The organism is Bacteroidia bacterium, assembly GCA_041391665.1.
Classification (GTDB): Bacteria; Bacteroidota; Bacteroidia; order J057; family J057; genus JAGQVA01.
In genome coordinates, this window is the sequence record JAWKNO010000001.1 from 115,343 (window position 1) to 230,685 (window position 115,343).

Sequence of the window (115,343 nt, forward strand, 5' to 3'; positions counted from 1 at the left end):
TCCCGCTCCCCTTTACGCCCGGCAGTAAAAAAATCGCTACCTTGAAGCCGGGGATCGTTCTTTGAGATTTGCGCTGGGGTGGTATGATGGCGTTTACCCTGAGCGATCGTCGAAGGGGCGCGCGGATGTATGCGCCCGATGAAGGGCGGTGGAAGGGGGTGGATGCGTTGGGGGATAGTTTTCCGGGATGGAGTTCATTTAATTATACGAGGATCAGGAAGCACAGGAAATGCGGATCATAGTTTGAAGGGAGGAACTTGGGCGGCTAGTCAAAAATCCGAAATGGAATTAGTTACAGAAACCCTCACGGCTGTATCAAAATATCTGGAAAGCTTTAAAAAATAATCTTTGAAAATGAAAGGAATACATGCTCTGTGGGTGAGTATATTGTTGCTCACGAATATTCCCTCTTTTGGTCAAAGCGGGAATAAAATGCTTGCATTAGCATTATCTAACCCCGATACGGTTCTTCATCTGAATTTGGATAACATTCGCTCCATTCCACCTGAAATTGGGGAGTTTTCTAATTTATTGTCGTTGAGGATATTTTTTCAATACGATTCCATGCCAGTATTGGCTTTGCCTGATGAACTGGCAAAGTGCAAAAACCTTCAGTCTCTTGAGATCAATGGCTATCAGATAGAAAACCCTTCTGTATTAAGGAAGTTAGAAAATCTGGAGGATTTAGATATATCATTATCAAACCAGAATCAATTCCTGGAGGTAATTAAACTAATAAAACTTAAGAGCCTCATCCTCGGTGAAATTTCTGAAATCCCGGAAAACATATCCGAACTTTCAAATTTAGAATATCTTATTTTAGAGGGTTCCTTTCAAAGAATTCCCAAGAAACTTTGTGTTTTACAAAAACTCAAAAAGCTTTCCCTAATTGGAAATTTCAGCACCCTTCCTGTTGAAGTAGGCAAAATGAAATCATTAGAACATTTGCGTGTGATAAGTAAAGAGTTGAATCGGCTACCTGCCGCTCTTTTTAAATCCGATAGCTTAGAATGGTTGATCATCCAACAGGGAAGGTTAAAGACCATACCGAAAAAAATCAGCAAAAATAACCATTTGAAGTACCTGTCCGTAACCCAAACCTCACTAAAAAAAATCCCCCGGCAAATCAAACACTTGACCCAATTAGAGCGCTTAAATCTAAGCCGGAATATGCTTACCCGGATTCCTGAAGAGATAGAATATTGTAGTTCTTTAAAATTTTTGAATTTGTCATATAATCAGATTTCTGAAATTCCTCTAATGGATATGGGCGCTATGGAGGCATTAGTGTTTGGAAACAATCAGCTTACCGCACTTCCGATTCATCTCAGGGATATGACCAGTCTGAGATATCTGGATATTTCTGCAAATAATTTTAAGCTACTTCCCGAAATCCTATACGATCTTGCTCAAAACGCTAGAATTGGATTGAAAGAAAATGAAATCCCGGAAAATGCTATTTCTGAATTTTCCCAACAAAGGCCTGATATTAAGCTGCTTCCCCCGGGGTTTTTTCAGGATATTCACCAATTTTGGTAAAAAATAAGTGATAACAAACCGAACTTTCAACAAAAAAGTGGACAAACCGAGAATGCACCTCCCCGCCCAAAGCCTGATCGTGACATAGGGTGAACACGTAGAGCCAGATTATTATCTGGCTCTACCAGGTGGGTATATTTTGGCCAACCACTAGGCTGGAACACCCGGTGCCTGAGGTCACTCGAAGGCCCGGGCAAGTCAGCCCACCACCGGTGGCTTCGAGTGCCTCAGCCACCGGATTGTATGGCCTCAGCCACCGGATTGCTGAATCGCTCGACCTTGCCCTGGATGGTATTGGTGATTGCTCTGTTGGTACGGGGTTTTCTGATAACTTTATAATTTCTGCACCAAATTATACTTCATGGATAAGAACCCGACTCTGTCAAAATCTGTCGAAGCATGATTCTTTCCGGTGTATTCAAATTGAGGAGTTTTGCTGTGGCTTCACCTATTCTTGTGAGGGGAATGATTTCTCCTCTTTCTACCCGGAAATGATCAGTCCAAATATGAAGTCGGGGATGAAATATAGAAACCAGATCCTGATAGGTTTTCAGGAAAGTTACTAAATCTGTTCCTTTAAATTGGTTGCAATGAGGACACGCATACGCAAGGTTCTCAAATTCATCACCTCCCCCATGTTTTGTAGCAATGATATGGTCAACCTGAAAAGGCAAAAACGAATCATCTTCGTGAATCAGACAATATTCACAGCGAAAATCAGCTCTTTGTCCTACCTGAAGTCTTAAAAACTGAGGTAACTTCCGCGTCATGCAGCCAAAATTCTCTTTGCACGGGCTTTGGCAAGATTGATCAGAAGATCAAGCGCCAAATATCGCTCTAGTTCCACGATTTCCTCTCCGGAAATATCTCCCGTCTTCTTTTTACGCACCAAAACATCTACTCTCTCAGCCATTCCGGCAGAGGCTTTGAGTTTGACAATTTTTGATGGATTCATTCCGGCCAATAATTCCGCAAGATCTCCAAAAGCTTCCACAACAGTCATAATCGGAAGATTTAATGAAATATTCTCTACGTAAATATAATGATTTTTGTTAAAAAACACTACCCGCAAACGTCTGCCTTTATCCGTCAACCTCACCCATTCGTCATAAATACGCCGTTGACATATTTGGAGTGTTTTTCCTGCCGGAAAGGAATATTCTGTGTGATAAACTCCACTAAACCATCCTCCGCCTCGCTATACTTTAGTTCGACTACAATGACCGGGTCGCCTACGCGATATCCACTAAACCGCGGGCTCACCAGTAGCGAATGGTATTTCATCTCATAGTCAACCGTGAGCCGAAACTTCTGATCGGCAGAGATAAAATAATCCCTGCGATAAGAACTGAGCAGGACCGGTTGAAGCTGTGCCTGTGGGTAAAGCAGCTTATTGACCTGAGTAGTGATAGTCTTCAGATCGGTTAGTTCGGCATCGGGAAAATCTACTAGTTCTTTCCGACCAAGCTCATTGTGTTTGATTTTTACTTCCAGTTTTGCATCGCGGATTTTAGATGGATCTTCGCCGTACCAGCGCAGGCGAAATTTTTTCCGTTCGTCTATACCATGCACATTTTGGTTCAACGCAGAGAGCGAAGGCGTATCAAAGTAAATATTGTTGATCTGCCGCCCGGGAAACAATACCCGGAAACCTGCAGGATGCATCCGGACCAGTTGTAAAACGGTTTCGCGGGTTTTGCCTGTGATCCTGTATTTTCTTTCAAATCGCATGTCTGCTCTTACTATAATTGTTGCTGCAAAATCGTCATTCCATCTTCAATACCGATCCCGGCTCTATCTGATTGGGGTACGTTACGTTTTGCAGCGAATATTTTTTTACCCTGATTTTCCCTCCGCCAAATTCGGGTTTCTTTCGGTAAGCTGCAAAACCTGTTTTGCAATCGACCAGGTCGATGGATTCAATCGTCACCTCTGAAAGATCTTTGGAAGCCACGCCGGTAACTGCGCCCGATATTTTTATTCCTTGCAAAAATGCTGTCGATTTTTCGCCCACACTCACGCCCTTATCTCCAACATTTTCCATTATACAATCATTGATAAATACCTGACTACCAGAAAAATCCGTCGCATCATTTCCGGTATTGGTGAAAGTACAGTTTTTGACCGTACCTACTGAAAAATCTACGTCCAGCCCGTCCATAAAGGTGTGGCTGATATGGCTGTTGTTGAGTTCAAATTTGCTGCGAACCAGATTCAACGCGTCTTCGCAGTGGTTGCGGGTAAATGAACAGTTTGCGATTTTTACGGGGGATTCGTAGAAAGTTACCGCTCCGGTCAGATTCCAGCTTTTCTTCTGCAAAGTATTCATTCCTGAAAATTGCACGTAACTCATCCACGATTCTTCTTTCGCCTGCAAAACCGTAAATCCCTGCCCGGTCCCGTCTCCGGAGCGAATCACAATGGGCAAATCTTCCTCTCCATGCATAAATACCGGCGAAGCGGAAATCAGTGCAGCTTTTTTTACAAAATTCATTTCTGTGCCGGGAAGAAATTCGAGCCTGTAACCAGCGGGAATAATGATGTCTTCATCGATCGTATGCCTGCCGGGGAAAAATGTAATCTCTTTTCCGTTTACGGTGTACCAGTCGTTATCTTTTATCTCTACCTTTTCAAACAGGTTCTGACGGGGAATTTCAGGCATAGCCAATGCCCAGGGGGAAATTTGCGCAGTGTACATTTCCGGAAGGCCGGGAAGGCGGTAGAATACATATTTTGCCGAGGAAGGAACCCGTACATTTTCCCAGACGGGTAACTGGCTTTTTTCGTAAGGAGGCAAAAGAATAGGGTAGGGGAATTCGCCGGAAAGTTCGGTTTCCTTTCTTCCAAAACCCACAACAGCAAGCGGAAGAATGTGAAAATTGGTGATGTCCAGCGAAAGGGAATCCGGAGCTGATGTGCGGGTGCTCGCCATGATAGCTGATTCTGCCAGCGGAAAAATCAATGCCTGAATCTGCTTTCCCCGTTCGAGCAAAACCTCTTCCTCAAACTTATATTCCGGGCTTTCGGTAAGAAGGAGTTTTTGCCGGCTTTCCAGTTCGGGGCGAATGGAAAGCAAAAATGCGCGCAGATATGTTTCACTGGAAAACTGCCGGAGATAGAAAATATATTTTTCTACCATCAGTGGGTCTTTGAAAATGCGGGCATGTATTTTATTGCGGAAAATGTCCTCGTCGCCCACCACCAGCGCCCCCATGACAGGCCGGTGGATAAAGGAGAAATTCCCGCCTTCGCTGAAGCCATCAAAACCAATGGGTTCCAGTCGCGCCGTTACCGGATTATAGTAAAACCTCAGGTTGTGCCAGATCAGATTGTGATATCCGCGGGTTATGTCGGTAATAGCGTAAAACTTTGCCGTAAGCTCGACATCAAAAACCTCAGACGCAGGTTTTTCGCCAAACTGAAACTGATAGAATAAAGCTTTAGCTGCTTCAAACTGCACTTTAAGTGAAGAATCACGCTTTACCCCGGCCCCATCAAAAGGCTGGATATCAGCGGACTCAAACGTATTGAGTTCATCTTCCAGTTCTGAAGCATCACCTGAAGCTGCACGACGCACCCGGGCATTCCAGACTCCCGCCTCATTGAATTTCACAATCGGTCCTTCCCGCCTTGACTGGGATTCGGGAAGTTGTTTTTCGAAATGTTCTTCAAACGCATACACCCCTTTGGGTTCCTGATTAATGGAAACAGTTGCAAAATCGTAACGGGTAGCGAGTACCCCTTCGCGCATCAACATCTGGTGAAAAACCCATTCGTGAAGATAATGCCGGGTGCGGGGATGATGAATAGAAAAAGTCAGGAGGCGATTCCAGGCAAAAGGCGGTTTCATCTGGATACGGTACGACCATTTATCTGTACGGAGATGGTCCACCCAGTCGCCTTTGAGGCGAAGTTTGACGGGAAGCGTAGTATCACCCTGAATGATTTTCCCTTTGACCCACGAATCTTCTGAAGTGACCAGGATGGCATTTTCCAGTGCTTTTTCCCGGAGAATGGAAAGTTGTCGCAAACCTTCCCGATCGATAAAAAGATTCAGATGTGGGAAAATGGTATCTGGGGAGGTTGTAAAATTTAGCAGGGCCGAATGACTGATCCGATTCAATTGAAAATCATCAAAATATGCAGCGCCTGCGCCGGAGCCAAAAACGTAAACCGCAGCCGATGTGATATTTCCGGTGGGAATGGTAAACACCTGTTCGAGGAGTTCCCACCCTCTTTCATCACTACGGGAAGGTTGAAGTGTTTCCACATACAGTGGATTTTCCCCCTGAATGTTTACTACCAATGCGGCAGGAAAGTCGCTATTTTTTTTTCGCCAGACAGAAACATAATAATGGTCGCCAGGCTGAAAGTCTGTAATTTGAAAATAAAACCCGAAACGATTTTCGTTGGTAATCTTAGCGGAAAAATGGCCGTTGCGGGCGAAATCTGCACTTTGGGTATTGCCATTGCGAATGACCTGGTGGTGATCGTAAAATACCCATGATCCGGAGACCAGTTTTCGGGATTCCGCACCGGAGAAAACTTCCGTAGAGATCTGTGGATTTTTGGGAAAAACCACATAGAGTGAGATCACAATCAAAATGACAGACACAGTCAGGAGAGAAATCCCGAACAGCAGCCGGACCATACGCTGCCTGAACGTCCGGTGTGACCGGTCCCTGATTATCATACCACGAGATCAGGCTGATCAATCATGGAGAAAGTTGTGGCAGGCGAAAGGGCCATCAGATCTTTTCTGAGTTTGTCGATCGTCTCCACCGATTCTGCTTTTACGACAAAAGAAACATCCATTCCTCCGGGCGTCTGATCCACGCGTTTGAGTTCGACATAAGACAAATGTTTGGTCAGAATATCCGAAATCGCCGTAATGTCGCTGGTATCGGAGAAGATATTCAGATACATATTATCATCGCGGCGAATCGCTGTTCCCCCGGAAATACGTTTGCTCAAATAGAGAAGTCCGAGAATAAATACAAAAGCCAGAATAGCGATCAGCGGCTGGTTTGCCCCTGCTGCAAGGCCGATACCGATAGTCAGAAACAGATAGGTAAGTTCTTCCGGATCTTTGATCGCAGCGCGAAAACGCACGATAGAGAGCGCGCCTACAAGTCCCAGAGAAAGTGCGATGGAAGACTTTACAATGGTGATAATCAGCATGGTAGTAAGTCCGAGCAGAAGGAAATTGGCGGCAAAACGCGTGCGGTTTGAAACGGAATTCCCAAAGCGGATATAAAAAGCGCGGAGTAACAAACCTAAAATTGCCGTTACTGCGAGATTAATCAGAAAATCGGTAAGATTTACCGATTGGGAAAACTGATCAAGATAAGGTTCAAATATTCCCATGGGTCCCGGTTTTGGACGTTAACGTTGAGGTAATTTTCAGATAATTTGTCGGGCAAAGGTAGAGATAACCGGGAAACTGCGCAACCCAATATTTTTCACTAAAATTTTTGTAGCTTTGTAAACAATCATTTTGGATCCTTGTTGTAAACATCATGGAAGTACTGAAAAAAATATACGGCTACCTGACTTTTAAAAAGCCAGATCCGGATGCACCAAAATCCGGTTATCTTTCTGCAATGCACGGAATCAACAAGATTTCCATATTCATGTTCCTGATTGCGATTGTGATATGGATTTTTAAGGTAGCACTTTAAGCCTTGTATATGACTGATGCCGCATGGGCTTTATTTCCTCAGTAATAAATTTTACCCTTCCGGACACTTTTCGTGCCCTTCCATAAAAAAAACCTTTACATTTATCCTTTCAGACCGGGAATACCTCAGCTTTTGACCATTCCGGGCAATTTTTTAAAATAATTTTATTCCATTACGGTGGCTAAGGAACCCTCAATCATACAAAAAAGGGTTGACCGGGTCAGGCGCCTGCTCAAATCCCCCAATGCCCATATACGGGCATTGATGAGTGTATTGCACCCCACAGAAATTGCGCAGGTGCTGGAGGACACCACACCTGAAATTCAGGAGAGGATTTTAAAGGAACTTCCCCCGGAGCTTATTTCAGAGGCCATCTCGGAAATGGATGAAGATACCAATCCGGGGCAGCTCCTGACCTTACTTCACCCGGAGATTGCCTCTGCACTCATCAGCGAACTGGCACCCGACGATGCTGCCGACCTTTTGGCCCAGATTCCGGAGGAGTACAAGCAGAAAATCCTCTACTATATGCCGGCAGAGGATGGCTCGGTCATTACAAAACTCCTCACTTACGAAGAAGATACAGCGGGCGGCCTGATGAACCCTGAGCTCGTAGTTGTCAGAGTTTCGATGACAAAACTCGATGCATTAAGGGAAGTAGTGAGGCAGTCGGAAGATCAGGATGAATTTTACACAATCTATGTAGTGGATGAGGAAAACCGGCTGGTGGGTTTTCTCACTTTCCGGTCCCTGTTTCTCGCCCGGAATACCGAGCCTGTGCGAAATATCATGGAAACCGAAATCATCTCGGTAAGTGTCAATACTGACCAGGAAGAGGTTGCCAAAATGATGGGACAGTACAACCTGCCTACACTTCCGGTAGTAGATGAAAATAATATTCTTCTGGGTCGGATCACCTTCGATGACGTCATGGATGTCATGGAAGAGGAAAACACAGAAGACATTTTGAGTTTTGCAGGGGTATCAGACGGAGAAAACCTTCGCGGAGGCTGGTCCAACGCAGTAAAAAGCCGGATGCCGTGGTTGCTGATCAATCTGATTACGGCAGCTATAGCGGGGATTGTTATTTCTATGTTTGATGCGACAATTGAAAAACTGGTTTTGCTGACGACACTTATGCCGGTGATTGCAGGCGTTTCGGGAAATGGCGCTACACAAACACTCGCCGTTACGATACGTCGTATTTCTACCAATGGTATTCCCGCAAGAAAAGCACTGAGAGTGGTTTTGAAGGAAGTAAGTGTAGGGGCGATCAATGGCTTGATCCTCGGTGCAGTTGTATCTATTGTGGTGACGTTCATCAACCCCAATCCCAATCCTCAGTTTGTGGCAATCATGGGACTGGTGGTATTTATTTCCATGTTTGGAAATCTTATGCTTGCCGGTTTTGCGGGTTCTTTCATCCCTATTACCCTGGAGAGGCTGGGGGTTGACCCGGCCGTAGCCTCTTCCATATTGATTACGGCTTTTACCGATATTGTAGGATATCTTCTACTTTTTGGGTTGGCGGCAAAAGTATTAATCCCGCTTGTGAGTACGGTCGCTGAGGCCGGAATTAATTTTATCAATCCCATCCTGTAAATCTGCGCGGGTGCTGCGATCTGTATTGGTTTCAATCATTTCAATATCACCATCCCGAAGGCGAATGATCTGCTGAGCATATTTGGCAATATCTTCTTCGTGCGTTACAACGATAATCGTATTCCCGGCCTGATGCAGATCATCAAACAGACCCATAATTTCATAAGAGGTTTTGGTATCAAGGTTTCCTGTAGGCTCATCGGCAAGAATGATGGACGGGTTGTTGACCAAAGCCCGGGCAACGGCAACGCGCTGGCGTTGGCCACCTGAAAGTTCGTTGGGTTTATGGTTCATACGGTCTGCCAGTCCGACACTGTCGAGGACCTCCTTGGCCCGCTGGTTGCGCGCAGACTTATTCAAACCGGCATATACCAGTGGAAGCGCTACGTTTTCAAGGGCTGAAGCCCTTGGCAAAAGGTTAAAAGTCTGGAAGACAAATCCGATTTCTTTGTTTCGAACATGTGCGAGATCGGCATCAGCCATATTGCTGACATTGGTGCTATTGAGAAAATAGTTCCCCCCGGAAGGAGTGTCGAGACAGCCCAGTATATTCATCAGTGTGGACTTTCCGGAACCCGAAGGCCCCATAATCGCGACGTATTGGTTGGGGAAAATTTCCAGCGAAACAGCGTTGAGCGCGTTAATGCTTACCGTGCCCATCTGATAGGTCTTGCGAATGTTTTCCAGCTTAATGATTGGCTCCATACAACTATACTGTTGAATCTAATAACAGGGAATCTGGATGAAAGTTACAAATCTTTCCCCTGCTTCGGACAGTTTTTTTGTCAGAGAACCTCAGTTATCATAGATTTGTGTATATTTCATTTCAATCTAAAGCCATCGACCGCCATATAAATGCCTATATGACGCTTCGTAACATATGGATTCTTCCTGTTTTTCTGCTGAGCATCCCTGCTTTGTGGCTTAGCTCCGGCTGCGGGGAAGAATTTACAGAAGAGCCTCCGTTTTCCATGGTAACAGACACCGTTTTTCTCGATGTCGATGCATGGTATTATATTGGAAAAGAACCCAGTCAGATTGATGGCGTACTCGCCTATCCGTTTTCCTACCAGATCTTTGAAACCTTTTTTGATGGTTTTCTCCTCAATGCGCAGGATCGGGTTTATTCCATTGGAATTGATGAAAAACTCGAGGACCGTGCGGTATTTCTCGATACCAAAATGGTAGCAGGAGATACGCTTTATAAAAATTCTTCCTTCCGCTACAACCTGATCATTGATGTAAAACGCGATGAGAAGACGGGTGAAGAAGTGTATTATATTCTGCGAAGATCAAAAATAGGGGTGAGGAGAATCAGAGAACGGGCCATTTGGGTAATTTCTCCCAGCCATGGGATCCTGGCAGTTGCAGATTTCAGTATCGGCTATACAGATGGTCAGGTTACGCTGAATATGGTTGGCGATCCTGACTATTTCCGCGATCCGGCACTGATTCAGAAAATCAAATACTACGACAACGACATTACCTGGCTGGTAGATCAGGACAGGCATATCATTTATGAGTTTGATAAAAATAAAGCCGTTCTCAAAAGCCGCGATTTTCAGGCTGGAGAAGACTTATATGAATACAAGTTCAATAAAACCAATACCCGCGAGCTGATCGATTTTCAAATAAAACTGGAAAACAACTCCGTCAAACTCATCGCAGGCGATTCATGTTTCTTCTTTTCAGATCTGCTCGAACTTCAACGGTCGGCTTCCTGTGCCAACGAACGGTAACTCCGCATGACACTGTTTCGGGGGGAATTTTTATTCCTACCCATTCTACCCGCCTTTTTGGTATTTTTACCGCGGTAAACTGGTAACTATGAAAAGAATGAGATTTTTTTCTGTTGTTCTGATTATTATTCTTGGTATATCTTCCGGGTGGGGACAAAATAATTTGCCCGGTGCCTGGCGAGCTTATCTCAATCATACAGAGTGCATTCAGGCAGCAGAGATGAACGGTATTGTGTACACGCTCTCTAAAGGAGGAATGTTTGCCTATGAACCGGAATCACAGGAGACCCGCACTTTCTCCACAATTGATGGACTGAGCGGTATTAACCCCACCACCATTTACCATGCAGAAGCAAATGGCAGTATTTTCATTGGCTACGAAAGCGGAATGATCGACTACTTCTCGGACGAGGGAAATATCAACTACCTCTCCCAGATTCAGACAAATACTTTTTATACCCAAAAACGAATCAACGAGTTTTTTGCCAAAGACAACCGCCTCTATGTCGCAACAGATTTTGGCCTTGTCATCTATAACCTCAGTGACGGATTGCCTGTAACTGATGTTACGCAGTTTGGTTTAGGAAACCCGACCCGACTGAAAATCACATCCGTAACCGTATTTAAAAACCGGATTTTTGTGCTGGTACAAAACGTAGGCATATTCAGCGCAGATGAAAACTCAACCAACCTGAAAGATCCCTCTGTATGGACCCCCGAAGACGAATCGACGGGATTCCCGGCAACAGAACCTGTATATCAGTTGAAATCAACCCCTACGATTCTGCTTGCCCGCTCTGATACGAGTACCTACTTTTCTGATGGTTCCTCCGGATGGGCACCACACCCCAAACTTACCGGCAAACTCGATCGCCTCTATGCATGGGGAGAAATTGTTGGCGGATCGCGGATCAACCGCACCTCTGTGTTTTACAACGAAACTGATCAAATCACCTTTTTTATAGACGGTGGGGTAGAAGATGTGGTCTATCTCCGCAAAAATGTATTCCTCGTCGCTACAAGATTTAACGGGCTTCAGTACTTTGATACTTATGAAGTTTCCAATGCCACACCTGATGGTCCGCGTACCAACGACTGCATCCGTATTGCCGCAGGTAATGGAGAATTGTACGTAGCTCCCAAAGGTTATGATCAGGCATTTACCCCGGAAGTCTCCACACTGGGTATTTATTATTATACCGCCCAGCAGGGCTGGACTTTTCTGGATAAAGACCAGGGGCTTGACCCCAGTGTATCGACAGGATTTGCCCGCGTTACGTATGATGACAACACCGCTTCCACCTGGGTCGGCTCATGGGGTTCCGGGTTAGTAGAATTGAAAAATGGCCAGCAGGAAGCTTTTTACAACTGCCAGAATGCAGGGATTTCCACCATCAATGCAAACTGCAACCTCACCAATCGGGAGAATTCGCGGGTCAGCGGAATTGACCGCGACTTTTCCGGAAATCTTTGGATGTCACTCGATTTTGCCCGCGAACCGCTAATGGTACGCGGTACAGATGGCAACTGGTCTGCAGCACCTTCATTCCGTTTTCCCCAAAATCACCATATTATCGATATGATTGTCGATGATTATGGAAGCAAATGGATGCTCAATGCCGAGCAGGGCGTGCTGGTTTATCTGGACAACAATACCCCCACAGATTTTGACGATGACCGTGTAATATCGCTAAAAGCAGGACTCAATCAGGGAAACCTTCCGACGAATCAGGTCTATTCCATTGCCAAAGATCTTGACGGGTTTATCTGGGTGGGAACCGGCCAGGGAGTTACGGTATTCTATGACCCATACAGCATCTCACAAGGCAAAATTGTGGATGCCAGCCCCCCGGTCTTTGAGCGGCGGCCATTGCTGAAAGATGCAATTATCAATGCCATATATGTCGATGGCGGAAACAGAAAGTGGTTTGCCACCAATGATGGCGTATTTTTAATGTCAGAAGACGGCGACGAGGAAATCTATCATTTCAATGAAGCAAACAGCCCGATCCTTTCCGACGCAGTCAATGATATTGCCGTGGATAACAGCACGGGGGAAGTCTTTTTTGCCACAGCCAGAGGTATCATCAGCTTCCAGGGAGATGCTACAACCGGAGAAGACAATTGCAATGATATATTGGTTTTCCCTAATCCCGTTTTCTCAGACTATGAAGGCGTAGTAACCATTCGCGGTACAGGCCTGGAAAGCAGGGTAAAAATCACTTCGGTTTCGGGATTGCTCGTAAAGGAAATCCGCTCTCAGGGAGGGACTGCCATTTGGGACGGAAGAGATGTGTATGGAAACAAAGTGAGATCAGGCGTTTATCTGGCGCTGATTTCCGATAGAAATGGAGACAATGGATGTGTGGGAAAATTCACCGTAATTGCACGCTAAACTTTAGTTGCTGACTGGAAGTTAGTAGCTTTACACGAAACTCCGATCCGCGTGAAACTTATATACCTCACTCAAGAAAATCTCAAAGACCGCCTTTTTATAAGAGACCTGGTCTTCAGTTATAAAATCAAGGAAAAAGCAATCCTCATTCACGATACTTTTGGCGGTACAGTCCGGGATACCCGGTTTGTCACCAAACGGATATCCGCGCTCCTCAGCGAAACGATGGTATATAACAATGCCTTCAGCGCAGATCAGCGAAGCCTTTTTTCAATCAATGAAGCAGGAGATACCGAAATCAACACCGAAAAAATCATGAATCTCCTGGAGCAAATCCAACTTCTGATCATTGGTCCTGTAATCAAAAAAGGGGAAACTCCCACGCTCGCCGATCCCATACATCTGGTGGAAGTCGCCAAAAACTATCTGGACATTTCGGAGATGGTTGTTTTTACTTCAAATCCGCTTTCTCCCCTGGGTGCCAAAAACATCCGGATTGAGACGGATGAGGATCTTGAAAAAATGTTGGCCATATATGAAGAAGAAGCCTCCGCCATCCGGCTGGCACACAGGCTCCGCCCCGCCCGAATTGCCTCACCCGCCAACTTTTCCCAGTGATACTGAAAACCGAAGGCATCGTATTGCGCACCATGCGCTATCAGGAACACAACCTGATCACCACACTTTATACCCGTGAGCACGGGATACGGAGTTTCCTGATTTCAGGCTTTCGGTCTGCCCGCTCAAAAGGAAAACATAGCTATTTTCAGCCGCTTTCCATTATTGATATTATTTTCTTTTACAGGGAAAACCGCGACCTGCACAAAATCACGGAGAGTAAAGTCAGCCATCTGCTCCTCGAAGCTCAAACCGATCCGGTCAAACTTTCGCTCGGACTCGCCATTATCGAAATCTTTTTTGATACAGTCAAAGAGGAAGAGCAAAACGAGGAAATGTACGAATTCCTCCGGCAGGTCATCGTGATGCTGGATGTCTCGGAGAAAAGGTTGATTCAGCTATTTATTTATTTTCTGCTTCACCTCACGCGATTTTTGGGATTTTTTCCCAATGACGAAAGTGATGGGATGGACAGAGTAAAATTTCTTCCCCGCGAGGGAGTTTTTCTTCCCGATCAAGCAGCAAACGATGAAGTCGCACAAATGCTGCGAAAGTTTATCTATTCCACATTAGATCCTCTGCCTGCGGAGGAATCATGCCAGCACATCATTTTTTCCTCCCAAACAAAAAAAAATATCATCAAAACCTTGTTTGAATACTACCGCCTCCACATCGAAGGGTTTAAGTATCCTCAGACCATGAAGGTTTTTGCAGAGTTGTTTGGCGACTGATCAATTCTTTTTCGCCGCCCACATGGCACCGGCGCGAATAGATTCCTCAAAAAACGGGCAATCCTCGACATGCGCTCCCGGCAGATAACCCGTACTCATCAAAAATTCATTGGTAATCTCTCCGCCTGTAAAGGTGAATGTTTTCTTAAACAACTTTATCCAGGCCTGCTTTTCCAGTGGATGATGATGGTCGAGCCAGCCCTTAAATGAACCAAACGCCTGCTGCAAACGGAGAACGCTTTGTGCATTGGTAACTGCAGCCTGGATTTTGAGGCGGTTTCTGATGATTCCCGGATTATTAAGCAGGCGAAAAAAATCTTCCTCACCAAAATTAGCAATCGACTCAATGTCGTATCCGGCATAAGCTTCTCTGAAATTTTCCTGCTTGTTTAAAATAGTCGTCCACGACAGGCCCGCCTGATTGATTTCAAGTATCAGTCTGCCAAATAATTCATTGTCACTGGAAAGCGGAAACCCATACGCCGAGTCGTGATATACACGATGTACACTGTTTGCTTCCATACGACTGACTGCTTCGCAGTAGGATTTAGGTTTTTCCATTGTTCAAGTGGTGATTTTTTCAGAACTTACCAACTAACCGGTATGTGATTTTAAACTGAAAGCTATGAATACCCGAGATAAAATTCTTCACTGCATATATGAAGATATGAAAATATTTGGCTTTCAGGGTTTGCGACCCGATAAAGCAATTGAAAAGCTGGGGCTCAGCAAAGGCGCCATGTACCATTATTTCAACAATAAGCCGGAGATCGGCTATCTGATTGTCGAGGAAATCATTCAGCCCGAATACCTTGCGCCATTTATACCCCTGCTTTCCTATGAAGGGGATCCCATAGACTATATTCAGCAAAATATATTCCTTCCCATGCAAAATCAGGCAACTGATCATACGCTGAGTCTCGGGTCGCCGGTTCATAATCTCGTACAGGAAATGGCGCCTTTAGACGAAGGTTTTCGCACCCGACTGGCGATTATTCTCGATACCGCCCGGGATATTATCGCAGACAGCATCCGCCGTGGCCAGGAAAAGGGAACCATTGTACCCGATATCGACCCCAAACAAATCGCCGGGTTTATCCAGACAATGATCGCCGGAACACAGGGAATGGCTCAGGCTTTCCGCAACAAAAACCTGTTTTCTGCCAGTCTTGAGATGACTGCTCAGGTCTTGGATGGCTTTCGAAAAAAAACAGAGTGACAAAAATCATCTGCTTTTTATTTATAATGATTCTAAATAAGCTTGGATTTCCACCACGTCTGGTTATTTTTGCCCCGTTATTTAAAATCATTCTAAATAAGAACTTATGTATTCACTTCTTAAGGGACTCCGGTGGCTCAGTCTGGGGCTCGTATTTGCAAGGTTGTCAACCGCCTATGCTCAAAATCTTCCGGCGCAACCAGCTCCCGGGGATTCGGTAAAAACCTATGAAATGCCTCAGGTGTCTATTTTCCAGAAATCCTATGGGCTTTTCAATCATATACCCGGATCAGTGGGTTATCTGGATAAAAAAATAATAACCCGAATTCAGCCTCTTTCAGGAAATGAGGTATTCAGAAAAGTACCAGGTATTCATGTAGTTGATGAAGAAGGCCTGGGACTTCGCGCCAATATAGGTATCAGAGGCCTTGACCCTGACCGAAGCAGAAGCGTGCTGATTCTTGAAGATGGAGTACCTGTAGCGCTGAGTCCTTACGGTGAACCGGAAATGTATTATACTCCCGCCATTGACAGGATGCAGGGCATTGAAGTTCTGAAAGGCAGCGGGCAGATTCTGTTTGGCCCACAAACTATCGGTGGAGTCATCAACTATATCACCGCAGATCCGCCCGAATCGCATGCAGGAAGTGCATCCGTTACAGGAGGAGAAGGCGGATTGTTTCGCGGCCTGTTTAGCTACGGAAATACATCAGGTAACGCAGGCTTTAAGGTAAACTATCTTCGCAAACAGGCAGAAAACGTTGGCCCCACAGCTTTTCGGATTAACGACCTTTCAACCAAAATCAAACTCAAGTCGGGAAAATCTACACTTGGACTTAAACTGGGCTATTACGACGAAACCTCCAATTCTACCTATATCGGGCTGACTCAAACCATGTACGACAGAGGAGGAGAAGATTTTGTACAAATGGCACCTGATGACAAGCTGAATATCCGGCGGTATTCGGCCAGTCTGGCACATGATTACCGGATTAATACAAGGTTAAGTCTGAAAACCATCGCTTTCGGCTATACCACTACCCGCGACTGGCGAAGGCAGGATTTTTCGTCAAACCCACTGGCATCCAACCAAACAGGCGTCGTATGGGGTGATACGTCTGTGGCGGGAGGTGCGATCTATATGCGTGACCAAAACGGACACAGAAACCGGGCATTTGAAGTGGCAGGAACAGAATCACAACTTACGGCGACGTTCTCTACCGGCAGCATTCAACACAAACTGCAGACAGGAGCCAGATATATGTTTGAGAAAGCATTTGAACAAAGGGTCAATGGCCAGAAAAAAGATGCAGCTTCCGGCAAACTGGTCAGTGATGAAATACGAACCGGAAATGCCATCAGTGGCTATGCACAGGATAAAGTTTATCTGACAGATAATTTGTCGGCAACTGGCGGAGTAAGATTCGAATACTATGATTATACAAGGAATATTATTCGTTCAGCAGAAATCGATACCAGTATTATCGCAGAAAATACTATCAGCCAACTGATTCCCGGAATAGGCCTGAATTATCAGGCAGGGAATTTCATCACCATTTTTACAGGTATCCACAGAGGGTTTGCGCCACCAAGGGTAAAAGATGCTATTTCAGACAATGGCGTGGTTTACAATCTGGATCCAGAACAGAGCTGGAACAGTGAAGCGGGACTCCGGTTAAAAATTGACAATAGCTTTTTTGCAGAAGTCACCGGGTTTTATATGCAGTTTTCCAACCAGATTATCCCGGTTTCCGAATCTTCGGGAGGAACAGGAGCCGGACTGGTAAACGGAGGAGAAACCCGGCATATGGGAGTAGAAATGGCTTTTTCAGTAGATATTGCCCCATTACTGCATTTAAAAGACTATTACTTTGGATTAAATGCCAACATTACCCTGATGAATGCGACCTTCAGACAGGATCGTTTTATTCAGGCAGGAGCAGACAGAATAAATATTAATGGTAACCGCACGCCTTATTCTCCCAATATATTTATCACAACCGCGCTTTCCTTCGAATCACCGCATGGCTGGGGAATGAGTCTCAACGGCAACTATACCGGCGAACAATTTTCTGATGAGCTAAATACTATAATGGCTTCTCCAGACGGGAGAACAGGGGTTATCTCTGATTTTTACACGATTGACGGCACAATCTATTATTCACTTCCACGGATACCACTCGTGTTCAGAATCTCCGGAAAAAACCTTACAAACGAGCGATATATCGCATCACGTCGCCCGCAGGGGATACGGGTAGGATTGCCCCGGTACCTGTCAGGAGGTCTCGAAATTACCTTCTGATCCGGAACCAAGAAATTTAATAGGCAATTTTAAACCATTTTATTAAATTTCAGTCCCAACAAACCATCCGGCAATGTTTTATCGTTAAGTAAAATATTGCCGGATGACCTGCAACCCGGAAATCTTTATTTGATCCTTTGTTTTACTAATTTAAAAGTACACATGAAGTCCAGCACTTTTCGTTTGTATTTTCTTTCAGTAGTAGTTTTACTTGCTGCCTGTAAAAGAGAAGATGTTCCGGTAAAAGTATATGATGTCCCTTCTGAACTTCAGGGCTATATCGACTTGTTTGAGCAGGAAGCGGCAAAACGCGGGCAAACAATCAATATTGATAACCTTCGGGTACTATATGAAGGGGATCTCGTCAATGGCACTGCCGCAGGTACATGTACCTATCCTCACGCCGATGATCCCATACCTACTGTAAGGTTTGATACAACCTCTCTCAACTGGACCAATAATGCTTCTTCGAAAGAATTGCTGGTTTTCCATGAACTGGGGCACTGTGTGCTCAACAGGCGTGAACACCGAGACGACCTGCTTCCCAATGGAAACTACGCCAGCATTATGAGAAGTACCGGCGCGCAGGTGTATGGTGGTGCGCTCAACGATTATAAGCGCGATTATTACCTTGATGAATTATTTGACCCCACTACACCTGCACCAGATTGGGCTACCAATTTCCCTGAGTATGTATCACCCGGAACATCTGGGCTTACTTCTGTTTTTATTGACAACTTTGTAGATAACCGCAACTTCTGGAATCTGGGAAGTTCGGCGAATGTCGCAACAACCATCAACAACAGTATACTGGCTTTTACTTCAAAAAGTGAAACCACAGCCTATTTTACCACCAAAACTACGGATTTAAAACCCACCTCTGATTTTGTCATTGAGACAAGTATGAAAATCGCCGCCGGAGAAAATTCTGTTATGGTTCAATGGGGCGGGCCGGGATCAGATAAGCTCAACTTCTTTGGATTCACACCGGGTAAGTCAGCGTTTGTCGGCAACTGGACAGAGGGAATCGTCGCAGCCAGAGAGCTCACCAACATTACACCGACCGAATTTACCAAACTCACCATCCGGAAAGAAGGGAGTAAGTATTATCTGTATATCAATGAAACCATTTTTGACGTGCTTGCTTACGAAGACTTACAGGGAAGTGTCATTGGTTTTTATGTAGGGGCACTGACAACATTGCATGTCGACTTCATACATGTTTACGAAATGTAATTACCAGGTCAATAGTTTAACGGCTTCGGGTACAGCCTGAACCGGAAATTTGCACATCTTATCCTGACATACATAGATATAGGTAGCCCCCTCCACCTTTTTATTTTCCAGCAACTCGAGTTTGCCTTCGGATTTTCCTCCCAGGAGAAATACATTGGGAAGATATTGTGTTTCCCATTCCTTCCGGAAAGCCTCCGCATGATCACCAACAATCGCCACTTCGTAAGGCGGCCAGGTAAACCAGATCTCTACAATTCCCCAGTTAGAAAAATAGGGCGCCTGCTTGGCTACATTTTCAGATACACCTGTCAGCATCCGCCGGGCCCGGTCAATATATTCCTGTTTGTAGAGATACGTGCCAAGGAGGAATAAACCTTTTGCCAGAGAGGAATTGGATGCGGGAATAACATTATCCGTAATTTCTCTCGAACGGGTAATCAGTTTTTCATCATCTCCAGAGGTGTAGTAAAACATTCCGCCCTTTTCATCATAAAAATGCGCCAGCGCATATTTCATCAGCCGGTCAGCCTCAAACAGCCACTGTTCGTCAAAAGTAACCTGATACAAGGCGACAAATGCTTCAATGGTAAAACTGTAATCATCCGCAAATCCATTCACGGAAGAAGTTCCGTTCTTAAAACTTCTGTAAATGCGGCCATCCTTCTGGATTTGTTTTTTCCGGAGAAATGCGGCATTTGCAAGCGCACGTTGAAGATATTCGGGATTTCCGAATACGCGGTACGCGTCTGTATATCCCTTGAGCATCAGAGAATTCCAGGCAGTAAGACTCTTATCGTCGAGTCCGGGACGCACCCTTGTCTTACGCACTTGCAGCAACACATTTCGCGAATGATTGATGAGCGAATCAAACGCCTCTTCAGGAAATCCCAGTCTCTCCGCTGCTTCTGCCGACGACTCTCTCCGGTAAAGGATATTTTTTCCCTCCCAGTTTCCTGCCCTTGTGATATTGTAATATTCGAGAAATGAGCTGGCATCATCTACGAGCAGGGAATCAACTTCTCCCATTCTCCACACATAATATTTCCCTTCCTCTCCTTCGCTGTCGGCATCCAAAGAAGAATAAAATGCGCCGGAAACATCGGTCATCTCTCTTTCGACAAATGCCAGCGTCTCTTCCACAATTTGTTTATAGAGCGGATTTTTTGTCAGTTGATAGGCTTCCGAATACAGACTTACAAGCTGGCCGTTGTCATAGAGCATTTTTTCAAAATGCGGAACCTTCCACATCGCATCTGTCGAATAGCGGGCAAAACCTCCGCCCAGATGATCGTAAATGCCTCCCGCCGCCATCTTGTCAAGCGTCGTGGTAACGGCTTTTAACGCATCCGCTTCACCAGTCTGTGCATAATAACGCAGCAAAAACTGGTGAATGTTTGGCATAGGAAACTTGGGTGCTTTGTTTAAACCGCCCTGATTGAAGTCTATCTCGTTCACCAGATTTTTATAGACTTCAGCCATATTTTCTTTGGTAAATTCTGTCTCTTTTTCAATAAAATCGCCATAATCCAGCCGCTGAATTCCTTCTGTCAGTTGTTCTGATACCGATTTCAGTTTTTCAGCCTCATTTTTTTTCAGCCCGATAAAATGATTGAGCATACGCAACCATTCATCTTTAGGGAAATAGGTAGCAGCAAATACCGGTTTCCCGTCGGGCATAGCAATGGCATTGAGTGGCCAGCCGCCTTTGCCGGTGGTGAGGTAAGCCACGTTCATATATATCTGGTCGATATCGGGCCTTTCCTCGCGATCGACTTTGATCGCAACAAAGTTTTCATTCATGATCCGCGCCACTGCAGTATCTTCAAATGATTCATGTTCCATCACATGACACCAGTGGCAGGCAGCGTAACCAATGCTGATGATCAGTAGTTTGTCTTCATTTTTGGCTTTATTCAACGCCTCTTCTCCCCATGGATACCAGTTGACGGGGTTATGTGCATGCTGTTGAAGATACGGACTGGTACTGTTGATCAGTTGATTGGTGTAGGGGTGTTTTCCCTTATTGATATTTTTCTGTGTCTGGCTGTTGCAGGAAGCCGAGAGTAAAATCAATAAAAGAAATGAGATGCCGGATACTTTTCGGTTCATGACCTGTGGGTTTAAACCTAAAGATACAGAAAAGAAAACCTATTTACAGTCGCAACCTCAGTACGGCTTCCATTTCTTCTTTATTGAGCGACACAGGGTGGTTTTTCAAATCTGAAGCTTCGGCAATTTTTCGCATATCGGCTTCTTTCAACCCCAGAGCACTTAGCCGGGGTATACCCATTTCTTCCACCCGGTTACTGATCTCTTCCAAAAGCAAGGCGACATAATAGCTGTCCGCTTTGTTTCCCTCGTCATCTGAGAAAATTCGTCCGACAGTGGCGTATCTTTTCTTTGTCTCCGCGTACTGACTGTCTGTTAAAATTTTGGTGCCTGACACCTGATTTACTGCTCCCATCAGGGTTCCGCAAATCACCCCATGGGGAATAGGATACCATCCACCCATCACCCCTGCAAATCCATGAACCAAACCCAGCCCTGCATTCGCGAGGGTAATTCCCGACAACAGTGCTGCATACGACATACCAGAACGCGCATCCCGATCGGCCCCGTTTTTCCACGCAGGAATCAGAGAAAGCTGAATCTGCCGCAATCCATCCAGTGCAAGGGCATCTGTCATTGGAGTGGCTTTGGTAGAAACGTACGATTCCAGCAGTTGGGTAAATGCGTCGAGTCCGCTGTAAGCCGTCTGTTCGGGCGAACAGGAGATCGTCAACTCAGGATCAATCAGCGCTATATCTGGAACATAACGGTCGTGCCGAAGCGATTTTTTGAAACCATCTTTTCCGACTTTGGAGATCACCGCATTTTTTGTCGCTTCGCTTCCTGTCCCGGAAGTGGTAGGCACTGCGATAAATGGAACTTTTACACCCGAAGGATTTTTTGTTCCTACCCCTTCAAGATAATCAGTAACAGAACCAGATTCGGCTAGCATAGCAGAAACAGCTTTTCCGGCGTCCAGCACACTTCCGCCACCGATGGCAACTACCACATCCGGTTTTTCGCTGCGGAATTTCTCCACACAACTGTCAATCATTTCGGGAGACGGCTCACTCGCTATGATTTCATGCAACAAGCGAATTTTCCGCTTCGCCAGTTTCTCTTGGATATCCTGCCATTCAGCGGTATGAACAAAAGATTTCGCTCCGGTCAGAAATAGCGCATTTTGCCCATATGCCGCAACAAGATCAGGCAAACGGGCAATGGTTCGCAATCCGAAAACAATCCCCGGAGGCGGAGTAAACGCAAAAGAAGTTACCATAAATCCGGAGATTGGGGCGCAATCAGATTGTAGCGGATGCCCTTTCTGGGCTCTGCCATCCAGTTTTCGACGGTATCCCGCCAGGCAAAATAATGCGCCGTTTCTTTATGCGCAGCGACGGCGGCTTCATCCTCAAAGACCTCATAAAGGAGGAATTTGGTAGGGTCGCCGGCATCCTGATGAACATCAAAACGGACATTGCCCGGCTCATTGACCGAACCCTGGTGATTGAGAAGCGTGGCAGCTATAAATTCCTGAATATGTTCAGGTTTGACTTTTATGTGAACGCAGGTGACGATCATAGTGATAGGCTTTGGATTGAAATGAAAATTAATAATCAGGGCTTGCCAAACACATCGCCACCGGGGTAGGGGACAATGGATTCCAGCAACAGCGTGGCGCTCTCTTTAGCGAAAAGCGTGATGATAATAATTACCACAGAAGTAATAATGGCGACGGAGATATTTCCTTCTGCGATTTCTTTCAGTTCATTGGTTTTGGTGGTAAACCGCATAAATACGCTCGTGCTGACCAGGTTGACCAGCATCGCAATCAGCGAACTGATTGCGACAAAAAGGAAAAGATAACGGGAAAACTGAAAAAAGACCGACCAGAAGTCCGTAGCCCTGGCGTTGATTGTGCGAAAAGTGCTCAGAAGTGGCTGAATCACACTACTCACAAGATAACCTACCGAAAACATGATTGCACTCACAAAAATCCCGAATGCTGTATTTTTTTCTCCGATCGGATAATTCCTACCCACAACCCAGCCTACCAACCGGTAGGTGATATATAAAACAACAACTCCGACAACGATAGAGCCAATGAGTTGAATGATCGCGAGCATAGTCAAAGTAATATTCATAATCTTTCTTTAAAATCTTGTATCCATGGCCACCCAGTAGTCCATATTCTGATATTGCGGTTCGATCTGTCCGGGCAGCCACCCGGTATTCGTAGTCTCCCAAAGATAATATTTGATCCCGGCCAAAGTCACATAAACCCCTGAAGAAGGCAGGTTTATTCCCAAAACTGCATGACCGTATTGGTAGCTGTAGAGCATTTTGACATCGTATCCGTAATGATCCAGAATCAACATCAGCAGCAGCACCCTTGTATCACAATCACCTTTCAGATTATAGGCAAACTCGACCGGAGCAAAAATCCCATGGGCCACTTTCGGCACGCAGGGATTCCCGTCGCGGTGATATTGGCACCGGAAACCTTCGCAATTCGGGTCATCGGAAGTATATTCTTCGCACGTCAGGTCATGGATCAGCGTATAGGGGAGGAATTGAATATGAGAAACGATGATTTCCGCAAATTGCAAACGATCGGGTTTGGCTGCGGTTTCAATGCTGTCAAACAGCGAAATGATACCACCGATATACGGTTTATCGTGGTTGAGTACAGTTTCATATACCCAGGTCCAGTGGAAGATATTGGCATCCGTTTCCCGGAGTTCGCGGTTTCGCTGATAGTAAAGATCGTAGGGAGAATTGCGGGTATGCTCTTTCAGAATATTCATTCTGTGCACATAAGACCCTTTCAGGTCGCGGTCTGCAATATCATAGACTCCTTCATAAACGTTCTGGTCATAATCGCGCCAAACACGGTAATGCCGCATATAGCCATAAAGCGAAGAATCGGAAGAAAGGCTATCATCGACCGGTATATATTCAGAATACCCTTCTGTGGGTAGCGGCTCTTCCTCGTACCGATCTCCCAGAAGAACACTAATCAGGCCAATGGCCATAATAAGGCAAAATATCACGACAAACGTGAGGATGACAAATTTTACCAGCTTAAATATGAAAGATAACACGGATAACACTCGATTCGAAAATTAGAATGGAATATAGAAATTACATTTGACAAATTACAAATTGAAGATGGCAGGGCTCCTAACTCCACCTCCACGCATCAAATTTCTCTGAAACAAAATATACCTTATTCTCTTCTAATTCGTATGAATAATGACGATTTTTGCAGATGTATACTCAACAGAAAATGGTTTGCGGAAATATTCGTGTGCATTCGTGTTATTCGTGGCTTAAATACGAATCCGTTCAGAATTTTCCCAACCCAATTTCAATGGAGTTTAACTAAAAAACAGGAGAGCAAATAAGCTTAACGCATGGAAGGCAACCAGCAGGACTTGTATAGCAGATATTTTCCGAAAAAATTTTCATGGGGAAACAAACGAACACGTATCATCCTTCTGGCTTCGATCATACCGGCAACCCTGATTATTGGTTTCTGGATTCTCTATTTTTCGGTTTTGCTGGGCTTTTTTGGAAAATTGCCTGACTCTCAGGAACTCGCAGCTATCCAAAATCCTGTCGCCTCGGAGGTGTTTTCCGCAGATGGGCCGATGCTGGGAAAATATTTTATTGAAAACCGTACAAATGTCAAGTATAAAGATATTTCCCCACAACTGGTTGAGGCGCTGATTGCCACCGAAGATGCCCGTTTTTACGACCATGCCGGCGTTGACAACCGGAGTATGATGCGGGTTTTGGTTAAATCTGTTATTCTTCGCGACAAAAGTGCCGGAGGGGGAAGTACGATCACTCAACAGTTGGCCAAAAACCTCTACCCGAGGGAAAGTTTTTCTATCCTGACTATGCCTGTCAGCAAAATACGTGAGGCAGTCATCGCCCGCAGGCTGGAAAAAATCTATTCGAAAGAAGAAATCATTACCCTATACCTCAATACGGTCTCTTTTGGGGAAAGCGTGTATGGCATAGATGTCGCTACAGAGCGATTTTTTAACACCGACCCTAAAAATATCAAACTCGAAGACGCTGCCGTACTGATTGGTATGTTGAAGGCAAATACATATTACAACCCACGCCGCTACCCCGAAAAGTCTCAGGAAAGGCGAAATGTTGTATTGGATCAAATGGTGAAGTACGGTTATCTTTCTCAGGCGGAGGCAGATTCTCTCAAACAACTCCCGCTCAAACTTGACTACAACAATATCACCAGAGAGGACGGGCTCGCGCCTTATTTTATACAGGAAGCCGGACAAGATCTTAAAAAATGGTTTGAAGATAACCCCGGTCCTGACGGAAAAATTTATAACCTGTACACCGACGGTTTAAAAATCTATACAACCATTGATTCCAAGCTCCAGAGATATGCTGAAAAAGCGGTCAAACAGCATATGAAAAAGCTTCAGGAGACTTTCGACCAGCACTGGAAAAACCGCAAATTGTGGGATGAAAAAGACTCGGGCATTGTACGTGCGATGAAACAATCTGACCGCTACAAATCGCTCAAGGCTGCGGGAATGTCGGAGGAGCAAATTATGGCCAATTTTCACCAGCCGGTCAAAATGAAAATCTGGACCTGGGACAAAGAAGAAGAAAGGGAAATGACACCCATGGATTCGATCCTCTACTATCAGTCTTTTCTTCAGGCGGGATTTATGGCGATGGAACCCAAAACCGGTTATATCAAAGCATGGGTAGGGGGATACAATCACCAAAAATTTAAATACGACCACGTCACTTCCCAGCGGCAGGTAGGTTCAACCTTTAAACCGATTGTTTACGCAGCCGCAATTGAAAATGGTTTTGATCCCTGCGAATATATTCCCAACGAGAAGGTCTCTTATGGCACGTATAAAAACTGGTCGCCGGGAAACTCCGACGGCAAATATGGCGGGTTTTACTCCATGAAAGGCGGGCTGACCAATTCTGTGAATACTGTCTCTGCCGCTATCATCATGAAGCTGGGCGTAAACAAGGCCGTCGATTTTGCAGAGAATTTCCGTTTTTCCAGAGAATTGCCGGAAGATCCGACACTAGTGTTGGGAACGGCCGATCTCAGCCTGATGGACATGGTGGGGGCTTATTCTGCTTTTGCGAATCAGGGCAAAAAGGCTTTACCTGTTTATATCAGCCGGATAGAAGACAGCGAAGGAAATATCATTGCGGAGTTTCCGCTTCAGAAGCCTGACAACTTCCGTGTCATGAGTGAAATGACCGCAGGTATCATGACCCAAATGCTGATATCCGTTGTTGACAGTGGTACGGCCAGGCGCATTCATTCCAGTTATAATCTTACCAGCCAGATCGGCGGGAAAACAGGCACAACACAGGACCAGACAGACGGATGGTTTATTGGAATAACCCCCTCCATAGTTGCCGGCGCATGGGTTGGGGGAGAAGATCGCAAAGTGCGGTTTCGTTCGACAAGCCTTGGACAAGGTTCAGCAACTGCATTGCCGATATACGGCCTGTTTATGCAGCAGTACTATGCAGACAGCAGATACAAGAAAACCAAATCTGATGAGTTCCCGTCGCCAGGACTTTCCGCCATGCAATCCATGGATTGTAGATTGTACTCAGAGACCGATCCTGCAAATTCGCCACCAGACCTGCTTGAATTGATCAAGATGCTTCGCAAACGTCAGGAAGAGAAGAAAGAGTGGCAGGATTCATTACAGGAGGACCGGCTCCGCGAAAAGCTCGACAGGAGGCGCGAACGAAAAGACAAATGGGATCAAATATTCAATCGCAGAAATTAGCAAATTACCGGTAAGGAGAAAACCCGGTGACCTTTTGCAATTCCTGTATTTTTGCAACCACAGCAGGCGTAAGTGCGGAGTCGGGATAGTCCTGGCTCAGGCGTATCAACGCATTCTGCTGGTCTTTGGCCGAAGGCTGTTTCATCGCGTCCTGCATACGGAAGGCAACATGTACATCCAGTGGATCAATGCTCAATGTTTCAGTAGAACTCAACCAGCCTTCTTTGTCTCTGCTTTGGGAAAGCACTTTTACATTTGTTTTATTAATCCCCGTCAGAATGACAAGTTCACCTGCCTGAAAAAGAAGCGCATTTCGGTCTGAGGTACGTTCAGACTCACTGGTATTAGCGTTCACATTTACAAAACCGCGTGTAGCTTTGGTGAAAGTAGCCAGACGCCCGTCACGCACGACAGTACTTAGTTCAACCCAGCCTGTCTGATTTTTGCCTGTCTGCACCGGCAGATAGTTAAAACCATCGCGCTGAACCGGCTTATTGTTTTCACCCTTGATTTGAACGACCGTTTCCCCGAAAGAAAGATAACCAATCTGACGTCCAAACGCACCCGCTTCAGCATAAACCGGGCAGAGATCGCGGTTACTCACATACACATACATACCGATTCCTCTTTTTTCGAGCTTTTCAACCCATTCATCATTGAGGTAATAAGGGTCTGCGACAGATGCGGGAGCAGATGAAATTGCAGGTGCAGCTTCGCGGTAGGAACCTTCTGTTCTGTATGAAGCTGAAGGATCGTATAATTGCGTTTGATTATTGTTCAGAATATATGGATCATAAACAGGTGCGACCTGGCCGCGTGATGCAATTGCGCCGCCATCAACATCCCAGGTATTTACCATATCCTGGCGAGTCTGCTGCCATTTTACAAAATTGATCGGATCAATTTCATCCAGTGTACCTACCCATCCGTAAGGTTCTCCATTTTCTATACGGGGCCGGGCCAGTTCATAGGCAGGTTCATCCACATATTTCCCCTGATAAACATATTTTTTATCGAAGGTATTCTCTGCGGGGTCATCCATTCCGCGCGATACCACATCAGGCCGGGTCAGAGGCTCAATATCTTTTTTCGACCAGATATCCTTATCATCTATCTCGCCATATTTGCGGGTTTCGGGATAATAGCGAAGATCATAAGCCAGGGTTGCCAGCGCAGTTTCCAGGCCTTCTGCTTTTTCAAAAAACTTTTCCGTAAATGTCGCATCAGCAGAACCAGCTTTTACCAACCATGGAAAATTACGGGCACACAGATCATAATAATAAGTGGCCTGTTCATAGGCTTCCTTATCTGACAATCTTTCGGAACGAAAAGCCACAGCCGACTTAAAGAAGTAATAAACCAGCTCCATTTTCTGAGTTGGTGCATCACAGCGCCATTTTAGTCGCTCCAGATAATCCATATCAACCGGATCACCGGACTCATACGACAGGAAATATTGCTCCATTTCCCGCTCATAAGCTATACAGCTTTGGGCATAAAGACCTGCACCAAAACCACATAAAATAAGCAGTAAAATAACAGATACAAAACGATGGGGGTTTATGAAAACAGATGGTTTCATGATCATTTTGATGATGGATAGAATTACGGTCTTTGGACTTATTCGAAAAAGATATAATCAATCAGGTATAAATATACACCTTTATACGAATTCCGCCACATAATCAGATGATTTTGTGGGAATTAAGTTAGATAACGAAGCAAAAACGCAGCTTTTACTCTACAATCACAATAGCAGCGTTGCGCTGATTGTGGTATTCAGGAAGTGGATCACCATTGCGGTAATAGGAAATAGACTGCCAGTAATGTCTGCATTCGTCCACACCCAGCAAAAACTCTACACGCAGTGTATCCTGGCCGTAAGTATCTTTTTTGATATAATAGTCAAACCGGAATGTCTGCCCAAAAAGTAAAATATTGTTGATCTCTTCGGTTGCGGCACTGATATATCTTTCTGTAAAATAAAAAGGCCCAAACTTACCGTCTGCATACCCCGGATTGATCAGTTCATAACGAGGTACGGGATCTTCGCCGCCTGTTGTATCCAGGAATGTCACAACACCGGAAAGGTTATAAATAGACGTCAGATAATTCTCTCCGGCTGGAGTTTTATATTCCACCGTAAAAAACTCACCCCCTACATTTTCACTGGAGACGCCATCGCAGGCAGGGGTACAACCCTGAAACCAGTAGCTCGTAATGACCATCAGCCCAATCAGGCCAGCATGAATGATTTTCATATATTACAGGTTATTTTTATCGAAAAACAAAGATACACATATTACAAAAAAATCGTGCTTATTAATTTTGTAAACGCTTATTTTGCAGGTGAAACTGACAATGGATACACATATTTTTGAACTTCCTAACGGCCTCCGTATTGTATATAAGTTCGTCCCTTATACAAGGGCCGTACATTGCGGGTTTATCATCAATTCTGGCAGCCGTGATGACGGTGAAGGTGAAATAGGCATGGCCCATTTTATCGAACACATGATCTTCAAAGGCACAACCAAAAGGAAAACGTTCCATATTCTCAATTATTTGGAATCAGTTGGCGGTGATGTCAATGCTTATACAACTAAAGAAAAGACCTGCCTGTATGCCTCTATAGTTGCAGAGTACTTTGAGCGTGCTACTGAACTTCTCACCGATATCACTTTTCATTCTACATTTCCTGAAAAAGAAATAGTGAAGGAAAAACAGATCATTGCTGAGGAAATTGATATGTACCGAAATGCGCCTGATGAGGCGATATTTGAAGATTTTGACGAACAGATATTCCCCAAACATAGCCTTGGCCATCCGATTCTGGGTACCAAAGACAGCATTAATTCTTTTACCCAGCAAGGCGTCATTGACCATCTCGGAAGAACTTTCATATCCGGACAGATTGTTTTCAGCATAGTTGGGAGTGTATCCCTTCAGGAGGTTAAAAAAATAACAGACAAATACTTACGCCCACTCGTTCTCCCTACCGGTACCATTTCGCGGGTTCAGCCAACTATCCCTCAGGCAGGTAATCAGGAAGTGGCTATAATCACCGATCAGGCGCATGAAATTATCGGAGGCAGAGCCTATGCATTCAATAAAGGCCTCTATTACCCTTTCCTTCTTCTCAACAACCTGCTGGGAGGGCCGGCAATGAACTCCAGGCTCAATCTCAATATCAGAGAAAAACACGGACTGACTTACAGCATCAGTTCTTTTTATTCGCCCTACGTGGATAGCGGTATGTGGGGCATTTATTACGCTTGCGAAACAGGAAATCTCAATCGCATTCGCAAACTTGTATATCAGGAGCTCAAATCTCTATACGAATCGCCCCTGGGGGCTGTCAGGCTCAGCCAGGCAAAAAAACAACTGGTTGGCCAAATGACGCTGGGATATGAAAACCTGCTCAACCAAATGCTCGGTCAGGCAAAAGATTTATTGGACTTCGGTGAAATAACCTCCTTCAACCAGTATATCGCCGATATAGAATCGGTAACCGCCGCTCAGATTCAGCAGGCCTCGGAAGAAATGTTCAGGGAAAGTACACTGGCAACCATTACCTACAAAACCGCATAATTGCTTAACTTCGGGTATGAAAATACTTCATACCGCCGACTGGCATTTAGGCAAAAGACTCGACCATTTTTCCAGACTGGAAGAACAACGCGAAGTCATGGACGAAATCTGTGAAATCGCAGATCGCGAAAATGTGGATGCAATCATCATTGCGGGTGATTTATTTGACCAGATCAACCCTTCCGTTGAAGCTATTGAGCTTCTTTACAAATCGCTCAAAAAACTCGCCAAAGACGGTAATAGGCCTGTTATAGGCATTGCGGGAAATCACGACTCGCCAGACCGAATCGAAGCGCCTGTACCCCTCGCAAGAGAATGTGGCATTATCCTGACTGGTTACCCCAACAGCCTTATCGCTCCTTTTTCCCTTGATTCCGGCCTCGAAGTCACCCGGTCGGAGGAGGGATTTGTCGAGGTGAAAATTCCCGGCAACCCCTTTCCGCTTCGCCTGATCCTGACGCCCTACGCCAATGAGATGCGGCTGAAAAAGTTCCTCGGAACTGAAAATCAGGAAACGGAACTTCGGACAGTTTTACAGACAAACTGGCGACAACTTGCAGAAAAATATTTTGACGATCAGGGCGTAAATATGCTCATGGCCCATCTTTTTCTCATCAATAAATCAGGAGAACGGCCCGAAGAACCCGAAGACGAAAAACCCATCCTCACCATCGGTGGAGCACAGGAAATTTTTACTGACAATCTCCCGCCCCTGGTTCAGTACGTGGCGCTTGGACACCTCCACCGGCCTCAGATTATCGAACACAAAGGCTGCCCGGTAGTCTACGCCGGGAGTCCGCTGGCATACAGCATGAGTGAAGCAGGACAGCAAAAATATGTGTTCATCGCAGATGCCGAACCGGGAAAGAGAGTCATGTTGGAAAAAATTCCGCTTACGGCAGGTAAACCCCTTCATCGCAAAACCTTCCACTCCGCAGAGGAAGCCATCGAATGGCTGGCAATAAATCCCAAAGCGCTGGTTGAGCTTACGCTGGTCTCCGACCAGTTTCTTACTTCGGTGGAACGCAAATTAATCATGGAATCACATCAGGGAATCGTTTCCATTATTCCCAAAATCGACAATCCGGAAACTACCCAGTTTCAGGGAATTGACATCGATCTTTCCAGAGATATCAGCGAACTTTTTACCGATTATTTCCGCTACAAACAAGGGCAGGAGCCCAATGACAGGATACTTGATTTGCTGAAAGAAGTACTTGCAGAGGACGAAGAATGATTTTTAGCAATTTCTCCCAAAACTCAGATTTGATTTCCCGGTAAATTCAGGTATGATTCGAAACTACCTGATTATCGCTTTGAGAAATCTACGGCGCAACCAACTGTACGCCGGGATTAATGTACTGGGACTGGCCGTAGGCATCACCAGTTTTGTCCTTATCGTTCTGTTTGTTCAGGATGAATGGAGTTATGATCGTTACCATACAAAAGCTGATCGCATTTACCGATTGGCAGGCAAAATTGATCTGGAAGGCCAGGGAGAGGAGTCCAGCAGCAATCCATTTCCCGTTGCGCCCACCCTTGTCAATGATTATCCCGCTCTGATTGAACAAGCGGTCAGGTTCTTTGATTTTCAGGTAGAGAAAAGAACCCTGCGGGTTGATGATATAAAATTTTCCGAACCAGATATATTTTTTGCCGACTCGAATGTATTTCAGGTATTTGATTTTCCTCTCCTGAAAGGCAATAAAAATACTGCGCTTGCAGGCCCAAACCTCATTGTTATCAGTGAGGAAATGGCAAAACGATACTTTGGAAATGAAGATCCGATAGGAAAACAAATCATCTATGAAGGACAGGTAAACCTGGAGGTAACGGGCATTTTGGGTAAAATTCCACCTCAATCGCATTTTCAGTTTCAGGCATTGATTTCATTCCCCACCTTGCGGCCTTTTATTGGGCAGACGCTGGAGCAAAACTGGGTTTGGAACCCCAACTGGACTTACCTTTTGCTGAAAGAAGGCGTATCGCCAGGAGAGTTGGAGGCACAATTTCCGGTATTTATTCAAAAGTATTATCCCGACTTCATCAAACCCCAGATTACACATTATTTACAGGCACTCACAGATATTCACCTAAAGTCTCATCTCGACTACGAAATAGAGCCAAACAGCAGCGAAACGAATATTTACATTTTCCTCGCTATCGGTATTTTTATTCTCATCATAGCCTGTATCAATTTTATGAATCTTGCCACAGCCCGGTCGGCAGGAAGGGCCAGGGAAGTCGGTATGCGAAAAGTATTGGGCGCATATAGAGGGCAGGTGATCGGCCAGTTTTTGGGAGAGTCATTGGTCATGAGTTTTCTGGCTATCATCGTCGCACTTTTTCTGATCAGTATTTTTCTTCCGCTTTTCAATGACTTATCGGGAAAATCACTTACACAAAATCAGCTTTTGCAGCCCGGTTTTCTGGCAGGATTGCTGGGACTTGGGGCGGTTGTGGGTTTTATCTCCGGGCTGTATCCGGCATTCTATCTGTCCTCTTTTCTGCCGGTAAAAGTGTTGAAGGGAAAATTGAAATCCCAGCCCGGAGACCGGTTGATCAGGAAAGGATTGGTCGTAACGCAATTTGCGATTTCACTGGTATTGATCATCAGCACCATGATTATTTACCGGCAATTTCACTTTATGCAATCCGCTTCGACCGGCTTTGCCAAAGACCAGATTGTTGTGATTCCTACCAAACCTGTGATCGTTCCGAAAATCGATGTTTTCAGGGAAGCGCTTTTACGGAATGCCAAAATCAGAAACATGACCATCATGAACGAGATGTTGGGGGTCAACCACAATGTACACGAATACAACTATGAAGGAATGGAGCCGGGTAAATGGATTTATTTCCCCAGTCTGATTGTGGATGAGTATTTCGCCCAGACGTTTGATTTAGAATTTGTCGCCGGGCGCGATTTTTCAAAAAGCAATTCTACTGACGATACACTCGCTCTGATTGTGAATGAGACGATGGTAGAAAACCTGGGATGGGGGACACCCGAAGAAGCCCTTGGAAAACAATTTTACACACCCAGAGGCCATGAGCGCGTGACAGGTGTAGTGAAAGACTTTCATTTTGTTTCTATGAAAGACAAAATCCGCCCCTTTGTGCTTGACATTACCACTGGCGGCGCCCGGAGTTTTTTCACCAAAAATATTGCCGTTCGTATCAGCCCTGGCGACACAGAAAAAACACTGGACTATATCGCAGAACAATGGGCGATACTGGCGCCGGAACATCCGTTTGAATACAGCTTTCTCGATACCCAGATTAATAACCTGTATAAGGACGAAAGCAAACTGGCCGATCTGGTTCGGTATTTTTCGATACTGGCGATATTCATTGCCTGTCTGGGGTTATTTGCCCTGGCATCTTTTACGGCAGAGCAGCGCACCAAAGAAATCGGCATACGCAAAGTACTGGGATCATCGGTGTACGAAATTGTCGGATTACTCGCTAAAGATTTTATTTTGCTGGTAGTCATCGCCAACCTGATCGCATGGCCTGTTGCAGGTTGGTTTATGTACAATTGGCTGAGTAGTTTTGCCTATCATACAAGCATGAGCTTTTGGCTTTTTCTGGCCGCAGGAAGCGGCGTCATTGGCATAGCTTTCCTGACGATATTGTTTCAGTCTCTGAAAGCGGGTCAGGCCAATCCCATCCGGGCTTTGAGGGAAGATTGAGTTGGGGGATTGAAGGTACATCGGTTTCTCACACATCTTCCAGCCTACGTGGAATCTGGCGGGACAAGGGTTTTGAGCAAATAAATAATTTACAGGAAGAAATTGATCAACTACGCCGACAAATGGGAGAAAACCTGCTAAATAAATATTGACTATGCAGTATCTCCTTGATACAAATGCCGTAATCCGGCATTTTGCCCAACTACCGTCTTTGGGTAAGGAAGCCAGGAAAATCATTGAATCAGCAGAACAAGGCGAAAGGCCGAAAAGGTAGATTTCTACGAATTACATGACCGGATGATTCTTGCTACGGCAAAATATCTTAGCCTTCCTATTATATCTTCCGATAAAAAATTTTCGGAGGTCCCGGATTTAAAAGTAATTTGGTAAACAAAAAAGCCATCCCTTAAAGAGATGGCTTTCTTATCTTTACATACCAGACGGTATTTATGCCTCACTGGGGCGCAATACTTTCGGATCGTAATTCCAGTTGAGGATTTTGTAGAAGTCGAAAGCCTCAGGATTCGGTACGATTTTTTTCGCTTTTTCGTAATCTGCAGGAGTCAGACAATGAAGGTCGGCAAATACCATTTTCGCCAATTCGGACTCAATATCTACAAGTCTTGGTGGAATTTTCCCGCTTTCATCTTCAATATCTGCCAAAAATACTGGCTGAACATCGGCTTTGGCGCTTGTGGAAACAATACATCCACTCACACCATCATTGAATAATTTTTTCACGCCCATGCCGAGCAGGGTACAAAGTGTAAGGTCATAGGCAACCGGGCGGCTGCAGCGGAGCTCGTACCCCATTTCTACAGGCCGGCTCTTGATGTCGATGCCAAGTGTTTTGAGTTTACGCTGAACAAGGATGTTGAAAATATGCGCCTTGCTCACGTTGCCCAGTTCGGGGTGGCCATGTTCGTCATAGGTAAAGTTTATACCACAGTTTTTGATTTCATCATCAGACAAGAAGTGAAAAACACCTTCACTCACGATCGCAACGCCGTAGATCACGCCATCAATCGTACGTTTGATCATAGATGAGATGATGAGGTCCACAATCTTATCAAATGTGATTTCCGTTTTGTTAAACATTTCCGGGATCACAATCATCGGGAAATGGCAACTGGTGCCGATTTCAAAGGCGAGGTGCCCGGCAGAGCGACCCATTGAAGAGACAACGAACCAGTTGCCACTGGTACGGGCGTCCTCATAAACGATATTTCCAATTTCAACGCCGGCATCCTTCGCAGAGTTAAACCCAAATGTTGGGGTATTTCCGGGAAGTGGCAGGTCATTATCAATGGTTTTGGGTACATGGATATTTTGGATAGCCACATTCTGAGTGCGCAGCCACTTGGCGAGGCGGTTGGCAGTGGAAGCCGTATCATCACCACCGATAGTCACGAGGAGCTTTACATTATTCTGAACAAAGAAATCAGAAGAAAACTCGTGGTCTTTGGGTTTATACCGGCTCATACGAAGCGAGGAGCCACCTCGTGGGAAAATCCTGTCAGCATAGCTGAAATCGATATTAATCGTTTCCGCCTGACCGTTGAAAAGGTTTTTATATCCATCATGAATCCCGATAACACGGTAGCCGTCTTTCAGGAAAACTTTTGCGATTGTGCTGATTACTGTGTTGATACCGGGAGCAGGGCCTCCGGCGCATAAAATGGCAATTGAATTCTGCATAAACTTATTATCAAGTTGATATCTAAGGCGCAAATATCCTGATAAAGATCAATTAAAGCAATGGAGGTGCATTAAGGAATGATAAATTCCGGCAACGAAAACGATTAAGATTTCAAAAAGAAGGAGATTTTTTTAACAATCCGCCCAAAAACTTTATTTTTTAATAACCTCCAGCAATTCCAGATCAAAAATCAGGACAGAGTTGGGCGGAATTGGGTCTCGGAGTTCTCTTCCATAGCCCAATTCGGAAGGAATGACTAGTTCCCAATGATCGCCGGGTTTCATCATAAGCAAAGCTTCCTGCCAGCCGGGGATGACTTTACTCACTTCAAAGGAGCGGGGATCACTGGTACCATTTTTTTCGGTGGTATCAAAAATATTGCCGTCAATCGTTTTACCGGTAAAACGGGTTTTCACGATATCATTCAGGTCAGGAGATTCACCTTTGCCACTCCGGAGAACCTTATACTGAAGGCCACTGGCCAACTCTGTAAATCCAGGCTTTGTACGGTTTTCTTCCAGGTATTTCATACCCAGTATTTCATTGGTTGCCGCTTCCTGCTGAATTTTTTGTGCCTGCTGATTAGATAGTTCCCGCTGAAAATCTATCATCAGACGGTTGGCCGCCTCAGTAGATATCAACAATTCGGCTTTAGTACTGGCATCATGAAATCCCTGAGAAATCATTGCGGGATTTAAGTCAACACCTACTGATTGGTATGCAAGATTATTTCCGACTATATAGGAAATGCTATCCAACTTGCTTTGGGGTTTCAGGCTTTCATTGTTGATGCCTGTTTTTTGCTGTGAACAGGAATACCAGACCATCGGGAGTAACAGGCAACCCCAAATTTGCAATTTATGTACCTTCATGCTTCCAGGAAAATTTTCTTCAGGATGAATGAGGGGCTAAATTAGTGGAAAGAATTGAGTTTAACCCAATAACTGACTAAATTTTAACTTGTATGTGCGTTTGGGCGGTAAAAACTTATGAACTACATTTATATCCGTCTGAAATCGTATAAGAAAAATTCATTCTATCTTACCGGAGAATTATGGAAGCCACCAACACAAAATTACTCGCAGCAGCGGAAGCCTTCTCCCGGGACATTCTGACCCATCAATTGCATCCGGATTATGATTATCACAATCTGGATCATACCGCTAAAGTGGTCGAATCGGTTGAGGAAATCGGCCGCCACAGCATGTTTACGCCAAAGGAAATTGAAACACTTAAAATTGCTGCGTGGCTGCACGACCTGGGGTATATCAAAACCTATATCGGACATGAAGAATACAGTATTGAGATTGCCAGGGAATTTCTTGCCGGTCAGAAAATGAAAGAAACCCGGATAGAAAGAATTGTAGAACTAATCGAAGCCACTAAACTGGATTTTGAGCCACGCAATGCCATGGAAGGCGTGATAAAAGATGCTGATCTTTATAATCTTGCACAGGAAGATGCAATACCTAAAAGCCAGGGAATACGAAAAGAATGGAAAGTTTTCTGCAACCGAGACTTTACCGACGCAGAATGGGACAAGTTTAATTATGACTTTTTCAGAGAACACGAATATTACTCAGACTTTGGAAAGGAGTTCCTGGCGCCTAAAAAGAAAGAAAATATCCGCAAACTGAAAAAAGCGCTAAAGAATAATCTGCCTCAAAAAGAGGCAAATGAAGCAGAAATCGCGATTCAAAATTATCAGCTCGATAAAGCACAGACCAAAATAGACAAGCTGAAAAGGAAGATAAAAAAACTGGATCGCCAGCGCCCCGAACGTGGAATAGAAACCATGTTTCGCACTACCTATAGAACTCATATCAGCCTTAGCTCGATTGCAGATAATAAAGCCAACATTCTCCTTTCCATTAATGCCATTATTATCTCCATCATTATTACCAAAGCCATTGAGCCGAAATTGCTAAATGAGTCAAAATTTCTGGAATTTCCACTGTTTTCGATTTTGGTAGTTTGTATGTCCACGATTGTATTTGCTATCCTCGCCACAAGGCCCAAAATCAACTCAGGTATATTTTCCAGAGAAGACATCCTTGACAAAAAAACCAATCTCCTTTTTTTCGGAAACTTCCACAATATGGATCTTGACGATTACCAGTGGGGAATCGATCAAATGATGGACGATGCCAAATACCTCTACGGAAGTATGGCCAAAGATATTTATTTCCTCGGGAGGGTATTAGCTAAGAAGTTCCAGCTTTTGCGAATTGCCTACAATGTCTTTATGTATGGAATGGCCGCCTCGCTCCTTATTTTTGGCATCTGCTATTGGTTAGGGCAGGAAGGAATCCTCTGATTTTTTATTACTTCTGCCCCAACAGATCAAGAACCGCTGCTGTCATCGCATTTACCCCGGTTTTTATGCTCGGTTCGGGCACAGGTTTGTATTTGGAAGAATGCAAAGAAGGCAACTGCAATTCACCTCGCTCCGCTGCAGCTACTTTTTCCGGCTCCACTACGCCCAACCAGAAAATACAAATCGGAACTTTATCTTCTGTGCGACCATATCTGCTGAAATCTTCTCCTCCCATGACAGAGGTAGTTTCTACAACATCATCGTTGCCCAACGTATTTTTCCACACCTTCGCTAACCGTTCTGTCAGAGCCGGATCGTTATAGGTAGCTGGTGTAAACTCGTCGCGGATATAGACCGATGGGTACATACTTTCTGGTAGGCCGGCAGCCATTGCCTCTGCTTTGCAAATACGTTTGATACTCTCGATCAAATGGGTGCGGACATCATCTGAATAGGAGCGGAGCGTAAGTTCCAGCTTTACTTCATTCCCAATGATATTTCCTTTTGTACCACCATGGATAGAACCAACCGTAATAACAGCAGGTTCCAATGGAGAAATTTCACGACTCACGATCGTTTGAAATCCCAAAATCATCTTTGCCGCAATGACTACAGGGTCTATGGTTGTATGCGGATATGCACCGTGTCCTCCTTTTCCAAAGACAGTAATATCAACCATGTCCACATTAGCCAGTGCAAAACCAGGCCGAAATCCAATTGTACCTGCTGCAAGTTCGGCCTTGGTATGTAAAGCTAATGCATAATCAGGTTTGGGAAATTTTTCATACAGCCCATCGTCAAGCATCGCTTTGGCGCCACCTCCGCGTTCTTCGGCTGGTTGAGCAATAAACACCAGGGTTCCTTTCCATTGCTTTTTCAGACTTTGCAGCAATCGGGCAGTTCCCGTCCACACCGTCATATGAATATCATGGCCACAGGCGTGCATGGCACCTACTTCATTGCCTGCATCATCTTTGACTTTTACTGTACTCGCATAATCAACGCCGGTTTCTTCGACAACCGGAAGACCATCTGTATCTGTACGAATAAGTATTGTAGGGCCTTTTCCGTTTTTCAGCACGGCAACAACCCCATATCCTCCCAGATTTTCCGTCACTTCAAATCCAATGTCGCGCATCTCTTTAGCGAGACGTGCCCCGGTCTCCTTTTCATGAAAAGAAAGCTCCGGATGGCTGTGAAGGTGTTTGTATAAGTTATCCAGATAAGGATAATCTTTTTCGATGTACGCCATATAGTCATTTTGCGCCGACATTGTGACGTACAAAAAAGAAAACAGAATAAAAGCGAGCGTGTATTTTTTCATTCCTGGATTAATTCTCAATCAATACTTAAACAGAACCAATATCAAATGGTAACCTGCGAATTCTTTTACCTGTCGCTGCAAAAATTGCATTGACCAATGCCGGTGCGGTCGGAGGAAGTGCCGGCTCTCCCACACCTCCGGGATTTTCGCTGTTTTGCATCAGGTGAATTTCTATGGGGGGGCATTCATTGATGCGGAGCATCTGATACTGGTGGAAGTTGTTTTGCTCCGCTGCACCTGCCTTAAAAGTAATCGGCTGCTTCAGCGCTGCGGTCAGTGCCATAACCACAGAGCCTTCAATCTGTGCGCGGACAGTGTCAGGATTTACATACATCCCGCAGTCCATGACGGTTATCACTCGCTCGATTTTCAGTTTGTCTGACTTAGAGACCTTGATCACATGGGCACAGATTGTACCAAAGCTTTGAACAATAGCCACGCCACGTCCCCATCCCTGCGGCAAGGTTTTGCTCCATTCCGCTTTCTCCGAAAGGGTCTCCAGCACCGCCTTAAACCTCGGGGCTTTTTCACACATGCTTATCCGGAACTCCATAGGATCCCGGCCTGCCAGATGTGCCATCTCATCGATAAACCCTTCGTCAGTAAATCCATTGGTCGAAGCATACACCGACCGCCACCACATGACGGGAATCGGGGTTTCAGTGAGTACATATTGCGACCGGGCATTGGGTATATCGTAATGCTCATTGGCTCCTTCCATAATCCAGAGAGAAGGATTTGCCGTATCTGCACCTTCATCCTGAAGCCCCATATGCTGGCCGGTCATTTTATGCTCATAAGCTACGAGCTTGCCATTTTCATCTACCCCTCCCTTAAACGCGCTATATGTAGCAGGGCGAAATGGCCCCAGCGTAGTATCATCCTCACGGGTCCAGACGACTTTGACAGGCGCATTCATTTCGCGGGAAAGCAGCGCCGCCTCAGGTACCCAGTCTTCAAAAGCTCTGCGGCCAAAACCTCCGCCGACAAACGAGACATAAAACTCCACATTCTCTTCGGGAATCCCGAGAACTTCTGCCACTGTGGAACGATTGGAGTTGGGCGATTGAGTGGAAACGATCACCTTGCACTTATCACCCTGCACATGTGCCAGCGCGTTGAGCGGCTCCATGGAGGAATGCGCCAGATAGGGCGTCTCATATACAGCTTCCAGCGTTTTTGCTGCGGACTTAAATCCTTTGGGGAAATCTCCCTCATTGCGCTTGATATGGCCTTCTTTTTGGAGATTGGCCCGAAGTAGGTTTTCTATTTTGTCCTGATTCCAGGAAAGCATTTCCTCATTATCCCACTGCACATTCAGTTTTTTTCTTCCCTGAAGTGCCGCCCAGTAGTTTTCGGCGACAACGGCTACGCCTTCATAGGTCCATCGGAAAACCTTCCGGTTTACCTTAACGACTTTTTTCACTCCGGGGACAGACAGAGCCGCCGCTTCGTCGTAGCTCTTTACCTTACCCTGAAATGTCGGGCACCGCTCAACGGAAGCATATAACATGCCCTCCATTTTTTCGTCAAGACCAAACATAGCTGTGCCATTTACCTTAAGCTCTATATCGGGCCTTGGGAAAGATTTTCCGATTACCTTAAAGTCTTTATAATCTTTAAGCGGAGGATTTTCGATCACCTCCAACTGTTTGATTGAACTGACCAAATCTTCTGAAGCAAGTGCATCCCCTTTTTTCTTACCATTACTTTCAAGCTCCGGAATCAGATCTTCATAAGAAATACTTTCTTTGGTTTCCCGGTTGGTGACTTTTCCCTCACGGGTGAATAATTTGGATACATCGGTTTTCCAGTAGCCGGCAGCCGCTTCGAGAAGCATTTCGCGGGCGTTGAGCGCCTTTTGTTCAAAATCGGCAGCAGCGGAAATCAGCTCGCCATAAGTAAGGCTGGCTTTTGTATTTTTATTGAATACTTTCCCATCTTCTGCATAACAGTCCTCAGGAGAAACACTCCATTTCATTGCAGCGGCTGAAATCAGAAAAATTCGCGCAGAAGCTCCGATGCTGCGAAGTTTCACCCAATCACCACGAACCGTGCTGGAACCGCCAACCCCCTGCCATCCGTATTTTTTCCCATCGGAAGGAGCCTGGCGGATTTTGATTTTCGCCGGGTCAACTTCCAGTTCTTCCGCAATCATAGCCGGTACAGACTGGAAAGTACCCTGCCCGATTTCCGGACGCGTGTTCATAATAGTGATGCTGCCATCTGCATCAATCACCACAAAGTTTCTCAGCGATGTTCCTGAAACAGGATCATCGGTCATAGACAAAAGTTTTTGACCAGTCGTCGTTGAGGAGTCATCGCAACCGGAGAAAAAGCCGAAGGCGAGGGCTGTACCCGAAACGCCCGATATAAACAGAAATCTTCTGCGGGATAGTTTAGGCTGATTCATAGTTTTTTTCGGTTGTAGGGTTAGCACTTGCCATTATTTCTGCTGCACGGTGAATGGCTTTCCGGATTCGTACATAAGTACCACAACGGCATATATTTCCCTGCATCGCACGATCAATATCTTCGTCGGTGGGATTAGGATTTGTCTTCAGCAACGCCATAGCAGACATAATCTGCCCAGACTGACAATATCCGCACTGAGGCACCTGCTCCTCAATCCACGCCTGCTGCACAGCGTTATTTTTTTCGGAAGAAAGGCCTTCTATCGTCAATATCTTTTGACTTTCTTTTACTGCCGATATTGGCAGACTACACGAACGAACCGGCGCGCCATCGAGATGGACTGTGCAGGCGCCACATTGGGCAATACCACAACCGTACTTAGTTCCGGTCATGCCTATCATATCTCGGATAACCCACAACAACGGCATCTGCGGATCTGCATCAACCGTGTGTTTGGTTCCATTAATATTGAGGGTAAAAGATTCCATAATTTCAGGCTATATATTCTCGTGGGATAAATATCAGGGGAAATTTACTACTACAAGCTAAATTAATTCAAATAAAGATCAAAACCTGTCAGGTAATTCATAACTGCCTTTTTTGTAACTTTGCAGGAATTAACGCTCCGCAAGAATTAAAAGCATGGAATATCCTTCAAAAGCTATAGAAGATGCGGTAAATGAGCTTTCATCCCTTCCGGGTATTGGGAGAAAAACAGCCCTCCGGCTGGCACTTCATATTCTTAAACAATCAGAAGAAGATGCTGTCAGACTGGGCGGATCAATTATTGACCTGAGAAGAAATATCAGATACTGCGAGGTTTGCTTTAATATATCCGATCTGCCAAAATGCAAAATTTGCAGCAACAGCCGCCGGGAGCAGGATATTATCTGTGTAGTAGAAGATACCAAAGATGTCATTGCTCTCGAAAGTACGCATCAGTTCAGCGGACTGTATCACGTACTTGGCGGACTGATCAATCCGCTTCAGGGCGTGGGCCCTTCTCTGCTTAATATAGAGCCATTGATTTCCAGGATCAAGCAGTCTTCGGTCAAAGAAGTAATTTTTGCCTTCAGCGCAAATATCGAAGGAGATACCACGGCATTTTATATATCAAAAAAATTGTCCGCATTTTCTGTAAAAATATCCAGCATTGCCCGGGGGATACCAGTTGGTATGGATCTGGAGTTTACGGATGAAGTTACCCTTGCCCGCTCTATTCTCAACAGAACCCGAATGGTTATACCGGGAAGGGAATAACCTTAAATTTTTGATACACAGGCTGTTGAACTCGTTATTCATAGAATATTTTGGATCTCTCAGTTATCATCGTCAATTATAATGTCAAACACTTTCTCGAACAGTGTCTGATCTCCGTGCGCAAAGCGTTGAAGGGGCTGGAGGGGGAAATAATTGTCGTGGACAACAACTCTGTTGACGGAAGTCAGCAAATGATCAGAGACAAATTTGGCGACACAGTAATTTTGATTGAAAACCGGGACAATCCGGGTTTTTCCAAAGCCAATAATCAGGGTATAAAAATCGCCAATGGCAAATATATTCTTCTGCTTAATCCGGACACGATTGTGGAAGAAACGACGTTTCGCAAGTGTTTTGATTTTGTGGAAAACCATCCTGATTGCGGCGCACTGGGGGTAAAGATGATCGATGGACAAGGGCGGTTTCTCCCTGAGTCCAAACGGTCTTTGCCGACTGCCTGGGTTTCCTTTTACAAAATTTTTGGATTCTCCAGACTTTTCCCCAAAAGCAGGCGATTTGGAAAATATCATCTCACCTATCTCGATAAAAATAAAAACCATGAAATAGAGGTTCTCTCCGGCGCATTCATGTGGCTGAGAAAATCGGTTCTGGATAAAATCGGCCTTCTTGACGAAGTATTTTTTATGTATGGAGAGGATATTGACCTCTCCTACCGGGTAAATCTTGCGGGGTACAAATGCTGGTATTTTGCCGACACTCAAATCATTCACTATAAAGGAGAAAGCACCAAAAAAGGAAGCCTGAACTACGTGAAGGTATTTTATCAGGCCATGATCATTTTTGCACGAAAACACTTCGGCGGCAGTAAACGGCATTTTTTTATCGGCGCTGTTATGCTCGCGGTTTATTTCCGTGCATTGGTCGCTATTTTCCACCGGCTGATCAAAAAATTGGGCATACCCGTGATGGAAGGAATTTTGGTGTATGGGATGATGTTTGGCATTAAAGCCTATTGGGAACATTATGTAAAATATATCGAAGGGGGGCAATATCCTCCGGAATTTATAACGCTTTACCTGCCGGCTTACACGGCAATCTTCATTCTGTTTTACTGGATTGCCGGTGCATATAAAAAACCCTACAAACTTCGACCCCTGATTATTGCCCCATTTTTGGCGTTTGTGGCTATCGCAACAGGCACCTATATGTTTGGCTGGGTGAAAAATTTTTCCCGGGCAATCGTGGGCCTGTCAGCCATTTTTTCCATGGTCATCGCGATAGCAGTAAGAGGTATGATCAACCGGCGCGAGAAAGGCAGCTTTTTCTTTACAGAAGAATCCCGAAAGCGGGTAGTGGTGGCTGGAGAGGGCAAAGGTCTCAGTCGGGTCATTGCACTTATTAAAGGAGAACTGGAGTATCCGGTCAATATTATTGGGGTAGTCGGAAAAGGAAACCTCCCATTAGATCTGTCAGATGTCGAAAAACTCGGCGGTTTAAACCAGCTGCGGGAAATTATCCAGTTTTACGATATCGCAGAGGTCATTTTTTGCAACCAGACAATTCCTACTGAACAGATCCTCGATATCATGATGGAAATTCAGGATACCGGGGTAGATTACAAAATTGTACCTCCCGAGGCGGACTATATTGTCGGACCTCAGGCCATTCACACTTCGCGCTTCAGCCGAAAACTTCATTTTAATCTGCAGCAGCGAGAGATGCGCCTCCACAAACAATTTTTTGACATCCTAAGCAGTATCGTGCTCATCGGAACTTTCCCTTTATTGTTTTGGCTATATAAAAAACCGATGGAGGTATTGCCCAAACTTTTCCAGGTTCTTACCATGAAATACCATATGGTAGGTTATATCCATCCTGAGGCAGAAGGGCTTCCAGATATTAAACCCGGCCTCCTCAACATGCTCGACAGAGTAAATGGTCGGGTACCGATGAGTAAAGTCAATAAAGAGGGATTGGATAAATATTATGCCCGCACATATTCCTGGGATCTGGATCTGGAAATCTTACTGAAAGGCTGGCGAAAAATCAATTGATACTCGCTAAATTGCATTATGAAATCCTCCATTTATCTGTTCTTCGCAACCCTTTGGATTCTCGTTTCTTCTCTGGCTGCTTTTTCACAAAATGAAGATTGCAGACTAAAACCGGAAGATCTGAAACCGTTGATTCAGCGGTTTAATCCTTTTTTTTCCAATCATACATGGAATGCCCAATCCCAGATTGAAATGGCGAGAATGGGAAACGACCGCCTGATCATGATTACGCAGGAAGGTTGTATCCGCCATCACATTACTTTTAATCTGATTATAGACCCAAAGGTTGTAACACTTAACCGCGAATTCTGGCTAAATGAAGTGCGTAGCCTTATGCACAATGTCTTTTGGGAACAACCCGAATATGCCTCTTTTGGGCCTGAATTTGAGGAGGCCTTTGCTGATAAATTTTCTGTTCACGGTCTCAATGATGCCTTTAACTTCCCTATCGGCATGAGAAACTTTATCTGTGAACTACGCTTTGATCCACAGAAAGGTGGAAAAATCACCATAGAAATGGTAGTTTTTCTTTTCAAAGAGAAAATGGAAAATAAACGAATCGCCGCGCCAAATGCACAGGACGATGGGTGGCTGGGTGTAGAAAAAAAACCTTAACTCTTCACCAAACCTCTGATAACCATTTGATCTGATTGCTCTTCATATTGCAGGTACAGCACCAGCTTGATTTCGTCCTGCCGCTTTATGTCTTCATCGACAGATTGGAAGGTAGGATGAAAACGCAACATATCATGGTACATATAAATCTCTGCACCATATCGGTTTTCCAGCATCAGTCTTATATCCCGGAGTGATTGATTGCGAAAAGTGAGTTCATTGGTTTGCCAGGAAAGTGAATTGGAATGGGTGTAATACATGGTATTGATGTTTGCAGTTGGGTTCTTATAGTATATAGACGTAAAACACTGGCTTTTGGCTGGCAAAAAGTATATTTACGGATAGATTTTTTTAACCCTGCATGATGATACGTTTTGTTTTACTATTGACACTTTCTGCCGCCTTCCTTTTACACGGATTTTCCCAGACTTCTCAAAATCTGAATCTGATGGCAAACTGGCAGGATACTAACCTTCCGGAGCACTCCGGATTGATTTACAACGAGGTTTGGGGGTTTGTGCACGGATATCGGGAATATGCAATTTTGGGCTCTGCCGGTCAAACTCATTTTATAGATGTCACAGATCCCTCAAACCCTGCCGAAGTTGCACGTTTTGCAGGTGCAGTCAATTCTATCTGGCGGGATTTTAAGACTTTTGGGCATTATGCCTATGGGGTGGCAGATGAAACAAGTACCTCCAGCCCGTCGGGACTCCAGATTTTTGATTATTCCGGTCTGCCGGGATCTGTTATAAAAGTGTACGATTCCAATGCAATTGTAGAAAGAGCGCATAATATATTCATCGACGAAGATTTTGGGCGTCTCTATGTTGCAGGAAGTAATACACGCCCCAACGGACTTATCGTTCTTGATCTCACCAATGACCCCGCAAATCCGGTGGTTCTCGCGTCAATTAATCTTCCGGGTGGTTATGTGCATGATGTGTATGTCAGAAATAATATCGCTTATTGTTCTCATGGCTTCAACGGTTTGTATATCTATGACATGACAAATCCGACTACACCTGTGCTTATCGGCAACCTGACGAGTTACCCTAACCAGGGATACAATCACTCCAGTTGGCTTACCGATGATGGGAATTTTCTTGTGTTTGCGGATGAAAGTTTTGGCAGACCGCTGCGAATCCTCGACATCACAGACCTTACAGACCTCACCATTGTTTCTACTTTCAAATCAAATCTTGTCGGCCCTACGGCAACCAACAGCATCCCGCATAATCCACTGGTCAGAGGCGGATATGCATTTGTATCCTATTACCAGGACGGCATCCAGATTTTTGATATCCGTGATGTGGTAGCTCCCGAAAAAGTCGCATGGTATGATACAGATACTACCAATGTCGCTTATACCGGTTATGATGGTGCCTGGGGCGTTTATCCTTTTTTACCCTCACATAATATCCTGGGATCAGATCAGCAGTTTGGCCTGTTTATCCTTGAATTTGACGACCTGAAACCTGCTCCTGTCAATATCAGCCAGGACTTTACCCTTGATGAAACTGGCTACGCAGAGATGACACAAAATACAGGAATCAACAATCGGGGCAAAAATTTTCCAAAACCTGTCGATACCTATACCATAACCAACGAGCCCGCGGTAAAACTTTTCCCCAACCCAATATCTGCAAACCAAACCCTACAGGTGAATGTCGAATCTTCGGATACTTATGAATCAGCGATTTATGACCTCCATGGAAAAGTATTAAAACAAGGCCCTTTCGTTCGGGGAAATCGCTCAGAAACCCTGGAGGTAAACGGAATTACGCCAGGAGTATATATACTCGTGCTTTCATCAGAAAACTCGTCTGTCAGAAAAAAACTGATCATCCGGTAGCTAATTATTTACCTGAAGCCAATGCTGTTAAAAACCTGATTAACAGCGCCCTTACTTCTGCATACTTCGACAATTCTATTGTCGAGGGGGTGTCGTTGACGTCGTGATAATGGGGCGGTCCGCCCAGCGTATAGATAAAAAAACCGGGGATTCCTTTTTCCAGAAAAAAGTAATGGTCGCTGTTGGGCGCATTTTTCCGGGAACGAACCACCGGCACATACTTCATCGTATCGTTGATCGATACCAGCTTTCCAAATGAATCCGGAAAATCGATCCCGCCTACTGCCATAATACCGTCGACTCCATTGCCCATCAGGTCAAGGTTCAGGACAAATTTTGTCTTCGCCAGTGGCACAACGGGCGCCTGATTTACATAATAACCCGAACCAACCAGGCCGGTCTCTTCGCCGCCAAAAGCTATGAAAAGCATGGAATAATCGGGCTGGTGTGAGGGTTGCGCAAAGTATGTTGCCATTGACAAAATCATGGATACCCCCGAGGCATTGTCGTTGGCACCGGTAAAAACCGCATCCTCAAGTTTGCCCAGGTGATCGTAATGGGCACATACAATGAACACCGAATCGGGATATATTTTTCCCTCCACCATTCCCATCACATTTTGTGAGGTGATTTGTGCCATTTCTGCGGAGACCGACAGTTTCGCCGATCGCAACTTTTCAGGTACAGCTGATTCCTTTAACTCCAGCACCGGCACGGGATACTGCTCCCGGCTAAATCCGGCTGTGAGTTTTTTTTGTATGACAATAATTCCCTGCGGATGATAACTCAGCAGCATCCCGATCCTGTCAGTCGCATGTGCGAGATCTTTGTATTGTTTTTGCTTCTCCGGATCATTGGCAATCTCTTCGGGCCATCCATCCCGAAAAACTGCAATTTTCCCGATCAGTGAATGCGAAGGCGTCGTGAGGGCATAACCAAGATCTGCCATTCGCCCTGAAAAATGACCATTCCCCGAAAACCGGCTCACGATAAAGTCCTTTCCCGGCCTTATCGTATCCTTTCCAAAGATCAGACTTGCACCCGTTATCAGATTGATATTCAGAGGGAAATGCTGCTGGTAGCTCATGGATTTCCCAACCGGAACCACTGCTTTAAGTCCCGATTCGCGAAACTTTGATTCCAGATAGCCGGCGGCTTTTTTGTGTCCATCATCTATATATCCTCTTCCGGCAAACGTTGTCGAACACAGCGTATCAATCTCTATTCGTGCCAGCCTGATAACCTCCTCATCTGAAATGTCCGGTTGTGAAAACATATAAAGAGGGAAGAAAATGATCAGAAAAACAGGCAAAAAGATATTTTTCATAAGAAGGTGAATCATTAGTAGATGGATAGGAATCAACAATATCGGAAATTTCCTACTTTTGACGGAATACCTGATTTTACCTTTACGATGAAAATTCTCGTTATTGACGAATTCCCCCTCCACTTTCTGGAAGAACTGAGGAAATTTCCTGCGGAGGTGATTTATATTCCTTCAACTACAAGAGAAGAAGTGCTGACCCTCATTCCGGAGTGTGAGATCCTGATTATCAACAGCAAAATCAGGGTAGATAAAGAAGTCGCTGATTTTGCGCCCAAATTGCGAATGGTTATCCGCGCAGGAGTAGGAATGGATCATATTGATGAGCCCTATCTCCAAAGTCGCGGGGTAGAAGTGCTGAATACCAAAGGCGGGAATGCCGATTCGGTAGGGGAGCAGGCCGTAGGTATGTTGCTTGTGCTTCAGCACAAGATTTTAAATGCTGACCGTCAGGTGAGAAATTTTCAATGGAAAAGGGAAGAAAACCGGGGTACTGAGATCGGCGGAAAAACTATTGGAATCATTGGCTTTGGCAATACAGGTAAAGCATTTTCCAGAAAAATATCGGGCTTCGAACCCCGGCTTCTCGCTTACGACAAATACCTGAAAGACTACGGGGATGACCGGGTAAAAGCAGTGGGAATGGAAGAAATTTTCGCACAAAGCGACGTCGTCACTCTCCATATCCCACTGACCGAAGAAACCCGGGGTTGGGTAAACAAAGATTTTTTTGACCGTTTTGCCAGGCCTGTCGTTTTGCTGAATCTTTCCCGCGGACCGATTGTCAATCTACCCGATCTGTTACAGGCACTGGATTCAGGTAAAGTATTAGCTGCAGGTATAGATGTGCTTGAAAATGAGAAATTTGACTCACTGACAGAGGCGCAGAAATTGAACTATGGGAATTTATTTTCCCGCAGCAATGTTGTCCTTACACCGCATATAGGCGGCTGGTCTTTTGAGTCCAGAGAAAATATCAACCAGATGATCCTGGGATTTGTTAATCGCTTAATATCTTCATGAGAATAGGATTCGACGCCAAACGATTATTTCACAACTTCACAGGTCTCGGCAATTACAGCCGCACCCTGGTCCATAATCTTGCAACCCTGTTCCCGGACGAATCATTACATCTCTTTACGCCTTCGATCTCTGATAATCCCCGTATTAATCCTTTTCTCGATCATTCCCCCTTTCATATTCATCTTCCGGCCAAAGGGCGATTTCTCTGGAGATCATGGCGGATAAATGAGGATATTCAAAAAAACCACATTGATGTATATCATGGCCTGAGCCATGAAATTCCTTTTGGTTTGAAGTCTTCCTCCGGTTTAAAAACCATTGTAACGATTCACGATCTGATATTTAAGGTTTACCCAAATCAATACCGCCTGCCAGACAGAATCATCTACGATACCAAGTTTTCATATAGTTGCAGAAACGCTGACCATATTATCGCGATCAGTACCCAAACGAAAGAAGATATTATTCGCTATTATGGCATAGCGGAAGAAAAAATATCTGTCATTTATCAGGCCTGCGATTCGCAGTTTTATCTTCAGGCAGATAGTTCGCAGCGGGAGGCCATTCGCCAAAAATATCAGCTTCCATCAGAATATATACTGTATGTAGGTTCTGTTACAGAGCGGAAAAATCTGCTTTCTCTCGTAAAGGCCATCCATCTGATGAACGATAGCCAAAGAATCCCGCTGGTCGTGGTGGGAGACGGAAGCAGTTACAAGCGCATGGTGTTGCAGTATATCGCAGCAAATAACCTGGAAAAGTGGGTGATCTTTGTAAATAATTTATCTTATCCTGACCTACCGGCTATCTACCAGGCAGCTGTCGTATTTGTGTATCCTTCTCTTTATGAAGGATTTGGGATTCCGGTGATTGAAGCCCTGATAAGCCAAACACCCGTAATCACTTCAGACATCTCCTCCCTCCCGGAAGCATCAGGGCCTCATAGTATTTGTACTGATCCACTAAATACAGAATTGCTTAAATTACACATACAAAAAGTAGCAGAAGACCAAAACCTGGGCAACCAAATGAGAGAGAAAGGAGTCCTGTATGCAGAAAGGTTTCACTTTTCTTCCGTTACACGACAAGTGATGCAACTCTATCGCCAAATTGCCGGAATGGACTGAAAGATATGCGGAAACCGTATAAAATATTTATGTTTTTACTCCTGTGGATCTCCGGCAGTGTGAATGTTTGGGCACAGGAAGACGGCGTGTTTCTTTTTGATGGGAGAGAGGCATATGGGTTAATTGTGGAAGAAGTTCCTTTTTCCCATATAAGAATACAAACCGCCAATTTCCAGATAAGAACTTATACTTTTGAAGATATATCAGAAGTCTTTCGTCCAAAAGGAATCAAAGGATACTGGGATGTCGTTTATTTAAAAAACGGCGGAGTCATACGCGGTTTTATTATTGAATACGAGTGGGGGAAGTTTCTGAAAATCGAGGATGAACGGGGAAATGACTTTGCCTGGCGAATGGAAGATATCAGAAAAATCAATAAAGAGCCTACACCAAATGACGCGACATTTAAAAGAAGTGCCGAAGGGGAGAAGCAAACCCGGCAGGAATTGAAAAGTTCAAACCAGCAGAGCATTCTTTACGGATCGACAGTAGTTTTTTTGGAAGTAGGCGGTACGGTAGCTTCACCTGGCGTTTCGACAGTATATCCGGGCGCGTTGATAAATATACTAATGGCATACAGACTGGAAAACAGATTTTCGATTGGCGTCGGATTGGGGGCAGATATACTGTACAACGTCAATGAACAAAGAAATACCGGGAGGTATGCATTTGGCGATATGAGGATTTATTTCCCAAGAGAAAAAACAATCCCATACCTTTCGATAGCTTCGGGATATGACTGGTTTCGCTCCGGCATCATGTTTAATCCGGGAGTTGGTATCAGGTTTCACTTTTGGAGAAACCAACAATTAAACCTAAACCTGGGTTTAAAAATGCAGTATGAAAGTCAGGGAACCCGAAACAATCCTGATTTACTGGGAGTTACTGAGATTATTCAGTTCAAAGTTGTAATTGATTAAATACGAATAATTTTTTTTATCAGACAAATTTTAGGTTTTCGTAAGAATAGATTATATTGAATTAGTTAAGGATGTTTTCATGATCAGAGTCTGTCTTGTTCTTTTTAGTACCTGGATGTTTTCAGGACTTTTTCACCCTTGCCATTCACAATCCATTGACAGAATAAATAAAAAGCACGATGCGCTGAACCGATATGTAGATTTTAGCAACGAAAGTATTCATATACTCTGGGAAATTCATCACCGGTTGGAAACCTTCAATTCGGACGCGAATGCGTTTGTGATTTCTGGTGGGAAGACCCCTCTGACTTTTGAAATTTCGGATATCATCCGCAATTATCGTTATTACGGTGTGCTGAAAGGGGTTTGTGCCAAAGCTTATGGCGTTACCGACCCGGAAGTAAATATTAAAAGTCTGTACGAAGTCACTTCTCAGGGCAATGCGGCTATCCCCGAACAAAATCTTATAAGCCTGAATCGCAAACGCGATGAACTGATGTATCTCGTAATAGAGCTTATCAGTATCTGCGATACGCTCGAATCATATTCCAATCAGCGAAGTTTTTACAAAGATCCTTCGCTTTCGGGTGTTTATAAAATGCTCAATCGCTGTTCGCTGATCTATTATGATTTTCAGGGAATGAAAGACCAGCTTTCCTTCGAAATTTCAGAAGCCTCTTCACCTCTGCCAGCCGAATTGGTAGATTTAAATCAGATTGTACAAAATGCCCGGCAGATTATGGTTTCTGCAAAAACAGAGGACAGACTAACCCTCCAAAAATATATAACCCTGCTGGAAGGATCGATCGCAAAAGCAGAGTCTTCAAGAGAATCCAACAAAGAAGGGCTTCGCAAGCTCGATCTTTATTATGACAAAGAGAATATGGGATATACCCATATGATAGAATATGCACACCAGATCATTCGCCGGGCACGTGAGTATTTTGATACCGGGTCAAATGCAGTTGCTTATACTGCATATCCACATGCTTACTATCATTACAATGAGCGGCTTCTATCGCTTTACAATCATCACAAATACGGTATCGTCGCTTATTACAACCGTTTCCTCGGATTTGCCAATAGATCACTGGTCAAACAAATCGAGGAGACGCCGCTTTTTCACGTACTTTTACCGCAAAGTCCGCCACTTGCCGATGTTACAGAGAAAGAAGGGGTTTCATATTCCGAATTTGGAGAAGAACCTACCCTGGAAGGGTCAGCTTCCAATAACCTGATTTTTTTGCTCGATGTTTCTGCCTCCATGTCCAAACCGGAAAAACTTCCTTTATTAAAGTCTTCCATGGAGTTTATTTTGGATTTGATGCGCCCTGAAGATCAAATTGCCATTGTTACATATTCCGGTGATTCACGAATTGTCCTTAACGCTACTTCAGCCAGCAACAAAACCACCATTTTGCAGGCGATCCACGATCTGCGATCGGGCGGAGGTACCAATATCAAAAAAGGAATGCGCCAGGCATATAAAGTCGCTGAAAATCACTTCATCCCTGGTGGAAATAACCGTATTATTCTCGCTTCAGATGGCGCATTTGAGTTATCTGCCGCTACGTCCCGCCTTGTTGAGGAAATGTCGTTGGAAGATATTCAGCTTACCGTTTTTCTCTTTGGTAAAAATGAAGCACCACGTACAGAAGAGCAATTGGCTTTTCTGGCAAATCTTGGCGGAGGAAATTATTTTCACGTTACTTCTCAAAATGCGAACGAGGTAATATTGAAGGAAGCCAAAGCCGTGAGAAAATAAAAATAGCCCGGCAGAGATTCCATCTGCCGGGCTAATATGTCTGTAAAAACCTGTTTATTCTACAACCAGTTTCTGTACAAAAACCCCTTTTTCAGAAACAATCCTGACAATATAAATACCTGATGCCAGGTTCGAAACATCTATCTTCGCTGAAGAGGTTTTTACCACTTCACGGGTAATGATCTGGCCGTTCATGTTCAGCAGGCTAAAATTAAACTGTTTACCAAAGTCTCCTTCCAGTTGAACTTCAATTATCTCATCTGCCGGATTGGGGAAAATACTCACATTTACTCCAGGGATCTCATTATTTACAGCGGTAGTCTGTGTGATGATAATATTAAATATTGGCGTTCCCAGAAACCCATTTTGGGGATTTTTTACAGTAAATGAGAAGTTATCTGCCGTCGCGTTGTCGCCGTTGTGCTGATATTTTACCTTACCGGTATTTATATCCTCCTGGGTAAACGAAAATCCAACGGAAAGCGCCTGGTTGTTCTTCAGGATTGTTCCATGTGTGGGGAGCGTTACCAGTGTATAGGTGATATTGGCAGGTGTATTTACGCCATCAGATGCCGCAAGAAACACATTTGAAATCACTTCATTTTTCCACTTTAATACTGTCAGGGGAAGATTTGTACCAAAGGCTGGATTTGCAGGCGGTGTGCCGGGACCGGCTGTCTGAAAGGCCCTGATTTCGGAAGGTTGCCCAACACCGCACACATTGGTAGCGGTAACCCGCCAGTAATAAATAGTTAATGCAGATAGCGGAAGTACGGGAGTAAAGTTATTCGTTTTTCTGATATCATAAGAAATAAGTGTACTGGTAATAAAAGACGGACTGAGAGCAACTTCAATATTATAATCATTATCACCCTGAAACGGAGCCCAGAAAAAACTTGGTGAAGTGGTTACGGCCAATGCGCCATTTTGGGGTGAACCGAGAATCACGGAAGCTGGTACCTGAGACTTAACCTCCAGTACCAGGGTTCGTGTTTCAGTCTCTCCGGAAGTTGCTGTTCCGACAAGATCAAAACTGTACACCCCCGATGCGATATTATTGGTATTCGATATCGTGAGTATTGAGGTGTCATTGGCGTTGACGGTTGGCTTGGAAAAAACAGCTACGGCACCCGCTGGGAGGTTAGCGGCACTCAGAGATATCTGACTGCTAAACCCCAGCAGAGATGCGGTCACAACCTGAAACCCTGCATTATCGGGTGCACAAACACTGATCGTATCTGCTGGCAAATAGTAGCTAAACCCTGCATTTGCAGGCATACGCACTTCAAAATCCTGATTAGAAATATCGAAAAATATATTGTCCGCGGCCTCCACTTTTATCCGGGTTTTAAAACCGGGGTTTTCTGGTACTCTGACTGTTGCAAACCCTGTATTGAGGAGATCTTCTGCAAGCGTAATCGGATAGGTAAACCCTCCGTCTGTGGACATCAGAATATTGACCTTTACACAATTGACAGGTGCGAGATTGGTACCGGCAACATCCCATGTCACATCTTCCCATGTACCGGCAATCCATACTGGCGCACTTGTATTGGGCTGGGTAACCAGAAATGGTCCGGCAGTATTTGTAGATTTAAATGCCACCTGTCCATATTCTACTCCGCCTCCTCCTGCGTGATTGTCGCGCACGGTCATCCGAAAAGTCATATCACGGGAATATGTTGGAAGTTTTTCGCCATAAGCAGAGGCATTTGCCACAATCACATTGATAGCCGGAAATATTCTTGTGGGAGAAGCTGAAGGTAAAAATGATCTGAATAATGGCGCATTCCCTGAAGGCGTGTTGGGATCACCGGCAGGTCCCAGGTCAAATTCTTCCCAGCTGTAAGTCATTACGTCCCCATCCGGATCAGTTGCTGATCCGGTCAACTGAAAAGGTGTGGCTATCGGGATAAAAAATCCACCGGCAGGAACAGAGACTACAGGAGCCTGATTGTTTACAGAAATAGTCTGCGGGCAATTGCTTCCAGGCCCGACTCTGCTGTAATTCACGATTTCCGAATAAGCACTATTGTGGAAAACGAGGTCGCGGTTATTCTGAATATTGTGTGGGGCGCATGCACTGGGATATCCCATAATGGTCGATCCGCTGCCAGGTTCATACGCTGTAGATGCACTGCGCTGCTGGATACAGGATGCGGCATTAGTATTAAAGGTATGATTTGCGCCAAATTGATGGCCCATCTCATGGGCAATAATTCCGGCAAATGCTCCTCCGGCAGGGGTGGGAAGCGAAGACGCGCCACGTGCTTTCCCATTTCCACAAACAGAACCCAACTGGGCAATTCCCGCAACAAAAACGCCTGACTGTGGATTGGCAAGTGAAAGTACATGGCCGATATCGTAGTTGCTATTACCTATTGCAGCATCTACTGCGTTTTGATTCTGATTGAGCATGGTAGGCAGAGCGCCATTGGTATAAGGGTCTGCACCTGTGTATATCAGCAAATTATTGTTGGGAATAAGTACAAGTCTGATAGAAACTTCATTCTCATAGATTGCATTCACCTGATTCAGTACGGTCGTCATCGCAGCCATCGCACCGGCCACTGTACCTCCATGATATGCAGTGTAACCACTATCCGCAGCCAAAGCCAGGCGATAGGTCAATAGTTCTCCTTCTATTCCTTCTGTGAGATTGTCTGGTAGCGCAAGATGGAAATCTTCATCTTCAACACCACAAATGCCATCTTTACTGCCATCGTCGATATCTCTCTTCCAATAGCTGATATAGTCTGTTGTGGTAAGGCTATTATATGGGTCTATGAACGCACTTCCATTTTTACCCAGCACGATCGCATGAACTCCTTTTTGTGTTTTGTCCAGGCGAATGTAAGCTGAAGGATCATCGACCCCTTTGCCGGCATATGTTTTGATTTCGGGAAATTTCGCGGCAAGCTCCGGCGCCATGATTGGCGATTCCACAATCCGAAAACGCTCAAATGTGCCATCTGGCATCGGGATTTTTACCTCAACAGGACTCGCTGCGGCAGTTGTAAATTCCATAGGCGCAAGACTTAGCTTTTGCTGCCATTCAGATGTATTCAGCCTAAAGGTTTTGTAACGGTCTGGAATGACCTTTCGCTCGCCTTGATCCAAAATATCGGTCTCAGAAATTTTTAGCCACGGGTTTTTATCTGGCTGTGCAGTCAGATTACTCTGAGTCAGAAGAAAACCTGTCAGGGTAATCCAAAATAATCTTATGAAGAAGGTCATTTTATAACTTTTAAATGGGTTATTTTTGAATGATAACTTTTTGAATAAAACTTTGTTCTGATGCAATTACGCGAAGCAGATAGATTCCATTTGGCACCTGGCCGACCGGGAAGTCAAATTCTGCTTTTCCTGCCACGACTTGTGTACTTTGCCTGCTGATCACGATTCCCTGAATGTTCAGAAGTTCTGCCTGCACAATTCCATGCAAACTGCCTGAAATATCTGCCTTAAACTGAACACCTGCCGGATTGGGATAAACAGAAACCGCGAGGTCGTTTACCGGATTGGATATCGCCGTAGTGGTAGTGATTGCCACAGAAAAAGTAGGCGTTCCCAACCAACCGCCATCCGCATTGGTAATGGTAAATGTAAAGTTATCACTTACTGTAGTGGTTCCATTGTGTTGATAGCGCACTTTTCCATTATTGATATCTTCCTGAGTAAATGTTCCCCCCAAAGGCAATGAAACACTATCCAGTTGTACAAAACCATTAACGGGAAGCGTCACCAGTGTAAACGTTAAATCCCCGGGACTGCTGACAGAATCCGTAGCTTCAAGAAATTGTGACGTAATGGTCTCATGTTTCCACTGTAGAAGTGAAAGCAGATTATTTTTTACCAAAACCGGCTTTTTCACAATACCATTGGACTCACAAATTTCGAGCGTCCAGGAATTGAGCATTCCACCATCAAAATTTTCATTATCGGTTACTTTCAGTATCCATATTCCCGCCGAATTCATTCCGTCAAAAACAGCCAGGCTATCTTTGGGCCTGAAGGTTCCACCTCCTACAGGAGGGCACGGGAAAGTGGCAGAAAGTGCTTCATCATCCAGGTTTAAGTCAAAGTCCTCATCATTCTCTCCGCAAATCCGGGAAAAAAGCGTAGCCGTTTTATTGCTGGGTCCCTGCAACACGACATCGAGGTCGTTGATCCACGAATGAGTGAAATTCAGATTTTTTACATTCACATCTGCTATAGTAATATTTGCAGGAACAACAACGATCGACTGGACCGTCAGCGGCGCGCCAAATGCAGGAATAGTCAGCGGAAGATTTCCTGCTGTAAAGGTCTGACAAGGGAATGCTTTTGTCTGGAAAGCGGCAACCGGAGAATATGCACCTTTTCCACAAATATTCACTGCCCTTACCCGCCAATAGTGCACAGTAAAAGAAGCCAACGAGGTGGAAGGGGTAAACTGATTGGTTGTAATCCCTGACAGATTCAACACCAATGAAGCCGGAGCAAAATCAGGTTGCGTAGCTACCTGCAGTTCATAGGTAACCGTTCCCGAAACAGGTGCCCATAAAAATGCCGGGGTCAGTTCCTGATTCGCAATACCATTGGGCGGCAGCGCTGTACTCACAGCAATGGGCGGTTGATTCTGAATATTCAAAACATAAGAAACCGAATCGGTTTCTCCGCCCGTTCCTACGCCTTTTATGATCAAATTTGCAGTTTGCGAAGCTACAGCTCCCGTAACAGTAATCGCAATCGATACTGTATCTGCAGGCTGCACAGGGTTGGGGGAAAACACGGCAGAGACCCCTGCGGGGAGATTCGGAATAGAAAGGGTTACATCACTGTTAAAATTGAGTAACGACGTAACAACCATATCAATCGAAAAAGAAAATGGTGCACATACATTAGCAGAATTTTGAGGAAGATAAAAATCAAACCCCGGGGTAGTCGGAACCTGAATGGAAAAATTCTGATTGGAGATATCAAAGAATACATTGTCAGCGGCCTTTACTTTGACCCTGTTGGTAACACCCGGAAGATTGGGAACAATTACAGATGCCGAACCGGTATTAGGTACGTCTGCCGCAAGAAGGGTAGGGTAGGTAAATCCTCCATCAGAAGACAAATAAATATCCACCTTCACACAGTTTACCGGAGCTTTGTCCGTATTCGCTACATTCCATTTTACCTCTCTGATCGTACCGGCAATCCATACCATCTGGGTATTAGGTTCTGTCACCACAAAAGGCCCCGCCTGTGCAGTTGACTGAAAAGAAATTTCATCATTATTCACACCGCCACCACCGGCTTTATTATCCCTTACCGTAGAGCGAAATTTAAGAGAACGACTTGTTGTAGGCAGGACTTCGCCCAGACTGGGCTGATTATTGATGATTGTTGATAATCTGGGGAAAACCCGGGTCGGAGATGTGGATGGATTAAATGACCGGAAAAGCGGAGCCGTGCCCACCGGGTTATTGGGCGAGCCCCCGGGACCAAGATCAAACTGTTCCCAACAATAAGTAATCGGATCGTTGTCAGGATCAGAACCCACTGCGGTAAGTTCGAAAGGAGTCTGAATGGGAATATAAAACCCTCCGTTACCCGCATCTACTATTGGGGGCTGGTTGCCAGTAGCTACAATGACGGCACAGCTATTACCCTGTCCGCTGGTAATATAATTAATGATTTCATCATAGCTCGCCCCATGAAAGTAATCATCGCTATTATTCTGTATATCATCATTTCCACAAATGCCTGCATAAGCCATAATGGTACTTCCGCTCCCTGGTTCGTAAGCCGTAGGCCCATTCCGGTTACCACCTCCGCAACTACCTGTATTTCCATTGAATGTATGGTTGCCGCCAAACTGATGGCCCATTTCATGAGCCACAAAATCAACATCAAAGGGATCGCCTATCGGTGAGGGACTACCTGTCACCCCTTGAGCTTTTTGCCCATTGGAGCAGACACTACCTAAGCTGGCAATGCCGCCGCCGCCCGTGCTGAAAACATGACCGATATCATAGTTGGCCGAACCAATAACCGTGTTGACTGCGGTCTGATTCTGACTGAGCATTGCCCCGCCATTGTTGTTGAAATAGGGATCGGTGGAAGCGTTGGTGTAAATCAGTAAATCGTTATTTGCTACAAGCTCCAGTCTCACCGCAATTTCCCTTTCATATATCCCAACTATGCGGTTTACCGAAGTGACAACCGCAGCCATTGCACCAGCTACCGTTCCGCCATGAAAAGAAGTATATTCACCGGTAGTAGCGACAGCAAGCCTGTATTTCCTCAAAAAGTCTCCCGAACTTTCTATTCCCAACACAGCAGGTGTTTCGCCTTTTCCGGTATCAGGCAGATTGCATATAGCACCAAGATCGCGCTTCGATGAAACAAAGTCGCGCTTGTAGTAGGTAATATATTCCTTCGTGGTATTGGGAGAATAGGGATCTACGAATACATTGCCATTGGGAGACAACACCATAATATGTGTCCCTTTGGGAGTAATATCCAGCCTAACTGTAGCCGTGGGGTCATCCACGCCAAAACCCACATACGTGCGAATTTCCGGAAATTTTGCGGCAAGCTGAGGAGCCATCACCGGCGATTCTGCAATCATAAATCGCTGAAAAGTGCCATCTGGCATCGGCAAAGCCCATTCCATCTTCAAGCCCGTCTCCTCTTTGGGTGCAGTCATCAAGGCTGCAGAATAATCATCGACGTTGAGTTGTACAGTTTTATATTTTTGTGGGATAATGAACCTTCCCGACCGGTTTGATATTTCATTTTCATCGTGAAAATGCCATAGGCGGGAAGAATTTTGGGAATAGGCAGAAAAACCTAAAATACTCAGGAAAAAAGTAAAGATAAACTTGTTCATATATTGTTAGTCGTGGGTGGATAATCCGTGGAATAAGAAAGCAAAAATACCGCTGAGAAATTTAACTTTCCCATCTCTGATCATGTTAATCGTTTCTTTGTTGGAAAAATCAGAATTCCACTGAAAAAAATACGTTTGGACTGATTCCAAGAAGGTTTCGGTTCATACTGATGAGTTCCGGTTGTTTTCTTTTTGCATCAGTAACCACCGAATATCGGAAATCCCGTACATTTTTACGGTTATACAAGTTGAACACAGAAACCCCTACTTTGACCACCTGCTTTTTTGTTTCGGGGAAAAGGGAATAATTACAGGAAATATCCATGCGATGATAGGCGGGAAGACGTTGCGCATTTCTTGCTCCCAGATCTACTTCCAGTTCTTCATTTGGCTGGCGGGAAACATATTTTTCCACAAGATCTGTATAGGGCTTACCACTTGACCAGGTCCAGTTCAATGAAAACTCCCACTGCTTATGAGCATAGGTATTCACTGAATTAAATTTGTGCAAATGGTCATAGGCGGCAGGAAAGGCCTTACCGGATTCTATACCGGGAAATCGTTGTGTAACCCTGCCGAGCGAATAGCCAATCCAGCCTGAATAATGCCCAAATTTCTTTTGAATCAGTATGTCCAGCCCGCGGGCAATAGAAATACCCTCTCCGACAAGATTTACCTGATTGATCTCCAGGCTGCCCGGAGCCAGCGAATATTCATAGGTCACCAGTCCGGTAGATTTTTTGTAATACAACTCGACGTCAATCAAAAAGTCTTTTACTTCCCATGTCCCCCCGGCAATAAGATGGCCGGCATGAACAACCGGAATCGTATCCCCATCAGCCAATGCCCAAAAATCTTCACCCACACTTAAGGCATTAAACTGAAGGATGCTGGTTATAAACTGATTGTGCTTACTCCACGCCGCTTTCAACTTCAGCTTATCTGAAGCCTGATAAGTCAGAGATGTGCGTGGCTCCCAATAATTTTTCCGGGTAACGCCATAATAATTATACCGAATCCCCGTGGTGAGTGAAAATTTTGAAGTTGGAGACCAGATGTGTTCAGCGTAGGCTGCATAGATATTTCCCGATTTTTTCAGCACATCGTCAAGCAAGTTTGAATCTCCCTCTATCCAGCGAAAGCGATAACCGACATCCATCGAAGAAATATCCAGACCAAATAAAAGCGTGCTTTGATCACTGATTTCCCAGTCATTCTCGTTTCGCAAACTAACCTGATTTAATTCGTTTTCCTGAGGGAAACGGTGCAAAATGGCAGGCTCATCCGGCTGACTATATGAGTAGTTGTATATATGGTTTTGATTGAAACGAGAAAAAGCCGCAGTCGTTTTGCTGTAAAAAGAAGCATTCCACTGACGAGACCAATTAAAACTTAACCCCTGATTTTTTAGCAGTAAAGTATCACTCGTATAGATAGAAAAGGAAGAATCGCTCAAATCTTCGGAACTATAGCTCAGTAAATCTCTTCCCTGATAACCACTGACAGACAGCATATCTCTGTCTGTAGGGTGAAAGGTGAATTTTGCATTCAGGTCGTCAAAATGAAAAGAAGGATCTATGGAGATATTATTCCCCGCTTCCAGGGCATCTTTTTTATCATTATAAATCACTCCCTGCTGAAAGATATTGTCAAAAAGATTTCTGTACATAAAGCTCTGAACAATATCAGAAAAAGACCTTCTGCCGGCAATCAGCAACGCGCCTCTGCGGTTAAACAAAGGCGTTTCAACAAAAGCATGAGCGTTCATCAGGTTGAGACCGGCACCATAGGAAAGTTTCTCCGGGTTTCCGGGTTTGCCGGTAATATCCAATACAGCAGAAGCTCTTCCTCCATATTTTGCACTAAATCCGCCGCGATAGACTTGAACATCTTTGGTAGCGTGGGTATTAAACGCACTGAAAGTACCAAAAAAATGCCCGGGCTGATAAATCGTAATGCCATCAAACATGATCAGATTCTGATCTGACGAGCTGCCCCTTATATTGAGATCAGAAGCGGATTCCTGGTTGCTGCTTATCCCGGGTAATAGCTGAAGCGTGCGAAAAATATCTGGTTCACCTAAAGCGGAAAGGGTGGATACCTGTGCAGGGTTAAGGGAAATTTTACCGACGCCATCTTCCCGAAACACGGCCTGACCACTCCCTTCTGAAATAAGCACTTCATCCAGCCTGATAATTTCAGATTTCATTAAAATTTCAACAGATGCAGGAGCTCCGGCAAGATCAACAAACATCCGATGCGTGACATAGCCGATATATCTGACTTTTACAGAATCTGCTTCCCGCCTCATCAATAGGCGAAAATAACCAAGTGAATCTGTATAGGTTCCATTTTCACCATTCAGATATACAAAGGCAAACGGCAGAGGGAGGCCAGAGTCTTTATCCAAAACACGTCCGGAAAAATAGAAGTTTTGTGGAACGGGAGCAGCGTTGGATGAAATTGCGCGTGTGTTCTGATTGATAAATTCCTTCTTGCGGGGCCTGATGATAACCTGATGGCTTTTTAAGAGAATATACTCCAGCTCTGTATTTTGAAGCAGCAAACGAAGTACCTGCTCTATTCCGGCACCTTTCAGATTTACGGTCACATAGATGTCCTGTACTTTCTCTACATCGTAGGCAAAAATGTAGTCATATTTTTCGCCCAGATAATCAAGAACCTGAGAAAGTGGCTCATTTCTAAAAGTTTCAGAAATCCCATGGGAAACCTGTGCTGACAGAATCTGGCAGGTAAATAAGAAGGACAGCAATAAAAACAGTCGGTTTCCCCGTTTCATGACCCGACCTTTTCGGATTTATTTTATGGGTTACGCTCCAATCTTATATGAGTGGAATCCGTAAATTCATAAGTCAGCCCCATAGGTTCACAAACAAGCAATAAAGCATTTTTCAGGTCATTATCAAAGAAAGCTCCGGTGTATGAGGAACTTATCTCCGGAAATTCAACCTTCACACTATATTGCCGCTCCAACTCCGCAATCACCAGATAGAATGGTGCTTCATTAAACAGAAACTTTCCATCGGTCCATTGGGGTTTGTCATCACTAACGAAAGAAAAGTCAGAAAGGCGGTTTTCCGCTGAAATTTTTACCCCCATTCCCTCTGTAATTTCCCGGCTGGTTTTTCCAATTTGAGAAGAGACGCGAACCTTGCCTTCGTAGCAGGCAATTTCAGTTTCTCCGGAGCGGTCTTTCACATTAAACTTTGTACCGAGCACCTCAACTTTTCCCTTTTGTGAATTTACGGTAAACCTTTCCCCTTTACGCACTTCGAAATACGCTTCGCCGTTCAGCTTTAAGCTTCTATTATCATACCAACCGTCTTTGTCGTAAGCAAGTTGAGATTCGGCATTGAGAATGACCATTGAGCTGTCTGGCAGGTATAATGTATATTTTTCCCCTGCCTGGGTGGAAATGGAAATCACCTGACTGCGGGTGAAAAAATATACAGCAAATATCATAGCAAGCGCAGCTGCCACTGCGCCGGCCCACCGGAAGAATTGGGTGATAAGTATAGTTTTGCCTTCCGGTTCGATTTCCGTACCGGTCGTTTTTTCCATTAATTTTTCCCAGGCATCTTTACGGGAAAGGCCTTCGGGTACAATGAGTTGACCGGAGATTGTTGCAATTTTTTTCAGATCTTCAAATTCAGAATTCGCATACCACTCCTTCAACTCATCTTCTGTTAGTTCACCGTTTAACCAACGGGCAAGGAACGCTTCGTCTGGTAGTCCGTTACTCATTTATCTACAATGTTTTCTAATACTCAAAAAAGACAACAGCCTTAGAATAAACCCTACAGCTGATAAAATAAGTTTATATTTTTTCTGATAATTTTCGCAACTCTGTAAGCGCTTTATGCATTCGTTTTTCTACTGCTTTGACACTCAGCTCCAACCTGTCGGCTATTTCTTTGTATGTCATTTTTTCTACGCGATTCATCAGAAATACCGACCGGTTTTTTTCCGGCAAATCTGAAATTGCTTTTTCGAGTTTATGTTTAAACTCTTCTTCCTCCATCATAAACTGCGGCGACTCAAAAAACACATTGGATACCGGCTGTTGTTGAAAACGAAGTACCACTTTCTGATGTTTGATTTCATTCAGAAAGAGGTTGTTGGCAATCGTGTACAGATAGCTTTTCGCTTTTTCAGGATTAATATTTTCCCTTTTTTTCCACAAAATCAGAAAGGCTTCCTGTGTAAGGTCCTCTGCCAGTTCGATTTCTCCTGACTTGTAGTAAAGAAAATTCCGGATTGCCTCGTAATAATTATCGAAGAGGTTCTGGAACACTTCCTGTTCAGGAGGATTTGAGTGATGGCCTTTGCTCATCCGTGGGTTATGCAGTATCTGGTGATATCCGGAAAACACCAATTATACAAAATCCGAAAATCATATCCGCATTATTTTCGATGTTAGCTTATTTTCTTGGTTTTTTTTGGAAAACTACCCCAACATTTCAGGTCTTCCTGCCCGCCCTAATTCTTAACACCATTCTTTTAGCTGGAAGAATTACACTAAATTTGTGGTAAGATTATGATCTTGTCAGTTTCTCGGGTTTCACTTATGACTGAAATTTCTATCTCTGGCCTTATTGGTATTTTTTCGCAGGAAAAACGGCTCATTCAATGGCTGTTTGATCACCCTTTGGGGAAAATTTCGCTCGATGACACACAATTTCTGGAGCTGATCCGAAGCGATAAAGAACGGCTCTCGACGTTATTGCAACGCAAAGTTTTGATACTGGAAGAAAATTTTGTCAGCCTGAATCCTTATTTATTTCTCTCTATCTACACGCTGCTCACCCCGGGACAACAACCCGCTTCCTATACCATAGCCGAACTCATTGACCGGCTGAAGAAGTCTGTAGCTGAATATGAAAAACATTCCGGCCAGAAACCTGCCTACCCGCATTTTTTTCATATACTGAAATTTACCGGAATGCTGCACACAGCCCTGCTGCTATTTGCGGAAAGTGTGGAATCTCAGACGGGAAATCCCTCTGTCAATATCCAGGCAGAAATGGAGAAGTTAAACGAAGTTTGTCTTGCGGTTTCCGGGTTATTCGCTGAAAATACATTTCTGCAAGCCGCAGAAGACCGGCAATTGAAAGAACAGATTTTCCAGATCAGCCAAACCGTCCGGCTTATTCGCGAAATCGTTGATACCGCAGAAAAACAAATGAAGGCTCCGGCAACACCAGAGCGTGATTTTGCACAAAAACTCAAACAACTTAAATATCTCCGCGATCAGCAATTAATCCAACAGAATACCAACCTTCAAGAAGTGATTGATGAGGAAAAAGCCATGGTCTGGGAAGAACCACTGACGCTGAATCCGCTCCCGGAAATCAACGATTCGCATGTTGCGAATCCCTCCGGAAATCCGGAGCTCCTCTTCTCTGGTCAGGCAGTCCACCCTTCCACACCGGATATTTCTAAACTAAAAGAAACATTTATAAACAGTAATACTGATCTCTACCATTTCCTTGCAGGCCACCCTTTTGCAGAAACATGGACAGATGCCGAAAAAACCCACCTGTTTTTCAAAATGCTCAGCCAGTTTTTCGATTCATTTGAGATACTTCCCGAATTTATCGAAACCCATGACGGCAAATTTCCAAAAATTATAGCCAAAACTAATTTTTAGATTTTTTTGTTAATTTTTTTATCAAATTATCTAATAATATTAGTATTTTGCAGAAGCTATTCATTCTGCAAAAATGGTAACACTCCCACCACAAACCGTCGACATATTCGAGCACCTGGCAAAAGGACTTTTCATCAGCAACAATAGCCTGCATCCCCACCAGCAAGTGTGGTATCAGATATTGGAAGATCATCAGGAAAATTTTGCCCGCTATTTTACGCCGCTCAACCTTACGCTTACCCGGGGCGACGGGTATTATTTTTTCAGCCGGAAAGAAACCCGGGCAAAAACTGACGAGCGAATGGAGCAAGCTGCCAGATACATCGACTGGCTGGATTTTTTCTATTGTTTTGATCCGGATTTTGGCCCGGGTTATCGCTTTGAAAGTGAAGTCCTGATGAGTAAGGTTACTTCCGATCGTATCCTGCGGAAAAAACTGCAGGCGATTCCCCTGCGCAGCAACCCATCAGATGTAAAAGACAAAGCCACCCAGTTTTTAAAGCTCGTAGAGCGGGCAGGGTTTATTGAAAGTGAACAGGAATCGGGGGATACCTACCGCGTAGTTTCCGCTTACAGTTATCTTATATCTCTGGTTGGAAAAATTAAGGTCATGCAACCATGAATCACTTCGAAAAAATAATTTTCATCCGCAGTGCAGGCATACACTATGCAGATTTTGACCTGAGAGGAAATGTTCACTTTTCAGGAGGAAACGGTAGCGGCAAATCGATGCTGATCAATGGCATTTCATTGCTTGTTTTGGGTAAATCTGGCATTTCAACTGCTATCATATCTCAGCTTTTCCCTTCCCGGGATTCAATGATTGTAGGGCAGTGGCAAAATACCAGAAGAGCTTTTACAGTTTGTGCGTTTATCTCCGATTCCGGGAAATTGCAGTTTTTGTTTGTCAGTGGGGAATACGAAAGCGAAATTTTTTCATCTGAACACATTCCACGTACACACGCCGAAATACTGGAACAGATACAGAAGAGAAAACTGGATCATATCATCACAGAACCGGACACGGAAGATTATCCGGCTATTTTGTGGGGTTTTGCCCGGTCGGCAGATCAGCCTTTGGTGAAAAAATTCAGTATCGGGAGAGAAGAAACACGCCGGTTTTATCATGCTTATATACCCGGGCATTTTAGAAAACCTGATTTTGAATCAACCTTCATCCGGGCACTTCACCGTTATAGCCTTGCAGACAGGCTGCCCGATTTGCCCACTATCCGCGATACACTTCAACGGTTCTCGTTGGGCTTTTCAGATATTCATGCTTATGAACACGAAAAGCACAGAATCCCGCGCATCCTCGCACACGCGAAGGAAATCGCGGATTACGAATCCCGCCTAAAAGCATTATTTTCCCAACTAAAAGCGCAGCACAACACGATCATTGGGCAAAAAAATGAAGCGGGAAGTAAAAAGGAAAAACTTTTACAGCAACTTGACTTCACCCGCCAGCAACTTGAAGAACTCCGCAAAACGCGGCAGGAAGAATCCGAAAAACTTCAATTATCCCGGGACAAAACATTTGCAGAACTACAACTTGCTCAGGGGAAATTTGCATTCTACCACAACCATCCCCAGGCTCACCTCCTTCCTGATCTGTACTTTCTTCCCGCTAAAAAACGCGAACTTAGCAACAGTATCCGGGAGCTGGAAAATATAACAGGCGCAAATCCCAAACATGAAGCCAGTATGGAAAATCTGGTGTGGGAAGAAAAACAATTTGCACAGGACCTCAAATTACAACAAGGTACCCTTCACCAGAACAATCAGCGTTTCATCCTGGAATTTTCTGCGCAAAAACTTCATCAAAAAGAAAACCTGATCCGACAGTTTAAAACCAAGACAGAAAATCTTGATCAGCAAATCAGTGCGTACAATCAAAAATTCACTTCTCTGCATACCCAAATCCGTGAACTAAAATCGCAGGGAAAAGAAACCGCAAAAATTAATCATCTGCATTCGGAAATCCGCCGGCTGGAGGAAAAACAACTGCAGCTGACGGCAGAAGGGGAAATGATTAAAGGTGGGCTGGAAATACTTCGTCTGAAAAAATTGTATGAAACCGAGACAGAAGAAAAACTCCTGAAAGAAAGTCTCTTATTGGCAGAAACAACTGCTGCCGATCTGCAGGCGCAGCTTAAACAGATAGAATCGCAAATCAAAAACCGGCAGGGAACCCTTTATCAATGGCTGGAAAAAAACTATCCCGACTGGAAAAAAAATTTTGGAAAGGTACTCCGGGAAGAAGTGTTGTTCCATCCGTTTCTCAGCCCTGAGATCGAAAGACTCAATGATCTGCTGTTTGGAGTGAAAATGGATTTAAGCGATCTGACCTTTGACATAAAGTCTGTCAAGGATATGGAAAGAGAAAAATCCGCACTGGAAAAAACGATCGGGAAACACGAAAAAGAAACCCTTTCCATTCGCACCGAATCGGAAAAAAGATTGATCGGGATTGAAAAAAAATATCAGCAAAAGTTCAGGCAAGCTGAAAAAGATCAGAAAAAAAATCAGTACGAACTGGATCTCAACAGTTCCCGGCTAAGGCAACTCCGCCAACAGCAAGAAGGGTCGGGCCATGAAGCCGAAAAGGAAGCAGAGGTTCAGGCTATTCATCTGATGTACGAAGCAGAAGAGATAAAAAAACATATTCACATACTGGAAGGGGAGAAGGATGCTGCCTTCCATCATCTCAACCAATCACTTTCAGCCATTGACCGCGAAATCGAAAAACATAACGCTGAATACGAAGATAAGCTCCAGCAGACGTTAAAAGCGTTGGAAGCTGTTGAGAAGGAAACGATTAACTCATTCTCTGTCAGGAAAAAAGCTTTAAAGTCAGGAACCAAACCTTCAAAGGCAGACACAAAACCAGTCGCAGCCCTCAAGTCCATTATCACAGACCTGGAAACCAAAATCGAACAACTCGAATTGGCAGAAAATTTATTCTGGAGATACCGGATCGATACTTTTGATTACCTCAACAGGATCCCCCTGCTGGAAGATCAGGTTAAAACTTTGGATCTGAAAATCAACGGTTTTTCCGTTTCTACGGACAAAGAAATACAACTTAAAAAAGAAGAACTTACCCGTTTGCAATATGAGATTTCAGCGAACGATGCACATATTGGGGAAATAGAAGACCAGCTTCGTGCATTTGAGAATTTCCGTCAGTCGCCGGTTTATAAGACGGTGCATTCAGATTCCGTTGAACAGGAAATTATTCAAAACGAAAAAATCCCGGTGATCATTCGGCGAATCAGAGAAGCCGACTATGCCAGAGAGCGGGAAGAGGAATCCCTGAAAAGAGAAATCCACATATTTGTAACCTGCTTTAGTAAGGAAAACCTCGCGGGATTTCCGGTTCAGTTTGATGAACTCCAGGATTACTACCGCTTTGTCGGGCAACTGCAGCACTTTTATGAAAGTGAGCAGATTGATATTTTGCGTGATCAGTTGGGGGCGAAATTTGCCAGGATGATTCACCAACTCGCGGAGGTAGCCGGTAGTTTAGAAAAAAGATATAAATCGCTGGAGGAAAACATACAAGCGATGAACCGGCTGCTTTCGACTTTACCAGCGTTACCTTCTGTCGAAAAAATCATCTTAACGATTCGTCCCGGCAATCACCCGTTGCTGGAGACTTTTGCGAAAATCAACGCATTTGCACTTCGGTATCCCCATCAGCTTGGAGAGCTATCACTATTTAATCAGAGTGAAAATGCCGCAGCCAACCGGGAAGCAATCCATCTGCTGGAATCATTAAATCAACGTTTGAGAGACTATCCATGGGAAGAAATCGCAGATTACGATTTTGCAGAGATTGCGATTAAAACAGCAAGCGGAAATGCCCGGTTTTTTTCACCAGGGCAAAATTATTTCTTACAGCAAATACTGAGGATCAGCCTGTTAAGGCAGACAGTAGGGACCTCAGCAGAGGTTGTGCAGCGGCTTCACCTGATGATCGATCAGGCAGAAATGCTGGATGAAAAATCCATCCGCATATTGTCAGAATATTCGAATCAGGGAGGTATCGATCTGATCACAGCCGCACCGGAGGTGCCGGGGGCAGTGGACTACCAGCGTGTATATCTTTTGGGCCTTAATCAGCCTTTGACCATGTTTTTCAGCTTAAACAACAATAAAGCTTTTTCCAATGGCCCCAGGTTATAACCCCCCTCTTCGACCATCTTCTGCACTTTGGGAACCAGGGTGAGCAATTTGCGGGAGTACGGTTTCGTCACCGTTCTTGCTGTAAACTTCAATCTTTCTGCCTGATCCATATTGGCCTGCCAGGTTTCCAGTTCCGAAGTAATCGAAACAATCTCCGCCTGATTCTGATCCACAAATTTCATTATGTATTTGTAGGTTTTGTAGGGACTGGACAGATTGGTTGATTCATCCAATACAGTTGCAATGATTGTGGCCATGCCATCAAACTTGTCAATATTACTCACGCCGCCATAAGCAAGATCATGCATGGCATTTCGGTGAATTTTTAACTGTTGAGAAGTCTGACATCCCGAAAAAATCACGATTACAAGAAAAAATGAGAGAAGATAATTGAGTTTGTACATGTGTATTGTTTTTGCTTTGGGGATAAATATCCAAAAATATAATCGCTTTTCGTATATTTGCACTCGATTTTGAAAAGGTGTGTTTAGTTGCGCGTTATTCTATGTCCGTGAAATATCCTCAATATAAAAACCTTTCCCTTCCTGATGTTGACAAAGAAATACTGAAGTTGTGGGAAGAAGAAAAAACATTTGAACAGAGTATCACTTCCAGAGAGGGAAATCCGACATTTACCTTTTACGAAGGCCCACCCTCTGCCAATGGAAAACCTGGTATTCACCATGTGATTGCCAGAACCATAAAAGATCTGGTATGTCGATACAAAACGCTGAAAGGTTTTCAGGTTAAGCGCAAAGGCGGATGGGATACCCATGGTTTGCCGGTAGAACTTCAGGTAGAAAAAACACTGGGCATTACCAAAGATGATATCGGAAAAACGATTTCTGTAAAAGAATATAATGCTGCCTGTCGCAGAGATGTACTGGTATATAAGGATATGTGGGATGATCTTACCCGCAAGATGGGATACTGGGTTGACCTGGACCATCCTTATATTACTTTCGAAAACAATTATATTGAATCCGTTTGGAATCTTTTGAAGAGACTCTGGGAAAAAGATTATCTCTACAAAGGATTTACTATACAACCATACTCTCCTGCTGCGGGGACGGGTCTTAGTTCGCATGAATTAAATCAACCCGGAACGTACCGGGAGATCAAGGACACCTCCGTTACCGCGCAGTTTAAAATCAAAGGAAAAGAAGCCGAGTATTTTCTCGCATGGACCACTACGCCGTGGACCCTTCCGTCGAATACGGCGCTTGCCGTGGGTAAGGATATTGTGTATGTAAAAGTCAGGACTTTCAATCCTTATACACATATTCCGGTAACCGTCATTCTCGCGAAAGACCTTGCCGGCAATTTTTTCCCGGAAGCTCATGCCGGACTGAAACTGGAAGAATACCAGCCGGGCGACAAACATATTCCCTTCGAGGTAACGGGTGAAGTTACCGGAAAAGAACTTGCAGGTATAGAGTATGAGCAACTTTTGCCTTATGTTCAGCCTGATAAGCCCGCCTTCCGCGTGATTATTGGCGATTTTGTCTCGACAGAGGACGGTACAGGAATTGTTCATATCGCACCAACATTTGGTGCAGATGACTTTCATGTTGCCCGACTGAATGATATTCCGCCGATCATGGTAAAGGACGAGGACGGGAATCCGATTCCGTTGGTTGACAAGCGGGGAAGATTTGTGAAAGAAGTTACGGACTACGCTGGCCGTTATGTCAAAGATTATGGGCAGGAAGAAGAGCGGTCGGTTGATGTGGATATTTCCATAAAACTAAAAGAGGAAAACAAAGCCTTTAAGGTTGAAAAATATGTCCACAGCTATCCGCATTGCTGGCGGACAGATCGTCCGGTGCTTTATTACCCGCTGGACAGCTGGTTTATCCGCACAACTGCTGCCAAGGAAAAGCTGATAGAACAAAACAACAAGATCAACTGGAAACCCGCTTCTACCGGTACCGGCCGGTTTGGAAACTGGCTGGAGAATCTGGTGGACTGGAACCTTTCCCGTTCCCGGTTTTGGGGAGTTCCCCTTCCCGTATGGTCAACTGAAGATAACCAGGAGCGCAAGTGTATAGGCTCTGTTGAAGAACTGAAGGCAGAAATCGAAAAATCTATTGCCGCAGGAATTATGCAGCAGTCGGTTGCGGAACAATTTTTCGCAGAACTCGATTTGCACAAGCCCGGTGTGGATGAAATCATACTGGTAAGTGACCAGGGAAAACCGATGAAGCGTGAGGCAGACCTGATTGACGTGTGGTTTGACTCTGGAGCTATGCCTTTCGCTCAGTGGCATTATCCCTTTGAAAATCAGGATATTTTCAAATCCAGCTTCCCGGCAGACTTTATATCTGAAGGAGTGGATCAGACACGCGGATGGTTTTTTACCCTTCACGCAATCGCTGTCATGCTGGAAGAAAGTATCGCATTTAAGAATGTGATTTCCACAGGGCTATTGCTGGATAAAAACGGTAAAAAAATGTCTAAACGACTAGGCAATGTCGTTGACCCGTTTGAGACCATCGCCAGCTATGGCGCCGATGCTACCCGCTGGTATATGATAGGAAATGCTCAACCCTGGGACAATCTGAAGTTTGATCTTCAGGGGGTTCAGGAGGTACAGCGGAAGTATTTTGGAACACTTTTTAATACCTACAACTTCTTCGCCCTGTATGCAAATGTTGCGGATTTTTCTTATTCACAACGTTCGCCAATCCATGAACGAACGGAGCTGGACCAGTGGATTATTTCAGTCATGAATTCCCTGATCCGGCAGGTAGGAGAATTTATGGATGACTATGAGCCTACCCGTTCAGTCAGAGCGATTGATTATTTTGTCAATGAACAGCTTTCCAACTGGTATGTGCGCCTTTCCCGCCGTCGTTTCTGGGACGGAGATGTGCATGCATTCCAGACTTTGTATGAATGTCTGGAAACTGTTGCGATACTTATGAGTCCTTTTGCACCATTTTTTGCAGAAAGACTTTACAGGGATTTGACACAGGGCAGGGGAGAAGCAAGTGTGCACCTGACAACATTCCCGGCTTTTGAACCAAAGGAAATAGACGAGTCTGCTGAAAAGCGGATGGATATGGCACAACATATAACATCGTTGATCCTCAGTATCAGAAGAAAAGAGAAGCTGAAAGTACGACAGCCACTGGCTAAAGCATTAGTCGCTATTCTGGATTCTGACCTGCGGGAAGAGCTCACCAAAGTGCAGGATATCATCACGAATGAGGTGAATATCAAAGAAATTGAATATCTTTCAGAGGACAACACCATCCTGGTGAAGAAAATCAAACCCAACTTCAAGGTTTTGGGGCCAAAAGTTGGAGCATTAATGAAAGAAATATCCGGCGCAATTGCTCGTTTTGGACAAGAGGAAATACGGGCACTGGAAAATATAGGAACGGCAGAGATACAACTGTCGTCAGGTACTTTCGTATTAGACCTCAACGATGTTGAAATTTTGAGTGAAGACATACCCGGGTGGGCAGTAGCATCTGACAGCGGTTATACCGTAGCTTTGGATATTACGCTTACAGAGTCTCTGAGACAGGAAGGCATCGCCCGCGAGTTTGTCAACAGAATTCAGAATTTAAGGAAAAATAAAAACTTTGAAGTAACCGACCATATTATTGTTTCCGTTTCTGCGAATGATTACTGGAATGAAGCAGTGAACAATTTTATGGACTATATATGTAGTGAGACCTTGACAGACATAATGACGTTGGTTTCCAATGGATCAGTTTCAGGAGATGAAATAGAAATAAATGAAACCAAAGGAACAATATTCATTCAAGTATCCGACTAGTCTTTTAAAATGTGTTAAGTAATTTGTGAGATCGCCCGCTCTACGTAATTATCGTTAACCTTAAGCAGATTATTTCTATGGACAACAACAGTGATAAAAAGTTCTATTCCAAATCAGAACTCGAAGAGTTTCGGCAACTGATCACCCAAAAACTGGATGAATCAAAAATCGAATATAAACGCCTGGCAGAAAGTTTGAAAGAATTCAGCGGAAACTCTGCTGACAGTTATAACTTTACGGAATACGGAAACGAAAGCCGGGAAAAAGAACAGGTGGAAATTCTGATGGCGAGGCAGTCAAAATTTATTGACAAACTCGAACATGCGCTCATCAGAATCGCAAATGGCTCTTACGGCATTTGTAGAATTTCAGGAGAGCTTATTCCCAAAGAACGTCTTCGCATTGTACCACATGCGACAACGACTGTTTCTGCAAAAATGAAACAATCACCCAGTAATACAGAAGAGGCATAGAAACCCCTAAATTGATTCAGTCCTTGAAAACAGCGAGAAAATATTTTCTGATTTCCCTGACGATCATCCTCGTAGATCAGATTGTTAAGTTTATCGTAAAGTTAAACATGGATATGGGGGAAGTCGGGCAGATTAAAATTCTGGGGAATTTATTTAAGCTACACTTTATTGAAAATAAAGGAGCTGCCTTTGGCTTTACAGTTTCCAACCTCGCCCGGGGACTGGGTTTTGATATGACAGAAGAGACCGGAAAACTGATTCTTTCGGTCTTCTCCATTCTGGCTGTGTTTGCAATCGGCTATGTATTATATCGCCTCGCCGATCATAAGTCGCCGCTGCCCTATTATATAGCCCTGATTTTTGGTGGCGCAGTTGGCAATATTATTGACCGTACCTTTTACGGATTATGGTTTTCAAACATAAATGAATATGATGGCGGCCTGTTTCACGGTCGCGTAGTTGATATGTTTTATCTTGACATATGGAGAGGTCATTTACCAGACTGGCTTCCTTTCTGGGGTGGAGATTATACTTCACTATGGCCAATATTTAATATCGCAGACTCCGCGATTTCTATCGGAATAGTAGTTATTCTCTTGTTTCAGGGCAGGTTTTTCAAAATGGACGAACTCGCCCGTGGCATTCCACTTCCTCAAAAAAATACAGGAACCACACAGGTCACAGAACCTATTTCCGTTCCTGAGGATGAAAATTTTCCAGAAACAGAATCGGACCAAACCGAAGAATGAAACATTCCCGGTATTTTCTCATTACCCTGCTTGTTGTATTGACTGACCAGCTAAGTAAATATCTGGTAAAGACCAATATGTATCCGGGTCAGGAAAAAGTACTGATTAAAAATTTTCTCAAACTTCGCTTTGAAGAAAATAATGGCTTTGCTTTTGGGCTTGAGTTTACCGACCTTTTTGCAAAACTTCATATTTCCGTTACCCCCGAATCTGGTAAACTTTTTTTATCGTTTTTTTCCATTTTTGCTGTGCTGGCGCTGGGCATGCTCATGTTGCGGTTTTCTGATCATCGCTCGCCGTTACCCACAGTATTGGCTGTGATTTTTGGGGGTGCACTCGGCAATATTATCGACCGCACCTTTTATGGGTGGATTTTTTCATCTATCAATTTCTACGAAGGCGGTTTTTTTCACGGCAGGGTAGTGGACATGATTTTTTTTGACCCGGGAAATCAAGCTACTTTTATGCCGATTTTTAATCTGGCAGACCTGGCCATCTCGTTTGGAATTCTGATTATTCTCATCTTTCAAGGAAGATTTTCCAGAATCCACGAACAAGCGCTTGTAAAAAGTTGACCTCTTACAAAAAAATATTATCTTCACGGGTGCTACTGAAAATTGTCTAAATATCTGGCAGTACATGGAAAACTGGAGAAATTATAAAAAGATTATTATCCCTGATACACCCAATCTTCATGAGATTTCGGTATATGAGAAGGAAGCGAATGGCTATAATGCACTGAGGTCAGTTTTGACTTCAGACAAATGGTCCAGAAAGGCTGTAGTCGATGAAGTTAAAAAGGCAAATATCAGGGGCCGCGGAGGTGCTGGTTTTAATGCCGGGCTGAAATGGTCTTTTATGCCTCCCAAAAAAGAGGGAGTTCCCCGTTATCTCGCCTGCAATGGTGACGAATCGGAGCCAGGTACACACAAAGACCGCCGCATTTTTGAATATAATCCACACCTTTTCATCGAAGGCGCCATTATTGCCTGCTATGCCATGGAAATGGATGCCGCGTATGTGTATGTTCGCGGTGAATATGCAGATTGGATCGATATGCTCCAGGCTGCAGTTGACCAGGCTTATGCAAAAGGTTATGCCGGGAAAAATATTATGGGCACAGGCCATAATATTGATGTATTTGTCCACAAAGGTGCTGGTGCTTATATCTGTGGAGAGGAAACTTCCCTTATGGAATCACTGGAAGGCAAAAGACCTTACCCTCGGTCCAAACCACCATTCCCTGCACAGTTTGGGCTTTGGGGAAAACCAACTACGATCAATAATGTAGAAACACTGTCCCACGTACCGCATGTGATCAATAACAGCGCGGACTGGTATTTGTCTATTGGTACTCCGACATTTCCTGGCCCAATGTTGTATGGACTTGCCGGACATATCAATCGCCCGGGCATGTATGAGTTTCCGTCAGGAATGCTGATTACTGACTTGATTTATAAAGTTGGTGGCGGTATTCGCGGTGGAAAAAAATTAAAAGCAGTGGTCCCCGGCGGATCTTCCGTTCCGATTCTTACTGCTGATATGATTGAAGGAATTACCATGGACGCAGACTCGCTGCGTACGGTTGGAACTTTTGTCGGAACAGGCGGTATGTGTGTACTCGATGAAGATACAGACATCGTCAAGTTCCTCATCCGGATCGCTAAGTTTTACGACCACGAATCCTGTGGACAGTGTACCCCCTGTCGCGAAGGTACAGGCTGGTTTGTAAAAATGCTCAAGAAAATAGACTCAGGCGAAGGAAACATGCGCGACCTGGATACTTTACTCGAATTGTGCGACAATATGGAAGGCAGAACAGTGTGTGCACTGGCTGATGCAGCTGCATGGCCTGTGAGAAACACCATCAACCGATTCCGTGCAGATTTTGAAGCTAAAATTACTTCCAACGTTTATACTGTTGCATAATCATTCTTTTGTAGCTAATTAATTTGAACATAAAAAAATCCCCGATCCTATGGATTGGGGATTTTTTTATAATCGTATTTGATCTTATGATCTTTTTTCAAAAACAAAACATCCATCAGGTCCTGAAAGGAGCCTGTCGCATGTTATTATGCCAGGGAATTATTCCTCAGCTTTTGCTTCCATTACCTGACGACCACGGTAAAACCCGCTTTCGAGGCTTACCCGGTGATAGAGGGTAGCTTCCCCACTTTCAGGATCAAGATAATAGGATTTAGGCGTCAGTTTGTGATGCGTGCGCCGCTTATCCCTGCGGGTTTTCGATACTTTTCGTTTAGGATGAGCCATTTTCTATTCTGATTATATGTTCTTTATTCTGTTTACGCTTTTACTCTTCGTCCATTTGTTTCCGGATATTTTTTAGCGCATCCCAACGGGGATCTGCTGTTCCTGTGTTTTCGATATCTTCCTCCTCATCTGAATCATCTTCCCACGAATCCTCATCTTCTTCGTCCAGATCAAAATCATCCATATCGAACTCAAAGTCGTCATCAAAATCTTCTTCCAGTTCAAACTCCTCATCTTCCATATCAGACTCTTCATCAGGATCAATGCCCAGCAATGCCAGGACTTCCGGAGCACAAATGTGAACATCTTTCGGCGGAACTCTGCGAATCGGCACCGACATATTGATAAAGTCGTAGATTTCCTGAACCAGCACCAGCTCCGGCTCCATCCTGTCCACGTGCAATACTTCCGTACCTTCAAAATTCATATCCTTATCAAAGGAATAGATGATTCTGTATTGCTCTGCAAAACTATGATCGTAAGGTTGCGTACAACGGTCGCACTCCAATACCATCTTTCCTGAGAAATTAAATTTCACATCCAGATGTGTATTATATCTGACGATCTCCAGCTTTAAGGCAATATCACCATCCCGGATCAACGAATACTCCAATTGATCAAAAAAGCTCCTGCCAATTTCAAAAAACAATTCGTGATTACCATTGCTCAATCGGGCAACATTTATTGAGTAATCACGCTCAAACGCCCTTTTATTTCCCATAGGTTTGCGTTTCGGATTGCAAAGATAGATAAAATTAGAATAACTAAAAACTAACTCCTAAAGTCATTTCAGGATAATCTGCCACTGCATAGTGTGTTTTTAGATAAATTCCTGAAAAAACATTCATCCGGGGGCTATTTTGTGGTTTAAAAAAGTACCATTGTGGTCCAAGTTTGATCCCAAAATAATTTTTCCCTTCAAATGGCCGGTCCACATATAAAAACACCTGCGTAACCAACCCTACCTGACCAAATATAAATTCATGTCCGATATATACGCTCTGACGGAGAAAAGGTGGGTATTGTTCTGAAGGTATATCCTGATTCATAATAAAACTTTTGATAGCCTGGTCAGAAAAGATTTCCCAGCCTACCATCACTTTATTTTTGCGGGAAACCATTTTTGAAACAAATGCTGAAAAGATATAAACCGGGTATTGCGGACCATTGGCTACTTTTTCTTCTTTTAATGCGAGCCCCACGCGAAAATTCAGCATGATTTTTTTATAGTTGCTCGTGGAATCATAAGCAAACGAATAGTATTCTCCCACTGGCTGAAACTGATAATGCAGTCCGGCCTGAGCGATCACTGTATTTAGCCCCAGATTAGGATACCAAACTCTGGCATTCGAAGTATGTACAAAACTGCCGCTGACTCTCAACCGAAAATGTGCATCCAGGCGGATTTCTGTTCCCAGGCTCAGGGTTGTGAGATTATTAAGGTGGGAACCAATGGCCGTATTTTCGGTATTAGTTTGTCTGTCATAGGGACGGGTAATCCAATCCAACCCCATCGCATATCGAAAATAGCTGGAAATATGCCGTGTACGAAAAATGAAAAAATCTCCAAATGGCTGTATCCCGTAGGCTTTCCCCAGTACATCCGGATTGCCAAAGTCCTGAACCGCAATTCTCCAGCCGGCGTAAGGATATCCATTGGCTTTGTGCCAGTATTTGCTGCCATCAGTCTGTTTTCCCAATTCAAGAAAAAATCCTCGTACCGGTCGGAAAACAGGAAAATTCATCAGAGTGGGGCGATGATAGAGAAGTTTTCCCGTAAAATATTCTCCCCCGACCTGAAGACCATGCATAAAACGACTACTCTGCCCCAAAAGCAAATTAGTCAGGCAGATCAACGCAGTCAGAAGAAGATATTTTTTATAACTATTGTACATGCTCAAAAAAATCGCGGTCGCCACAAGACGACCGCTTTGTTGCAAGGAGATTTGGAAGTTAAACTTATATTAATTCTAAATTAAAACTACGGACTAACCCCCAACTCTCCAAAACAATGTATGGGAAAATCATCAGGATATTGTATCTTGGTGCAAATGGCGTTTCCTATGCTATATTTTGCCAGTGAAGCCGTAATACCGGTCCGCAGTTCCCCTCAGGAATCTGCGGAAATGGAAACCCAGCTCATTTTCGGAGAAACTTGCCTATGCCTGGAACAAATACCCAGCTGGTGGAAAATCCGGGTATCTGACGATAACTACGAAGGGTGGGTCAATCCCCGTATGCTGTTAAAAATACCTGAAGAAACGCTTCTTCAAACCACAGACTGGCGGTATGTGATCAACGGTAGCCTGAAAATGAACGATGGTTCTGTTATGCGCCTGCCCTTAGGTGCCCGTATTCCAGAAACACCTGATCACATTATCCGTGTCAACGGACAGACCTGGCGTATTCAACCCGACCTCGAATCATTGGCAAATCAACATGCCCACAACAAAATAGACGTCGCACGCCTGTTTATGAATACCCCTTATCTCTGGGGTGGGAAATCGGGATATGGAATTGATTGCTCCGGGCTCACTCAGCAAGTCTTCCGGATGTGCGGAATACAACTTCCGAGAAATGCTTCCCAACAGGCCGGGACCGGAATGGAAATAGATTTTGAAGAAAGAGATTCCGGCGATCTGGTATTTTTTTCAAAACCTAACCAAAATAAAATCACACACGTAGGAATTCTAAGCAGTAAAGATTCCGTAATACATTCATCCGGAAAAGTTAGAGAAGATATATTTGACAAAAAGGGTATCCTCCACCGCGAAAATGGTGAGTTAACACATCAACTGGTCATAATACGGCGATGGTAATAAGAGATAGTGTTCTAGTCCTGAATCAGGATTATCAGGCAATCAGTGTATGTTCGGCAGAACGGGCTTTCGTACTGGTATTTCTTAAAAAAGCAGAAATGCTGACCTACGATCCTCATGTAAAACTAAGCTCAGTCAACCGGAATTTTCAATATCCATCCATTATCCGCCTCCACCGCTTTATCAATCTCCCCTTCAAAAAAGTGAATCTGTCCCGGCAAAATATATTTAAAAGAGACAGAAACCGATGTGTGTATTGCGGAACCAAAGATACACTCACCATTGATCACGTCATCCCGAAATCCATGGGCGGAAGAGACTCGTGGGACAATCTCGTGACAGCCTGCCAAAGATGTAACTCTAAAAAAGGAAATATGACCCCGGAGCAGGCAGGCATGGAAATGCGCCACCAACCATTCCGACCTTCCTTTGTGATGTTTCTGAGCAACTTCTCGGGAAATATCCGCGACGACTGGAAGCCCTATTTGTACATGTCCTGAGACAAGATCATTTCCCCTCTACTATTTTTACCATCAAAACTTCCATTTTCCTGCGCATCTCTCCCGGGCTGCAATCATAGTGATTGGCAATAATTGTAAACGCCACAACTTTTCCCGTCAGCGTTTCTGCATACCCCGCATAAGCACGCACACCGGAAATAAATCCACTTTTTGCCCGAAGGCGGTTTTCAGCTACGGTACCTTTCAACATAGATTTAAGGGATCCGGATTTACCTGCGACCGGAAGTGAGGCTTCAAAATCGGCAAAGTAGCGGTTTTTATACATTTTACAGAGAATCGATGTCAGCTGAAAAGTACTCAGCACATTATTGGGCGATAACCCACTTCCATCCCGGAGAAACATCCCCTTGGTAAGTACCCCTTGCGCTCGCCAGTAATCCTCCATCGCTTCGGCGCCCTCTTTTGCACTTCCTTCGCGCCCTTTTTCTACAGCAACCTTTTTGCCCAGCGCTTCTGCATACAGATTGATGCTGTACATATTCGTTTGGTAGATAATATCCCGCAGGGTAGGCGAAGTATGAGTATAAATATCTTTGCGGCTGGCAGAAACTGGATTGCCAATGATTTTTTCAAGCCTGATAGTTGATGGATTTCCAGACACTTTTACTCCACAGAGATTCAGCTCTTCTGTAAAACGGGTAGCGCAAAATAATGCCGGATCAGGAATAGAGCCTTTGATAGAAAATACGGATGAGCCAGCAGGAATCGTACCTCTGATATACCTGAGATCTGTATAAGAAGCGCCAAATATATACGCATTGTCGCCGGATCCGGCACTGCCTGTCGTCAGTTCATTGACAAAAGATATCTGCATCGGAGGATCGGTACGGATAATCTCGGTAGCACTTCCCACGGAAGCACCCGGTTTCAGGTCCAGCCGGTAATAATTTTCGTTGAGGTTGAGCCCGGCAGCGCCGGCGCCGTAATAATTGCCCATGTCTTCCCATGGCCATTCACCCGGCGTAAGCTGGGAAGAAAAAACAGAGGCATCGCCGATGATGCGGCCATTTATCGAAGTGATGCCCGCAGCTTTTATTGCCTGCGACCAGATATTCATCACATGTGGCATATCGTAGTTTTCACCAAACCTGTCACTACCCAGTGAAGGGTCACCACTCCCTTTGATGTAAATATTACCTTGCAGTACACCCTGATCGTCAATTTTTCCGTCATGCTGTAAAACCGTTTCAAACCGATATTCAGGCCCCAGCAACGATAAAGCCGTGGCAGTAGTAATCGTTTTCATTGTCGAGGCCGTAGCCAGATTCCGGTCTTTGTCAAATTCGGCGAGAATTTGTCCATTACTGGCATCCATTACGCAAATACTCCAGCTTGCCGTACGCATGTCATTTTCTTTGTCCAGCGCATTTATTGCAGTTTTAAGCTGGGCGTAAGTAGAGACCTGGGAAAAAGACATAACAGGAAAAATCACAAAAAACCACACAGGAAGGCTGTAAAAACAGATTTTCATAATAAATAATTAGTGAATTGATTTGGTCAAATGAATCTAAACAAGATACAGCAGTCATACAAATAAAGCAGAAACTGCGTGAAAGATTACGGGAAATGTAACCAGAGTAAAAAAAATGAAGACAGGTAAGTTTCACAGGGAATGTACATTTCAATTTTCGAAGTTTATTCTGAATATAGAGGAATAATCAGAATCGTATAAATCTTTATTTTCGATGAACGGATTTCAGTCATGTTTCATCCTTGCTTATGATTTATTTACCGGAGGTATTTCTGCTGTCAGACAAAGACTCAAAATATGGAATCATCCTTTTCCACGGTCCATTCCGGCACGAGAACAGGATCTCATCCATCGTATCAACAGAAACGACCAGGCCGAACAACAATTTTTAATCACCACCTTGTCATTGCTTACAACGGCAGTTTTGTGGGCAGCTTTTTTGCCATTGATGATTTTTGGACAACAGTATCAGGAAAAAAAATATCAGGTGCATGAGTACAAAATTCAGTATGAAATACTGGAAAAAGTACAAACGCCTGAATACAGAGTTCGGCTTCATCCAAGTCCGGCTCCTTTAAGCCCCTACAGGAAAAAAAATACAACCAGTTTTTACGAAGAGGGGCGTACCATTTTGCCAGGCGGTTACATCACAGAATATTAGCCGGCGCATTCTTAATTCGAACCCAACTCCACAAATTGAAAATATTCACCCGCGGTTATCACTGAATTTTTCCCGCCAGACAGCTTTTCCTTTGTGGCTTTTATCGCATATTCAGATTGATCGATACCGATCCAAGTGCGTCCATTTTTTTCTGCTGATTTTAACGTGGTACCCGATCCGCAAAAACAATCCAGCACAATACTATCGGGCTCGGAAGAAGTGCGGATAATCAGATCCAGAAGATCAGAATTTTTTTCCGTCGGATAACGGGTGTACTGCGGATCTTTAAATGACCAGATATCCTGAACCCTTTTTCCCTCACGCTCATCTGCATAAATGATTTTCCGCGGGTTGCCTTTCGATGACCATTCAATCAACCCGTTTTTATCCCACTCCTCCAAAGTCGCCACATCCGTGCGCCAATGCCTGCCTTTGGGAGGTTTTCTCCCTTTAAAAATCTGACCGGAATTTCCATTTTCCGTTTCTCCCGGCGCGTGGATCGGAACAGTTGTATAATGCCTTCCATCTTTATCTACTTTCGGAAAAAGTTTGATCAAATCTTTCTCAGAATATTTTTCCCGGGGCTCATTCCAGATAGGGGAGGAGGATTTAGAATAAAAAAGAATCATGTCTTTGATATTTCCATATCCCAGCCGGTCAAAATTTTTGGGGTTACATTTTACTCGGGAGATATCATTCCGGAAATTTTCCATTCCAAAGACTTCATCCATCATCACTTTGACGTAATGACCGATTTTATAGTCGGTATGGACATAGATGGACCCCCGCCCGGATAAAAGCTCTTTAACCAGAATCAACCTTTCTTTTAAAAAATCAATAAATGCTGTGCCTAACAGCTTATCAGAATAAGCAATGTCTCCATTTTTTGTACTGCTGATCGTCGCGGCGCGCCCTTCAGAAAGGGTAAAATTTCCTCCGGTAGCGAAAGGCGGGTCAATATAGACAAGGTCAATTTTCCCTTTCAGTTTTTGAGTTTCCAAAAGGTAATTGAGTCCTTGTATATTTTCACCATATATGAGTAAATTCTGCATTATTTCATCGGAGAGAAATCCTTTTTTTACCCTGATAAGATACCATATTATGAAAAATATGATACCTTTTTGTGATAAATTTTAGAAACCCTCCACAAACCCCTTCTTCCATGAATCAAAAATTTTACATCCGACTCATTCTGCTGCTCATCTTTACGGGTAGCCTTTCTCTTCAGGCGCAACCCAAAAGAGACCGCGATCGCGTGCAGGTCATCGTATCGCCCGAAGAAACCGACTGGACTTACCAAACCGGCGACCGGGCAGATTTCCATGTCATGGTTCTGCGCGATGGGCAACCTATTGCCAATCAGGCCATCACTTACAAAATCGGTCCAGAAATGCTCCCCGCCACAGAAACGGGCGAACTCACCCTCAAAGAAGGACATGGCACGATCAAAGGACTGAAAATGAAAGATCCCGGATTTTTGCGCTGTGAAGCAGAGGCCGTCGTTGACGGGAAAACCTACCGTTCCTGGGGAACTGCCGGATTTTCTCCCGAACAACTTCGACCTGTCGTCGTGCCACCACTGGATTTTAAAGACTTTTGGACACAGGCAAAGGCCGAGCTCGCCAATATCCCGATTGATGCCAGGATGACCCTTTTGCCCGAACGTTGTACTGAAAAAACCAATGTCTATCATCTCAGCCTCGCCAATATTGGCGGCAGCCGCTACTACGGCATTCTTTGTGTGCCCAAAGCGCCCGGCAAATATCCCGCGCTGCTACATGTGCCCGGCGCGGGTGCAAGGCCCTATTATGGAAATGTGACAGATGCAGACAAAGGCGTGATTACTCTGACCGTAGGCATTCACGGCGTACCGGTAACGATGGATACAGACGTTTACAACGACATGATGCGCGGTGCCATCAGTGGATACTGGATCAACAAACTCGACGACAAAGACCAGTATTATTACAAAAGAGTGTATTTGGGTTGTGTCAGAGCCATTGACTACATTTTCTCCATGCAGGAATTTAACGGAACAGAGCTGGCCGTAACGGGTGGAAGCCAGGGTGGGGCACTTTCCATTGTCATAGCCGGTCTTGACTCCCGGGTAAAATATCTCGCAGCTTTTTATCCCGCCCTTTGCGACCTGACAGGTTATCTCGAAGGACGCGCCGGCGGCTGGCCACATATGTTTCGCGATTTCAACGCTGAGGCACATCCCAAATGGAAGGAAGTTTCTGCCTATTACGACGTCGTAAATTTTGCCCGTCAGGTGACCATTCCCGGATGGTATTCGTGGGGATATAATGATAATGTTTGTCCGCCAACTTCCACATTTTCAGCCTACAACGTCATCGATGCACCCAAAGAACTTTATCTGGCCTACGAAACCGCCCACTGGACCTTCCCCGAGCAACAGGAAATCGCCAACAAATGGCTCATGGAAAAACTGGGGGTCAGATAGCCATTGCCACTTTTTTTAGAAAAAAGTGGCGCAAAAAATCGGAAAATTCTATGCCACGCCACAAGCCGCCCCAGTCCGCCGAATTTTCCAGGCCAACCCACATTTACTTGATTAATATCTAAACATACTCCATAAATTATGAAAGATAAAAACAACTCAACAACCAGTTACTCCCGCCGTCAATTTGTGAAAAGTACGGCGCTTGCGGCCGCTGGCCTTACCATTGTGCCCCGCCACGTGCTGGGCAGAGGATTTATTCCGCCGAGCGACAAACTCAATATCGCTGCCATCGGCTGCGGAGGGAAAGGATTCTCCGATATCAAAAATGCCTGGAACAACGGAGCAGAAAACGTCACCGCCCTATGCGATGTGGACACCAGCTCCGCCTCCCGTGCGCGCGAACTTCTCCCAAACGCCAAATTTTACAAAGACTTCCGCGTCATGCTGGAAGAAATGAACAGCGACATCGACGCTGTCACCATTTCCACCCCCGACCACGTACACGGCCTCGCCGCCATGACTGCCATGCAACTGGGCAAACACGTCTATGTACAAAAGCCCCTCACGCACAATATCCGCGAGGCCCGCATGCTCACCGAAGCTGCCCGCAAATACAAAGTTGTATCGCAAATGGGCAACCAGGGCGCATCCAACCCCGGCCAGCAGCAGATGATCGACTGGTTTTCAAAAGGGATCATCGGAAAGGTGCACACCGTTCATGTCTGGACAAACCGTCCGGTATGGCCGCAGGGAATTCCTGTTCCGACAGAAAAACCACCCATGCCCGAACAGCTCAGCAAGTCAGACTGGGATCTGTTTATCGGACCGGCCGATTATGTAGATTATCATCCGCTGTATCACCCGTTTAAATGGCGCGGCTGGTGGAATTTTGGTACAGGCGCGTTGGGCGATATGGGATGTCATCTGATCGACCCGCCATTTCGGGTGTTGGGATTGGGATATCCGACCGAGGTTGAGTGCAGCGTAGGGCAGGTATTTACCAAAGACTGGGTGCCGGAATATATTCCCGAAGGATGTCCGCCTTCTTCTTATGTACAATTGTCTTTCGGACCAACAGAAAAAAATAAATCCCCCCTGAAAATGATCTGGTCCGACGGCGGCATTCGTCCGTTTCATCCCGACCTGATTCCGGCCGCGGACTGGCTCGGCGAGAAGGGAAGCGCCAACGGCGTGCTGATGATCGGCACCAAAGGCATCATGAGTTGCGGCGTATACGGACTTACCCCACAGGTTTACCTCAAAAGCGGCGAAAAACTCACTATGCCTGAAGACTATCACACCAGCAACCCCAACGAAAAACTTACGGAATATGGCCACCAGGTATCGTGGGCGCAGGCGTGTAAGGCAGGATTTGGCACCAATGAACATAAAGCATTGACCTCATCATTTGACTATTCGGGTCCATTGACCGAAACCGTGCTCATGGGCAACCTCGCCATCCGGAGTTATTCCCTCGCCAACAATCCCACCGAACGCGGCAAAGCGGACTATTATGGCAGAAAAAAACTGTTGTGGGACGGCCCGAATATGAAGATCACCAACTTCGACGAAGCCAACCAATTTGTGGGACGGCAGTACCGGAAGGGGTGGGAGGTGTAGGATAGCTACTTTTTGGCGTCAAAAAGTAGCGCAAAAACCGCCGAAATCCCTGTCCAACGCGCAGCCCATCCCCCGACCGCCGGATTTCGGTGGCCGGCTCGAACCTGCAAATCGAAGATGTTTTACATGTATATGCCCATGGCTAAGAAATTTCGGCCATGGGCTTTTTTATTTTCCATATCTCTGAGCGCCAAACGGCGCATCTCATTTGAAAAAATGGGGGCGGGCACATTTGTGCTACCGATATTACGGTCCTAACGGATCTTTGTGCCTGCGGCACGCTGATATTTTGTGCCTTTGGCACATATCATGGGGTGTCGTCTGACACCAGGTCCGGTAGGACCGCAATGACGGTTGACATTTGGCCACAGCTTTTTTTATTTCCCATATCTCTGCGCGCTTAAACGCGCAAGCCTACGCTTCTCCGAAAGGAGTGCTTCGGGCTCTTCGGGGTTCGGCCTATGGCCCCAATTTTCCCGCCAGTTCCTCTTTCAAGAGGGACGGCCGCGCGGAAGGGAGTTCGACAAATATTGCGCCCTGCGGCGCAATCCCGGTGGTTTCGACTCCGCTCAACCACCGGTGATCAGAAGCCCCAGCCATCTCATACCTCACTCCCGATACACTTTCTTCACCACAACTCCCTCCCGCATATACACGCGCACCATGTACATACCTGCGGCAAGTTCGCTCAGGTTGATTTCTGTTTGTGGCTCTGCGGGGTGCCCGCTTTTGATCGTGCGGCCTGAAAGGTCGGTAAGCTCCCATCGTTTGATGGGGGTATCGGCTTCCAGCCTTACTTTTTCAACCGCCGGGTTGGGGTAGAGGCGTACCGCCGTTTCGGGTAGTCGTGGATCTACGCCAATGGTGATGCCAAAGGCTTCCATTCCATACCACATCGTCTGGTCTGTGTCCTGGTAAAGCTGAAAGCGGAATTTTCCGTTTGCCTGCGGTAAAATCGTGCGGGTTTTTCCCTGCTGCGCAGCACCCGTTGCATCGAGGGGAATAAGGTGGATCGAGTCGGCGATGATGTTGAGTTCGAGGTCGAGATTCAATGACTGGATTTTGGTGGGGGCACTTCCCCAGTTGTTGTTGACGGTACTCGCTCCCTGCCAAAGCATGCCTGTATTCTGTATGCGCGAACTGACAGCTATCAGTGAACGCGAAGCGCCACGTAAAACATCGTCAGTCAGCGAAACCCAGTTGACACTGCCAAAATGGTTGCCGCTGATCATTTTCAGCGGGCCGCTCTGATATCCGCCCATGCCAGGCAGATTTCCGGTGATCGACAGGAGTTTGTCTGTTTCAATGGTAAGGGCTCCGGGATTGGGGGCAAAACGAAGTGTATTATTGGCATAATAAACCGACGATGGTGTCGAAGCCGGACTCAGGCCTGAAGGGGAAGTGGCATCCGTATCTCCGATTTTTACGCCGTGGGTAAGGGAAATGAGGTTGTCGTAAGGCACAAAATGTTCCCACCTTCCTGCATTGTCCTGTAGGGGGAGGCCAAATATATAGTCTTTGGTATAATCGACCACGTGGGGTTGAGGGTCTTCGGGGATAATCCCATTCCTGAAAGCCCATGCATAAACGGGAAATAATCCCATCACCGCGTGGTTTCTTCCAAGGGCAAAGTATCCGGGCACGCGGTCGCTGTCCCAATTGCCGGTTTCTTCGTGGTAAGTAAAAAACATGATCCCGTCCACTCCGTGAAGGGCGCTGTACCCGGCGAGTATTGGCACCATTTCTACCTGATAAATATTAGGATAGGCATGGTTGTACTCGCTGAGGGTGAAGGGTTTATCTGCCACCTGCAATCCGCCAAGTACGGAAGGAATGGTGCCGAGGCGCTCATTCTGCAACATCGGGCTATTGTTGATCTGCCAGTCGGTGGCGGACCAGGGTACGTTGGGAAACCAGGGGTGATCCCAGTAGCTATGGTCATCGACATAGTCCAGGTCGGAAGCCGAATACACATCGCCCGGGCCTGTCATGGCATTTACCCCTGAAATGGGAACCTGTACCCCGAGGCTGTCGCGAAGGAAACTCCGCATTTCGTTGAAATAGGCTTTTTGTATTTCGAGGTAAAACTCGGCCATATCCGCCACCCGTTGCGGATGAAAGCTGAGCCTTTCTGCATAGGGAATGCGCCGGATTGTACCTGAGGTAAGGTCTTCACCCGGCTCAAGCCCGGTGATCACGGGTTTTCCCATTGAAAAGTCGTCAAACCACACAGGGCCGGTTTGATTGTTGAAGTCGAAGGTCAATCTGACCTGGCCGACGTTATTTTCGGGTGCGCTGACAGTAAAGGTATAGGTCTGCCATTGGGTAGTCAGTTGGAAAGACGCACCGCCATACCAGGTATAGGGATCATTGTGCCGCATGACGCCGGCATTGATCTGGCGCACCCGGTCGGCTCTGGCCTTAAATTTTATCTGATACGATGAGTCTTTCTGAAAAGTCATTCCTGCCTGCATAAACTGTAAGTGCCAGTTGGTACCGGTAACGGTATTGACGGTTACTTTTCCTGACTGACTGCCGGAAGCGGGAGACTGGTTGTCTGCAGTGAAAGTAGCCGATGCGCCGGAATGGAGTTCAAGCATCCAGTTTTGTGTGCCGGATTCAAACCCTGGATTGAGCAATTGCTGGGTTCCGGTCTGGTTCATGCCGCTTACGTCCCAGGCAGCGGCAAGGGTGGACTGGTTTCCATACTTCTGGATCAGAAAATCATACCACCGCTGGTCGAGCGAATCGGCGTGGCGTTTCATAATCCCGCCGCCATTGGCGAAGGGGCTGAGTTTGTTTTCCTTCCAGAATCCGTAGAGGGTATTTTCATTGGTGATTTCGACCATTGCCACGACGGGATCATTGGCCAAAGGAACTCCGGTATATGGATTAATTGTTCCGAGAAGCTGGGTGGCGTATTCTTTTTGAAGTGTTATGAGTTGTCTGTCGAAAATGGTTACACCTTTGCCAAACTCTCCGATTGAGTCGGCATTCAATACACCGTCTCCGGGTAAAAATGTCCGGGAAACATGAAGGTTGATATTCGCATAAACGCCTTCATTTTTCATCGCTGCCAGCAATGCAAACAACCGGTCGAGACTGGTAGGGCTGAGTTGGCGGGTATTTCCTGTACCTCTGATAAATATGGTTCCGCTGTTGTCTGTCCATGGATTGTCCATATGGTGAAACCGGAGGAGGTTTATGCCCATTTTCCTCATTCTTCCTGCAATCTGAGGGGCCAGATTTGTCGGGGGAAAACAACCGCCGGTAGTCAGGTTTCCACCCCAAAACCGAATGGGTGCGCCACCTGAGGTAAAATGTCCGTTTCCATCAGAGTCGATAAAATCGGTAATCGTATATCGGGGGAAAACGGGCAGATAGGTCTGAGATGTAGAATCATATCCGGGCAGAGGAAAGGAAAATCCACCGGAAAAGTTTTGGGAAAATGCCGGCAAAATTGAAAACCAGCTCAGTAGCAGCGTCAGTATTGGTCGTGTCATTGTGTATGTGGTTTGTGATTTTGTTGGGGAAAATTGTATTATTGTTTTAACCTATGAAAATACAAAAGATTTTGATGTTTGTTTTTGATGTTTTGGGCCTGCCCTTCGGGTAGGCTTTTTTTGTATGATTCGCTGTTTTTTCACATCTTTCCTCTTTACCGCAAATTCCGCGTTTATGAAAGAATCCAGCCTTTATCTTTCGGCTAATTTAGACAACAGAAGAGTAGAATTAGCCACAAAGAACATAATGGGTGCACAAAGTACACAAAGGGCGTTACTTCTTAGTGCCCTCCGTGCCTTCTTAGTGCCCTTTGTGGTTTTTCCTGGTAAGGTTATCATATTTCTTTTTCTGGCTTCATCTTTTTTCCTTACTCCGATTTTCGCTCAGGAATCCATTTTTTCCGATAAAAACGTATCTGTCGAAGGTCCGGAATATTTCAGAAAAGACCATCCTGGCAATATCCTGATTACGCTTTCAGACTCTCTGGCTCTGAGAAAGGAGGTGGAAGTTTCGGTTGAAGGAAAAACACTTATTCTTCCTGTAAATGAGGGAGTTGTGACATTCGAATATACCCCAACCGAAGTGAAGGAAAAACTTTCTGTCAGGGTAGGGGACTACGAAACTTCTCTTGAAACGGAAGTGGCGGCTTTTCCGCTCTGGCTGTCAATCCTTCCGCCACTGATTGCGATTATCATGGCGCTGATTTTCAGAGAGGTGATTGTGTCTTTGTTTATAGGTATATTTTTCGGGGCGGCGGTTTTGGGTTATTATCAATCGGGTTCTGTTGCTGGAATTTTCAGCGGTTTTCTCGATGTGGTAGGCGAATATGTCATTTCTTCCATTACCGACCCTGACCACGTTTCGATTATTGTTTTTTCCATGCTTATCGGCGGAATGGTTGCCGTTATCTCCCGCAATGGTGGTATGCAGGGAATTGTGAATATTATTTCAAAGTTTGCCAAAACCGCAGTTACCGGGCAATTTGCCACCTGGCTTTTGGGACTGGTCATATTTTTTGATGACTATGCCAACAGCCTGGTTGTGGGAAATACCATGCGCTCAGTTACGGACCGGTTGAAGGTTTCCCGCGAAAAGCTGAGTTATATCGTTGACTCTACTGCTGCCCCGGTTTCGGCCCTGGCATTTATCACGACGTGGATCGGCGCCGAGCTCGGCTATATTGAAGATGGGATCTCCCAGTTGCACAATTTCCCCGAAGGACTAAGCCCTTATTCTATTTTCCTGAATTCTGTCCCCTATGCATTTTACCCGATCCTTACGCTGGTTTTTATGTTGTTTATCATTTTTTCCCGGCGGGATTTTGGTCCGATGTACAAAGCTGAAGTACGGGCCAGAACTACAGGCCGTGTAAGTCTGGGGCGGAGTGGAAATCAGGAAAATTCCGAAGCCGCTGAAGAAGTGGAAGAAGAACTTCGCCACTTCCAGCCACTCGAAGGAATTCGCCCCCGGGCTTTTAATGCCGTCATACCTGTGATTGTGCTGGTAGGAGGTGTTTTGGCCGGACTCTTATATACAGGATATTCCCAGGAGGTGTGGTCTGATACGGAATTGAGTTTTGTGCGCAAACTTTCTCAAACCATCGGTAACAGTAATTCTTACGCTGCACTGATTTGGGCGTCGCTCTCTGCGGTTACCGTGGCGATGATCATGACGCTCGGCCAGCGAATGATGAAATTGCCGGATGCCGTCGAAACCATGGTCCACGGTTTCAAAGCCATGATGGGCGCAATCATGATTCTGATTATGGCCTGGTCCCTTCAGGGAATTACCAATCATATGCATACCGCCGATTTTGTCATCAGCCAGCTCGGCAATTCGCTTTCTCCAGTCTGGATTCCGGCGATTACATTTGTGCTCGCTGCGTTGATCTCTTTTTCCACCGGATCTTCCTGGAGCACGATGGCGATCCTTTACCCGCTGATGATTCCGCTTACCTGGCAAATTTCAGTAAATACGGGAATGGAACCCGCAGCGGCACTGCCGATTTTTTACAATATGGTGGCGTCTCTTCTCGCCGGTTCTGTTTTGGGAGATCATTGTTCGCCCATATCTGATACTACGATTCTCAGTTCGCTGGCATGTTCCTGCAATCATGTCGACCACGTACGCACACAGCTGACTTATGCATTGACAGTAGGAGGGGTTGGTACCCTTCTCGGCATTATTCCTTCTGCTTTTGGGTTGCCCAATGCGCTAAGCTTTATCCTTTCAGCCGGTGTACTGTTTGCGGTTGTCAGATTCGTGGGAAAACCTGTTCCGGAAGCTGCGTAAAAAATCATGGGCAAAATTGCTACGAACCGCAAAATTTTATGCGGGAACCGGGTGTTTTTTGCGCGCTAACTGTTAAAATTTATACACAAACCGGTGAATTTCGCATTTCGTAAAATTCAGGGCAAACACACAATATAAAACACTGCAAATCAAACAATTAACTCCAATTCCTTATATACCGAAAAATCATATTTTCCTTGTTTCGGGAAAGGTCAAAATTGGAAATGAGGCAACATATTTGATAATTAAGATGTCTAATAGCCAACAGAGTCTTAATTATCATGTATTCCATTAAAGAAGGGTTCTATATTTTATTAATCCCTCTGGCAATCGGTTTGTTGCTATTAGGAATTTCTGTGGGTTTTCCAGACTCACCCGAGCCGGATGTGCATATGTACCAGACCTTCGAAGTAACTGTTTGGACAGATTCTTCCGCCTCCAAAAACAATGGGATTCCTGTCGTACAATTATCCTCCCGCGAAGCTGTCATTGCTTCGATGATTATGGTCCAAAATCAGACGGAAACCCTTCCGTTTAAAAACCTCAGTCAGAAAAATTTTCACGTCATCACGATCGGCAATCCGCTTCCTTCTTTTGAAAAATATATTCGTCTGTATACCCAGACTTCCACCCAGCAGGTCAGGATGGTAGAAGATGTGGATATGGAAGAATTGTCATACTTCAACCCGGTCATTATTGCCCTCAACTTACCTCAGCAAAATCGCTATATCATCCAGCAGTTTTTGGAGAATATCCGCAAACAGTCTGAAGTGATTGTGGTTAATTTTGGTGAATATGACATTCTCAAACCTATTTCCGAATTTCCCACCATTCTTCAGGCACCCAACAGTCAGCTGGCATCTCAGGAAGTTGCCGCTCAGGTTTTGTTTGGGGGAATCGGCACATCCCGCAGCCTTCCTCAATATATGGCAGAAGAGCTAGGGTTGAGAAAAAATTATTCCACCACCCAGACCCGCCTTGCTTATTCCTATCCGGAATATGTGGGTATATCTTCCGATAGCCTGGCCAAAATTGACCGTATCATCGCAGAAGGAATTGAAAATTTTGCCATGCCCGGCTGTCAGGTTTTGGTAGCTAAAGGCGGACAAGTGATCTACAACAAATCATTTGGCTATCACACCTACGAGCGCCAGATTCCGGTAAAAGATGAGGACTTGTACGATCTGGCTTCCATTACCAAAGTTGCAGCTACAACTCTGGCAACTATGAAATTGTACGAGGAACAAAAACTTTCTCTCGACGACCATCTCTCACAGTATTTTCACGACGACACTTACGATCCGGTTCCCGTCAAGGTGTACGATACAATTTCCTACCAAAACTATGTGGCATTTCTCGATTCTATCAGAAGAAATCCGGAAGGCCTCATGCTGAAAAAGCAGGATACAATCCGCTATCACGATTCACTCATGCTGGTAGCAAGATGGCAGAGTGCACCAAAAGGGAAAAAAAGCAGCCCGGTTTTTAAAATTTCGCTGGTGGATCTCCTTACCCATACTTCAGGTTTGCAGGCGAGCCTTCCTATTGTACCTTATCAGCGGTATGTAAACAGCGGATTGTTTAGCCGTACTTATGATCAGAACTATTCCATTCCCGTGGCAAACCGGTTTTATCTGCGAAATAATTATCTCGACTCTCTTTGGAATGATACCAAACGACTCCGCCCCGATTCCGCCCATTATCTCTACAGTTGTGTCAATATGATCCTCATGCAGCGGGTTGTGGACTCGATCAACCGCAAGCCGATCAACGAATTTGTGGAAGAAAATTTCTACGAAAAACTCGGTATGCAGACCATGTGCTACAATCCCCGCGAAAGATTTGATCCGGAAAGACTGGTACCTACTGCCAGCGACCGGTGGCGCGGACAAGTCTTGTGCGGAACCGTTCACGATCCTACCGCCGCACTCATGGGTGGGGTTTCGGGAAATGCCGGCCTCTTTTCCAATGCCAACGATCTTGCCATCATGGCTCAAATGTTATTGAACAAAGGTCAGTACGGAGGAGAAAGATTTTTTCAGGATACGACGGTTGAGCGGTTTACTGAAAGATCACGCGGCCACCGTGGGCTGGGGTTTGACAAACCACCCCGCAATACAAATTATATCATTGCGGAAAGTGCTTCACTTTCTACTTATGGGCATACCGGTTTTACCGGGACCTGTGTATGGGTAGATCCTGAAAATGATCTGGTTTTTGTTTTCCTTTCCAACCGCATTCACCCCAGTGTCAGCAACACCAGAATCAATGAAATGCGGATTCGCCAGCGCGTACAACAAGTAGTTTACGACGCAATGGGAATTCCTTATCGCGCGCCGGTTGACCGCAGACAAAAAGAGGATAATGAAGAGTTAAAGGAACCCGAAGTAATTCTCGCCGTCAATAATTAAAATATTTTTCCCGGATTTCCTTTAGTTCACTTTTACGGTCCTGATGATGGATGACCGCGTGAAAGTCATTGAGTTTGTGAAGTAATGGCAAGAGTTGATTTCGCTCTTCTCCGCTGAGGTTACCGGCTACAATATGGGCCACCCCATCCATTTTTTCCATTACATCATTTAGTACTTTTTTTCCTTGGGGCGTGAGTTTCATTCGTTTGGAGCGTTTGTCATTCTGGTCGGAAAAGGATTCCATTAACCCCGCTTTGGTCAGACGTTTGATTACTTCAATTCCGGAGGTAATTTCCAGCAGGTGCAGATTGATCAACTCCGTTTTGGTAAGACTCCCGCGATAGCTGAGCGTTGCCAGAAAAGTAAATTCATCTATGGTTGACAACGGTGTCCCTTCCAGTGCTTTCTTCGAATAGTTTTTTGCGTAACGATACAAATAGCTGATCAACATGGTCATCACTGTCTCCGCCTGTTCATCTACGATATTTTCCATCCCTTCGCGTTTTTCCTGCATTACCAGCCCCGGAGAAGGATAGGATAGATGTTTATTCAGCCAGACAGAAAAAGAAACCATGCTGACCTCCCGGCCATCCGTTTCATTTTCATACGTTTCGAGCAGATTGAGCAATTCTTTCAGCAACGAATAGTTTTGCGCCATGTAACAGGAAAGTAATATGTAAAAGTATTAAAAGCGAAATTATATTTACAAAAACGTAAACAATTTCAGACATATTATGTTTTGCTTTCGTTATTCTTTTTTGGACAAATACTCTAAAATATATGAAAGTGAACATTCTGAAATGGTACAACCTTTTATTTCTGTTTCTGTTTGGTTTAATGGGAAATACCAGTGTACTCTATGCACAAGGGGGGATTATCAGCGGTAGGGTTTATAACGAATTAACAAATCTTCCGCTCGAATATGGAACGATTCTGCTCCAGGGCTCCAACTATGGTGGCTTTACGGATCAGGAAGGGAAATTTGAAATTAAGGGAATTCCACCCGGGCTCTACAACGTAGAAGTGAGATACACCGGCTACAGAACCGAGGTTGTGTATGAGGTTCAGGTAAGTAATTCCAAACCTTATGTGCTGGAGATTGGGATGACCGAAGAAGAAAATACTACAGACTCGGTCAATATTGTTGCGTCGCCTTATAAACAGGTGGAAGAAGCACCGCTTTCACTCCGCACGATAGGAACCAGTGAGATCAAAAGAAATCCCGGCGGAAACAGAGATATCAGCAAGGTAATACAATCGCTTCCTGGCGTAGCCAGCACCGTAAGTTTCCGTAACGATATTCTGATTCGCGGGGGAGCTCCTAACGAAAACCGGTTTTATATCGATGGAATTGAAACGCCCAATATCAATCACTTTGCAACGCAAGGCGCTTCCGGCGGACCGGTAGGGTTGATCAATGTGGATTTTATCGGCGAGGTTGATTTTTTTTCAGGAGCATTTCCCGCCAACCGAGGCAATGCGCTGAGTTCTGTATTTGAATTTCGCCAGCGCGCTGCGCGGGAAGACAGATTGGGATTTACCGCAACTGTCGGAGCCAGCGACCTGGCACTTACCGTCGAGGGGCCGACCGGTGAAAACAGCTCTTTCCTTTTCTCAGCCCGAAGATCCTACCTTCAGCTTCTGTTTAAGGTACTGGCATTACCATTTCTCCCCAACTACAATGACTATCAATACAGACACAAATTCCGTTTCGGCGAAAGACACGAATTAAACATCGTCAGTCTTGGCGCGCTCGATGAATTTCAACTCAACCTGGGTGCAGACTCTACCGATTATCAAAAGTATATTCTGGGAAACCTCCCCGTACAGACACAGTGGAACTATACGATCGGTGCGAGCTATAAATATTTTGGAGATAAAGGTTTCTGGCTCGTAGTCGCCAGCAGGAATATGCTCAACAACCGGGCATATAAATATATCGACAACGTAGAAACCAATGATTTCCTCCTGGACTATACCTCCCAGGAAATCGAAAATAAACTGCGAATTGAGCACACCATCAGAAATAACGGTTTTAAACTCAACTATGGCATCAACTACGAATATGACAAATACAATTCGGATACTTATCAGGTGATTCCAAATGATACGATAGACTTCTTCTCCGAAATGAATTTCTCCCGTTACGGCGCTTTTGCACAAATCAGTAAAAAACTGGCTAAAGACAGACTGGTTCTTTCGCTGGGTGGCAGAATTGACGGGAATACATTTTCAGAAAAAATGTCCAATCCATTTCCACAGTTTTCTCCCCGGTTTTCTGCATCCTTTTACATTACACCTGAGCTCACCTTCAACTTCAATACCGGCATATTCTATCAGCTTCCCCCCTATACGGTCATGGGTTACCGGAATCCCGCAGGAGAACTTGCAAATATTGATATAGATTACATACGCAACAAGCACATCGTCAGTGGTTTAGCCTATACAACTTCTACTAACACTAGATTTTCAATTGAAGGATATTATAAAGACTACGACAGATATCCATTTTTGACGAGAAACTCCATTTCACTTGCAAACCAGGGAGGCGATTTTGGTGTAATTGGCAATGAACCTGCCGTCTCCACTTCCGAAGGCCGCACATATGGAATGGAAGTGTTGATTCAGCAAAGATTGTTTAGGGGTTTTTACGGGATCATTGCATATACGCTCGGTAAAAGTGAATTTCAGGACAATAAGGGAAATTACGTTCCTTCCTCCTGGGACAGTCGCCATATTGTAGCATTGACAGCGGGTAAAAAATTTAAAGGCGAATGGGAAGTAGGTGCAAAATGGAGACTTACCACGGGCACCCCTTATACGCCAGCCAATGTATCTTTATCAAGTCTGAAAAATGTATGGGATGTCACACGCGTACAGACTCCGGATTTCTCGCTTCTCAATACAGAGCGTATTGGCGCATACCACCAGTTGGATATCCGGATAGATAAAAAATGGTTTTTTGAAGCATGGAGCCTCAACCTGTTTATCGATGTCCAGAATGTATATGGATTCAGCGTTCCCGGTGCACCGATTTTGAATGTGGTGAAAGATGAAAATGACATGCCACTTACCGATCCCAACGATCCTTCGCGATATCAGACTTATTTTTTAGATAATGATCTGGGTATTTTCCAGCCAACGCTGGGAATAGTTGTAACCTATTAACACAAATAATCCGATCTTCCGTTATAGCTAGTATATATGGAAGATTTACTCAACATCCGGTTTCAGATTCCTTCAGTCATTCATGTTTCGGAAAAAATATGTTCCGGAAATCTGGTGCTGGAATCCGAAGCCGGATGTACCATTACAGCTATAGAAATTTCTTTTGAGGAGTCAAAATTAATTGCCCCAAAGGATTCAGAAGCAGAAATCATCGTTTCTGTTTTGGGAAAATATGATTACAAATCCGAATTAGTTTTACTTCCCGGAAGCCTTCATATTCTTGAATTTGATTTTCCTTTCAGCCGCCAGGTGCGCCGGCATCAGCTTCAATTTCCTTTATGGGGAAAATTTGGCCAGCAATTGAAAAGAATATACAATGCCGTTGATCTGGAAAATTCGGAATTTGTACTAAAGGCGGAAGTGTACACGAAGGAAGAAAAATCACCGGTCACGTTGACGGCACATGTTCGGGTATCAGCCCGGTGAAAACAAAAACCCCCGGACGCATCCGGAGGTTCCTTACTTCAACTCACAATGACTATTTTTATAAAAACTAAAGTGCCCTTTCTTTTTCCATAGCAATGGTCAGGACTTCATCGTCCATGAGACGTTGCATAAGACCAAGCGATTTGGGCACTTCATAAGCAAAGAAAAATTTCATGGTATGAATTTTACTTTCGTAAAATTCGAGTTCATCACCCTGAGGATTTTCGGTAAGAATTGCCTGCTTTGCAGTAGTCGCCTGCTTGAGCCATTGCCATGCGACAACCAGGAGACCAAACAACTCCATATAAAGCGTAGCATCTGAGAGGAATAATTCGATTTCCCCTTTCATAGCAATCCCTGCGAGACGCATGGTGATTTCCTGAAGTTTTTGCATTTTCTCCCCCAGGATGCCGGCATACTTGCGAAGTTCTTCGAAATTTTTTGCAGCGGTGATATCCTTCTGTACTTCTGCAAACAGCAGCTTCATGGCTGCGCCCTGATTCATAACTACTTTTCTGCCCAACAGATCCAGCGACTGAATGCCGGTAGTACCTTCGTACAGCGGATAAATACGAATATCGCGGTAATAGTTTTCCAGTGGAAAGTCTTTACAGAATCCACTTCCCCCCAAAATTTGCAAGCCGTTGCTGATAGAAACAACTCCCATTTCTGAAGGATAGGTTTTCACCACCGGAGTGAGCAATTCAAGCAATAATTCGTAGTCCTCTTTCTCTTTGCCTTCTGTAATCTTTGTCATGTCCCAATACATCGCCGCCTGCATGACAAGGCTAAGCCCCCCTTCTACTATGGATTTCTGAAGGAGCAGCATACGCTTGACATCCGGGTGATTGATAATCGGTGTTTGAGGCTGATCGAGATTTCGGTCATTGAGTCTGCGTCCCTGAGGTCTTTCTGTGGCATACTCCAGGGAAGCATAATAAGCCGCCGAAGCAATAGAAGACGCACCCAGCCCCACCAGAATCCGGGCCTCATTCATCATCTGAAACATGTACGACAATCCCTGATTGGCCTGCCCCAGCAGATAACCATGGCAATCATCTTTTTCCCCCATCATCAGATGAAGTGCGGGTGTGCCTTTTTGCCCCATTTTATGGTAGAGACCAGCTGGTGTGACGTCATTCCATACGAGCGTTTCATTTTCAATCCGATATTTGGGAACAATAAAGAGCGAAATACCTTTGGTTCCTTTTGGCGCGCCTTCGATACGTGCGAGCATCAGGTGAACGACATTTTCAACGCCTTCATAATCGCCGCCGGAGATGAATATTTTCTGTCCTTTGATACGGTAACTTCCATCAGGAGCAGGATAAGCCGTAGTTGTAATATCAGAAAGTGAACTTCCCGCCTGCGGCTCGGTCAATGCCATCGTGCCCTGCCATTTTCCGTCAAACATTTTCGGCACATAGGTAGCCTTTTCCTCTTCCGTCCCAAACGACAAAATCAGATTTGCAGCTCCGGTTGTAAGACCCGTAAAACCCATCGCACCATTGTTGGCGGCAGTCATGATAAACCCGGCAGCCACACCGAGGATTGCAGGAATCTGCATTCCCCCATATTCCATTGGCGCAGCTGCACCCAACCATCCACCTTCTGCCATCGCAGCCAAAAACGGCCCCATACTTTTATGCACATGCACTTTTCCGTCTATTAGCTGCGGCTCGTTCCGGTCCATATCTTCGTAATTCGGAAAAAGATAGGTGTCCGAAAGTTTTTTAGCTGCATCCAGCATCATTTCCATCGATTCAGAATCAAAATGCCCGAAGTGAGGAAACTGTGTAAGCATTTCTGCTTTGTGAACCTGATTTAATAAAAATGTCAGATTTCTTTGGCTGAAATATTTGCTTGCCATCTTGCGTGAAATTAAATTTTTCCCTTTTGGCTAAGAAGAGCTCTTTAACCTTAGTTGTACCATAAAAAAACAGGAAAATATTCTAATGTCCAAATTTTCCTTAAAATTGTATGCATGCATACTTTAGTCTATGACTTTTCGTATTTTCCCGTAGTAAAAAAGATCGTAACTTATTCTGTAAAATTTAAATCAACGATATGGATTATCATCCCGAACACCCTGAACATCTGCTGGTAACCATGCAGGATCAAATCAAAACCATCACATTCAACCAACCCAAAAAGAAAAATGCAATCAGTGCAGATATGTCGTATCATCTGCGAGATGTAATTGAGCAAACCAGAGAAGATGAAAGCAGGGTAATTATCCTTACCGGCTCTGAGGGTAACTTCTGCTCGGGAGCAGATCTCGATGCTTCGCTGATGAACGGAAAGCCCTTTGATGTCACCACTTTTCTCCGCAGAACTTACAACCCCATTGTCACCGCCATGCGTGAGATCAACAAGCCATTTATTGCAAAAGTATCAGGAGCCTGCGTGGGGGTGGGTTTCAACTTTGCTCTGGCATGTGACATGGTTTATGCTTCTGACGATTCGCGGTTTAGTCAGATATTTAGCCGAATTGGTCTTTCCAGTGATGGGGGAGGCGCTTTTTTTCTTCCGGAAAAAATTGGCTATCACAAAGCGTATGAACTGATGGTTACCAATGAAATTATTGATGCAGCCGAAGCCCTCAGACTTGGACTTGTCAATCAGGTATATCCTGCCTCATCACTGGATGCAGCGGTAGCCGATATGGCAACCCGACTGGCCAAAGGACCCTATGTCGCAATCAAAAATATCAAGGAGAATCTTCGCGCGGGAATTTCTAAAAATCTTGCAGAAACACTGGAACAGGAAGCACTAAGTCAAGGGGAAAATTTCAGAACCGCAGATTTTTTCGAAGGAATTTTTGCCTTCCTGCAAAAACGCAGCCCGGACTTCAAAGGAAAATAGTTCGCGCACGTGACGTTTTTATTTTACAAAGTCAATGCGCATAACTGTTATCCACATTCCAAATGATAACTTCACTAAATGCCTGACATACAGTATTTTATTTTCCACACCACGTATAGACAAAATGTGCAAAAGCAGAAAGTCACGTGAATTGTGTTTTCCACAATCAAAGAACTTATTCACATTTTGGTGGATAACCAAAAGCGGTGGATAACTCCGGTGGATTACCCCCATGTTATTCCACATTATCCCCACAGTACTCCATTAACTTTTGGGTAACATTTACGTTATCCACGTGTATGTGAATATGTAGAAAACTTAGTACGAATAAGGATAACAAACCCCGGGTATTTCAACTCTTGTAGTATCAAATCCGTTTAAAAAAATATCAGCCAAAAAGCTTGTTTTTAGCATCTTAAAGAATCGCCAAAATAGGTAAATGATATTTCAGTATTCGTTGTAATAAGTAAAATGGTTATGTTCGTTTTATTCACATTCTTGTGGATTTCTTACACCAAAAAGTGGACATCAGGAAAAACAAGCATTATCTCATAAAGTTTTCCCCCTTATCCACATCTCCATTACTACTTATTCTTTATTAAATATTAAAAAGAAATAAATAATAGTCATGTATGAGTCCGGTTGTTTTTTGTAATTTTAAAACCCCATTCACAAAATTTATAATCAGATACTATGCCGGGAGGAAATGAGTCTGCCCTCACTGATATTTCTCATTTGGGAGAATTTGGATTGATAGATCGTATCACAAAAAATTTTCCGAAAGTTTACCCTGATGTGATCAAAGGGGTAGGCGATGATGCAGCTGTCGTTCGGTCAGGAAACGGAAAGGTGCAGGTTATATCCACAGACCTTCTGCTTGAAGGTGTGCACTTTGATCTCGCCTATGTACCTCTTCGCCATCTCGGCTATAAAGCTGTAGCTGTAAATATCAGCGATATAGCTGCGATGAATATTAAGCCTTATGGTATAACTGTTTCTATCGCAATAAGTAACCGGTTTCCGGTTGAAGCAATAGATGAAATATATGAAGGCATTCGCCTGGCTTGCGAAAAATATCAGATAGACCTTCTCGGAGGTGATACAGCCAGCTCACGCCAGGGACTCGTGATCTCGGTTACCGCGATCGGGGAGGGGCTGGAACAACAGGTCGTTTACCGAAACGGAGCAAAACCCAGAGACCTCATTTGTGTCAGTGGGGATGTCGGTTCTGCCTACGCTGGGTTGTTGGTGCTGGACCGTGAAAAATCGGTTTATATGAATTCCCCGGAAATGCAACCCGACCTGAACGATTACGACTATGTCGTGGGGCGGCAGCTCAAACCTGAAGCTCGCCTGGATGTGCTGGTCCGCCTGGCTGAACTGGGCGTCAAGCCCACGGCCATGATGGATATAAGCGATGGCATCGCGAGTGAAATCCACCACCTCTGCCGGCAGAGTAAAACGGGAGCGACGATATTCGCAGGTAAACTCCCGATTGACTTCCAGGCAGTAAAGGTTGCGGAGGAATTTGCCATCAGCCCCGTTACTTTTGCACTAAATGGCGGCGAAGACTACGAACTGATTTTTACCGTTCCTATTCAAGACTTTGATAAAATTAAAGCTGAAAGAAATATCACAATCATTGGCCATATGACTGATGAGCCTAATATTATTCAGATTGTGCTCGATTCGGGAGAAGCTATTGATATCGAAGCGCAAGGGTGGAATCACTTCAACAAAAATAATTAACCTGAAAAATCCGAACTGGTGAAAAAAATTATTTCATACAACGTCAATGGTATTCGCGCTGCGGTCGGCAAAGGGTTTCTCAACTGGCTGGCAGAAGAATCCCCCGATATTATCTGTCTTCAGGAGACAAAAGCTCAGCCCGATCAGTTGGATGAAAATCTACTTCACCCCCCCGGCTATCACACCTACTGGTTTTCCGCCGAAAAAAAAGGATATAGTGGCGTAGCCATCTTTTCAAAAGAAAAACCGCTCCACGTGGAATACGGTTGCGGGATGGAAAAGTACGACAAAGAAGGCCGGGTCCTTCGGGCTGACTATGAAGGATATTCTGTGATTTCAGTATATTTCCCTTCCGGCTCCAGCGGTGACGAAAGGCAGGAAGTGAAAGAAGAATTTTTAGACGATTTTTATACCTATATTCAGGAACTGAAAAAATCATTTCCCAATCTGATTGTTTCTGGTGATTACAATATCTGTCATCAAGCCATAGATATTCACAATCCAGTGAGCAATAAAAATTCATCGGGATTCCTCCCACATGAAAGAGAATGGGTTACAAAACTGATAGACTCTGGTTTTGTGGATTCTTTCAGAAAAATTTATCCCGAGGCTGAAGGCCGTTATTCCTGGTGGACATTTCGATTCAGTGCCCGGAAAAATAATAAGGGTTGGCGGATAGACTACCATATGCTGACAAGTCCGCTGGCAGATAAATGTGTGGATGCTGATATTCTTTCTGATATAGAGCACAGCGATCATTGCCCCATAAAAGTGGTGATGAATTTATAACGTGCAAGATTCACAGGGATGAGGTTTGGTAAAAACCAATGAAGTTTCGATCTTTAGTCAAACCGAACATATGGCTGCCTTGATTCGTTGAGACTACTTACAGGGTGATTAATGGAAAACTGCATATGAACAACCAGAATCAACAAATATTGAATCAGCGGATGCATGAGTTCCGCAAAAAGTATTATACAGATAAGATCATCAGGGGATCACTTTTATTGGTACTGCTGGTGAGTCTGATGCTTTTTATCGCACTGCTGAGTGAAGGGATTTTTGGATTTTCCACAAATGTCCGGACCGGGATCGTATTTAGTCTGGGTGCGATATTTTTGGGCGTAATGGGATATATGATTGTATGGCCACTCACCCAGCTGTTTAATATTGCCCGTACAATTTCGGATTTTCAGATCGCGGATATGGTTCGCAGTGCCTTTCCCGACATCAATGATAAGTTGCTCAATTTCCTCCAGCTCCGCACGCAATACGATGATCCCAATTCTCTGGCTGGAGCTGCCATTGATTACAAGGCTGCCGAGATCGCACCTGTACGGCTGAGCTCTGCCATCAATCTCAACGTAAATAAAAAATACCTTTGGTTTCTCCTTGTCCCTGTTGGTCTGTATTTGATTACATATCTGGCGGATCCTTCGCTGCTGGGCACAAGTGGTCACCGGCTGGTCAATTATAACAAACCCTTTATACCGCCGGCACCCTTTAATATCACGATTGAAGAAGTACCACAAAAATTAATCGCAGGTCAAAACCATACATTCAAAGTTAATGTTGATGGTCGCGAACTGCCTTCTGAACTTTTTATTTTTATTCGTGATGACGGGGAGGAAAAAAGTCAATTTATCGACTATAACCTCAACAAAACTTCTCCCACAGAATTTGAGTACACGCTTTCCGAAGTGAAAGAAGATTTTACTTTTTATGTAGCAAATCAGGAAGTGCGTTCGGAGAGTTTTTCTGTAGATGTATTGAAGAGACCCTTTATCAAAAATTTCGACGTAAAAATTGTGTACCCAGCCTATACCGGTTTAGGAACAGAAAAGCTGGAGCCCAATGTCGGAGATTTTAAAGTAATAAAAGGAAGTACAGTAACCTGGGAATTAAAACCACAGGGAGATATCGAAAATGCCTGGTTTGTTGCTGATGAAAAATATGCATTCCGGAAGTCTGAGGCTGGCGATCAGTATGCACTTTCCCGGCAGATGATGAAGGATATGGAGTATTTTATCTCGCTCTCTTCTCCTGAAAATATTACCAATATTGACACGGTAAAGTACAGAGTGAATATCCTGCAGGACCGGTTTCCCTCCATTTATATTTTTTCTCCCAATAATGATTATCTGGTCAATCTTGACCCGGTGATGCCACTTGAACTTGAAATAGCAGACGACTATGGATTTACAAGGATGAGTCTGTTTTACCGGTTTACCAAGTCAGGGGGGACCAGTGCAGTGTCCAGTCAATATAAAGAATATCCATTGACCATTTCTCCCAAAGTATTATTGCAGGGACTTTCTTATTTCATTGACCTTACCAGCCTTGGATTGAGTGAGGGAGATGAACTCGAATATTTTATCAGAGTCTGGGACAATGATGGGATTGCAGGTGCAAAAGCTACGACCAGTGCAACATTTAAAGTGATCCATCCTACCCTGGATGCCAAATATGATGAAATCAGTGATGCGCAGGATCAGGTGAAGAGTGATCTTGAGAAGATCAAGAAAACTTCAGAAGAACTGAAAGATGCTTATAAAAAGATGCAGGAAAAACTGCTTGATCAGAAGAAGCTTTCTTTCGACGATAAAAAGGAAGTGCAGCGAATGATTGATGAGCATAAACAAATGCTGGATCAGTTGAAAGAAGCGCAGGAGAAATTTGAAGAGACGAAAGAGCAGTTGGAAGAAAATCAAATGATTTCCGAAGAGACTCTCAACAAATATGAGGAATTGAATAAATTCCTCGAAGAGATGGATAATCCGGAAATTGAAAAATTACTACAGGAACTTCAGGAAAAAATGGAAAACCTGAATCCTGAGGACATTATGAATAAGATGGAGCAGCTTCAGCTCAATGATCAGGAAATGAAGGAAAGTCTGGAGCGCACATTGGAATTGCTGAAGCAACTGGAAGTACAGCAGAAGATTGATGAGCTGAAAAACAAGTTGGACAATGTGGAAGCCAAGCAGGAAATGCTGAATGAAAAACTTGATCAGGCAGAGACCCCTGAAGATTTGGAAAACCTCTCAGAAAGACAGGAAGAACTCAACAAGCAGATGGAAGGTGTGAAGGAAGACCTGGAAGATCTACAAGATATGAAAGATCAGACAAAGACCCCTGATGAAGAAAAGATGGATGACCTGCAGGAGAAGGCTGAAGATACCGAAGAACAGATGAAGTCTGCTTCTGACGAGATGAAGGAGGCTGCTGAGCAGATGAAGGAAAGTGGAAAGAAAAATAAGAAGGGTGCTGAAGAGAGTAAGGGGAATGCCTCTCAGTCTCAAAAAAATGCACAGCAAAAGCTGCAGGAAATGTCTGAAGAGTTGAGTGAGATGCAGATGAATATGCAGATGCAGCAGGATCAGGAGAATCTCGAAAATCTGAGAGAATTACTGGAAAACCTTCTCAAACTTTCTTTTGATCAGGAGGATCTGCGTGATGAAGTGAAAGCACTCAAATATGGTGATCCTTCACTGAAAGATAAAAGCCAAAACCAAAAGAAACTTCAGGATGATATGGAGCTTGTCTCCGACAGTCTGGCTTCATTAGCAAAAAGGATGTTTATGATCCAGAAAATGGTGTTGGATGAAAGTCAGAGTATCACAGAGAATATGCAGAAATCCCAGGTGTTTTTCCGCAATAAGCAGGTTCCCATGATTTCTTATCATCAGCAAGGCGCTATGACCAGCATTAATAATCTGGCAAACATGTTGTCTGATGTCATGAAGCAGGTGCAGGAACAAATGAAAAATGCGATGCCCGGGCAGGGAATGTGCAAGAAACCCGGGGATAATCCTAACATGAAAAGTATATCGGAGCAGCAGCAGAAACTCAATCAGCAGCTTCAGCAGATGATGAACTCGAAGAGTATGAGTCCTGAAAAATTGTCTGAGATGGCCGCCAGACAGGAAGCTATTCGCAAGCAATTGAAAGAAGCTCATGATAAAATTAAGGAGAACGGTGAGAAGGGTTTGGGTGATATGGACAAGATCATGAAGGATATGAAGGAGTCGGAGACGGAGCTGGTCAATAAACAACTCACGCATGAGACCATGATGAGACAACAGGAGATATTAAACCGGTTGTTACAGGCAGACCAATCTGTAAGAGAACGTGAACTCGATGACAAGCGGGAATCTAAAACAGGCCGTGAGATGGACACTAAATCTCCAGAAGAATTGTCCATCGAAGAATACAAAAACAAAATCCGGCAGGAATTGTTGAAATCAAATAAATTGGAATATTCCAATGATTTCCTCATCTTGATCGAGCAATACTTCAAAAAATTAGAAGGCGCGAATGAGTAGTCAAACAGACACACAAAGGATGTATAAGCAGCTAATTTTAAAGAGCCATCCTGATGCGATTCATGAGGTTGAAATGGCCATTGATGAAATCCGGTCCGAACTGGAGTTTAAAGAGGATGTATATGGCAATGTCATGGTTGCCGTAACTGAAGCTGTAAACAATGGGATTGTTCACGGAAATAAAGGGGATGAGTCTAAAAGGATTTTCCTGGACTTTGAAACGGTAAACCGATATCGCCTGGTTATTAAAGTTCAGGATGAAGGGGATGGGTTTGATCCCAAAACACTGGATGATCCTACTTCGCCCGAAAATATAGAGAACATAGGCGGTCGGGGTGTATTTCTTATGCAGCACCTTTCTGACCAGCTTTCATTTTCAGATGATGGGAAAATTGTCGAGATGGTATTTAATATTTGATGGAAGACTGTATCAATTTTTTTGTCGAAGAAATAGCGTTTAAGCTCAATAATGAGGATTCAATCTGTGATTGGATCCTTTCCTGCATTACAGATCATGGTCGGGAATGTGGTGAAATCAACTTTATTTTCTGTTCGGATGAGTATCTTATTGAGATGAATAAAGAGCATTTAGCGCACGATTTTTATACAGACATCCTTACTTTTCCCTATTCAGAACCAGGTAAAGATCCGATCATTTCGGATATATATATCAGCGTTGACCGTGTCAAAGAGAATGCAGACACGCTGGCAATTCCCTTTTTAGATGAACTCCACCGCGTCATGATTCATGGGGTATTACACCTTTTGGGTTATGATGATCATGCAGAAGCAGATATTTTAAAAATGCGGGCAAAGGAAAATGAGGCTCTTTTATCCCGCACATTTTCCTCTGAATCCTGAAGCGTGTTCCACGTGGAACATTATTTTTTCTCCAATAAGTATATCTGGATTTCCTGATAGGTTCCTATCTTATGATACAAAGCTGGTTGTAAAAGGCTATCAGATAGTGTGGTTGAATCAGATACAATTAGGAATATATCCCCGAAGTTTCCTGTCCATTTTTGCATTACCTCTCCATAATGTTTGGGGTTATTAAAAGAACTCCATCCTCGTTTCTTCAATAAGTACAGCGTATTATTCGGGCTGCGGTCAGGAATACTGATGATATACTGGTCTTCTTTTAAGCCAATGGATGATAAATATTGGCGGAAATCATCCTCATAGAAAGCTGTTTTTTCCCTGTGATAAGCGTTGTTGGGGTCATAGTATTCTTTCATCTTTTCTCTGCTATATAGCACATTGGCCAAAAGGAATCCGATCAACAGGGTACGGGTGATCCAATGCTGCGATATATTGGGATGTTTGTTGCTGAAAATATAGGCGCTTACGATCAGGATGGATGCCACAGCAAGCATATTGATCAGGTGATAGTATTCATGTCCACCTATTAGCTGGAAGAAAATGGATAGATAAATAAACCCGCCTATACTCAGAAGGATCGGGATAATAAGTAGTTCATATCTGACCTTTTTGTATTGAGTGATTATATATACAAACAAACCCCCAAGGAAAATGTGCATAGTTGGCATATAAAAATAGGGGAGCTGCGTACGTATATCCCGAAGAATCCTGGTGATATTCTCAGTTGATGTCTGATAGATTGGTCTGATTATTCCGGTGAAATGGTTGTATTCAAACCGGGTGCTATACCATGAAGCATACATATACCAGGTAATAATGACCATAACTGCCCCCAGGAAATACAGGAGATATACCCATGTTTTTTGATAAAAGACAGATGGGTTGCCATTCTTTAACCGGGAATAGATGAGTCTATTTCCCAAAACAATAATGACACAAACCACAATACTGATTGCTGCAGAGACTTTAATCAGGGCGGCGAGGGTGAAGAATAGAATAGCGACGATGAAATGTTTCTTTTTCTTAGAGAGTATATAGGCAGAAATGAAGTACCATGCCCACATACAGAGTGCAATTGCCGGGGGATCTGGAATAAATCCACTTGAATAGTAAACAAAAAATGGACTGGTATATACTAACAATGGGATAAATATTGACCAGAAAGAATCGTCGATCAGGTTTTTGCATATACCCGATAACGCCCATAACCCCGAAAAAACGATAAGGATATTGATCAGTCGGAGGATAAATACATGGGGCCCAAACAATCTATACAGCATTCCGCTCACCCAATAGATAACGGGAAATTCCGCCACAGCCTGCCCTTTCCCATTGGAGAGTACATTGTTCATCGCTGGTGTAAAGAGGTTTCCATTCCCATTGTAATAGTTCCAGGCAAAAGAAGCACAGTCTGTCTGTCGCCAATGATGCCTTCCCTGCGGTTCTAATGGAAGTATTCCTGAAAAATTATAAGCTAATCCTAACCCAATCAAGGCCAGGATCAGCAGATAACGTGGGGGGAAATCCCTGATTTTTTGAATAATTGTAGTCATAAATTCTACAAGAACCTTGTTTCTAAATGAGTTTTTAAAAAGCGTTTGTTCCACGTGGAACAAACGATTAAGTGAATCACAATGATGCTGAAAAGCTAAACAAAATCTATTTCAATCCGGTTGATTCCAATTCGAAAATTAGACTTAATTTTGTACCATGTTTCCAGAATATGATATTGTAGTAGTAGGAGCCGGCCATGCTGGTTGTGAAGCTGCCGCAGCTGCGGCGAATATGGGTATGCGGGTTATGCTCGCAACCATGAATATGAATACGATCGCTCAAATGTCCTGCAACCCTGCCATGGGAGGAGTAGCCAAGGGCCAACTCGTTCGAGAGATTGATGCACTTGGCGGCTATTCGGGTATTGTTACAGACAAAACGATGATACAATTTCGCATGCTGAACCGCTCAAAAGGTCCGGCAATGTGGAGTCCAAGAGCACAAAGCGACCGGATGCGCTTTGCCGAAACCTGGCGTCTGATGCTGGAGCAAACACCGAATGTCGATTTTTGGCAGGAAATGGTAACCGGGCTTTCTGTAAAAGGGGGTAGAGTAGTGGGCGTGATCACCCAACTTGGGCTGGAAATTCCGACAAAGGCAGTGGTACTTACTAATGGCACTTTCCTGAATGGGCTTATTCATATCGGCGAAAAACAGTTTGGCGGTGGGCGATCTGGCGAACGTGCCTCTGTCGGACTTACCGCTCAGCTGGAAAGTCTGGGATTCGAAAGCGGGCGAATGAAAACGGGTACACCTCCCAGAGTAGATGGCCGAACCATCAACTGGGCTGCACTGGAAGAACAGCCAGGAGATGAAGATCCTGGAAAGTTTTCTTTTATGGATACGCCTCGCCTTGCAACGCAAAAACCCTGTTATATTACCTATACCAATACAGATACACACAATATTCTCAAAGAAGGATTCGACCGGTCGCCCATGTTTAATGGACGAATTCAGGGACTTGGTCCCAGATATTGCCCTTCTATCGAAGATAAAATCAACCGATTCGCCGACCGCGATCGTCATCAACTTTTCCTCGAACCGGAAGGCTGGGACACAGTAGAAGTATATGTAAATGGATTTTCTTCCTCTCTACCCGAAGATGTGCAGTTTCGTGCGCTGCGATCCATCCCCGGTATGGAAAATGCCCGAATGTTCAGACCTGGCTATGCGGTAGAATATGACTTCTTCCCACCAACCCAATTGAAACTTACGCTCGAAACGCAGCTGGTAGAAAATCTTTATTTCGCCGGGCAAATCAATGGTACCACAGGATATGAGGAAGCGGCCAGTCAGGGACTCATTGCCGGGATAAATGCGGCATTAAAACTTCAGGAAAAAGATCCGCTTATCTTAAAAAGAGATGAAGCGTATATCGGAGTACTCGTAGATGATCTGGTAAATAAAGGCACCAAAGAGCCGTACCGTATGTTTACTTCCCGCGCTGAATACCGTACACTCCTCCGTCAGGATAATGCCGATCTTAGACTTACCGAACTTGGTTACCATATAGGACTGGCAAAAGAAGATCGATATCAAAAAATGATTGCTAAAAGATCTGCCGTTTCTTCCGTCATCGATCGTATTGAGCAAACCTCTCTTTCTCCGGAAGAAGTGAACGGCTATCTCGAATCTATCGGAACCTCTCCGCTGAAACAGAAAGTTAAGTCCGTCAATATCCTTACCCGCCCGCAAGTCTCTATAGAATCTTTGATCAATACCAGCTCCGAGCTGGCAGAAACTTTGGCCCATGTGGACATTGAATTTCTACACCAGGCAGAAATTCAAATTAAGTATGCCGGCTATATTCAGAAAGAACTGGAACTCGCACAAAAGATGATGCGGTTAGAAGAAGTTCAATTTCCCGAAAACTTTAATTTTGGAAATATTACTTCCCTGTCTTCTGAAGCCCGGGAAAAGTTGTCAAAAATTCAGCCGAGAAGTCTTGGCCAGGCCTCCCGAATCAGTGGTGTGTCTCCCGCAGATATTTCTATTCTTATGGTTTATATGGGACGCTAAAAAATGGCCCTGAGATTTTAATAAAAACCGACCTCCCGGTATCTTGTAGGGGATGTGAAAAATATACGGCCTTTTTTTTGCGTATTTCGCACAATATTTTTGTGTAATTATTTGATGATCAATGGATTATGGACGTGAATTTTGATTTCTTGAATAAGGGTTTTAAGTCACGGGAAATGTAAATTTTTCCTTTTTTGGGATGGCCCTGGTTACCAGTAGTGAAAAAAAAGCCAGCACAAAAAAAAAGAAAAAAACGACTAACTTGCGACTCCCATATTGTTCCATTTTGTGTATTCCCAACGGATGACAACTATTTCACAAAACCGAATTACTTATCAGACTTGTCCAGTCTGTGCTTCGCCGAAAATCCATTTAGTATTTTCTCCCAAAGATCATACGGTTTCGGGAGAGCCCTTTCAGGTATGGCATTGCGATCAATGTTCTTTCCGGTTTACTCAGGATATACCGGTTCCCGAAGAAATCGGGAGTTACTATAAATCTGAAGATTATATTTCTCATTCCAATACAAACAAAGGAATTGTCAACCGGCTTTATCAGATGGTCAGGGAAATCACCCTGAAAGGAAAACGAAATCTGATCACCCAATCATCTGGAAAAAATTCAGGAAAGATTTTGGACATTGGTTGTGGCACAGGCGAATTTCTTGGTAAGATGAAAAACTCCGGATGGGAGACACTGGGGCTTGAGCCCGATGAAGGTGCCGCCAGTCTCGCTAAAAAAAATCACGGGTTATCTGTTCTTCCATCCGACCAATTATTTTCTCTGGAAAATGGAGCATACGATGTGATTACCATGTGGCATGTGCTCGAACATGTCCATGAGCTAAAAGCGTATCTTCAAAAAATACAGTTGCTGCTAAAACCCAACGGGCTGCTGATTATCGCTGTGCCCAACTACCAATCGCTTGACGCAGAGAAATACGGTGAGTTTTGGGCCGCTTATGATGTGCCCCGGCATTTGTATCACTTTAGTCCTGGCTCAATGAAATTTCTGCTGGAAGAACAGCAGTTTCAACTTATGGAAATGAAACGAATGCCATTTGATGCATTTTATGTGAGTCTTCTGAGCGAGAAATATATTTCAGGGAAAACCCGCCTCTTCGCGGCTTTTTTTACGGGACTGCGTTCTTATCTTCGAAATCTGCAAAAAGTAGAAACCGGAAGTTCTGTCTTGTATGTTGTGAGAAAGAAATAAGCGGCTATTATTATTTTAGTATTTCATACTTTTTGTGTCGGTCAAATCCGGAATATACTTTTGCTGAAGCGCTCTTCTGGAACTGTTAAACACCTCCGTTCGCATTTTTGTCTCACCGGGAATGCTATTTACAATTTTGTTGTAATTTGCGACTTGTTCAGAAGTTCGTTTCTCAAAGTTTTTTATTACTTCAGTAAGTTGGCTGTATTCGCTGGAAGCCAGTTTTTTATAATACCCAACCAAATCCAGGGTCGCATCATAAAACTCTTTTTTACCATCAAAATACCCTCTGCTCTGTATTTTGGTATAAGCCGAGGACGCGGCTTTGAGTAACTCCGATTTAGCCTTTTCCATTTGCTCTGGATTTTTTTTGTCCCAGGCTTCCTTAAAAGCAGCATCTGCCTTTATTACCTGAAAATAATGAAGGAAAAACTCATTGGTATATTTTGTGACTTCTGAAATCATTTTCAACTTCCAGGCAATCCGCTGATCCTTTTCTTCGAATTTAAGCTGATACTTTCCAGCAAACTCCAATTCTGCTAAATCAAACCGATCTGATGCTTTGGCCAGTTTCTCCTGCGCACGATCCTGAATCTGAAAAAATTTTTCCATCGCTTCATATGAATTTTTACTATCGCGTTTGAGATCAATTGCGTCACTGAATTCCAACTGAAAAACTTCCAGATACTGGTCAAAAACACTAATGGCAATATCTTTCAATTTCTTTTCGTCTTTATATGGGGTTATTGCCAAAACGGAATCACGCGATAGTATGATTTGCTGGATGACATCATTTCGGCGATTTTCAATTTCCGAATCATCTTCGCTGTGCACAGAATAAGAGACATAGGCTATATGCTTGGCAGAGATGATGTTGTAATGTTCTGCTATAAAGTTGTGATATGCGATGGGTGTGTCAAAGGTCTGGCTGTACGCACTCAGCGAAATGGTACAGATCGAAAAACAAAGCAAAACGGAGTTTAGGTTGTAATTCATGGAAACAGGATAAAGTTGTGGAAGAGATGTGAGATATGACTAAAATACGGAAAAAAATGTATTCAGTTTGTTTCTAACTCCCAAATCTGTACACTCTGTTAAAACCACCTGCAGACAGCCACAAAATCGGGCAAAATCCTGAATCTTTTCAGCCAGAGCATGGATCATCTCATCATTATCGGGCACGTCATTTTCCAGCCATAATTTATGAATATAAAATATCCCTGTTTTCCGGTCTGCTTTGGGATCAAACCTTCCGATGAAAGTATCGCCCCAAAGGATCGGCAGGCAATAATATCCAAACTTTCTTTTGGGTTGGGGAACATAACATTCGATCTGATAATCAAAATTAAAGAGGCTGGCCAGCCGTTTTCTTTGAATTACCAGGTTATCAAAAGGGGAAAGGATATGAATTTGCTTTTTGCGAATGGAACCGGGA

The 115,343-nt window shown here is 44.4% G+C and carries 86 protein-coding genes (1 of these 86 cut by a window edge); 48 read left to right on the forward strand and 38 right to left on the reverse strand.

Translation table 11 applies throughout. The annotated features are described in order from the left end of the window. The first annotated feature begins 354 nt into the window (after positions 1–354). Positions 355–1,539, forward strand: a complete 1,185-nt coding sequence (locus R3D00_00530; protein MEZ4771631.1) for a leucine-rich repeat domain-containing protein — start codon at positions 355–357, stop codon at positions 1,537–1,539. A 359-nt stretch (positions 1,540–1,898) separates the two neighbouring features. Here R3D00_00530 and R3D00_00535 read toward each other — a convergent pair whose 3' ends face one another. The 5 genes from R3D00_00535 to R3D00_00555 all read right to left on the reverse strand — a co-directional run bounded on the left by R3D00_00535 (position 1,899) and on the right by R3D00_00555 (position 6,906). Further along, positions 1,899–2,309, reverse strand: coding sequence for an HNH endonuclease signature motif containing protein (locus R3D00_00535; GenBank protein ID MEZ4771632.1), 411 nt, complete (start codon positions 2,307–2,309; stop codon positions 1,899–1,901). Further along, positions 2,306–2,542, reverse strand: a complete 237-nt coding sequence (locus R3D00_00540) for a hypothetical protein (GenBank protein ID MEZ4771633.1) — start codon at positions 2,540–2,542, stop codon at positions 2,306–2,308. The genes R3D00_00535 and R3D00_00540 overlap by 4 nt, the downstream gene beginning before the upstream one ends. A 92-nt stretch (positions 2,543–2,634) precedes the next feature. Then, positions 2,635–3,270: a polyphosphate polymerase domain-containing protein gene (locus R3D00_00545; GenBank protein MEZ4771634.1), complete on the reverse strand. Its 636-nt coding sequence runs from the start codon at positions 3,268–3,270 to the stop codon at positions 2,635–2,637. A gap of 34 nt (positions 3,271–3,304) precedes the next feature. Next, positions 3,305–6,232 (reverse strand): CotH kinase family protein, encoded by a 2,928-nt coding sequence (locus R3D00_00550; GenBank protein ID MEZ4771635.1) that lies wholly within the window; start codon positions 6,230–6,232, stop codon positions 3,305–3,307. Further along, complete coding sequence (locus tag R3D00_00555) at positions 6,229–6,906, reverse strand: DUF4956 domain-containing protein (GenBank protein ID MEZ4771636.1); 678 nt, start codon at positions 6,904–6,906, stop codon at positions 6,229–6,231. Before R3D00_00555 ends, R3D00_00550 begins: the two co-directional genes overlap by 4 nt. Before the next feature lie 152 nt (positions 6,907–7,058). Between R3D00_00555 and R3D00_00560 the strand changes: the two genes are divergently transcribed. Both R3D00_00560 and mgtE read left to right on the forward strand, forming a co-directional pair. Then, positions 7,059–7,220 (forward strand): DUF6728 family protein, encoded by a 162-nt coding sequence (locus R3D00_00560; protein ID MEZ4771637.1) that lies wholly within the window; start codon positions 7,059–7,061, stop codon positions 7,218–7,220. Between the two features lie 177 nt (positions 7,221–7,397). After that, the gene (gene mgtE, locus R3D00_00565) at positions 7,398–8,822 is read left to right on the forward strand and encodes a magnesium transporter (protein MEZ4771638.1); all 1,425 of its coding nucleotides are present in this window, start codon (positions 7,398–7,400) and stop codon (positions 8,820–8,822) included. On the opposite strand, the gene R3D00_00570 is transcribed toward mgtE, so the two are convergent. Further along, positions 8,760–9,527 carry an ABC transporter ATP-binding protein gene (locus R3D00_00570; protein MEZ4771639.1) on the reverse strand — a complete coding sequence of 256 codons (768 nt, stop codon included), beginning with the start codon at positions 9,525–9,527 and terminating at the stop codon, positions 8,760–8,762. The genes mgtE and R3D00_00570 overlap by 63 nt on opposite strands. A gap of 158 nt (positions 9,528–9,685) precedes the next feature. Here R3D00_00570 and R3D00_00575 point away from each other — a divergent pair, with 158 nt between their 5' ends. The 4 genes from R3D00_00575 to recO all read left to right on the forward strand — a co-directional run bounded on the left by R3D00_00575 (position 9,686) and on the right by recO (position 14,305). After that, entirely contained in the window at positions 9,686–10,561 is an 876-nt protein-coding gene (locus R3D00_00575; GenBank protein ID MEZ4771640.1) for a hypothetical protein, read from the forward strand. Positions 10,562–10,649: 88 nt separating this feature from the next. After that, positions 10,650–12,956, forward strand: a complete 2,307-nt coding sequence (locus tag R3D00_00580; protein ID MEZ4771641.1) for a hypothetical protein — start codon at positions 10,650–10,652, stop codon at positions 12,954–12,956. A 51-nt stretch (positions 12,957–13,007) separates the two neighbouring features. Then, positions 13,008–13,574, forward strand: a complete 567-nt coding sequence (locus R3D00_00585) for a hypothetical protein (GenBank protein ID MEZ4771642.1) — start codon at positions 13,008–13,010, stop codon at positions 13,572–13,574. After that, positions 13,571–14,305 carry a DNA repair protein RecO gene (gene recO, locus R3D00_00590; protein ID MEZ4771643.1) on the forward strand — a complete coding sequence of 245 codons (735 nt, stop codon included), beginning with the start codon at positions 13,571–13,573 and terminating at the stop codon, positions 14,303–14,305. Before R3D00_00585 ends, recO begins: the two co-directional genes overlap by 4 nt. Here the strand turns inward: recO and R3D00_00595 are convergent, their stop codons facing one another. Next, positions 14,306–14,866 (reverse strand): DNA-3-methyladenine glycosylase I, encoded by a 561-nt coding sequence (locus R3D00_00595; GenBank protein ID MEZ4771644.1) that lies wholly within the window; start codon positions 14,864–14,866, stop codon positions 14,306–14,308. A 64-nt stretch (positions 14,867–14,930) separates the two neighbouring features. On the opposite strand from R3D00_00595, the gene R3D00_00600 reads away from it, so the two are divergent. The 3 genes from R3D00_00600 to R3D00_00610 all read left to right on the forward strand — a co-directional run bounded on the left by R3D00_00600 (position 14,931) and on the right by R3D00_00610 (position 19,062). Then, positions 14,931–15,524: a TetR/AcrR family transcriptional regulator gene (locus R3D00_00600; GenBank protein MEZ4771645.1), complete on the forward strand. Its 594-nt coding sequence runs from the start codon at positions 14,931–14,933 to the stop codon at positions 15,522–15,524. Positions 15,525–15,630: 106 nt separating this feature from the next. After that, positions 15,631–17,826, forward strand: a complete 2,196-nt coding sequence (locus R3D00_00605; GenBank protein ID MEZ4771646.1) for a TonB-dependent receptor — start codon at positions 15,631–15,633, stop codon at positions 17,824–17,826. Positions 17,827–17,988: 162 nt separating this feature from the next. Further along, positions 17,989–19,062: a hypothetical protein gene (locus R3D00_00610; protein MEZ4771647.1), complete on the forward strand. Its 1,074-nt coding sequence runs from the start codon at positions 17,989–17,991 to the stop codon at positions 19,060–19,062. On the opposite strand, the gene R3D00_00615 is transcribed toward R3D00_00610, so the two are convergent. The 5 genes from R3D00_00615 to R3D00_00635 are packed head-to-tail and all read right to left on the reverse strand — an operon-like array spanning position 19,063 to position 24,215. After that, positions 19,063–21,171 carry a thioredoxin domain-containing protein gene (locus R3D00_00615; GenBank protein MEZ4771648.1) on the reverse strand — a complete coding sequence of 703 codons (2,109 nt, stop codon included), beginning with the start codon at positions 21,169–21,171 and terminating at the stop codon, positions 19,063–19,065. Positions 21,172–21,214: 43 nt separating this feature from the next. After that, on the reverse strand, positions 21,215–22,390 hold the full coding sequence (locus R3D00_00620) for an iron-containing alcohol dehydrogenase (GenBank protein MEZ4771649.1): 1,176 nt from the start codon (positions 22,388–22,390) through the stop codon (positions 21,215–21,217). Further along, complete coding sequence (locus tag R3D00_00625) at positions 22,384–22,692, reverse strand: antibiotic biosynthesis monooxygenase (protein MEZ4771650.1); 309 nt, start codon at positions 22,690–22,692, stop codon at positions 22,384–22,386. Before R3D00_00625 ends, R3D00_00620 begins: the two co-directional genes overlap by 7 nt. Before the next feature lie 35 nt (positions 22,693–22,727). After that, positions 22,728–23,255, reverse strand: coding sequence for a hypothetical protein (locus R3D00_00630; GenBank protein ID MEZ4771651.1), 528 nt, complete (start codon positions 23,253–23,255; stop codon positions 22,728–22,730). A gap of 9 nt (positions 23,256–23,264) precedes the next feature. Further along, positions 23,265–24,215: a hypothetical protein gene (locus R3D00_00635; GenBank protein ID MEZ4771652.1), complete on the reverse strand. Its 951-nt coding sequence runs from the start codon at positions 24,213–24,215 to the stop codon at positions 23,265–23,267. 312 nt (positions 24,216–24,527) lie between these two features. Between R3D00_00635 and R3D00_00640 the strand changes: the two genes are divergently transcribed. Continuing rightward, a complete protein-coding gene (locus R3D00_00640) occupies positions 24,528–26,927 on the forward strand; it encodes a transglycosylase domain-containing protein (GenBank protein ID MEZ4771653.1) in 2,400 nt (799 codons plus the stop codon). A 4-nt stretch (positions 26,928–26,931) separates the two neighbouring features. On the opposite strand, the gene R3D00_00645 is transcribed toward R3D00_00640, so the two are convergent. Both R3D00_00645 and R3D00_00650 read right to left on the reverse strand, forming a co-directional pair. Beyond that, positions 26,932–28,509 carry a hypothetical protein gene (locus R3D00_00645; protein ID MEZ4771654.1) on the reverse strand — a complete coding sequence of 526 codons (1,578 nt, stop codon included), beginning with the start codon at positions 28,507–28,509 and terminating at the stop codon, positions 26,932–26,934. A gap of 154 nt (positions 28,510–28,663) precedes the next feature. Next, a complete protein-coding gene (locus R3D00_00650; GenBank protein MEZ4771655.1) occupies positions 28,664–29,188 on the reverse strand; it encodes a hypothetical protein in 525 nt (174 codons plus the stop codon). Between the two features lie 100 nt (positions 29,189–29,288). On the opposite strand from R3D00_00650, the gene R3D00_00655 reads away from it, so the two are divergent. The 3 genes from R3D00_00655 to R3D00_00665 are packed head-to-tail and all read left to right on the forward strand — an operon-like array spanning position 29,289 to position 34,213. Beyond that, positions 29,289–30,518 (forward strand): pitrilysin family protein, encoded by a 1,230-nt coding sequence (locus R3D00_00655; GenBank protein MEZ4771656.1) that lies wholly within the window; start codon positions 29,289–29,291, stop codon positions 30,516–30,518. Positions 30,519–30,534: 16 nt separating this feature from the next. Further along, positions 30,535–31,755: an exonuclease subunit SbcD gene (gene sbcD / locus R3D00_00660; GenBank protein MEZ4771657.1), complete on the forward strand. Its 1,221-nt coding sequence runs from the start codon at positions 30,535–30,537 to the stop codon at positions 31,753–31,755. A gap of 52 nt (positions 31,756–31,807) precedes the next feature. Next, positions 31,808–34,213 carry an ABC transporter permease gene (locus R3D00_00665; GenBank protein ID MEZ4771658.1) on the forward strand — a complete coding sequence of 802 codons (2,406 nt, stop codon included), beginning with the start codon at positions 31,808–31,810 and terminating at the stop codon, positions 34,211–34,213. Positions 34,214–34,660: 447 nt separating this feature from the next. Here the strand turns inward: R3D00_00665 and R3D00_00670 are convergent, their stop codons facing one another. Then, positions 34,661–35,911: a 6-phosphofructokinase gene (locus tag R3D00_00670; GenBank protein MEZ4771659.1), complete on the reverse strand. Its 1,251-nt coding sequence runs from the start codon at positions 35,909–35,911 to the stop codon at positions 34,661–34,663. Between the two features lie 153 nt (positions 35,912–36,064). Then, positions 36,065–36,784: an FKBP-type peptidyl-prolyl cis-trans isomerase gene (locus tag R3D00_00675; protein ID MEZ4771660.1), complete on the reverse strand. Its 720-nt coding sequence runs from the start codon at positions 36,782–36,784 to the stop codon at positions 36,065–36,067. A gap of 182 nt (positions 36,785–36,966) precedes the next feature. Here R3D00_00675 and R3D00_00680 point away from each other — a divergent pair, with 182 nt between their 5' ends. Next, positions 36,967–38,229, forward strand: a complete 1,263-nt coding sequence (locus R3D00_00680; protein MEZ4771661.1) for a DUF5706 domain-containing protein — start codon at positions 36,967–36,969, stop codon at positions 38,227–38,229. Positions 38,230–38,236: 7 nt separating this feature from the next. On the opposite strand, the gene R3D00_00685 is transcribed toward R3D00_00680, so the two are convergent. The 3 genes from R3D00_00685 to R3D00_00695 are packed head-to-tail and all read right to left on the reverse strand — an operon-like array spanning position 38,237 to position 42,456. Beyond that, complete coding sequence (locus R3D00_00685; protein ID MEZ4771662.1) at positions 38,237–39,553, reverse strand: amidohydrolase; 1,317 nt, start codon at positions 39,551–39,553, stop codon at positions 38,237–38,239. A 25-nt stretch (positions 39,554–39,578) separates the two neighbouring features. After that, on the reverse strand, positions 39,579–41,966 hold the full coding sequence (locus R3D00_00690; protein ID MEZ4771663.1) for a molybdopterin cofactor-binding domain-containing protein: 2,388 nt from the start codon (positions 41,964–41,966) through the stop codon (positions 39,579–39,581). Further along, on the reverse strand, positions 41,953–42,456 hold the full coding sequence (locus R3D00_00695; GenBank protein ID MEZ4771664.1) for a (2Fe-2S)-binding protein: 504 nt from the start codon (positions 42,454–42,456) through the stop codon (positions 41,953–41,955). The genes R3D00_00690 and R3D00_00695 overlap by 14 nt, the downstream gene beginning before the upstream one ends. Positions 42,457–42,610: 154 nt before the next feature. Between R3D00_00695 and recR the strand changes: the two genes are divergently transcribed. The 3 genes from recR to R3D00_00710 are packed head-to-tail and all read left to right on the forward strand — an operon-like array spanning position 42,611 to position 45,858. Next, positions 42,611–43,228: a recombination mediator RecR gene (gene recR, locus R3D00_00700; protein MEZ4771665.1), complete on the forward strand. Its 618-nt coding sequence runs from the start codon at positions 42,611–42,613 to the stop codon at positions 43,226–43,228. A 50-nt stretch (positions 43,229–43,278) separates the two neighbouring features. Beyond that, positions 43,279–45,243 carry a glycosyltransferase family 2 protein gene (locus R3D00_00705; protein ID MEZ4771666.1) on the forward strand — a complete coding sequence of 655 codons (1,965 nt, stop codon included), beginning with the start codon at positions 43,279–43,281 and terminating at the stop codon, positions 45,241–45,243. 18 nt (positions 45,244–45,261) lie between these two features. Continuing rightward, the gene (locus R3D00_00710) at positions 45,262–45,858 is read left to right on the forward strand and encodes a hypothetical protein (GenBank protein ID MEZ4771667.1); all 597 of its coding nucleotides are present in this window, start codon (positions 45,262–45,264) and stop codon (positions 45,856–45,858) included. On the opposite strand, the gene R3D00_00715 is transcribed toward R3D00_00710, so the two are convergent. Continuing rightward, on the reverse strand, positions 45,855–46,118 hold the full coding sequence (locus R3D00_00715; GenBank protein MEZ4771668.1) for a hypothetical protein: 264 nt from the start codon (positions 46,116–46,118) through the stop codon (positions 45,855–45,857). The genes R3D00_00710 and R3D00_00715 overlap by 4 nt on opposite strands. Before the next feature lie 101 nt (positions 46,119–46,219). Between R3D00_00715 and R3D00_00720 the strand changes: the two genes are divergently transcribed. After that, positions 46,220–47,713 (forward strand): choice-of-anchor B family protein, encoded by a 1,494-nt coding sequence (locus R3D00_00720; GenBank protein ID MEZ4771669.1) that lies wholly within the window; start codon positions 46,220–46,222, stop codon positions 47,711–47,713. A 4-nt stretch (positions 47,714–47,717) separates the two neighbouring features. Here the strand turns inward: R3D00_00720 and R3D00_00725 are convergent, their stop codons facing one another. After that, positions 47,718–49,040: a M28 family peptidase gene (locus R3D00_00725; protein ID MEZ4771670.1), complete on the reverse strand. Its 1,323-nt coding sequence runs from the start codon at positions 49,038–49,040 to the stop codon at positions 47,718–47,720. Positions 49,041–49,061: 21 nt separating this feature from the next. Between R3D00_00725 and R3D00_00730 the strand changes: the two genes are divergently transcribed. The 4 genes from R3D00_00730 to R3D00_00745 all read left to right on the forward strand — a co-directional run bounded on the left by R3D00_00730 (position 49,062) and on the right by R3D00_00745 (position 53,872). Continuing rightward, on the forward strand, positions 49,062–50,060 hold the full coding sequence (locus tag R3D00_00730) for an NAD(P)-dependent oxidoreductase (protein ID MEZ4771671.1): 999 nt from the start codon (positions 49,062–49,064) through the stop codon (positions 50,058–50,060). Further along, positions 50,057–51,187 carry a glycosyltransferase family 1 protein gene (locus tag R3D00_00735; GenBank protein ID MEZ4771672.1) on the forward strand — a complete coding sequence of 377 codons (1,131 nt, stop codon included), beginning with the start codon at positions 50,057–50,059 and terminating at the stop codon, positions 51,185–51,187. Before R3D00_00730 ends, R3D00_00735 begins: the two co-directional genes overlap by 4 nt. A gap of 29 nt (positions 51,188–51,216) precedes the next feature. Beyond that, a complete protein-coding gene (locus tag R3D00_00740; GenBank protein MEZ4771673.1) occupies positions 51,217–52,107 on the forward strand; it encodes a hypothetical protein in 891 nt (296 codons plus the stop codon). 79 nt (positions 52,108–52,186) lie between these two features. Further along, a complete protein-coding gene (locus tag R3D00_00745; GenBank protein MEZ4771674.1) occupies positions 52,187–53,872 on the forward strand; it encodes a VWA domain-containing protein in 1,686 nt (561 codons plus the stop codon). Positions 53,873–53,926: 54 nt separating this feature from the next. Here the strand turns inward: R3D00_00745 and R3D00_00750 are convergent, their stop codons facing one another. The 5 genes from R3D00_00750 to R3D00_00770 form a co-directional block, all read right to left on the reverse strand. After that, entirely contained in the window at positions 53,927–57,109 is a 3,183-nt protein-coding gene (locus R3D00_00750; GenBank protein ID MEZ4771675.1) for a M12 family metallo-peptidase, read from the reverse strand. Positions 57,110–57,128: 19 nt separating this feature from the next. After that, a complete protein-coding gene (locus R3D00_00755) occupies positions 57,129–60,737 on the reverse strand; it encodes a M12 family metallo-peptidase (GenBank protein ID MEZ4771676.1) in 3,609 nt (1,202 codons plus the stop codon). 109 nt (positions 60,738–60,846) lie between these two features. Next, positions 60,847–63,537: a TonB-dependent receptor gene (locus R3D00_00760; GenBank protein ID MEZ4771677.1), complete on the reverse strand. Its 2,691-nt coding sequence runs from the start codon at positions 63,535–63,537 to the stop codon at positions 60,847–60,849. Between the two features lie 23 nt (positions 63,538–63,560). Further along, positions 63,561–64,502, reverse strand: a complete 942-nt coding sequence (locus tag R3D00_00765; protein MEZ4771678.1) for a FecR domain-containing protein — start codon at positions 64,500–64,502, stop codon at positions 63,561–63,563. A gap of 73 nt (positions 64,503–64,575) precedes the next feature. Further along, positions 64,576–65,091 (reverse strand): RNA polymerase sigma-70 factor, encoded by a 516-nt coding sequence (locus tag R3D00_00770; GenBank protein ID MEZ4771679.1) that lies wholly within the window; start codon positions 65,089–65,091, stop codon positions 64,576–64,578. Between the two features lie 234 nt (positions 65,092–65,325). On the opposite strand from R3D00_00770, the gene R3D00_00775 reads away from it, so the two are divergent. The 3 genes from R3D00_00775 to R3D00_00785 all read left to right on the forward strand — a co-directional run bounded on the left by R3D00_00775 (position 65,326) and on the right by R3D00_00785 (position 70,596). Further along, positions 65,326–66,408: a hypothetical protein gene (locus R3D00_00775; protein MEZ4771680.1), complete on the forward strand. Its 1,083-nt coding sequence runs from the start codon at positions 65,326–65,328 to the stop codon at positions 66,406–66,408. Positions 66,409–66,481: 73 nt separating this feature from the next. Continuing rightward, positions 66,482–67,030: a hypothetical protein gene (locus tag R3D00_00780; GenBank protein ID MEZ4771681.1), complete on the forward strand. Its 549-nt coding sequence runs from the start codon at positions 66,482–66,484 to the stop codon at positions 67,028–67,030. Beyond that, positions 67,027–70,596, forward strand: coding sequence for an ATP-binding protein (locus R3D00_00785; protein MEZ4771682.1), 3,570 nt, complete (start codon positions 67,027–67,029; stop codon positions 70,594–70,596). Before R3D00_00780 ends, R3D00_00785 begins: the two co-directional genes overlap by 4 nt. Here the strand turns inward: R3D00_00785 and R3D00_00790 are convergent. Beyond that, positions 70,530–71,000 (reverse strand): hypothetical protein, encoded by a 471-nt coding sequence (locus R3D00_00790; protein ID MEZ4771683.1) that lies wholly within the window; start codon positions 70,998–71,000, stop codon positions 70,530–70,532. The two genes, R3D00_00785 and R3D00_00790, sit on opposite strands and share 67 nt — an antisense overlap. Before the next feature lie 101 nt (positions 71,001–71,101). Here R3D00_00790 and ileS point away from each other — a divergent pair, with 101 nt between their 5' ends. The 5 genes from ileS (at position 71,102) to nuoF (ending at position 77,537) form a co-directional block, all read left to right on the forward strand. Continuing rightward, positions 71,102–74,386 carry an isoleucine--tRNA ligase gene (gene ileS, locus R3D00_00795; GenBank protein MEZ4771684.1) on the forward strand — a complete coding sequence of 1,095 codons (3,285 nt, stop codon included), beginning with the start codon at positions 71,102–71,104 and terminating at the stop codon, positions 74,384–74,386. Between the two features lie 77 nt (positions 74,387–74,463). Then, the gene (locus R3D00_00800; GenBank protein MEZ4771685.1) at positions 74,464–74,859 is read left to right on the forward strand and encodes a TraR/DksA C4-type zinc finger protein; all 396 of its coding nucleotides are present in this window, start codon (positions 74,464–74,466) and stop codon (positions 74,857–74,859) included. A 23-nt stretch (positions 74,860–74,882) separates the two neighbouring features. Continuing rightward, positions 74,883–75,608, forward strand: coding sequence for a signal peptidase II (locus R3D00_00805; protein MEZ4771686.1), 726 nt, complete (start codon positions 74,883–74,885; stop codon positions 75,606–75,608). Continuing rightward, the gene (locus R3D00_00810; protein ID MEZ4771687.1) at positions 75,605–76,183 is read left to right on the forward strand and encodes a signal peptidase II; all 579 of its coding nucleotides are present in this window, start codon (positions 75,605–75,607) and stop codon (positions 76,181–76,183) included. Before R3D00_00805 ends, R3D00_00810 begins: the two co-directional genes overlap by 4 nt. A gap of 64 nt (positions 76,184–76,247) precedes the next feature. Beyond that, positions 76,248–77,537, forward strand: coding sequence for an NADH-quinone oxidoreductase subunit NuoF (gene nuoF, locus R3D00_00815; protein MEZ4771688.1), 1,290 nt, complete (start codon positions 76,248–76,250; stop codon positions 77,535–77,537). 159 nt (positions 77,538–77,696) lie between these two features. Here the strand turns inward: nuoF and rpmF are convergent, their stop codons facing one another. Genes rpmF through R3D00_00830 form a run of 3 tightly spaced genes read right to left on the reverse strand, consistent with a single transcriptional unit; the run spans position 77,697 to position 79,801 of the window. Beyond that, positions 77,697–77,882 (reverse strand): 50S ribosomal protein L32, encoded by a 186-nt coding sequence (gene rpmF, locus R3D00_00820; GenBank protein MEZ4771689.1) that lies wholly within the window; start codon positions 77,880–77,882, stop codon positions 77,697–77,699. Between the two features lie 40 nt (positions 77,883–77,922). Next, positions 77,923–78,603 (reverse strand): DUF177 domain-containing protein, encoded by a 681-nt coding sequence (locus R3D00_00825; GenBank protein ID MEZ4771690.1) that lies wholly within the window; start codon positions 78,601–78,603, stop codon positions 77,923–77,925. Positions 78,604–78,646: 43 nt separating this feature from the next. Next, entirely contained in the window at positions 78,647–79,801 is a 1,155-nt protein-coding gene (locus R3D00_00830) for an acyloxyacyl hydrolase (protein MEZ4771691.1), read from the reverse strand. Between the two features lie 144 nt (positions 79,802–79,945). Here R3D00_00830 and R3D00_00835 point away from each other — a divergent pair, with 144 nt between their 5' ends. Together R3D00_00835 and R3D00_00840 are read left to right on the forward strand one after the other, a co-directional pair. Next, the gene (locus R3D00_00835; GenBank protein ID MEZ4771692.1) at positions 79,946–80,701 is read left to right on the forward strand and encodes an NlpC/P60 family protein; all 756 of its coding nucleotides are present in this window, start codon (positions 79,946–79,948) and stop codon (positions 80,699–80,701) included. After that, complete coding sequence (locus tag R3D00_00840) at positions 80,695–81,201, forward strand: HNH endonuclease (protein MEZ4771693.1); 507 nt, start codon at positions 80,695–80,697, stop codon at positions 81,199–81,201. Before R3D00_00835 ends, R3D00_00840 begins: the two co-directional genes overlap by 7 nt. Positions 81,202–81,208: 7 nt before the next feature. On the opposite strand, the gene dacB is transcribed toward R3D00_00840, so the two are convergent. Beyond that, positions 81,209–82,693, reverse strand: a complete 1,485-nt coding sequence (dacB, locus tag R3D00_00845; GenBank protein ID MEZ4771694.1) for a D-alanyl-D-alanine carboxypeptidase/D-alanyl-D-alanine-endopeptidase — start codon at positions 82,691–82,693, stop codon at positions 81,209–81,211. Between the two features lie 214 nt (positions 82,694–82,907). On the opposite strand from dacB, the gene R3D00_00850 reads away from it, so the two are divergent. Further along, the gene (locus R3D00_00850; protein ID MEZ4771695.1) at positions 82,908–83,354 is read left to right on the forward strand and encodes a hypothetical protein; all 447 of its coding nucleotides are present in this window, start codon (positions 82,908–82,910) and stop codon (positions 83,352–83,354) included. 11 nt (positions 83,355–83,365) lie between these two features. Here R3D00_00850 and R3D00_00855 read toward each other — a convergent pair whose 3' ends face one another. Further along, positions 83,366–84,406, reverse strand: a complete 1,041-nt coding sequence (locus R3D00_00855; protein ID MEZ4771696.1) for a site-specific DNA-methyltransferase — start codon at positions 84,404–84,406, stop codon at positions 83,366–83,368. A 110-nt stretch (positions 84,407–84,516) separates the two neighbouring features. On the opposite strand from R3D00_00855, the gene R3D00_00860 reads away from it, so the two are divergent. Both R3D00_00860 and R3D00_00865 read left to right on the forward strand, forming a co-directional pair. Further along, positions 84,517–85,818, forward strand: coding sequence for an acetylxylan esterase (locus R3D00_00860; protein ID MEZ4771697.1), 1,302 nt, complete (start codon positions 84,517–84,519; stop codon positions 85,816–85,818). Between the two features lie 138 nt (positions 85,819–85,956). Then, the gene (locus R3D00_00865; protein ID MEZ4771698.1) at positions 85,957–87,438 is read left to right on the forward strand and encodes a Gfo/Idh/MocA family oxidoreductase; all 1,482 of its coding nucleotides are present in this window, start codon (positions 85,957–85,959) and stop codon (positions 87,436–87,438) included. Positions 87,439–88,046: 608 nt separating this feature from the next. Here the strand turns inward: R3D00_00865 and R3D00_00870 are convergent. Beyond that, on the reverse strand, positions 88,047–90,941 hold the full coding sequence (locus tag R3D00_00870) for a carbohydrate binding domain-containing protein (GenBank protein ID MEZ4771699.1): 2,895 nt from the start codon (positions 90,939–90,941) through the stop codon (positions 88,047–88,049). A gap of 175 nt (positions 90,942–91,116) precedes the next feature. Between R3D00_00870 and R3D00_00875 the strand changes: the two genes are divergently transcribed. Both R3D00_00875 and R3D00_00880 read left to right on the forward strand, forming a co-directional pair. After that, a complete protein-coding gene (locus tag R3D00_00875; protein MEZ4771700.1) occupies positions 91,117–93,234 on the forward strand; it encodes a Na+/H+ antiporter NhaC family protein in 2,118 nt (705 codons plus the stop codon). 281 nt (positions 93,235–93,515) lie between these two features. Then, positions 93,516–95,645 (forward strand): serine hydrolase, encoded by a 2,130-nt coding sequence (locus tag R3D00_00880; GenBank protein MEZ4771701.1) that lies wholly within the window; start codon positions 93,516–93,518, stop codon positions 95,643–95,645. On the opposite strand, the gene R3D00_00885 is transcribed toward R3D00_00880, so the two are convergent. Further along, positions 95,635–96,303, reverse strand: coding sequence for a winged helix DNA-binding protein (locus R3D00_00885; protein ID MEZ4771702.1), 669 nt, complete (start codon positions 96,301–96,303; stop codon positions 95,635–95,637). The genes R3D00_00880 and R3D00_00885 overlap by 11 nt on opposite strands. A gap of 122 nt (positions 96,304–96,425) precedes the next feature. Between R3D00_00885 and R3D00_00890 the strand changes: the two genes are divergently transcribed. Beyond that, positions 96,426–98,813, forward strand: coding sequence for a TonB-dependent receptor (locus tag R3D00_00890; GenBank protein MEZ4771703.1), 2,388 nt, complete (start codon positions 96,426–96,428; stop codon positions 98,811–98,813). 36 nt (positions 98,814–98,849) lie between these two features. Next, complete coding sequence (locus tag R3D00_00895) at positions 98,850–99,299, forward strand: hypothetical protein (protein ID MEZ4771704.1); 450 nt, start codon at positions 98,850–98,852, stop codon at positions 99,297–99,299. A gap of 67 nt (positions 99,300–99,366) precedes the next feature. On the opposite strand, the gene R3D00_00900 is transcribed toward R3D00_00895, so the two are convergent. Next, on the reverse strand, positions 99,367–101,169 hold the full coding sequence (locus tag R3D00_00900; GenBank protein MEZ4771705.1) for an acyl-CoA dehydrogenase: 1,803 nt from the start codon (positions 101,167–101,169) through the stop codon (positions 99,367–99,369). Between the two features lie 197 nt (positions 101,170–101,366). On the opposite strand from R3D00_00900, the gene R3D00_00905 reads away from it, so the two are divergent. The 6 genes from R3D00_00905 (at position 101,367) to ybeY (ending at position 109,099) form a co-directional block, all read left to right on the forward strand. Then, the gene (locus R3D00_00905; GenBank protein MEZ4771706.1) at positions 101,367–102,164 is read left to right on the forward strand and encodes an enoyl-CoA hydratase; all 798 of its coding nucleotides are present in this window, start codon (positions 101,367–101,369) and stop codon (positions 102,162–102,164) included. A gap of 693 nt (positions 102,165–102,857) precedes the next feature. Then, entirely contained in the window at positions 102,858–103,913 is a 1,056-nt protein-coding gene (thiL, locus tag R3D00_00910) for a thiamine-phosphate kinase (GenBank protein MEZ4771707.1), read from the forward strand. 18 nt (positions 103,914–103,931) lie between these two features. Then, positions 103,932–104,702 (forward strand): exodeoxyribonuclease III, encoded by a 771-nt coding sequence (locus tag R3D00_00915; protein ID MEZ4771708.1) that lies wholly within the window; start codon positions 103,932–103,934, stop codon positions 104,700–104,702. A gap of 125 nt (positions 104,703–104,827) precedes the next feature. Then, positions 104,828–108,238 carry a DUF4175 family protein gene (locus R3D00_00920; GenBank protein MEZ4771709.1) on the forward strand — a complete coding sequence of 1,137 codons (3,411 nt, stop codon included), beginning with the start codon at positions 104,828–104,830 and terminating at the stop codon, positions 108,236–108,238. Between the two features lie 19 nt (positions 108,239–108,257). Then, on the forward strand, positions 108,258–108,656 hold the full coding sequence (locus R3D00_00925) for an ATP-binding protein (protein ID MEZ4771710.1): 399 nt from the start codon (positions 108,258–108,260) through the stop codon (positions 108,654–108,656). Continuing rightward, entirely contained in the window at positions 108,656–109,099 is a 444-nt protein-coding gene (gene ybeY, locus R3D00_00930; GenBank protein ID MEZ4771711.1) for an rRNA maturation RNase YbeY, read from the forward strand. The genes R3D00_00925 and ybeY overlap by 1 nt, the downstream gene beginning before the upstream one ends. A 20-nt stretch (positions 109,100–109,119) precedes the next feature. On the opposite strand, the gene R3D00_00935 is transcribed toward ybeY, so the two are convergent. Then, the gene (locus R3D00_00935; protein MEZ4771712.1) at positions 109,120–110,673 is read right to left on the reverse strand and encodes a glycosyltransferase family 39 protein; all 1,554 of its coding nucleotides are present in this window, start codon (positions 110,671–110,673) and stop codon (positions 109,120–109,122) included. A gap of 157 nt (positions 110,674–110,830) precedes the next feature. Between R3D00_00935 and mnmG the strand changes: the two genes are divergently transcribed. Together mnmG and R3D00_00945 are read left to right on the forward strand one after the other, a co-directional pair. Continuing rightward, entirely contained in the window at positions 110,831–112,693 is a 1,863-nt protein-coding gene (mnmG, locus tag R3D00_00940) for a tRNA uridine-5-carboxymethylaminomethyl(34) synthesis enzyme MnmG (GenBank protein MEZ4771713.1), read from the forward strand. A gap of 303 nt (positions 112,694–112,996) precedes the next feature. Next, the gene (locus tag R3D00_00945) at positions 112,997–113,908 is read left to right on the forward strand and encodes a class I SAM-dependent methyltransferase (protein MEZ4771714.1); all 912 of its coding nucleotides are present in this window, start codon (positions 112,997–112,999) and stop codon (positions 113,906–113,908) included. Between the two features lie 15 nt (positions 113,909–113,923). Here R3D00_00945 and R3D00_00950 read toward each other — a convergent pair whose 3' ends face one another. Beyond that, entirely contained in the window at positions 113,924–114,904 is a 981-nt protein-coding gene (locus R3D00_00950; protein ID MEZ4771715.1) for a hypothetical protein, read from the reverse strand. A gap of 39 nt (positions 114,905–114,943) precedes the next feature. After that, positions 114,944–115,343, reverse strand: partial view of a crosslink repair DNA glycosylase YcaQ family protein gene (locus R3D00_00955; GenBank protein ID MEZ4771716.1) — the end only. It continues 794 nt past the right edge of the window; the window shows 400 of its 1,194 coding nt (coding positions 795–1,194); its start codon lies off the right edge, out of view — the gene reads right to left on this strand; its stop codon occupies positions 114,944–114,946.

Bases quoted from the DNA above. Each gene is read 5' to 3' on its own strand.
- R3D00_00530 (MEZ4771631.1), top strand. From the start codon at position 355: ATGAAAGGAATACATGCTCTGTGGGTGAGTATATTGTTGCTCACGAAT.
- R3D00_00535 (MEZ4771632.1), bottom strand. From the start codon at position 2,309: ATGACGCGGAAGTTACCTCAGTTTTTAAGACTTCAGGTAGGACAAAGA.
- R3D00_00540 (MEZ4771633.1), bottom strand. From the start codon at position 2,542: ATGACTGTTGTGGAAGCTTTTGGAGATCTTGCGGAATTATTGGCCGGA.
- R3D00_00545 (MEZ4771634.1), bottom strand. From the start codon at position 3,270: ATGCGATTTGAAAGAAAATACAGGATCACAGGCAAAACCCGCGAAACC.
- R3D00_00550 (MEZ4771635.1), bottom strand. From the start codon at position 6,232: ATGATAATCAGGGACCGGTCACACCGGACGTTCAGGCAGCGTATGGTC.
- R3D00_00555 (MEZ4771636.1), bottom strand. From the start codon at position 6,906: ATGGGAATATTTGAACCTTATCTTGATCAGTTTTCCCAATCGGTAAAT.
- R3D00_00560 (MEZ4771637.1), top strand. From the start codon at position 7,059: ATGGAAGTACTGAAAAAAATATACGGCTACCTGACTTTTAAAAAGCCA.
- R3D00_00570 (MEZ4771639.1), bottom strand. From the start codon at position 9,527: ATGGAGCCAATCATTAAGCTGGAAAACATTCGCAAGACCTATCAGATG.
- R3D00_00575 (MEZ4771640.1), top strand. From the start codon at position 9,686: ATGACGCTTCGTAACATATGGATTCTTCCTGTTTTTCTGCTGAGCATC.
- R3D00_00580 (MEZ4771641.1), top strand. From the start codon at position 10,650: ATGAAAAGAATGAGATTTTTTTCTGTTGTTCTGATTATTATTCTTGGT.
- R3D00_00595 (MEZ4771644.1), bottom strand. From the start codon at position 14,866: ATGGAAAAACCTAAATCCTACTGCGAAGCAGTCAGTCGTATGGAAGCA.
- R3D00_00600 (MEZ4771645.1), top strand. From the start codon at position 14,931: ATGAATACCCGAGATAAAATTCTTCACTGCATATATGAAGATATGAAA.
- R3D00_00605 (MEZ4771646.1), top strand. From the start codon at position 15,631: ATGTATTCACTTCTTAAGGGACTCCGGTGGCTCAGTCTGGGGCTCGTA.
- R3D00_00610 (MEZ4771647.1), top strand. From the start codon at position 17,989: ATGAAGTCCAGCACTTTTCGTTTGTATTTTCTTTCAGTAGTAGTTTTA.
- R3D00_00615 (MEZ4771648.1), bottom strand. From the start codon at position 21,171: ATGAACCGAAAAGTATCCGGCATCTCATTTCTTTTATTGATTTTACTC.
- R3D00_00620 (MEZ4771649.1), bottom strand. From the start codon at position 22,390: ATGGTAACTTCTTTTGCGTTTACTCCGCCTCCGGGGATTGTTTTCGGA.
- R3D00_00625 (MEZ4771650.1), bottom strand. From the start codon at position 22,692: ATGATCGTCACCTGCGTTCACATAAAAGTCAAACCTGAACATATTCAG.
- R3D00_00630 (MEZ4771651.1), bottom strand. From the start codon at position 23,255: ATGAATATTACTTTGACTATGCTCGCGATCATTCAACTCATTGGCTCT.
- R3D00_00640 (MEZ4771653.1), top strand. From the start codon at position 24,528: ATGGAAGGCAACCAGCAGGACTTGTATAGCAGATATTTTCCGAAAAAA.
- R3D00_00645 (MEZ4771654.1), bottom strand. From the start codon at position 28,509: ATGAAACCATCTGTTTTCATAAACCCCCATCGTTTTGTATCTGTTATT.
- R3D00_00650 (MEZ4771655.1), bottom strand. From the start codon at position 29,188: ATGAAAATCATTCATGCTGGCCTGATTGGGCTGATGGTCATTACGAGC.
- R3D00_00655 (MEZ4771656.1), top strand. From the start codon at position 29,289: ATGGATACACATATTTTTGAACTTCCTAACGGCCTCCGTATTGTATAT.
- sbcD (MEZ4771657.1), top strand. From the start codon at position 30,535: ATGAAAATACTTCATACCGCCGACTGGCATTTAGGCAAAAGACTCGAC.
- R3D00_00665 (MEZ4771658.1), top strand. From the start codon at position 31,808: ATGATTCGAAACTACCTGATTATCGCTTTGAGAAATCTACGGCGCAAC.
- R3D00_00670 (MEZ4771659.1), bottom strand. From the start codon at position 35,911: ATGCAGAATTCAATTGCCATTTTATGCGCCGGAGGCCCTGCTCCCGGT.
- R3D00_00675 (MEZ4771660.1), bottom strand. From the start codon at position 36,784: ATGAAGGTACATAAATTGCAAATTTGGGGTTGCCTGTTACTCCCGATG.
- R3D00_00680 (MEZ4771661.1), top strand. From the start codon at position 36,967: ATGGAAGCCACCAACACAAAATTACTCGCAGCAGCGGAAGCCTTCTCC.
- R3D00_00685 (MEZ4771662.1), bottom strand. From the start codon at position 39,553: ATGAAAAAATACACGCTCGCTTTTATTCTGTTTTCTTTTTTGTACGTC.
- R3D00_00690 (MEZ4771663.1), bottom strand. From the start codon at position 41,966: ATGAATCAGCCTAAACTATCCCGCAGAAGATTTCTGTTTATATCGGGC.
- R3D00_00695 (MEZ4771664.1), bottom strand. From the start codon at position 42,456: ATGGAATCTTTTACCCTCAATATTAATGGAACCAAACACACGGTTGAT.
- recR (MEZ4771665.1), top strand. From the start codon at position 42,611: ATGGAATATCCTTCAAAAGCTATAGAAGATGCGGTAAATGAGCTTTCA.
- R3D00_00710 (MEZ4771667.1), top strand. From the start codon at position 45,262: ATGAAATCCTCCATTTATCTGTTCTTCGCAACCCTTTGGATTCTCGTT.
- R3D00_00715 (MEZ4771668.1), bottom strand. From the start codon at position 46,118: ATGTATTACACCCATTCCAATTCACTTTCCTGGCAAACCAATGAACTC.
- R3D00_00720 (MEZ4771669.1), top strand. From the start codon at position 46,220: ATGATGATACGTTTTGTTTTACTATTGACACTTTCTGCCGCCTTCCTT.
- R3D00_00725 (MEZ4771670.1), bottom strand. From the start codon at position 49,040: ATGAAAAATATCTTTTTGCCTGTTTTTCTGATCATTTTCTTCCCTCTT.
- R3D00_00730 (MEZ4771671.1), top strand. From the start codon at position 49,062: ATGGATAGGAATCAACAATATCGGAAATTTCCTACTTTTGACGGAATA.
- R3D00_00735 (MEZ4771672.1), top strand. From the start codon at position 50,057: ATGAGAATAGGATTCGACGCCAAACGATTATTTCACAACTTCACAGGT.
- R3D00_00740 (MEZ4771673.1), top strand. From the start codon at position 51,217: ATGTTTTTACTCCTGTGGATCTCCGGCAGTGTGAATGTTTGGGCACAG.
- R3D00_00745 (MEZ4771674.1), top strand. From the start codon at position 52,187: ATGATCAGAGTCTGTCTTGTTCTTTTTAGTACCTGGATGTTTTCAGGA.
- R3D00_00750 (MEZ4771675.1), bottom strand. From the start codon at position 57,109: ATGACCTTCTTCATAAGATTATTTTGGATTACCCTGACAGGTTTTCTT.
- R3D00_00755 (MEZ4771676.1), bottom strand. From the start codon at position 60,737: ATGAACAAGTTTATCTTTACTTTTTTCCTGAGTATTTTAGGTTTTTCT.
- R3D00_00760 (MEZ4771677.1), bottom strand. From the start codon at position 63,537: ATGAAACGGGGAAACCGACTGTTTTTATTGCTGTCCTTCTTATTTACC.
- R3D00_00765 (MEZ4771678.1), bottom strand. From the start codon at position 64,502: ATGAGTAACGGACTACCAGACGAAGCGTTCCTTGCCCGTTGGTTAAAC.
- R3D00_00770 (MEZ4771679.1), bottom strand. From the start codon at position 65,091: ATGAGCAAAGGCCATCACTCAAATCCTCCTGAACAGGAAGTGTTCCAG.
- R3D00_00775 (MEZ4771680.1), top strand. From the start codon at position 65,326: ATGACTGAAATTTCTATCTCTGGCCTTATTGGTATTTTTTCGCAGGAA.
- R3D00_00780 (MEZ4771681.1), top strand. From the start codon at position 66,482: ATGGTAACACTCCCACCACAAACCGTCGACATATTCGAGCACCTGGCA.
- R3D00_00785 (MEZ4771682.1), top strand. From the start codon at position 67,027: ATGAATCACTTCGAAAAAATAATTTTCATCCGCAGTGCAGGCATACAC.
- R3D00_00790 (MEZ4771683.1), bottom strand. From the start codon at position 71,000: ATGTACAAACTCAATTATCTTCTCTCATTTTTTCTTGTAATCGTGATT.
- ileS (MEZ4771684.1), top strand. From the start codon at position 71,102: ATGTCCGTGAAATATCCTCAATATAAAAACCTTTCCCTTCCTGATGTT.
- R3D00_00800 (MEZ4771685.1), top strand. From the start codon at position 74,464: ATGGACAACAACAGTGATAAAAAGTTCTATTCCAAATCAGAACTCGAA.
- R3D00_00810 (MEZ4771687.1), top strand. From the start codon at position 75,605: ATGAAACATTCCCGGTATTTTCTCATTACCCTGCTTGTTGTATTGACT.
- nuoF (MEZ4771688.1), top strand. From the start codon at position 76,248: ATGGAAAACTGGAGAAATTATAAAAAGATTATTATCCCTGATACACCC.
- rpmF (MEZ4771689.1), bottom strand. From the start codon at position 77,882: ATGGCTCATCCTAAACGAAAAGTATCGAAAACCCGCAGGGATAAGCGG.
- R3D00_00825 (MEZ4771690.1), bottom strand. From the start codon at position 78,603: ATGGGAAATAAAAGGGCGTTTGAGCGTGATTACTCAATAAATGTTGCC.
- R3D00_00835 (MEZ4771692.1), top strand. From the start codon at position 79,946: ATGCTATATTTTGCCAGTGAAGCCGTAATACCGGTCCGCAGTTCCCCT.
- R3D00_00840 (MEZ4771693.1), top strand. From the start codon at position 80,695: ATGGTAATAAGAGATAGTGTTCTAGTCCTGAATCAGGATTATCAGGCA.
- dacB (MEZ4771694.1), bottom strand. From the start codon at position 82,693: ATGAAAATCTGTTTTTACAGCCTTCCTGTGTGGTTTTTTGTGATTTTT.
- R3D00_00850 (MEZ4771695.1), top strand. From the start codon at position 82,908: ATGAACGGATTTCAGTCATGTTTCATCCTTGCTTATGATTTATTTACC.
- R3D00_00855 (MEZ4771696.1), bottom strand. From the start codon at position 84,406: ATGCAGAATTTACTCATATATGGTGAAAATATACAAGGACTCAATTAC.
- R3D00_00860 (MEZ4771697.1), top strand. From the start codon at position 84,517: ATGAATCAAAAATTTTACATCCGACTCATTCTGCTGCTCATCTTTACG.
- R3D00_00865 (MEZ4771698.1), top strand. From the start codon at position 85,957: ATGAAAGATAAAAACAACTCAACAACCAGTTACTCCCGCCGTCAATTT.
- R3D00_00870 (MEZ4771699.1), bottom strand. From the start codon at position 90,941: ATGACACGACCAATACTGACGCTGCTACTGAGCTGGTTTTCAATTTTG.
- R3D00_00875 (MEZ4771700.1), top strand. From the start codon at position 91,117: ATGAAAGAATCCAGCCTTTATCTTTCGGCTAATTTAGACAACAGAAGA.
- R3D00_00880 (MEZ4771701.1), top strand. From the start codon at position 93,516: ATGTATTCCATTAAAGAAGGGTTCTATATTTTATTAATCCCTCTGGCA.
- R3D00_00885 (MEZ4771702.1), bottom strand. From the start codon at position 96,303: ATGGCGCAAAACTATTCGTTGCTGAAAGAATTGCTCAATCTGCTCGAA.
- R3D00_00890 (MEZ4771703.1), top strand. From the start codon at position 96,426: ATGAAAGTGAACATTCTGAAATGGTACAACCTTTTATTTCTGTTTCTG.
- R3D00_00895 (MEZ4771704.1), top strand. From the start codon at position 98,850: ATGGAAGATTTACTCAACATCCGGTTTCAGATTCCTTCAGTCATTCAT.
- R3D00_00900 (MEZ4771705.1), bottom strand. From the start codon at position 101,169: ATGGCAAGCAAATATTTCAGCCAAAGAAATCTGACATTTTTATTAAAT.
- R3D00_00905 (MEZ4771706.1), top strand. From the start codon at position 101,367: ATGGATTATCATCCCGAACACCCTGAACATCTGCTGGTAACCATGCAG.
- thiL (MEZ4771707.1), top strand. From the start codon at position 102,858: ATGCCGGGAGGAAATGAGTCTGCCCTCACTGATATTTCTCATTTGGGA.
- R3D00_00920 (MEZ4771709.1), top strand. From the start codon at position 104,828: ATGAACAACCAGAATCAACAAATATTGAATCAGCGGATGCATGAGTTC.
- R3D00_00925 (MEZ4771710.1), top strand. From the start codon at position 108,258: ATGTATAAGCAGCTAATTTTAAAGAGCCATCCTGATGCGATTCATGAG.
- ybeY (MEZ4771711.1), top strand. From the start codon at position 108,656: ATGGAAGACTGTATCAATTTTTTTGTCGAAGAAATAGCGTTTAAGCTC.
- R3D00_00935 (MEZ4771712.1), bottom strand. From the start codon at position 110,673: ATGACTACAATTATTCAAAAAATCAGGGATTTCCCCCCACGTTATCTG.
- mnmG (MEZ4771713.1), top strand. From the start codon at position 110,831: ATGTTTCCAGAATATGATATTGTAGTAGTAGGAGCCGGCCATGCTGGT.
- R3D00_00945 (MEZ4771714.1), top strand. From the start codon at position 112,997: ATGACAACTATTTCACAAAACCGAATTACTTATCAGACTTGTCCAGTC.
- R3D00_00950 (MEZ4771715.1), bottom strand. From the start codon at position 114,904: ATGAATTACAACCTAAACTCCGTTTTGCTTTGTTTTTCGATCTGTACC.